The organism is Kitasatospora griseola (assembly GCF_044999035.1).
In the GTDB taxonomy this organism is placed as follows: Bacteria; Actinomycetota; Actinomycetes; order Streptomycetales; family Streptomycetaceae; genus Kitasatospora; species Kitasatospora griseola.
In genome coordinates, this window is record NZ_CP173360.1 from 5,343,316 (window position 1) to 5,455,139 (window position 111,824).

General features: G+C 72.9%; 106 protein-coding genes, 5 tRNA genes and 1 pseudogene (2 of these 112 only partly in view). 61 read left to right on the top strand and 51 right to left on the bottom strand.

Features of this window, described 5'->3' with window-relative positions:
* Positions 1-221 (top strand): annotated as a pseudogene (locus ACI1MP_RS24295) (cation diffusion facilitator family transporter); it begins 817 nt to the left of the window's first position.
* Between the two features lie 123 nt (positions 222-344).
* Here ACI1MP_RS24295 and ACI1MP_RS24300 read toward each other — a convergent pair.
* A complete protein-coding gene (locus ACI1MP_RS24300) occupies positions 345-884 on the bottom strand; it encodes a hypothetical protein (RefSeq protein ID WP_404869463.1) in 540 nt (179 codons plus the stop codon).
* Between the two features lie 316 nt (positions 885-1,200).
* Here ACI1MP_RS24300 and ACI1MP_RS24305 point away from each other — a divergent pair, with 316 nt between their 5' ends.
* Positions 1,201-2,223 (top strand): hypothetical protein, encoded by a 1,023-nt coding sequence (locus ACI1MP_RS24305; RefSeq protein ID WP_404869464.1) that lies wholly within the window; start codon positions 1,201-1,203, stop codon positions 2,221-2,223.
* 22 nt (positions 2,224-2,245) lie between these two features.
* Here ACI1MP_RS24305 and ACI1MP_RS24310 read toward each other — a convergent pair whose 3' ends face one another.
* Both ACI1MP_RS24310 and ACI1MP_RS24315 read right to left on the bottom strand, forming a co-directional pair.
* Entirely contained in the window at positions 2,246-2,836 is a 591-nt protein-coding gene (locus ACI1MP_RS24310; protein ID WP_100588612.1) for an isochorismatase family protein, read from the bottom strand.
* A 124-nt stretch (positions 2,837-2,960) separates the two neighbouring features.
* Entirely contained in the window at positions 2,961-4,274 is a 1,314-nt protein-coding gene (locus tag ACI1MP_RS24315; protein ID WP_404869465.1) for a nicotinate phosphoribosyltransferase, read from the bottom strand.
* A 144-nt stretch (positions 4,275-4,418) separates the two neighbouring features.
* On the opposite strand from ACI1MP_RS24315, the gene clpS reads away from it, so the two are divergent.
* The 9 genes from clpS (at position 4,419) to ACI1MP_RS24360 (ending at position 10,524) form a co-directional block, all read left to right on the top strand.
* The gene (clpS, locus tag ACI1MP_RS24320; RefSeq protein ID WP_043914156.1) at positions 4,419-4,712 is read left to right on the top strand and encodes an ATP-dependent Clp protease adapter ClpS; all 294 of its coding nucleotides are present in this window, start codon (positions 4,419-4,421) and stop codon (positions 4,710-4,712) included.
* Between the two features lie 43 nt (positions 4,713-4,755).
* On the top strand, positions 4,756-5,331 hold the full coding sequence (locus ACI1MP_RS24325; protein ID WP_404869466.1) for a DUF2017 domain-containing protein: 576 nt from the start codon (positions 4,756-4,758) through the stop codon (positions 5,329-5,331).
* A 158-nt stretch (positions 5,332-5,489) separates the two neighbouring features.
* A complete protein-coding gene (locus ACI1MP_RS24330) occupies positions 5,490-6,929 on the top strand; it encodes an amino acid permease (protein ID WP_380341034.1) in 1,440 nt (479 codons plus the stop codon).
* Positions 6,930-6,951: 22 nt separating this feature from the next.
* Positions 6,952-7,383: a Mov34/MPN/PAD-1 family protein gene (locus tag ACI1MP_RS24335; RefSeq protein ID WP_100588615.1), complete on the top strand. Its 432-nt coding sequence runs from the start codon at positions 6,952-6,954 to the stop codon at positions 7,381-7,383.
* A 140-nt stretch (positions 7,384-7,523) separates the two neighbouring features.
* On the top strand, positions 7,524-7,637 hold the full coding sequence (locus ACI1MP_RS24340; RefSeq protein ID WP_327063407.1) for a putative leader peptide: 114 nt from the start codon (positions 7,524-7,526) through the stop codon (positions 7,635-7,637).
* A gap of 119 nt (positions 7,638-7,756) precedes the next feature.
* Positions 7,757-8,035 carry a MoaD/ThiS family protein gene (locus tag ACI1MP_RS24345; RefSeq protein WP_043914151.1) on the top strand — a complete coding sequence of 93 codons (279 nt, stop codon included), beginning with the start codon at positions 7,757-7,759 and terminating at the stop codon, positions 8,033-8,035.
* Positions 8,036-8,222: 187 nt separating this feature from the next.
* On the top strand, positions 8,223-9,191 hold the full coding sequence (locus tag ACI1MP_RS24350) for a PLP-dependent cysteine synthase family protein (protein WP_043914150.1): 969 nt from the start codon (positions 8,223-8,225) through the stop codon (positions 9,189-9,191).
* Positions 9,192-9,423: 232 nt separating this feature from the next.
* Positions 9,424-9,612, top strand: a complete 189-nt coding sequence (locus ACI1MP_RS24355; RefSeq protein ID WP_100588616.1) for a MerR family DNA-binding transcriptional regulator — start codon at positions 9,424-9,426, stop codon at positions 9,610-9,612.
* A gap of 159 nt (positions 9,613-9,771) precedes the next feature.
* Positions 9,772-10,524, top strand: coding sequence for an MBL fold metallo-hydrolase (locus ACI1MP_RS24360; protein ID WP_100588617.1), 753 nt, complete (start codon positions 9,772-9,774; stop codon positions 10,522-10,524).
* Here ACI1MP_RS24360 and ACI1MP_RS24365 read toward each other — a convergent pair.
* A complete protein-coding gene (locus ACI1MP_RS24365; RefSeq protein ID WP_404869467.1) occupies positions 10,512-11,444 on the bottom strand; it encodes a branched-chain amino acid transaminase in 933 nt (310 codons plus the stop codon). The genes ACI1MP_RS24360 and ACI1MP_RS24365 overlap by 13 nt on opposite strands.
* A gap of 141 nt (positions 11,445-11,585) precedes the next feature.
* Between ACI1MP_RS24365 and ACI1MP_RS24370 the strand changes: the two genes are divergently transcribed.
* Positions 11,586-12,533 (top strand): LuxR C-terminal-related transcriptional regulator, encoded by a 948-nt coding sequence (locus ACI1MP_RS24370; RefSeq protein ID WP_404869468.1) that lies wholly within the window; start codon positions 11,586-11,588, stop codon positions 12,531-12,533.
* Between the two features lie 45 nt (positions 12,534-12,578).
* Here the strand turns inward: ACI1MP_RS24370 and ACI1MP_RS24375 are convergent, their stop codons facing one another.
* Positions 12,579-13,820 carry a PTS transporter subunit EIIC gene (locus ACI1MP_RS24375; RefSeq protein WP_380341022.1) on the bottom strand — a complete coding sequence of 414 codons (1,242 nt, stop codon included), beginning with the start codon at positions 13,818-13,820 and terminating at the stop codon, positions 12,579-12,581.
* A gap of 217 nt (positions 13,821-14,037) precedes the next feature.
* The gene (locus tag ACI1MP_RS24380) at positions 14,038-15,330 is read right to left on the bottom strand and encodes a PTS transporter subunit EIIC (protein WP_404869469.1); all 1,293 of its coding nucleotides are present in this window, start codon (positions 15,328-15,330) and stop codon (positions 14,038-14,040) included.
* A gap of 364 nt (positions 15,331-15,694) precedes the next feature.
* On the opposite strand from ACI1MP_RS24380, the gene ACI1MP_RS24385 reads away from it, so the two are divergent.
* The 4 genes from ACI1MP_RS24385 (at position 15,695) to rdgB (ending at position 17,938) form a co-directional block, all read left to right on the top strand.
* Positions 15,695-15,928: a glucose PTS transporter subunit EIIB gene (locus ACI1MP_RS24385; RefSeq protein WP_014135942.1), complete on the top strand. Its 234-nt coding sequence runs from the start codon at positions 15,695-15,697 to the stop codon at positions 15,926-15,928.
* A 125-nt stretch (positions 15,929-16,053) separates the two neighbouring features.
* Positions 16,054-16,779: a ribonuclease PH gene (gene rph, locus ACI1MP_RS24390; RefSeq protein WP_404869470.1), complete on the top strand. Its 726-nt coding sequence runs from the start codon at positions 16,054-16,056 to the stop codon at positions 16,777-16,779.
* A gap of 98 nt (positions 16,780-16,877) precedes the next feature.
* The gene (locus ACI1MP_RS24395) at positions 16,878-17,306 is read left to right on the top strand and encodes a hypothetical protein (protein ID WP_100588622.1); all 429 of its coding nucleotides are present in this window, start codon (positions 16,878-16,880) and stop codon (positions 17,304-17,306) included.
* Positions 17,307-17,332: 26 nt separating this feature from the next.
* Positions 17,333-17,938: an RdgB/HAM1 family non-canonical purine NTP pyrophosphatase gene (gene rdgB / locus ACI1MP_RS24400; protein WP_100588623.1), complete on the top strand. Its 606-nt coding sequence runs from the start codon at positions 17,333-17,335 to the stop codon at positions 17,936-17,938.
* Between the two features lie 72 nt (positions 17,939-18,010).
* Here rdgB and ACI1MP_RS24405 read toward each other — a convergent pair.
* Positions 18,011-18,094: transfer RNA gene (locus ACI1MP_RS24405), tRNA-Leu, on the bottom strand.
* Positions 18,095-18,298: 204 nt separating this feature from the next.
* Here ACI1MP_RS24405 and ACI1MP_RS24410 point away from each other — a divergent pair.
* Together ACI1MP_RS24410 and ACI1MP_RS24415 are read left to right on the top strand one after the other, a co-directional pair.
* Entirely contained in the window at positions 18,299-20,593 is a 2,295-nt protein-coding gene (locus ACI1MP_RS24410; RefSeq protein ID WP_404869471.1) for a glycosyl hydrolase family 18 protein, read from the top strand.
* A 290-nt stretch (positions 20,594-20,883) separates the two neighbouring features.
* Positions 20,884-23,247 carry a chitinase C-terminal domain-containing protein gene (locus ACI1MP_RS24415; protein WP_404870826.1) on the top strand — a complete coding sequence of 788 codons (2,364 nt, stop codon included), beginning with the start codon at positions 20,884-20,886 and terminating at the stop codon, positions 23,245-23,247.
* A gap of 72 nt (positions 23,248-23,319) precedes the next feature.
* Here ACI1MP_RS24415 and bcp read toward each other — a convergent pair whose 3' ends face one another.
* Positions 23,320-23,793, bottom strand: a complete 474-nt coding sequence (gene bcp / locus ACI1MP_RS24420; protein ID WP_043914138.1) for a thioredoxin-dependent thiol peroxidase — start codon at positions 23,791-23,793, stop codon at positions 23,320-23,322.
* Between the two features lie 153 nt (positions 23,794-23,946).
* Between bcp and ACI1MP_RS24425 the strand changes: the two genes are divergently transcribed.
* From ACI1MP_RS24425 to ACI1MP_RS24470, 10 genes are all read left to right on the top strand, one after another.
* Positions 23,947-24,288, top strand: a complete 342-nt coding sequence (locus ACI1MP_RS24425; RefSeq protein ID WP_043914136.1) for a DUF3618 domain-containing protein — start codon at positions 23,947-23,949, stop codon at positions 24,286-24,288.
* 139 nt (positions 24,289-24,427) lie between these two features.
* The gene (locus tag ACI1MP_RS24430) at positions 24,428-24,730 is read left to right on the top strand and encodes a co-chaperone GroES (protein ID WP_100588626.1); all 303 of its coding nucleotides are present in this window, start codon (positions 24,428-24,430) and stop codon (positions 24,728-24,730) included.
* 42 nt (positions 24,731-24,772) lie between these two features.
* Complete coding sequence (locus ACI1MP_RS24435) at positions 24,773-25,576, top strand: ABC transporter permease (RefSeq protein ID WP_404869472.1); 804 nt, start codon at positions 24,773-24,775, stop codon at positions 25,574-25,576.
* Between the two features lie 61 nt (positions 25,577-25,637).
* Complete coding sequence (locus ACI1MP_RS24440) at positions 25,638-26,402, top strand: ABC transporter permease (protein ID WP_404870827.1); 765 nt, start codon at positions 25,638-25,640, stop codon at positions 26,400-26,402.
* A 15-nt stretch (positions 26,403-26,417) separates the two neighbouring features.
* Complete coding sequence (locus ACI1MP_RS24445; protein ID WP_404869473.1) at positions 26,418-27,386, top strand: ATP-binding cassette domain-containing protein; 969 nt, start codon at positions 26,418-26,420, stop codon at positions 27,384-27,386.
* Between the two features lie 60 nt (positions 27,387-27,446).
* Positions 27,447-28,649 (top strand): glycosyltransferase family A protein, encoded by a 1,203-nt coding sequence (locus ACI1MP_RS24450; protein ID WP_100588629.1) that lies wholly within the window; start codon positions 27,447-27,449, stop codon positions 28,647-28,649.
* 49 nt (positions 28,650-28,698) lie between these two features.
* On the top strand, positions 28,699-30,018 hold the full coding sequence (locus tag ACI1MP_RS24455) for a nucleotide sugar dehydrogenase (RefSeq protein WP_404870828.1): 1,320 nt from the start codon (positions 28,699-28,701) through the stop codon (positions 30,016-30,018).
* 68 nt (positions 30,019-30,086) lie between these two features.
* Positions 30,087-31,367: a DUF445 domain-containing protein gene (locus ACI1MP_RS24460; RefSeq protein ID WP_198520623.1), complete on the top strand. Its 1,281-nt coding sequence runs from the start codon at positions 30,087-30,089 to the stop codon at positions 31,365-31,367.
* Positions 31,368-31,480: 113 nt separating this feature from the next.
* Positions 31,481-32,266 (top strand): hypothetical protein, encoded by a 786-nt coding sequence (locus ACI1MP_RS24465; protein WP_100588630.1) that lies wholly within the window; start codon positions 31,481-31,483, stop codon positions 32,264-32,266.
* A gap of 70 nt (positions 32,267-32,336) precedes the next feature.
* A complete protein-coding gene (locus ACI1MP_RS24470) occupies positions 32,337-33,380 on the top strand; it encodes an adenosine deaminase (RefSeq protein WP_380341002.1) in 1,044 nt (347 codons plus the stop codon).
* Here the strand turns inward: ACI1MP_RS24470 and yidC are convergent.
* From yidC to ACI1MP_RS24500, 6 genes are all read right to left on the bottom strand, one after another.
* Entirely contained in the window at positions 33,350-34,057 is a 708-nt protein-coding gene (yidC, locus tag ACI1MP_RS24475; RefSeq protein ID WP_404869474.1) for a membrane protein insertase YidC, read from the bottom strand. The two genes, ACI1MP_RS24470 and yidC, sit on opposite strands and share 31 nt — an antisense overlap.
* Before the next feature lie 329 nt (positions 34,058-34,386).
* Entirely contained in the window at positions 34,387-34,671 is a 285-nt protein-coding gene (locus ACI1MP_RS24480; protein ID WP_404869475.1) for a DUF6412 domain-containing protein, read from the bottom strand.
* Positions 34,672-34,765: 94 nt separating this feature from the next.
* On the bottom strand, positions 34,766-35,833 hold the full coding sequence (locus ACI1MP_RS24485; RefSeq protein WP_380340994.1) for a Gfo/Idh/MocA family oxidoreductase: 1,068 nt from the start codon (positions 35,831-35,833) through the stop codon (positions 34,766-34,768).
* 9 nt (positions 35,834-35,842) lie between these two features.
* Positions 35,843-36,094, bottom strand: coding sequence for a hypothetical protein (locus ACI1MP_RS24490; RefSeq protein ID WP_404869476.1), 252 nt, complete (start codon positions 36,092-36,094; stop codon positions 35,843-35,845).
* A gap of 149 nt (positions 36,095-36,243) precedes the next feature.
* Positions 36,244-36,669, bottom strand: coding sequence for a nuclear transport factor 2 family protein (locus ACI1MP_RS24495; RefSeq protein ID WP_404869477.1), 426 nt, complete (start codon positions 36,667-36,669; stop codon positions 36,244-36,246).
* Positions 36,666-37,601, bottom strand: a complete 936-nt coding sequence (locus tag ACI1MP_RS24500; RefSeq protein ID WP_404869478.1) for a zinc-binding dehydrogenase — start codon at positions 37,599-37,601, stop codon at positions 36,666-36,668. The genes ACI1MP_RS24495 and ACI1MP_RS24500 overlap by 4 nt, the downstream gene beginning before the upstream one ends.
* Before the next feature lie 141 nt (positions 37,602-37,742).
* Here ACI1MP_RS24500 and ACI1MP_RS24505 point away from each other — a divergent pair, with 141 nt between their 5' ends.
* Complete coding sequence (locus ACI1MP_RS24505) at positions 37,743-38,681, top strand: LysR family transcriptional regulator (RefSeq protein WP_380340982.1); 939 nt, start codon at positions 37,743-37,745, stop codon at positions 38,679-38,681.
* Between the two features lie 62 nt (positions 38,682-38,743).
* Here the strand turns inward: ACI1MP_RS24505 and ACI1MP_RS24510 are convergent, their stop codons facing one another.
* From ACI1MP_RS24510 to ACI1MP_RS24525, 4 genes are all read right to left on the bottom strand, one after another.
* Positions 38,744-39,523 (bottom strand): HAD-IIA family hydrolase, encoded by a 780-nt coding sequence (locus ACI1MP_RS24510; protein WP_043914117.1) that lies wholly within the window; start codon positions 39,521-39,523, stop codon positions 38,744-38,746.
* 148 nt (positions 39,524-39,671) lie between these two features.
* Positions 39,672-41,132, bottom strand: a complete 1,461-nt coding sequence (gene mycP, locus ACI1MP_RS24515; RefSeq protein ID WP_404869479.1) for a type VII secretion-associated serine protease mycosin — start codon at positions 41,130-41,132, stop codon at positions 39,672-39,674.
* A 112-nt stretch (positions 41,133-41,244) separates the two neighbouring features.
* Positions 41,245-42,816, bottom strand: coding sequence for a WXG100 family type VII secretion target (locus tag ACI1MP_RS24520; RefSeq protein ID WP_404869480.1), 1,572 nt, complete (start codon positions 42,814-42,816; stop codon positions 41,245-41,247).
* 37 nt (positions 42,817-42,853) lie between these two features.
* Complete coding sequence (locus tag ACI1MP_RS24525) at positions 42,854-43,354, bottom strand: hypothetical protein (protein ID WP_404869481.1); 501 nt, start codon at positions 43,352-43,354, stop codon at positions 42,854-42,856.
* A gap of 186 nt (positions 43,355-43,540) precedes the next feature.
* On the opposite strand from ACI1MP_RS24525, the gene ACI1MP_RS24530 reads away from it, so the two are divergent.
* Together ACI1MP_RS24530 and ACI1MP_RS24535 are read left to right on the top strand one after the other, a co-directional pair.
* On the top strand, positions 43,541-44,665 hold the full coding sequence (locus ACI1MP_RS24530; RefSeq protein ID WP_404869482.1) for a low temperature requirement protein A: 1,125 nt from the start codon (positions 43,541-43,543) through the stop codon (positions 44,663-44,665).
* 85 nt (positions 44,666-44,750) lie between these two features.
* Complete coding sequence (locus ACI1MP_RS24535; RefSeq protein WP_189273456.1) at positions 44,751-45,488, top strand: uracil-DNA glycosylase; 738 nt, start codon at positions 44,751-44,753, stop codon at positions 45,486-45,488.
* A 41-nt stretch (positions 45,489-45,529) separates the two neighbouring features.
* Here ACI1MP_RS24535 and ACI1MP_RS24540 read toward each other — a convergent pair whose 3' ends face one another.
* A complete protein-coding gene (locus tag ACI1MP_RS24540) occupies positions 45,530-46,171 on the bottom strand; it encodes a 3-oxoacid CoA-transferase subunit B (RefSeq protein WP_189273458.1) in 642 nt (213 codons plus the stop codon).
* Positions 46,171-46,938 (bottom strand): CoA transferase subunit A, encoded by a 768-nt coding sequence (locus tag ACI1MP_RS24545; RefSeq protein WP_043914113.1) that lies wholly within the window; start codon positions 46,936-46,938, stop codon positions 46,171-46,173. Before ACI1MP_RS24545 ends, ACI1MP_RS24540 begins: the two co-directional genes overlap by 1 nt.
* A gap of 262 nt (positions 46,939-47,200) precedes the next feature.
* Between ACI1MP_RS24545 and ACI1MP_RS24550 the strand changes: the two genes are divergently transcribed.
* Genes ACI1MP_RS24550 through ACI1MP_RS24575 form a run of 6 tightly spaced genes read left to right on the top strand, consistent with a single transcriptional unit; the run spans position 47,201 to position 52,709 of the window.
* Positions 47,201-48,439, top strand: coding sequence for a substrate-binding domain-containing protein (locus ACI1MP_RS24550; RefSeq protein ID WP_100588643.1), 1,239 nt, complete (start codon positions 47,201-47,203; stop codon positions 48,437-48,439).
* Positions 48,440-48,444: 5 nt separating this feature from the next.
* Complete coding sequence (locus tag ACI1MP_RS24555; RefSeq protein WP_380341704.1) at positions 48,445-49,200, top strand: ABC transporter ATP-binding protein; 756 nt, start codon at positions 48,445-48,447, stop codon at positions 49,198-49,200.
* Positions 49,197-49,928 carry an ABC transporter ATP-binding protein gene (locus ACI1MP_RS24560; RefSeq protein WP_404869483.1) on the top strand — a complete coding sequence of 244 codons (732 nt, stop codon included), beginning with the start codon at positions 49,197-49,199 and terminating at the stop codon, positions 49,926-49,928. Before ACI1MP_RS24555 ends, ACI1MP_RS24560 begins: the two co-directional genes overlap by 4 nt.
* On the top strand, positions 49,928-50,794 hold the full coding sequence (locus ACI1MP_RS24565) for a branched-chain amino acid ABC transporter permease (protein WP_100588644.1): 867 nt from the start codon (positions 49,928-49,930) through the stop codon (positions 50,792-50,794). The genes ACI1MP_RS24560 and ACI1MP_RS24565 overlap by 1 nt, the downstream gene beginning before the upstream one ends.
* The gene (locus ACI1MP_RS24570) at positions 50,791-51,864 is read left to right on the top strand and encodes a branched-chain amino acid ABC transporter permease (protein WP_380341701.1); all 1,074 of its coding nucleotides are present in this window, start codon (positions 50,791-50,793) and stop codon (positions 51,862-51,864) included. Before ACI1MP_RS24565 ends, ACI1MP_RS24570 begins: the two co-directional genes overlap by 4 nt.
* The gene (locus tag ACI1MP_RS24575) at positions 51,861-52,709 is read left to right on the top strand and encodes an alpha/beta fold hydrolase (RefSeq protein WP_380341699.1); all 849 of its coding nucleotides are present in this window, start codon (positions 51,861-51,863) and stop codon (positions 52,707-52,709) included. Before ACI1MP_RS24570 ends, ACI1MP_RS24575 begins: the two co-directional genes overlap by 4 nt.
* 68 nt (positions 52,710-52,777) lie before the next feature.
* Here the strand turns inward: ACI1MP_RS24575 and ACI1MP_RS24580 are convergent, their stop codons facing one another.
* The 4 genes from ACI1MP_RS24580 to ACI1MP_RS24595 all read right to left on the bottom strand — a co-directional run bounded on the left by ACI1MP_RS24580 (position 52,778) and on the right by ACI1MP_RS24595 (position 55,812).
* On the bottom strand, positions 52,778-53,512 hold the full coding sequence (locus tag ACI1MP_RS24580; RefSeq protein WP_404869484.1) for a choice-of-anchor P family protein: 735 nt from the start codon (positions 53,510-53,512) through the stop codon (positions 52,778-52,780).
* Between the two features lie 127 nt (positions 53,513-53,639).
* On the bottom strand, positions 53,640-54,971 hold the full coding sequence (locus ACI1MP_RS24585; protein WP_404869485.1) for a glycosyltransferase: 1,332 nt from the start codon (positions 54,969-54,971) through the stop codon (positions 53,640-53,642).
* On the bottom strand, positions 54,968-55,546 hold the full coding sequence (locus tag ACI1MP_RS24590) for an archaeosortase/exosortase family protein (protein ID WP_387997917.1): 579 nt from the start codon (positions 55,544-55,546) through the stop codon (positions 54,968-54,970). The genes ACI1MP_RS24585 and ACI1MP_RS24590 overlap by 4 nt, the downstream gene beginning before the upstream one ends.
* Before the next feature lie 65 nt (positions 55,547-55,611).
* Positions 55,612-55,812, bottom strand: a complete 201-nt coding sequence (locus ACI1MP_RS24595; RefSeq protein WP_100588650.1) for a hypothetical protein — start codon at positions 55,810-55,812, stop codon at positions 55,612-55,614.
* A 345-nt stretch (positions 55,813-56,157) separates the two neighbouring features.
* Here ACI1MP_RS24595 and wecB point away from each other — a divergent pair, with 345 nt between their 5' ends.
* Positions 56,158-57,405, top strand: coding sequence for a non-hydrolyzing UDP-N-acetylglucosamine 2-epimerase (gene wecB, locus ACI1MP_RS24600; protein WP_404869486.1), 1,248 nt, complete (start codon positions 56,158-56,160; stop codon positions 57,403-57,405).
* Here the strand turns inward: wecB and ACI1MP_RS24605 are convergent.
* On the bottom strand, positions 57,321-58,583 hold the full coding sequence (locus ACI1MP_RS24605; RefSeq protein WP_404869487.1) for a hypothetical protein: 1,263 nt from the start codon (positions 58,581-58,583) through the stop codon (positions 57,321-57,323). The genes wecB and ACI1MP_RS24605 overlap by 85 nt on opposite strands.
* A 244-nt stretch (positions 58,584-58,827) precedes the next feature.
* Entirely contained in the window at positions 58,828-59,445 is a 618-nt protein-coding gene (locus tag ACI1MP_RS24610) for a hypothetical protein (RefSeq protein ID WP_380341683.1), read from the bottom strand.
* Positions 59,446-59,868: 423 nt separating this feature from the next.
* Between ACI1MP_RS24610 and ACI1MP_RS24615 the strand changes: the two genes are divergently transcribed.
* Positions 59,869-60,945 (top strand): LLM class flavin-dependent oxidoreductase, encoded by a 1,077-nt coding sequence (locus ACI1MP_RS24615; RefSeq protein ID WP_380341681.1) that lies wholly within the window; start codon positions 59,869-59,871, stop codon positions 60,943-60,945.
* Positions 60,946-60,949: 4 nt separating this feature from the next.
* Here the strand turns inward: ACI1MP_RS24615 and ACI1MP_RS24620 are convergent, their stop codons facing one another.
* A complete protein-coding gene (locus tag ACI1MP_RS24620; protein ID WP_100588730.1) occupies positions 60,950-62,851 on the bottom strand; it encodes a bifunctional diguanylate cyclase/phosphodiesterase in 1,902 nt (633 codons plus the stop codon).
* Between the two features lie 327 nt (positions 62,852-63,178).
* Entirely contained in the window at positions 63,179-63,604 is a 426-nt protein-coding gene (locus ACI1MP_RS24625; protein WP_043916387.1) for an OsmC family protein, read from the bottom strand.
* Between the two features lie 284 nt (positions 63,605-63,888).
* Between ACI1MP_RS24625 and ACI1MP_RS24630 the strand changes: the two genes are divergently transcribed.
* Together ACI1MP_RS24630 and lepB are read left to right on the top strand one after the other, a co-directional pair.
* Entirely contained in the window at positions 63,889-64,245 is a 357-nt protein-coding gene (locus tag ACI1MP_RS24630) for a chorismate mutase (protein ID WP_100588655.1), read from the top strand.
* Positions 64,246-64,331: 86 nt separating this feature from the next.
* Complete coding sequence (gene lepB / locus ACI1MP_RS24635; protein ID WP_380341676.1) at positions 64,332-65,018, top strand: signal peptidase I; 687 nt, start codon at positions 64,332-64,334, stop codon at positions 65,016-65,018.
* A 7-nt stretch (positions 65,019-65,025) separates the two neighbouring features.
* On the opposite strand, the gene ACI1MP_RS24640 is transcribed toward lepB, so the two are convergent.
* Entirely contained in the window at positions 65,026-66,078 is a 1,053-nt protein-coding gene (locus ACI1MP_RS24640) for an ABC transporter permease subunit (RefSeq protein ID WP_404869488.1), read from the bottom strand.
* Positions 66,075-66,767 (bottom strand): ABC transporter ATP-binding protein, encoded by a 693-nt coding sequence (locus ACI1MP_RS24645; RefSeq protein ID WP_380341671.1) that lies wholly within the window; start codon positions 66,765-66,767, stop codon positions 66,075-66,077. Before ACI1MP_RS24645 ends, ACI1MP_RS24640 begins: the two co-directional genes overlap by 4 nt.
* A gap of 208 nt (positions 66,768-66,975) precedes the next feature.
* On the opposite strand from ACI1MP_RS24645, the gene ACI1MP_RS24650 reads away from it, so the two are divergent.
* The 3 genes from ACI1MP_RS24650 to ACI1MP_RS24660 are packed head-to-tail and all read left to right on the top strand — an operon-like array spanning position 66,976 to position 69,111.
* The gene (locus ACI1MP_RS24650; RefSeq protein ID WP_404869489.1) at positions 66,976-68,136 is read left to right on the top strand and encodes a sensor histidine kinase; all 1,161 of its coding nucleotides are present in this window, start codon (positions 66,976-66,978) and stop codon (positions 68,134-68,136) included.
* Positions 68,133-68,807, top strand: a complete 675-nt coding sequence (locus ACI1MP_RS24655) for a response regulator (protein ID WP_380341666.1) — start codon at positions 68,133-68,135, stop codon at positions 68,805-68,807. Before ACI1MP_RS24650 ends, ACI1MP_RS24655 begins: the two co-directional genes overlap by 4 nt.
* A gap of 4 nt (positions 68,808-68,811) precedes the next feature.
* On the top strand, positions 68,812-69,111 hold the full coding sequence (locus ACI1MP_RS24660; RefSeq protein WP_100588661.1) for a YciI family protein: 300 nt from the start codon (positions 68,812-68,814) through the stop codon (positions 69,109-69,111).
* Between the two features lie 512 nt (positions 69,112-69,623).
* On the opposite strand, the gene ACI1MP_RS24665 is transcribed toward ACI1MP_RS24660, so the two are convergent.
* The 5 genes from ACI1MP_RS24665 to ACI1MP_RS24685 all read right to left on the bottom strand — a co-directional run bounded on the left by ACI1MP_RS24665 (position 69,624) and on the right by ACI1MP_RS24685 (position 74,333).
* On the bottom strand, positions 69,624-70,625 hold the full coding sequence (locus ACI1MP_RS24665) for an EamA family transporter (protein ID WP_404869490.1): 1,002 nt from the start codon (positions 70,623-70,625) through the stop codon (positions 69,624-69,626).
* A 40-nt stretch (positions 70,626-70,665) separates the two neighbouring features.
* Complete coding sequence (locus tag ACI1MP_RS24670) at positions 70,666-72,942, bottom strand: transglycosylase domain-containing protein (RefSeq protein ID WP_380341657.1); 2,277 nt, start codon at positions 72,940-72,942, stop codon at positions 70,666-70,668.
* A gap of 283 nt (positions 72,943-73,225) precedes the next feature.
* Positions 73,226-73,299 (bottom strand) — tRNA-Lys (locus ACI1MP_RS24675).
* 121 nt (positions 73,300-73,420) lie between these two features.
* Positions 73,421-73,494 (bottom strand) — tRNA-Lys (locus ACI1MP_RS24680).
* Between the two features lie 80 nt (positions 73,495-73,574).
* On the bottom strand, positions 73,575-74,333 hold the full coding sequence (locus ACI1MP_RS24685) for a hypothetical protein (protein ID WP_380341655.1): 759 nt from the start codon (positions 74,331-74,333) through the stop codon (positions 73,575-73,577).
* A 499-nt stretch (positions 74,334-74,832) separates the two neighbouring features.
* Between ACI1MP_RS24685 and ACI1MP_RS24690 the strand changes: the two genes are divergently transcribed.
* From ACI1MP_RS24690 to ACI1MP_RS24700, 3 genes are all read left to right on the top strand, one after another.
* On the top strand, positions 74,833-76,008 hold the full coding sequence (locus ACI1MP_RS24690; RefSeq protein ID WP_380341652.1) for a low temperature requirement protein A: 1,176 nt from the start codon (positions 74,833-74,835) through the stop codon (positions 76,006-76,008).
* Positions 76,009-76,015: 7 nt separating this feature from the next.
* Positions 76,016-76,651, top strand: a complete 636-nt coding sequence (locus tag ACI1MP_RS24695) for a pentapeptide repeat-containing protein (RefSeq protein WP_380341649.1) — start codon at positions 76,016-76,018, stop codon at positions 76,649-76,651.
* Between the two features lie 212 nt (positions 76,652-76,863).
* Positions 76,864-78,915, top strand: coding sequence for a phosphocholine-specific phospholipase C (locus ACI1MP_RS24700; protein ID WP_404869491.1), 2,052 nt, complete (start codon positions 76,864-76,866; stop codon positions 78,913-78,915).
* A 7-nt stretch (positions 78,916-78,922) separates the two neighbouring features.
* Here the strand turns inward: ACI1MP_RS24700 and pflA are convergent, their stop codons facing one another.
* The 3 genes from pflA to adhE form a co-directional block, all read right to left on the bottom strand.
* Complete coding sequence (pflA, locus tag ACI1MP_RS24705) at positions 78,923-79,675, bottom strand: pyruvate formate-lyase-activating protein (RefSeq protein ID WP_404869492.1); 753 nt, start codon at positions 79,673-79,675, stop codon at positions 78,923-78,925.
* Positions 79,676-79,706: 31 nt separating this feature from the next.
* Positions 79,707-81,974, bottom strand: coding sequence for a formate C-acetyltransferase (gene pflB, locus ACI1MP_RS24710; RefSeq protein WP_404869493.1), 2,268 nt, complete (start codon positions 81,972-81,974; stop codon positions 79,707-79,709).
* A gap of 127 nt (positions 81,975-82,101) precedes the next feature.
* A complete protein-coding gene (adhE, locus tag ACI1MP_RS24715) occupies positions 82,102-84,750 on the bottom strand; it encodes a bifunctional acetaldehyde-CoA/alcohol dehydrogenase (RefSeq protein ID WP_404869494.1) in 2,649 nt (882 codons plus the stop codon).
* A gap of 347 nt (positions 84,751-85,097) precedes the next feature.
* Between adhE and ACI1MP_RS24720 the strand changes: the two genes are divergently transcribed.
* Positions 85,098-85,316 carry a hypothetical protein gene (locus tag ACI1MP_RS24720; RefSeq protein WP_043914085.1) on the top strand — a complete coding sequence of 73 codons (219 nt, stop codon included), beginning with the start codon at positions 85,098-85,100 and terminating at the stop codon, positions 85,314-85,316.
* A gap of 224 nt (positions 85,317-85,540) precedes the next feature.
* Positions 85,541-86,554: a hypothetical protein gene (locus ACI1MP_RS24725; protein ID WP_380341635.1), complete on the top strand. Its 1,014-nt coding sequence runs from the start codon at positions 85,541-85,543 to the stop codon at positions 86,552-86,554.
* Between the two features lie 72 nt (positions 86,555-86,626).
* Here the strand turns inward: ACI1MP_RS24725 and ACI1MP_RS24730 are convergent, their stop codons facing one another.
* Positions 86,627-89,854, bottom strand: a complete 3,228-nt coding sequence (locus ACI1MP_RS24730; protein ID WP_380341632.1) for a S41 family peptidase — start codon at positions 89,852-89,854, stop codon at positions 86,627-86,629.
* A gap of 245 nt (positions 89,855-90,099) precedes the next feature.
* Here ACI1MP_RS24730 and ACI1MP_RS24735 point away from each other — a divergent pair, with 245 nt between their 5' ends.
* A complete protein-coding gene (locus ACI1MP_RS24735; RefSeq protein ID WP_380341630.1) occupies positions 90,100-91,773 on the top strand; it encodes a chitinase in 1,674 nt (557 codons plus the stop codon).
* A gap of 175 nt (positions 91,774-91,948) precedes the next feature.
* Here ACI1MP_RS24735 and ACI1MP_RS24740 read toward each other — a convergent pair whose 3' ends face one another.
* Complete coding sequence (locus tag ACI1MP_RS24740) at positions 91,949-92,227, bottom strand: hypothetical protein (RefSeq protein ID WP_380341628.1); 279 nt, start codon at positions 92,225-92,227, stop codon at positions 91,949-91,951.
* A gap of 214 nt (positions 92,228-92,441) precedes the next feature.
* Here ACI1MP_RS24740 and ACI1MP_RS24745 point away from each other — a divergent pair, with 214 nt between their 5' ends.
* On the top strand, positions 92,442-92,822 hold the full coding sequence (locus ACI1MP_RS24745; RefSeq protein WP_189276926.1) for a VOC family protein: 381 nt from the start codon (positions 92,442-92,444) through the stop codon (positions 92,820-92,822).
* A gap of 67 nt (positions 92,823-92,889) precedes the next feature.
* On the opposite strand, the gene ACI1MP_RS24750 is transcribed toward ACI1MP_RS24745, so the two are convergent.
* Positions 92,890-92,963, bottom strand: a tRNA-Lys gene (locus tag ACI1MP_RS24750).
* Positions 92,964-93,074: 111 nt separating this feature from the next.
* Here ACI1MP_RS24750 and ACI1MP_RS24755 point away from each other — a divergent pair.
* On the top strand, positions 93,075-94,655 hold the full coding sequence (locus tag ACI1MP_RS24755) for a Na+/H+ antiporter (protein WP_100588673.1): 1,581 nt from the start codon (positions 93,075-93,077) through the stop codon (positions 94,653-94,655).
* 183 nt (positions 94,656-94,838) lie between these two features.
* Positions 94,839-96,503, top strand: a complete 1,665-nt coding sequence (pgi, locus tag ACI1MP_RS24760) for a glucose-6-phosphate isomerase (protein ID WP_380341624.1) — start codon at positions 94,839-94,841, stop codon at positions 96,501-96,503.
* A 58-nt stretch (positions 96,504-96,561) separates the two neighbouring features.
* On the opposite strand, the gene ACI1MP_RS24765 is transcribed toward pgi, so the two are convergent.
* The gene (locus tag ACI1MP_RS24765) at positions 96,562-97,212 is read right to left on the bottom strand and encodes a GntR family transcriptional regulator (RefSeq protein WP_404869495.1); all 651 of its coding nucleotides are present in this window, start codon (positions 97,210-97,212) and stop codon (positions 96,562-96,564) included.
* A 58-nt stretch (positions 97,213-97,270) separates the two neighbouring features.
* Between ACI1MP_RS24765 and ACI1MP_RS24770 the strand changes: the two genes are divergently transcribed.
* From ACI1MP_RS24770 to ACI1MP_RS24780, 3 genes are read left to right on the top strand one after another with little or no spacing between them, the layout of a single operon-like run.
* Positions 97,271-98,059: a (Fe-S)-binding protein gene (locus ACI1MP_RS24770; RefSeq protein ID WP_404869496.1), complete on the top strand. Its 789-nt coding sequence runs from the start codon at positions 97,271-97,273 to the stop codon at positions 98,057-98,059.
* Positions 98,056-99,504 carry a lactate utilization protein B gene (locus ACI1MP_RS24775; RefSeq protein ID WP_404869497.1) on the top strand — a complete coding sequence of 483 codons (1,449 nt, stop codon included), beginning with the start codon at positions 98,056-98,058 and terminating at the stop codon, positions 99,502-99,504. Before ACI1MP_RS24770 ends, ACI1MP_RS24775 begins: the two co-directional genes overlap by 4 nt.
* On the top strand, positions 99,501-100,118 hold the full coding sequence (locus ACI1MP_RS24780; protein ID WP_100588678.1) for an LUD domain-containing protein: 618 nt from the start codon (positions 99,501-99,503) through the stop codon (positions 100,116-100,118). Before ACI1MP_RS24775 ends, ACI1MP_RS24780 begins: the two co-directional genes overlap by 4 nt.
* Before the next feature lie 2 nt (positions 100,119-100,120).
* Here ACI1MP_RS24780 and ACI1MP_RS24785 read toward each other — a convergent pair whose 3' ends face one another.
* From ACI1MP_RS24785 to ACI1MP_RS24815, 7 genes are all read right to left on the bottom strand, one after another.
* The gene (locus tag ACI1MP_RS24785) at positions 100,121-100,372 is read right to left on the bottom strand and encodes a hypothetical protein (protein WP_380341612.1); all 252 of its coding nucleotides are present in this window, start codon (positions 100,370-100,372) and stop codon (positions 100,121-100,123) included.
* Positions 100,373-100,485: 113 nt separating this feature from the next.
* Positions 100,486-100,559 (bottom strand) — tRNA-Lys (locus ACI1MP_RS24790).
* Between the two features lie 87 nt (positions 100,560-100,646).
* Positions 100,647-101,150: a hypothetical protein gene (locus tag ACI1MP_RS24795; protein ID WP_404869498.1), complete on the bottom strand. Its 504-nt coding sequence runs from the start codon at positions 101,148-101,150 to the stop codon at positions 100,647-100,649.
* A gap of 117 nt (positions 101,151-101,267) precedes the next feature.
* Positions 101,268-101,675, bottom strand: a complete 408-nt coding sequence (locus ACI1MP_RS24800; RefSeq protein ID WP_380341609.1) for a hypothetical protein — start codon at positions 101,673-101,675, stop codon at positions 101,268-101,270.
* Positions 101,676-101,813: 138 nt separating this feature from the next.
* Positions 101,814-103,211, bottom strand: coding sequence for an AAA domain-containing protein (locus tag ACI1MP_RS24805; protein ID WP_404869499.1), 1,398 nt, complete (start codon positions 103,209-103,211; stop codon positions 101,814-101,816).
* Between the two features lie 7 nt (positions 103,212-103,218).
* Entirely contained in the window at positions 103,219-104,817 is a 1,599-nt protein-coding gene (locus tag ACI1MP_RS24810) for a hypothetical protein (protein ID WP_404869500.1), read from the bottom strand.
* Positions 104,814-106,046: a hypothetical protein gene (locus ACI1MP_RS24815; RefSeq protein WP_380341602.1), complete on the bottom strand. Its 1,233-nt coding sequence runs from the start codon at positions 106,044-106,046 to the stop codon at positions 104,814-104,816. The genes ACI1MP_RS24810 and ACI1MP_RS24815 overlap by 4 nt, the downstream gene beginning before the upstream one ends.
* A gap of 169 nt (positions 106,047-106,215) precedes the next feature.
* Here ACI1MP_RS24815 and ACI1MP_RS24820 point away from each other — a divergent pair, with 169 nt between their 5' ends.
* Complete coding sequence (locus ACI1MP_RS24820; protein ID WP_380341599.1) at positions 106,216-106,860, top strand: histidine phosphatase family protein; 645 nt, start codon at positions 106,216-106,218, stop codon at positions 106,858-106,860.
* Positions 106,861-106,936: 76 nt separating this feature from the next.
* Here the strand turns inward: ACI1MP_RS24820 and ACI1MP_RS24825 are convergent, their stop codons facing one another.
* Positions 106,937-108,439: a tetratricopeptide repeat protein gene (locus ACI1MP_RS24825; protein ID WP_380341596.1), complete on the bottom strand. Its 1,503-nt coding sequence runs from the start codon at positions 108,437-108,439 to the stop codon at positions 106,937-106,939.
* Between the two features lie 332 nt (positions 108,440-108,771).
* Between ACI1MP_RS24825 and ACI1MP_RS24830 the strand changes: the two genes are divergently transcribed.
* The 4 genes from ACI1MP_RS24830 to ACI1MP_RS24845 all read left to right on the top strand — a co-directional run bounded on the left by ACI1MP_RS24830 (position 108,772) and on the right by ACI1MP_RS24845 (position 111,369).
* Entirely contained in the window at positions 108,772-109,236 is a 465-nt protein-coding gene (locus ACI1MP_RS24830) for a hypothetical protein (protein WP_404869501.1), read from the top strand.
* Between the two features lie 155 nt (positions 109,237-109,391).
* Positions 109,392-109,964: a DUF6232 family protein gene (locus ACI1MP_RS24835; protein ID WP_100588685.1), complete on the top strand. Its 573-nt coding sequence runs from the start codon at positions 109,392-109,394 to the stop codon at positions 109,962-109,964.
* Positions 109,961-110,320, top strand: coding sequence for a hypothetical protein (locus ACI1MP_RS24840; RefSeq protein WP_100588686.1), 360 nt, complete (start codon positions 109,961-109,963; stop codon positions 110,318-110,320). The genes ACI1MP_RS24835 and ACI1MP_RS24840 overlap by 4 nt, the downstream gene beginning before the upstream one ends.
* Positions 110,321-110,484: 164 nt before the next feature.
* The gene (locus tag ACI1MP_RS24845) at positions 110,485-111,369 is read left to right on the top strand and encodes a spermidine synthase (RefSeq protein ID WP_380341589.1); all 885 of its coding nucleotides are present in this window, start codon (positions 110,485-110,487) and stop codon (positions 111,367-111,369) included.
* A gap of 15 nt (positions 111,370-111,384) precedes the next feature.
* Here the strand turns inward: ACI1MP_RS24845 and ACI1MP_RS24850 are convergent, their stop codons facing one another.
* Positions 111,385-111,824 carry the 3' portion of a Uma2 family endonuclease gene (locus ACI1MP_RS24850; RefSeq protein WP_404869502.1) on the bottom strand. Its footprint extends 115 nt past the window's final position, so the window shows 440 of its 555 coding nt (coding positions 116-555); its start codon lies beyond the right edge, outside the window; its stop codon occupies positions 111,385-111,387.

Sequence of the window (111,824 nt, forward strand, 5' to 3'; positions counted from 1 at the left end):
CCGCCGTGGACGGGGTGCGCGGGGTGCGCGGGGTGGGTGCGGTGCGGATGCGCCGGATCGGGCACGCGCTGCGCGCCGAGGCGGAGGTGGTGGTGGACCGCACCCTGACAGTGGTGGCCGGCCATCAGGTGGCGGTGGCCGCCGAGCGGGCGCTGGTCCGCGCCGTCCCCCGACTGCCGGCATCCACCGTCCACATCGACCACGCTCCGGCGGAGGTCTGAACCTCTCCGGGAGCCGGGCGTCCGGCCCCGAATCGGCCCCGATCAGCGCCCCGCCGGGCTGACGATGCGTCAAAAACCGCCCCAGGGAGCCCGGAAGGGCTCCCTGGCGACCTCGTGGGGCGGTCAGTGGACCTCGGGGCCACCCGCCTTCCGAACGGGCCGCAGAGCGGCACTGGAGCCCTCGGCCCGGATTCCGGGCTCGACGGCGTTCCGTGCGCCGGCCTGCGCGGCTGCCTGCGCGGCGGCCTCGGCCGCGGCCTCCGCGGCCGCCGCCTCGGCGGCCCTGGCGGCGGCGGCCACGCTGTCGGGCTCGCGGCGCGACTGCTCGGGAATGCCGGCGGTGCGGCGGATCCGGCCGGTCTCCTCGGCGGTCTCGCGGGCGGCCAGGTAGGCCTGCACCGCGGCGATCCCGTACACCGGCTGGATCAGCTGGTGGCCTTTGAAGAACGGCCGCGCGGGGGCGAACCCGGCGGCCGTGACCAGCTCGCGGATCTCGGTTATCTCCTCTTCGCTGCGCGCCGTGAAACGGACTTCCCAGCCCTTCTTGTACGCACGTCCGTCCTCTCCGCCGCGCCGGGCGGGATCGGGTTGGCGGACGTAGCCGGGCAGGCGGCCGAGGCGCAGTCTGGCGGCGCGCTGGGCGGATGACTCGTCGCGGGACATGAGCCTGATGGTAGGCAATTCGGGACGCCCGCCGACGCCGCGGGGCGTTCCGGAGCGTGTGGGATCGATCACGGTCGGTCAGATCGCGCAGGTCGGCGGGCCGGGTCCGACCGGATCGAAATCTGTGTTGATCCAATGAAAATCGGATTGTAGGCGGTAAGTCCGACCTGATCCGACATTGGTTCGAACGTCCGATCCGCCGAATGGGTGAGGGTATGAGGACTTTAGTGCAGGGCAGTCCCGGTTTGACGACGGTTGGGTAACAGGTGGTCAGGTCCGGAGTCGGGTGTCGGAGGCGAGGGGGAATGTGGTCGGTATGAGCTACCGGATTCCGCAGCAGCCCACCTCTCTCGAAGAGCTCGCCCGCCGCCAGCAGAATGTGGTGACGGCCAGTCAATTGCGCACCCGGGGCGTGCCGGCCCGCCTGGTGAGCGAACACTGCCGGCAGGGCGGTCCGTGGCAGCGGCTGCTGCCACGGGTGTACCTGCTGCAGGAGGGTCCGCCGACCCCGGAGCAACGGATGTGGGCGGCGCTGCTGTACGCGGCGCAGAACGGCCGGGCCGAGGGCGGCCGGGAGCGCGCGGTGATCACCGGGGCGGCGGCGCTGGCGCTGTACGGGTTCGTGTCGACGCCGCGGCTGCCCGCGGTGCTCGGGGTGGAGGTGCTGGTGCCCCGGCAGCGCCGGCTGCGGGACGCCGGGCAGGTCCGGATCCGGCGCACCGAAAGGGAGTTGGAGGCGCGCGAGGTGCACGGGCTGGCCTGCGCGCCGGTCGCCCGGGCGGTGGCGGACGCGATCCGAGAGTGGTCCGAGGAGGGTGCGTTCGAGGGCGGCCGGGTCGCCCCGGGGGTGCTGCGGGCGGTGCTGCGCGAGGCGGTGGAGCGGGAGGGCGGCAGCGCGGCCGGGCTGCTGGCCGAGCTGACCGAAGCGGACCTGCTGGTTGAGCCGCGGGTGCGCGCGGCGGTGGACGAACTGCTGGCCGCACAACGGGAGTCGACGCTGGCCGCGCTGGTGGAGCTGGCCGTCGGGCGGGGCCTGCCGTTGCCGCTGCCGGGCCCCGAGCTGCGGATGCGCGGCGGGACGTACGTCGCGGTGCCGGACCTGTTCTGGCCGGAGGCGGCGGTCGCGGTGGAGGTGGACTCCGAGGTGCGCTGCGTCAGCGAGGGCGAGGCGGCCTGGGTGCGGGCCGGGCAGCACCGGATGGAGTACCTGGGCGTGCGCGTGGTGTACGTCGGCTCGGCCCGGCTCGCCGCCGAACGGGACGCGGTCGGCGACGAGTTGGCCGAGGCCTACCGGATCGGCGGCGAGGACGTGGTGGCGCTGGTGGTCACCGAGCGCTGAACGGAGGCAGTGTGACGCTCCGTCAGGAGCGGACCACCGGAGTGCCGTTCAACTCGACGCCCGCGGCGCGCAGTTCGTCCAGCGCCGCGCTGGTGGTGGCGGGCGCGACACCGGCCGTCAGGTCGAGCAGGACGCGGGTGGCGAAGCCCTCCCGGGCGGCGTCCAGGGCGGTGGCGCGGACGCAGTGGTCGGTGGCGATGCCGACCACGTCGACGTCGGTGACGCCGCGTTCGTTCAGCCACTCGGCGAGGGTGCCGCCGTGCTCGTCGAGGCCCTCGAAGCCGCTGTAGGCGGCGGCGAACGCGCCCTTGGAGAACACCGCCTCGATCGCGCCGGAGGTCACCGAGGGTGCGAAGTTGGGGTGGAAGCCCACGCCTTCGGTGCCGGCCACGCAGTGCGCGGGCCAGGAGCGGACGTAGTCGGGTTCGGCGGCGAAGTGCGCGCCGGGCTCGATGTGGTGGTCGCGGGTGGCGACGATGTGGGCGTAGCCGGGGGCGGAGTCGGCGATCAGGTCGGTGATCGCGGCCGCGACCTCGGCCCCGCCGGCGACGGGAAGGCTGCCGCCTTCGCAGAAGTCGTTCTGCACGTCGACGACGATCAGGGCCCGGTGCATGGCTGGTCTTCTCTCGTTGGGTGGTGCGGTCCGGAGCCGGGGGGTCTCGGCCGCGCGGGTGGGCGGGGGGAGGGACGGTGGGGCGGTTGGCACTCTAGGGAGTGCCGGGCGGCGGCGGAAGGGCTCAGCCGGTGTGCCGCTCGGTGCCGATCACCGGCTCGCCGCGGGACAGCTGGGTGGCGGACAGCGGCAGCGCGGCGCGGGCGCGGCGGTGGCGTTCGCGGGCGGCGTCCAGCGATTCGCGGCCGACCACCTCGCCGGCGGTGATCAGCGGGACGTGCAGCAGGTGCGGTTCCAGTTCGGCGGGCACCGGGCCGGTGCCGACCACCTCGGCCTCGGCGACGCCGTCGGCGTCGGGGCGGCGGGCGGCCCACTTGCGGCCGCCGATGCTGGTCTTGCCGCCGGCCGAGCGCTTGGCGACCGGGACGAGTTCGCCGCCGCCGGCGGATTCGCGGGCGACCAGCTTGTAGACCATCGCGCAGGTCGGGTGGCCGCTGCCGGTGACCAGGCTGGTGCCGACGCCGTAGCCGTTCACGGGGGCGGCGGCCAGCGCGGCGATGGCGTACTCGTCGAGGTCGGAGGTGACGATGATCTTCGTGCCGGTGGCGCCGAGCTCGTCGAGCTGACGGCGGACCCGGTGGGCGAGCAGGGTCAGGTCGCCGGAGTCGATCCGGACGGCGCCCAGGTCGGGGCCGGCCACCTCGACGGCGGTGCGGACCGCCTCGGCGAGGTCGTAGGTGTCGACCAGCAGCGTGGTGGCGCGGCCCATCGACTCGATCTGCGCGGTGAAGGCGTCCTTCTCGCTGTCGTGCAGCAGGGTGAAGGCGTGGGCGGCGGTGCCGGTGGTCGGGATGCCGTAGGTGAAGCCGGCCTCCAGGTCGGAGGTGGCGGAGAAGCCCGCCAGGTAGGCGGCCCGGGCGGCGGCGACGGCGGCCTGCTCGTGGGCGCGCCGGGCGCCCATCTCGATCACCGGGCGGTCCCCGGCGGCGGCGGTCATCCGGGACGCCGCGGCGGCGATCGCCGAGTCGTGGTTGAGGATCGACAGGATCACCGTCTCCAGGATCACCGCCTCGGCGAAGCTGCCCTCGACGGTCAGCAGCGGTGAGCCGGGGAAGTACACCTCGCCCTCGGGGTAGCCGTGGATGTCACCGGTGAAGCGGTAGTCGGCGAGGTAGCGCAGCGTGTCCTCGTCCACCACCCGCTGGTCGGCGAGCCAGTCGAGCTGCGGCGTGGTGAACCGGAAGCTCTCCACGGCGTCCAGCACCCGGCCGGTGCCTGCCAGCACGCCGTAGCGGCGGCCGTTCGGCAGGCGGCGGGTGAACACCTCGAAGACCGAGCGGCGGTGCGCGGCGCCGCTGCGCAGGGCGGCCTGCAGCATGGTCAGCTCGTAGCGGTCGGTGAGCAGCGCGGAGCTGCGCTGCGCGGTGATGGCGTCCATGGGAATGATGCTACTACCACTTAGCGTCAGAGTGACGATTTCCCCTCCGGGTCACGTGTCGGGCGACCCTGATTCGCTCCGGAGTCCCTCGGATGGAAGCATGGGCGGAGGGGGAAGATCGAGGTCGACGAGGAGAGACGGACTGTGAGTGTCGCGCCGGTGGAGATCGAGCGCCCGGAAGTGGAGGGGGTTCCGGTCACGGAGCCGGACACTCCCTGGGTGACCATCGTCCACAACGACCCGGTCAACCTGATGACCTACGTGCAGTACGTCTTCCAGAGCTACTTCGGCTACCCGAAGGACAAGGCGCGCCAGTTGATGATGGACGTGCACACCAAGGGGCGGGCGGTGGTCTCCAGCGGCACCCGCGAGGAGATGGAGCGCGACGTGCAGGCGATGCACGGCTACGGCCTGTGGGCCACCCTGCAGCACGACTGACGGCCCGTCACCCACCGATCCACGAGGGACTGATCCGAAACACATGGCCGGTTTGTTCGAGAGCGCCGCGAGCGGCGGCGCGGCGATCCCGCTGGACGAGTTCGAGGCCTCCATCCTGCGCTCGCTGGAAGTGCAGATGCTGGAGCTGATCGGCCCGCCGCCCGGCGGGGAGCACGAGGACCCGCTGGCGGCGCTGTTCGCCGAGGGTCCCAGCGAGGCGCCCGGGGACCCGGCGCTGCTGCGGCTGTTCCCCGACGCGTACGGCGGCCCGGGCGCGCCGAAGGACCCGCAGGCCGCCGAGATGGCCTCCGAGTTCCGTCGCTACACCGAGCTGGACCTGCGGGCCCGCAAGCGCGAGGACGCCCTCGCGGTGGTGCGGGCGCTGGACGGCCTCGGCGGCGAGGGCGGCGTGGTCGCGGTCGGCGCGGGGGACTGCCCGCGCTGGCTGGGCGCGCTCAACGACCTGCGGCTGACCCTGGGCTCCCGGCTGGAGGTCAGCGAGGAGGACGACGGCGGCCTCTACGACCTGCCGGAGAGCGACCCGCGCAAGCCGCTGGTGATCGCCTACCTGTGGCTGGGCGCGATGCAGGAGAGCCTGCTGGAGGCGATGGCGGGCTGAGCCGCTCGGCCGCCCAATTCGTTCATATGGTCGGATTGCCCCACTGACGCCCGTACTCGGGCGGTTGTGGGGCTTTTCGCGTGATTGACTCGACCTCCCGAGGGAGCGGGGGCGCGCCGGCCGGCCGGTCGGCGCGGACCGGGAGGCGAGGCGGGCAGATGGCACACGAGGCGAACGAGGAGACCGACTCCGTCCCCGACGAGGAGGGCTACGAGCGGGGTCTCGGCAGCCGGCAGATCCAGATGATCGCGATCGGCGGCGCGATCGGCACCGGCCTGTTCCTCGGCGCGGGAACCGCCATCTCCAAGGCCGGCCCGAGCCTGCTGCTCGACTACGCGGTGGCCGGCCTGGTGATCTTCGTGATCATGCGGGCGCTCGGCGAACTGCTCACCTACCGCCCGGTGTCGGGCAGCTTCGCCGAGTACGCCCGGGAGTTCCTCGGCCCGTTCGCCGGCTTCGTCACCGGCTGGACGTACTGGCTGTTCTGGGTGGTCACCGGCATGGCCGAGACCACCGCCGCCGCCGTCTACGTGCGGTTCTGGGAGCCGGGCGTCCCGCAGTGGGGGACGGCGCTGGTGTTCCTGGTGCTGCTCTACGCCGCCAACCTGATCTCGGTGAAGCTGTTCGGCGAGATCGAGTTCTGGTTCTCCATGGTCAAGGTCACCGCGATCGTCGGCATGATCCTGATCGGCATCGGTGTGCTGGTCTTCGGCTTCTCCGCCGCCGGCGACACCGCCTCGATCACCCACCTGTGGAACGACGGAGGCTTCTTCCCCAAGGGCTTCGGCGCCACCGTGATGTCCCTCCAGATCGTCATGTTCGCCTACTTGGGCGTGGAGTTGGTCGGCGTCACCGCGGGCGAGAGCGAGAACCCGGAGAAGACCCTGCCGCGGGCGATCAACACCCTGCCGGTGCGGATCGCGCTGTTCTACGTCGGCGCCCTGCTGATCATCCTGTCGCTGGTGCCGTGGTCCGAGTTCGAGCCCGGCGTCAGCCCGTTCGTCGCCGCCTTCGGCAAGGTCGGCATCCCCGCGGCGGCCGGCATCATCAACTTCGTGGTGCTCACCGCGGCGCTGTCCTCGTGCAACTCCGGGATGTACTCCACCGGCCGGATGCTGCGCGACCTGGCGCTGCGCCGGCTCGCCCCCGGCCGGCTCACCCGGCTGACCGCCAGCCGCACCCCCGCCGCCGCGATCACCGTCTCCTGCCTGCTGATGGGCGCCGGCGTGGTGCTCAACTACCTCGTCCCGGAGCGGGCGTTCGAGTACATCACCTCGGTCGCCACCGTCTGCGGACTGTGGACCTGGGGAGTCATCCTGGCCAGCCAGCTGCGCTACCACGCCGCCTGGAAGGCCGGCCGGCTGCCCGCGCCGACCTTCCGCGCGCCCGGCGGCAGTTGGACCCGCTGGCTGGCGCTGGCCTTCCTGGTGCTGGTCCTGGTGCTGATCGCGCTCGACCCGACCGCCCGGATCTCGCTGTACGTCTTCCCGGTCTGGGCGCTGGTGCTGATCGTCGGCTACCGGATGATCGGCCGCCGCGACCCGGGCGCCGTGCACGGCGATCCGCACTCCCACCTGCACGCCGGAAGCGGCGATTGACCGCTCGCTTATCCTGGCCCGCATGCTGACCATCACCCGAGAACTGCGCGACCGCATGGTCGCCCACGCCCGCGCCGATCACCCGGACGAGGCGTGCGGCGTGATCGCCGGACCGGCCGGCACCGGCCGGCCCGAGCGGTTCATTCCGATGCTCAACGCGGCCCGCTCGCCCACCTTCTACGAGTTCGACTCCGGTGACCTGCTGAAGCTCTACCGCGAGATGGACGACCTGGACGAGGAGCCGGTGGTGATCTACCACTCGCACACCGCCACCGAGGCCTACCCGTCCCGCACCGACGTGAGCTACGCGTCCGAACCGTTCGCCCACTACGTGCTCGTCTCCACCGCCGAGGGCACCGGCGAGGACGATCCCTACCAGTTCCGGTCGTTCCGCATCGTGGACGGCATGATCACGGAGGAAGACGTCCAGGTGGTCGAGGCCTACCAGCTCTGAACCCCACTGCCCCCCCGACGGGCCCGTTTCTGCTGCGCAGCGCGTGGTGGGCGGGCCCGTTTCTCAATGGCCGGGACGGGGCCGACCGGATGCTGAGACCACCATGTCAAAAAGGGGCCGGGAATCTATACGATGAGTCCATGCGTTCCGTCGATGTGAGCATTCAGGCCCCAGGCATCCGCCTCGTGGCACGCCTGCACGTCGACCTGTGCCGACTCGCCAGCGCGATCTGTCCCGGCACTGCCGCGCACTGACCGGCAGAGCCCTGACGGCAAGCCCTCTCCACCTTCCTGCTCCGGCCGCCCCGGGGCCCTTCCCCCCTGCCGCGCCCCGTCGGCCCGGCAACCCGAAACCACTTCACAGGAGCGCAGCCATGGCCATCGAGGTCCGCATCCCGACCATCCTCCGCACCTACACCGACGGCGCCAAGGCCGTCGACGGCAACGGCGCCAACCTCGGGGAGCTGTTCACCGACCTCGACGTCCGCCACCCCGGCATCGCCGCCCGCCTGCTGGACGGCGGCGAGCTGCGCCGCTTCGTCAACGTCTACCTGAACGACGAGGACGTCCGCTTCCTGGACGGCGTGGCCACCGAGCTGGCCGACGGCGACAGCGTCACCATCCTGCCCGCCGTGGCCGGCGGTATGAAGTAGGGGACAACGACGGCCAGGGGCGGCGTCGCGTGCCGACAGCCGTCGCCCGGCCGCACGTCCCTCGTCGCGCGCAGCGCCGCCGCCCACTCCTCCCCAGCCCGGCGGCTGGGGGGTGCCCGCACACGATGCACGCCCGGGCCCGGCTCTCGCCCCGCTCCTTCTTCCACCCCTGACCGTCGGAGGCCCCATGCGTTACGACAGCCCGATCGAGGCCGTCGGCAACACCCCGCTGGTGCGGCTGCCGCGGCTGTCCGCCGCCGTGCCCGGCAATGACGACGGCCTGGTCACGCTGTGGGCCAAGCTGGAGGACCGCAACCCCACCGGTTCGATCAAGGACCGCCCGGCGCTGCACATGATCGAGCGCGCCGAGGCAGACGGGCGGCTCACCCCGGGCTGCACCGTCCTGGAGCCGACCAGCGGCAACACCGGCATCTCGCTCGCCATGGCGGCCAAGCTCAAGGGCTACCGGATGGTCTGCGTGATGCCGGAGAACACCAGCGAGGAACGCCGCGAACTGCTGCGGATGTGGGGCGCGGAGATCATCCCCTCGCCGGCCGCCGGCGGCTCCAACACCGCGGTGCGGATGGCCAAGGAGATCGCCGCCGAGCACCCCGACTGGGTGATGCTCTACCAGTACGGCAACCCGGACAACGCCGGTGCGCACTACCACGGCACCGGCCCGGAGATCCTCGCCGACCTGCCCACCGTCACCCACTTCGTGGCGGGCCTGGGCACCACCGGCACCCTGATGGGCGTCGGCCGGTACCTGCGCGAGAAGGTGCCGGGCGTGCAGATCGTCGCCGCCGAGCCGCGGTACGACGACCTGGTGTACGGCCTGCGCAACCTCGACGAGGGCTTCGTCCCCGAGCTGTACGACGCCGAGGTGCTGACCACCCGGTTCTCGGTCGGCTCCGCCGACGCGGTCGCCCGGACCCGTGAACTGCTCCAGCAGGAAGGCATCTTCGCGGGCGTCTCCACCGGTGCGATCCTGCACGCCGCGATCGGAGTGGCCCGCAAGGCGGCCCGGTCGGGCGAGCGGGCGGACGTGGTCTTCGTGGTCGCCGACGGCGGCTGGAAGTACCTGTCCACCGGCATCTACACCGCCGAGTCCACCGAGGCGGCGGTCGAGGCACTGCAGGGCCAGCTCTGGGCCTGACGAAACGTCAACCCGACGGCGCGGCACCCTTTTCGGGGGCCGCGCCGTCGGCGTTCGTGCGGTGGGACGGTCGGATCATCGGCCTGCTGTGACATCCCGGTCTTTGTCCGTTCCCGGTGACCGCTCTGTCACGGAACCGCCACCGCCGCCTGTCGTGCACCCGCCGGGCGCACCCGCCCCCGAGGCTGACGGCGCACCGCTTGGTTCACCGTCACCGTGGAGGTGGGCACCCATGCCCGGCCGGAAGCTCTGGTCCTACGTCGAGATCGCCCGTCACATCGGCGTGCAGGCCGAGACCGTCCGCCACTACAAGCGTCACGGCCTGCTCCCGCACCCCGACCGGCTGGACCCCGAAGGCCGCCCCCGCTGGTACCCGCAGACCATCCGGCACTGGGCCAGGGCCCGCCCCGGGCGGCGCTGAGAGGCCCCGCCCCGTCCTGGTGATTCCGCCCACAGCGCGGCACGGGAGAGGGGGCAAAGTGCCGCCCGGCCCTTACCCTCGACACTCAAAGAACCCGCTCCGCCCCCGGCGGCGCGGGCGGCCGCGGACGATGGCCCGACGGGGCGGGAAGGGCTCGGCATGAAACTGACCGTGGTGGGGTGCTCGGGGAGCTTCCCGTCCGTGGACTCCCCGTGCTCCAGCTACCTGGTGGAGGCCGACGGCTACCGCCTGGTCGTCGACCTCGGCAACGGCGCCCTCGGCAATCTGCAGAAGCACACCGGCCTGTACGAGGTGGACGCGGTGCTGCTCAGCCACCTGCACGCCGACCACTGCATCGACCTGTGCGCCTACTGGGTGGCCCGCAACTACCGGGTCGAGGGCTGCCCCGAGCCGCTGCCCGTCTACGGCCCGACCGGCACCGCGGAACGCCTGGCCCGCGCCTACGACATGCCCGAGAAGCCCGGCATGACCGAGGTCTTCGACTTCCGCGACCTCGCCGACGGCGCCCGCCTGCAACTCGGCCCGCTCACCGTCACCGCGGCCCTGGTCAACCACCTGGACTCCGAGGCGTACGGCTTCCGGATCGAGCACGGCGGCCGCAGCGTGGTCTACTCCGGCGACACCGGCATCTGCCCGGACCTGGTCGAACTCGCCCGCGGCACCGACCTGTTCCTGTGCGAGGCGGCCTACACCCACGGCAAGGAGACCTTCGACTCCATCCACCTCAACGGCCGCCAGGCCGGCGAGCACGCCGCCCGGGCCGGCGCCAAACGCCTGGTGCTGACGCACATCCCGCCATGGACCGACGCCGAACGCAACCGCCGCGACGCCGCCGCCGTCTATCCCGGCCCGGTCGACCTGGCCCGGGCCGGAGCCGCCTACGAACTGTGAGCCGGCGAGCGGTGGACCGGCGTCAGCCAGTGCCGGTACCGGGCGTCCTCGCCGTGCACCGCGGCCCGGTACGCCTGCGCCAACTGCTTCGTCAACTCGCCCTCGTGCGAAGGTAGTTCGCGATTGTCCAGGGAGCCGACCGGGACCACTCCGGCGGCCGTCCCGGAGATGAACACCTCGTCCGCCGCGTACAGGTCCGACCGCAGCAGCGGCTCGATCCGGACCTCCGCCCCCAGGTCGCGGGCCAGCGTCAGCAGGGTGTCCTGGGTGATCCCCTCCAACGCCCCCGCGCTGGCCGGAGTCGTCCGCAGCACGCCGTCGCGCACCACGAACACGTTCTCCGAACTGCACTCGCCGACCGTCCCGTCCGGGGCCAGCAGCAGCGCCTCGTCGAAACCGGCGTCGGTCGCCTCCCGGCGGGCCAGCGCCGAGTTCAGGTACGGGCCGGTCGCCTTCGCCGCCGGGGGAACGGAGTTGGGGTCGGTGCGCCGCCAACTGCTGGTCATCAGTCGCAGCCCGCGCCCCTCCGGCAGGTAGGCCGGCCACTCCCAGGACGCGATCGACACGCTGGTGGGGGAGTGGCGCATGTCCAGCCCCATCGAGCCGTACCCCAGGAACGCCAAGTGCCGCAGGTAGCACTCCCGGTGGCCGTTCGCCGCCACCAGCGCCACCGTCGCCGCCGCCAACTCCTCTGCCGAGTGCGGCAGTTCCATCCTCAGCATGCGGGCGCTGCGGTCCAGTCGGGCCAGGTGCTCGGGCAGCCGGAACACCGCCGGCCCGTCGGCCGTCGCGAACACCCGGGTGCCCTCCAGCACCCCGGTGCCGTAGTGCAGCGCATGGCTGAGCACATGGACGCGGGCCTCGTGCCAGGGCACCAGCGCGCCGTCGAACCAGATCACGGAAGACTCGGGAATCGCCATGCCGCCATCCTGGCCAGCCCGAACGCCCCCGCGAAGGCCTCCGGGCCCGCCGGATCGGGCCATGGCCGCGACCGGCGCAGTCGTCTCGGATGGTGGAACTGCGGCGTCCGCCCACCGGTCGCGGGCCTAGGCTCCGGAAGGGTGGAGACCAGCACCGCCCTGTACGCCCGCCTGCTCGCCGACCCCGGCTGTCCACTGGACCGGCTGCGCGAGGAACTCGGGTGCGAGGAGGGCGAGTTCGCCCGGGCGCTGGACGGCCTGCGCACCCTCGGACTGCTGGAGGCGACCACCGCCACCGCGAGCGGCGTGGCCGCCGTCTCCGTCGACACCGCCGTCCGCCACCTGCTCGCCGACTCCGACCACCGCCTCACCGCGCTGCTCGGCGAGGCCCGCCGCACCCACGAGCGGGTCGAGCACCTGCACCGCCACTACCTGCCGCTGCGCACCGCCGCCGCCCACGCACTGGTCCGCGGCCCCGACCGGATCGCCGCCCTGCTGGAGGACGCCGCCCGGGCCGCCCGCACCGAGGCGCTGTCGCTGCGCCCCGGCCAGGACCAGTCCGAGACCGGCCTCGCCGAGAAGCTCGCCCGCGAACGGATCGCGCTCGCCCACCGGGTGGCGCTGCGCACCATCTACCCCGCCGCCGCACTCCAGCAGTCGACCGTGCTCGCCCACGTCCAGGCGCTCACCGCCGCGGGTGCGAGCATCCGGGTCGCGCACACGCTGCCGCTCTGGCTGATCGTGGTCGACTCCCACCTCGCCGTCCTGCCCGCGCCCGGCGAGCCGCCCGGCACCGCGGCGGTGGTGGTGCGCGATCCGGCGGTGGTGTCGGTGGTCCGCGAGCTCTTCGAGCACTTCTGGGCGGCGAGTTGGGTTCCGCCCGCGCTACTGGGCCGTGCGGCGCCCGACGACCGGCACCGGGAGGTGCTGCGGCTGCTGGCGGCGGGGCTCACGGATCAGGCGATCGGGCGGAAGCTGGAGATCTCCGACCGGACGGTGCGGAGGCTGGTCGCGGATCTGACGGCGGCGCTGGGAGCGCAGTCGCGGTTCCAGGCGGGAGTTCACGCTTCGAGGCTGGGGTGGATCTGAGGGGCGCCTCCGGGTGCGACCGGCCGGCGGGGCGCCTCCTGGAGGTCACTCCTCGAAGTCTTCTTCCTCGCGGCCGGGGGTCTTCAGGTCGAAGCGGAGGATGACGAAGCGGAAGGCCGTGTAGTAGACCACCGCGATCACCAGTCCTATCGGGATGATCAGCCAAGGTCTGGTGGCGTAGCCCCAGTTGAGGACGTAGTCGATGACGCCGGCGGAGAAGGTGAAGCCGTGGTGGACGCCGAGGGCCCAGGTGACGGCCATGGAGAGGCCGGTGAGGAGGGCGTGGGCGGCGTAGAGGGCGGGGGCGATGAAGACGAACGCGAACTCGATGGGCTCGGTGATGCCGGTGACGAAGGAGGTGAGGGCGAGCGAGACCATCATGCCGAGGACGGCGCGGCGGCGGTCGGGGCGGGCGCAGTGGGCGATGGCGAGGGCGGCGGCGGGCAGGCCGAACATCATGACGGGGAAGAAGCCGGACATGAACTGGCCCGCGCTGGGGTCGAGTTGGAAGAAGCGGGTCTGGTCGCCGTGGACGGTGTGGCCGTCGGCGGTGTAGCTGCCGGCCTGCTGCCAGAAGAAGGTGTTGGCGATCTGGTGCAGGCCGAACGGCAGCAGGGCCCGGTTGACCAGGCCGAAGACGCCGGAGCCGAGCGCGCCGAGGCCGATCACCCAGTTGCTGAAGTCGTCGACGAGGGCGCCGATCGGTCCCCAGCACAGGCCGAAGAAGACGCCGAGTCCGGTGCCGACGAAGGCCATCACGATGGGGACCAGGCGGCGGCCGTTGAAGAAGCCGAGCCAGTCGACCAGCCGGGTGCGGTGCAGGCGCTGCCACAGGAGGGCGGAGAGCAGGCCGACGACCACTCCGCCGAGGACTCCGGGGTCCTGGTAGGTGGCCGCGACGTCCTTGCCGGGCAGCACCTGGTAGTCGGTCTTGGGGAAGGCGGTGAGCACCTGGTGGTAGGTCAGGAAGCCGACCAGGGCCGCGAGTGCGGTGGAGCCGTCGGACTTCTTGGCGCAGCCGATGGCGATGCCGACGCAGAACAGCAGCGGCATCCAGTCGAACACGGCGTGGCCGGACGCGGCGAAGACCTCGGCGACCTTGGTCCAGCCGAGGCCCTTGGGGCCGAAGACGTCGTCCTGGCCGAGGCGCAGCAGGATGCCGGCGGCGGGGAGGACGGCGATCGGGAGCTGGAGGCTGCGGCCGATCTTCTGCAGGGCGGGGAAGGCCCGGGTGCGCAGGCCCCGTCCCGCCGGTGCCGCCTGCGAGTTCGGTGCGGTCGTGCTCATAGCGGGCGGTTCCTCACGGCAGCGCGATCCTGGTCTAGACCACTGGTGGCCCGGTCCCGTTTCTAGCACGCGCCGAACAGGCTCCGGAACCCTCCGAAGGTCGCCTCCGGCAGGCGGAGCGGAAACCCCGGATCGGCCGACGCCCCGTCAGGCATCGGACAACACCGCGCCCCCGGACGGGAATTGTCTCCCACCGGGGGCGTTCGGGGCGAATTCGTCAGGCCTTGGTGGGGTCCTCGATCTCGCCCTCGTCCTCGCGTCCTGGTGTCTTCAGGTCGAATTTGACGATCACGAATCTGAAGACCGCGTAGTAGACCGCCGCGAAGCACAGGCCGATCGGGATGATCAGCCAAGGTTTGGTGGCCAGGTTCCAGTTGATCACGTAGTCGATCAGGCCGGCCGAGAAACTGAAGCCGTCGTGGACGCCGAGTCCCCAGGTGACGGCCATCGAGGCGCCGGTGAGCAGGGCGTGGATGCCGTACAGCAGCGGGGCCACGTAGGCGAAGGAGTACTCGATGGGCTCGGTGACGCCGGTGACGAAGGAGGTCAGCGCGACCGAGGTCATCAGGCCGTAGATCTCCTTGCGGCGGTGCGGCTTGGCGGAGGCGGCGATGGCCATCGCGGCGGCGGGGAGCGCGAACATCATGATCGGGAAGAAGCCGGAGAGGAACTGGCCGGCCGTCGGGTCGCCGGCCAGGAAGCGGCCGATGTCGCCGGTGGCGGTCTTTCCGGTGTGCGGGTTGGTGAAGGTGCCGAACTGGAACCAGACGAAGGTGTTCAGCAGCTGGTGCATGCCGACCAGCAGCAGGGCGCGGTTGGCGACGCCGAAGATGCCGGAGCCGCCGGCGCCCAGGTCGGACAGCCATTTGGAGAAGTCGGCCAGCCCGGTGCCGATCGGCTGCCAGATCCACACCATCAGCGAGCCGAACAGCAGGCCGACCAGGGCGGTGATCATCGGGACCAGGCGGCGGCCGTTGAAGAAGCCCAGCCAGTCGACCAGCCTGACCCGGTGGTAGCGCACCCACAGCCAGGCCGAGAACAGGCCCATCAGGATGCCGCCGAGCACGCCGGGGTTCTGGAAGTCCACCTTCACGGCCGTCTTGGCCTCGAAGTCGATGCAGACCGTCTGCTCCAGCACCGAGGGGGCCGGGCAGGCCTTCGGGAAGGCCCGCAGGACGGCGTAGTAGACCAGGAAGCCCGCCACCGCGGCGAGCGCGGTGGAGCCGTCCGCCTTCTTGGCCATGCCGATCGCCACGCCGATGCAGAACAGCAGCGGCAGGCCGAGGGCCGGGTCGAGGAGCGCGCCGCCGGCGGCGGCGATGGCGGTGGCGACCCGGTCCCAGCCGAGGCCGTCCTTGCCGAAGATGTCGTCCTGGCCGAACCGGGTGAGGATGCCGGCGGCAGGCAGCACGGCGACCGGCAGTTGGAGGCTGCGGCCCATCTTCTGCAGGCCGCCGTAGAAGGTGTGCCACCAGGTGCTCTGGTTGGCCGTGGTGCCCGTTGAACTCATTCGTCGGCCTCCGTGCTTCCGTCCGGTCCCGGTCCGTCCGCGGGTGGGCCAGGAACACCGGTGGACCGTCCGGCGTTGTCGGAGTACACCTACAATTGGTGTAGACCAGTTCTGGGCCAGGGGCGGTCCGCCGGGTTCGAGTACCCGGTGATCGTCATCCTCGGGCGGCCCCGGAGCGGACCGCGCGCGGAGCTGGTCCGAACGTGGACCAACATGGCATATCGTCCGGAATCGGGTGATGCTGGTCGCGCCGTCGGAAGGCGCGGCAGACTGATCCCGATTCACTTCCGGCCGGTACCACCGCACACGCAGGACGGCACCCGGCGACCGACCGCCGACGCGCCGAGACAGAGGGAGAAAGACCATGGCCAGCAAGGCTGAGAAGATCGTCGCCGGTCTCGGCGGTATCGAGAACATCGACGAGGTCGAGGGGTGCATCACCCGGCTGCGCACCGAGGTCCACGACGCCTCCAAGGTCGACGAGGCGGCCCTCAAGGCGGCCGGCGCCCACGGTGTGGTGAAGATGGGCACGGCCATCCAGGTCGTGATCGGTACCGACGCCGACCCGATCGCCGCCGAGATCGAAGACATGATGTGAGACGGGCCCCCGCCGGCCCCGACGGCCCGCCCCCGGCAAGCTGCCGGCGGCGGGCCGTCGCACGTCCGGGGGCGGGTCCGGGGACGGGGGCGGGACGGCGACCCGGACGGGATACGCTCGTTCGCATGTCACGCATCGACGGCCGCACCCCCGACCAGCTCCGCCCCATCACCATCGAACGGGGCTGGAGCAAGCACGCCGAAGGATCCGTCCTGGTCTCCTACGGCGACACCAAGGTGCTGTGCACCGCCAGCGTCACCGAGGGCGTCCCGCGCTGGCGCAAGGGCAGCGGCGAGGGCTGGGTCACCGCCGAGTACGCCATGCTGCCGCGCGCCACCAACACCCGCGGCGACCGCGAGTCGGTGCGCGGCAAGATCGGCGGTCGCACCCACGAGATCAGCCGGCTGATCGGCCGCTCGCTGCGCGCCGTGGTCGACCACCGGGCGCTCGCCGAGAACACCATCGTGCTGGACTGCGACGTGCTCCAGGCCGACGGCGGCACCCGCACCGCGGCGATCACCGGCGCGTACGTGGCGCTGGTCGACGCGGTCTCCTGGGCCCGCGAGAAGAAGCTGCTGCGCGCCAAGGGCCAGCCGATCACCGGCGGGGTCAGCGCGGTCAGCGTCGGCATCATCGACGGCGTCCCGATGCTCGACCTCCGCTACGAGGAGGACGTGCGGGCGGAGACCGACATGAACATCGTCTGCACCTCCGACGGCCGCTTCGTCGAGGTCCAGGGCACCGCCGAGGGCGCGCCGTTCGACCGCGACCTGCTCAACCAGCTGCTCGACCTGGGCAGCCTGGGCTGCGCCGAGCTGGACGGGATCCAGCGCAAGGCCCTGGAGCTGTAACCCGTCCCGGGAACCGCGGTGGGCTGAACGGCCGTCAGAAGCGAAGGACCGGCCCGCGTGTGCTGTACAGGCACGCGGGCAGACCCTTAACGTTCGCTGTGAGCCCGCACACCCTCCTGGAGGACTCGCCGATGCAGCAGCCGCTCAGCATCAACCGCACCACCGCGCTCGCCGTCGCCGCGATGGTGCTGATCCTGCCGCTGAGCGCGGTCAGCTGCTCCGCCGCGGAGAAGGCGGTGAGCTGCGCCAACACCGCGGTCCAGCTCTCCACCGACGTGGCGCAGCTCGGCAGCGCCTACAACAACGCCGACAAGGACCCGGTCGCCGCCGGCAAGGCCGTGCAGAAGATCAAGGGCGACCTGGACAAGATCGGCCGCAACTCCAGCGACGCCGACCTGGCCAAGGCCGTCGGCGACCTGCAGACCCAGGTCGACAAGGTGCAGAAGGCCGTCGACAACAACGAGACGCCCGACCTCGGGCCGCTCGGGGACGCCGCCGGGCGGGTCAGCAAGGTGTGCACGGGCTGAGCGCTGCGGGTGGTTAGGCTTGCGGCATGACCAAGCGACTCGTTCTCGCCACCCGTAACCAGCACAAGGTCGCCGAGCTGCGCGACATCCTCGGCGCGGCCGGACTGGACGTCGAACTGGTCGGCGCGGACGCCTTCCCCGAGGTGCCGGACGTTCCGGAGACCGGCGTGACCTTCGCCGAGAACGCCCTGCTGAAGGCGCACGCGCTGGCGCGCGCCACCGGGCTGCCGGCCGTCGCCGACGACTCCGGGCTGTGCGTGGACGTGCTCGGCGGGGCGCCCGGCATCTTCTCCGCCCGCTGGGCCGGCCGGCACGGCGACGACAAGGCCAACCTGGACCTGCTGCTCGCCCAGCTCGGCGACATCGCGGCCGAGCACCGCGCCGCGTCCTTCGCCTGCGCCGCCGCGCTCGCGCTGCCCGACGGCACCGAGCGGGTGGTGGAGGGCCGGCTGCACGGCACGCTGCGCACCGAGCCGGCCGGCAGCGGCGGCTTCGGCTACGACCCGATCCTGCAGCCGCTGGGCGAGAGCCGGACCTGCGCCGAGCTGAGCGCCGAGGAGAAGAACGCGATCAGCCACCGCGGCCAGGCGTTCCGCTCGCTCGCCCCGGTGGTCGCCGAACTGCTCGGCTGAGGCAGCGGGAACAACGCGCGCGAGGCCCGTCCGGAATGCTCCGGGCGGGCCTCGCGCGCATCTGAACTCCGGTGCGGCCTGAGGGACTCGAACCCTCACGAGATTGCTCTCACGGGCACCTAAAACCCGGGCGTCTGCCAATTCCGCCAAGACCGCAGGCAGTGACTTCCCCGTCATGCTACTTGTCCGTCACCTCGGCGTGCACCACCCTTTCGGGCGGCGTTCGGGCCGCGCCGGGGCCGGCTGAGAATTGGTACAGACCTATTGACCAGTGTGGTCCAGACCACGTACGTTCGCGCCGCGTCATTCCTCCCCCACGGCGTCCGGTCCCCCTGCCGGGCGCGAACATTGGAGCGACCCATGCCCGAACGCGCACCCGTCGGCCGCCCCGGCCGACGTCCGTCGAGGACCGGCACCGCGCTGGCGACCGCGACCGCACTGGTGGTCGGAGCCGCCGGACTGGTCACCGTGATCGGCGGTGCCTCCTCGGCCGCCACCGTCAACCTGCTGGCCAACGGGGACTTCGAGACCGGTGCAACGACCGGCTGGAGCTGCTCCGGCGGCCTCGGCTCGACCACCTTCACCGCCCCGCACGGCGGCGGCTACGCGCTGCAGGCGGCGGCCTCCGCGTCCGACACCGCGCAGTGCTCGCAGACCGTCGCGGTCAGCCCGGGCACCACGTACAGCCTGAGCGGCTGGCTGAAGGGCAACTACGCCTACCTGGGCGTCACCGGCACCGGGACCACCGACACCAACTCCTGGGGCTCCAGCACGGATTGGGTGAACCGCAGCACCACCTTCACCACCGGGGCGTCGACCACCTCGGTGACGGTCTACACCCACGGCTGGTACGGCCAGGGCACGTACTACGCGGACGATCTGACCCTCACCGGCCCCGGCGGCCAGGGCACTGCCGGCCCGTCGGCGAGCACGGGTCCGTCCGGCTCGGCGTCGGCCTCGGCGTCGGCCAGTGCGTCCGCCTCGCCGAGCAACAGCGCCTCGCCGTCGGCCGGTTCCTCCGCGACCGGGTCGCCGGGCGGGGACGGGGTGGTGACCACGCCGACCGGGCTGACGGCGAGCGTGGCGAACACCGCGGTGACGCTGAAGTGGAACGCCTCCACCGACAACGCGCAGAACGGCAACAGCGCGGTGTACCGGATCTTCTCCGGCGGCGTGCAGACCGCGACCTCGATGGGCACCTCGGTGACGGTCTCCTCGCTGCTGCCGAACACCGCCTACACCTTCACCGTGCAGGGCTACGACAAGGACGGCCACAGCAGCGGGTACTCGGCGCCGGTCACCGTCACCACCGGGGCGGCCGCCACCGGGCCGCTGAAGTCGGCGTACTTCGCGCAGTGGGGGATCTACGGCAACAAGTACTACCCGTCCACCATGGCGGCCACCGGCGCGGCGAGCGGGCTGAACACCATGACGTACGCGTTCGCCAACATCAACCCGTCCACGCTGAGCTGCTTCGAGACCATCAAGGCCGCGGACACCAACGACAACAACCCGAGCGCCGGCGACGGCGCGGGCGACGCGTTCGCGGACTACCAGAAGGGCTACACCTCGGACATCTCGGTGGACGGCACCACCGACGCCTGGACCCAGCCGCTGAAGGGCAACTTCAACCAGCTGCGGGAGCTGAAGGCGAAGTACCCGAACCTCAAGATCACCATGTCGTTGGGCGGTTGGACCTACTCGAAGTACTTCTCGGACGCGGCGGCCACCGACGCCTCCCGCAAGAAGCTGGTCTCCTCCTGCATCGACATGTTCATCAAGGGCAACCTGCCCTCGATCCAGGGCGACATCACCGGCGGCGCCGCCGCCGCGATGGGCATCTTCGACGGCATCGACATCGACTGGGAGTACCCGGCCTCCGCGGGCGGCCACACCGGCAACCACTACGCGGCGGCCGACACCGCCGACTTCACCGCCCTGCTGGCCGAGTTCCGCAACCAGCTGGACGCCTACGGGCAGACCGTCGGCAAGAAGTACCTGCTCACCGCCGCGCTGCCGAGCGGCCAGGACAAGATCGCGCTGCTGCAGACCGACCAGATCGGGAAGTACCTGGACTACGGCAACGTGATGTCCTACGACATGCACGGCGCCTGGGACGCCACCGGTCCGACCAACCTCCAGGACCCGCTGTACGACAGCCCGAACGACCCGAGCAACGTGGTCGCCCCGGGCACCCAGAAGTACACCGTGGACAACGCGGTCAACGCCTACCTGACCGGCGCCCCCGAGTACGGCATCAAGGGCGGGTTCCCGGCGAAGAAGCTGGCGCTGGGCGTGCCGTTCTACTTCCGCGGCTGGACCGGCGTGCAGGCCGGCTCCACCTACGGCCTGTACCGGGCCGCGACCGGCCCGGCGGGCGCCCAGAGCACCAGCCAGACCGCCAGCGTGGCGTTCTGGAAGGAGCTGGCGGCGGCGGGGAAGACCACCGGCTCCACCGTGCACTGGGACCCGACCACCCAGAGCTCGTGGATCTACGACGGCGCCAACCTGTGGACGGGCGACACCCCGCAGGCCATCGCGGCGCGCGGCGCGTACGCCGCCGGCAAGGGCCTGGGCGGCATCTTCGCCTACTCGTTGGAGGGCGACGACCCGTCCGGAACGCTGGTCAACGCGATGACCGGAAGCATGAAGTAGCGTCAACTCTCCCTGGGGAAGGCCGGATCGTCCGAGTGCGGACGGTTCGGCCTTTCTTGCCAAGTTGGTACAGACCTGTTGACGCGGGTGGTCCAGACCTTTTAAGTTCGGCGGAACTTCCCCCACATGTGCATGCCCTCCCACAGGCGTGCACGCGACACTCTCTCCCGGAGGACCGAGTGTTGATTCGACACACCACGGCGCAGCGCCCCACCGCTGCCGGCCGTCACAAGACCGGCCGCAAGGTGGCGTTCGCCGCCACCGCGGCGGCGGGGCTGGCGGGCCTGCTCATGGGCACGCTCGGCGTCGCGCCGTCCGCAGCCGCCGTCGACAACCAGGCGTGCCGCCCCGACGGCATGTACACCACGCCCGGCGTCGACGTCCCCTACTGCAACGTCTACGACACCAACGGCCGCGAGCAGATGGGCGCCGACCACCAGCGCCGCGTCATCGGCTACTTCACCAGCTGGCGCACCGGCAAGGACGGCACGCCCGCCTACCTGGTGAACAACATCCCCTGGGACAAGGTCACCCACCTCAACTACGCGTTCGCGCACGTCGCCAGTGACAACACCCTCTCGGTGGGCACCGACGGCCCGAACAACGCCTCCACCGGGATGACCTTCCCGGGCGTGGCCGGCGCGGAGATGGACCCGTCGCTCCCGTACAAGGGCCACTTCAACCTGCTGACGAAGTACAAGAAGCAGTACCCGAACGTCAAGACCATGGTCTCGGTGGGCGGTTGGGCCGAGACCGGCGGCTACTTCGACGACTCGGGCAAGCGGGTCAACTCCGGCGGCTTCTACTCGATGACCGTCAACGCGGACGGGTCGGTCAACCAGGCCGGCATCAACACCTTCGCGGACTCCGCCGTCAACTTCGTCAAGAAGTACGGCTTCAACGGCGTCGACCTCGACTACGAGTACCCGACCTCGATGAAGGACGCGGGCAACCCGCTCGACTACTCGATCTCCAACGCCAAGCGCGCGTCCCTGATGAAGGGCTACGCGGCGCTGATGAAGACCATGCGCGAGAAGCTCGACCGGGCCTCCGCCGCCGACGGCAAGTACTACCTGCTGTCGGTCGCCGCCCCGTCCTCGGGCTACCTGCTGCGCGGCATGGAGACCTTCCAGGTCACCCAGTACCTGGACTACGTCAACATCATGTCGTACGACCTGCACGGCGCGTGGAACAAGTACGTCGGCCCGAACGCCGCGCTGTACGACGACGGCAAGGACGCCGAGCTGGCGGCCGCCAACGTGTACGGCACCTCGCAGTACGGCGGGATCGGCTACCTGAACGGCGACTGGGCCGTCCACTACTTCCGCGGCGCGATGCCGGCCGGCCGGATCAACCTCGGCGTGCCGTACTACACCCGCGGCTTCCAGAACGTCCAGGGCGGCACCAACGGCCTGTGGGGCACCGCCTCCACCACCAACTGTCCGGCCGGCTCCGGCCTGACCACCTGTGGTGACGGCGCCGTCGGCATCGACAACATCTGGCACGACCTGGACGACAACGGCAAGGAGTCGCCGGCCGGCTCCAACCCGATGTGGCACGCCAAGAACCTGGAGAACGGCGTCGTGCCGGACTACCTCTCCAAGTACGGCGTCAGCGACACCTCGCTCAAGGGCAGCTACTCCCGCAACTACAGCGCGGCCCTGGCCTCGCCGTGGCTGTGGAACGCCGACAAGAAGGTCTTCCTCTCCACCGAGGACGACCAGTCCATCGGCGCCAAGGCCGACTACGTGGTCAACCAGGGCGTCGGCGGCGCGATGATCTGGGAGCTCGCCGGCGACTACAAGTGGGACGCCACCGCCAACGGCGGCAAGGGCGAGTACGTCCAGGGCAACACCATGACGTCGCTGCTGTACGACAAGTTCAAGTCGGCCTCGGCGTACGGCGCGACCCGCTCCACCATCGCGCTGCCGCAGCAGACCCTGCCGATCGACGTGTCGTTCACCAACTTCGCGCTGGGCGACAACAACTACCCGATCAACCCGAAGATCCACATCGTCAACAACTCGACCGTCACCCTGCCGGGCGGCACCGAGTTCCAGTTCGACTACTCGAACTCCGCGCCCAGCAACGCCGCCGACCAGTCCGGCTTCGGCTCCAAGGTCATCCGGGCCGACCACACCGGCAACAACATCGGCGGCCTGAAGGGCACCTACAACCGCGTCTCGCTGAAGCTGCCGACCTGGCAGTCGCTGGCGCCCGGCGCCTCGGTGGACGTCGCCTTCGTCTACTACCTGCCGGTCTCCACCCCCGCCAACTGGACCGTCAACGTCGGCGGCACCCTGTACGGCATCGCCGGCGACTACACCCGCGGCACCACCGCCAGCACCGGCTCGCCGTCGCCGAGCAGCTCGGCCTCCGCGTCCGCTTCGGCGTCCGCCTCGGCCTCGCCCTCGCAGTCGGCCTCGCCGTCCGCGTCGGCCTCCGCCAGCGCCTCGGCCTCGCAGTCGGCCTCGCCGTCGGCGTCCGCCGGCACCTGCTCGGGTGCGCCGAGCTGGAACGCCGGGACCGCCTACGCCACCGTCACCAAGGTGTCGTGGAAGGGCCACTACTACCAGAACAAGTGGTGGACCACGGGCGAGGACCCGTCGCTGAGCGGCGCCTGGGGCGTCTGGACGGACCTCGGGACCTGCTGATCCCGGGCCCATGAACGGCGGTGGCGGTCGACCTGGTCGGGGGGTCGGCCGCCACCGCTGCCGTGCGGTCGGCTACTGGCCGACCTTCAGGTCCTTCAGCAGCTTCGCGACATGGCCGGTGGCCCGGACGTTGTACAGCGCCCGCTCCACCTTGCCCTGCTCGTCCACGATCACCGTGGAGCGGATCACGCCCTGGTAGGTGCGGCCGTAGTTCATCTTCTCGCCGTACGCGCCGTACGCCTCCAGCACCCGGTGCTCGGGGTCGGACAGCAGCGTCACCTTCAGGTCCTCCTTCTCGCGGAACTTCCCGAGCTTCTCCGGCTTGTCCGGCGAAATGCCGATCACGTCGTAGCCCGCGCCCGCGAAGACCTCCAGGTTGTCCGTGAAGTCGCAGGCCTGCTTGGTGCAGCCCGGGGTCAGCGCCGCCGGGTAGAAGTAGACGATCACCTTGCGGCCCAGGTGGTCGGCCAGCGACACCTGGTTGCCGTCGGCGTCGGACAGGGTGAAGGCGGGGGCGGTGTCGCCCGCCTGCAGGCGCTCGCTCACGATGGTGCTTCTCTCCTCTGAGCCAGGACGGGGATCTCGTGCTGCCAGCCAACCTACCTCCGTTGGTGGGTGGCGCTGCGCGAGCGCGACGGCGAACTGACAGACTGTCGGTGCAGAGACGTACCTAGCGGTAACAGAGAAGGGGTGGCCCCAGTGGCAGCGAGCAGCAAGGACACGTCGGCACCGCGCACGACGGCCCAGATCGAGGCGGACATCGCCGGGACCAGGGACAGGCTCGCCGCGACCCTCGACGAGCTCGCCATGCGCGTGCACCCGGCCACCGTCGCCGCCCAGACCAAGGCCAAGCTGCGCGCGGCGGTCGAGCAGAAGGCCGGCAAGGCGTACGTCGCCGCGAGCGGCGCCGTCGAGCAGGTCACGTCGAAGTTCGTCGACGAGGACGGGCGGCCCCGGCCCGAGCGGATCGTGCCGGTCGCGCTGGTCGGCATCGGCGTGGTGCTGCTCGTCGCGTCCGCGAAGCGGCGACGCAAGGGCTGAGACGGCTCCCGCGGACGGCGGGGTCCCGGGTTTCGGTGCCCGGGACCCCGCCGTTTTCGCGGTCCGGTACGGTCGGAGCGTGAGTGAGAACGACGCGCAGAGCAGACACGACCGGCTCGGGGAGAAGCTTCCGATTCGGATGCTGCACGACCGGGTCCTCGTCAGGACCGAGACCGGCGAGGGCGAACGCCGCTCCACCGGCGGCATCCTGATCCCCGCCACCGCCGAACTGTCCCGCCGCTGCACCTGGGCCGAGGCGGTGGCCGTCGGCCAGAGCGTCCGCTCGGTGGAGCCCGGCGACCGGGTGCTCTACGACCCGGAGGACAAACTGGAGGTGGAGGTCCGCGGCGCGACGTACATCCTGCTCCGGGAACGCGACCTGCACGCGGTGGCGGCGGGCCGCTTCGGGGACCTGGAGGGGTCGACGGGGCTGTACCTGTAAGAGGAGCGAGCGCAGGCGGGCGCGAACAAGGAGACGGTCGAAATGTTCGGGGTCTACTCAGCCGTCGCCCGCGGCGCGTTCCGGCGGTACTCGACGTACCGGGCCGCGACGGTGGCCGGGGTGGTCACCAACAGTGTGTTCGGGGGGATCCTGGCGTCGACGATGCTCGCGTTGTGGCAGGCGAGGCCGGGGCTCGGGGGGTACGACGCGCGGCAGGCGGTGACGTACGTCTGGATCAGTCAGGCGTTGTTGGTGACGGTCGCGGTGTGGGGCGGCGGGTTCCAGGACGACGTGCAGGCGCGGTTCCGGAGCGGGGACATCGCGATCGACCTGTACCGGCCGGTGGACTTCCAGGGGTGGTGGCTGGCGACGGACCTGGGGCGGGCGGGGTTCCAGCTGCTGACCAGGGGCGCGGTGCCGCTGGCACTGGGGGCGCTGGTGTTCGAACTGGCGTTGCCGTCCGAGCCGTTGGTGTGGGCGGAGTTCCTGCTGGCGGTGGTGCTGGCGGTGGTGGTGAGTTTCGGGGTGCGGTTCCTGGTCTCGCTGGCGGGCTTCTGGCTGCACGACTCGGAGGGGGTGCGGGCGGCGGTGATGGTGCTGTCGATGTTCTTCTCCGGGATGCTGCTGCCGCTGGCCCTGTTCCCGGGCGTTCTCGGGGAGTTGGCCCGGGTGCTGCCGTTCTCGGCGATGGTGCAGCTGCCTGCCGACGTGCTGCTGCAACGGCGCACCGGGTACAGCCTGTTGACCCTGTACGGGTTCCAACTGGCGTGGGCGGCGGCTCTGTTGATGCTGGGTCGGGTGGCGCAGGCGCTCGCGGTGCGCAAGGTGGTGGTGCAGGGTGGTTGAGGCCGAGTCGCTCGCCGCCCGGGCGGGCTGGGCGGTGCGGTCGTGGTGGCTGATCGCCGCGATGTGGGGCCGGTCGATGCTGACGTACCGGACGTCGTTCCTGCTGGGCCTGGCCGCGAACGTGCTGATCACGTTCCTGGACTTCGCGGTGCTGATCCTGATGTTCCGGCACACCCGGCAGCTGGCCGGGTGGACGCTCGCCGAGACCGGGTTCCTGTACGGGACGAGCTCGGTGGCGCTGGGCGCGGCCAACCTGCTGGTCGGTTCGGTGGGCGGGCTGGGCGAGCGGGTGCGCTCCGGGACGCTGGACACCATGCTGATCCGGCCCGCCCCCGCGCTGGCCCAACTCGCCGCGGAGCGCTTCTCGTTGCGCAGACTGGGTCGGCTGGTGCAGGGGTTCGCGGTGCTCGGCTGGTCGCTCACCGCGCTGGACGTGCGGTGGACCTGGGACCGGGTGCTGATGGTGCCCGGTCTGCTGCTGTGCGGGACGGTGATCTTCTGCGCGGTCTTCGTCGGCTGCTCCTGCGTGCAGTTCTGGTGGGGCGACGCCGCCGAGCTGCAGAACTCCGTCACCTACGGCGGCTCCACCCTGCTCCAGTACCCGCCGACGGTGTTCGCCAAGGAGGTCGTCGCGGGCACCGTGTTCGGGGTGCCGCTGGCGTTCGTCAACTGGCTGCCCGCGCTGCACATCCTGGACCGGCCCGACCCGCTCGGGCTGCCCGTCGCGTTCCGGTTCGCGTCGCCGGTCGCGGCCGCGCTGTGCGTGCTGGCCGCGGGACTGGCCTGGCGGGCCGGGCTGCGCGCGTACCGCTCCACCGGAAGCTGAGAGAGGGAGGGGACCGTGGCGGTGATCGAGGTGGAGGACGTCCGGCGGACGTTCACCGTCCGTACCAGGAACGGCCGCTGGCGGCGCGAGAAGCGCGAGGTGCGGGCCGTGGACGGGCTGACCTTCCAGGTCGAGGAGGGGGAGTGCGTCGGCTACATCGGGCCGAACGGGGCGGGCAAGTCGACGACGGTGAAGATGCTCACCGGCATCCTGGTGCCCAGCGGCGGGCGGCTGCGGGTCGCCGGGGTCGACCCCGCGGCCAGGCGGGCCGCGCTGGCCCGGCGGATCGGCGTGGTGTTCGGCCAGCGCACCACCCTGTGGTGGGACCTGCCGCTGCGCGACAGCTACGAACTGGCCCGGCGGATCTACCGGATCCCCGACGCCCGCTACCGGACCAACCTCGACCGGTGCGTCGAACTGCTCGACCTGGGCGCGCTGTTGGACACCCCGGTGCGACAGCTCTCGCTCGGCCAGCGGATGCGCGGCGACCTCGCCGCCGCGCTGCTGCACGACCCGAGCGTGCTGTACCTGGACGAGCCGACCATCGGGCTCGACGTGATCAGCAAGACCAAGGTCCGCGAGTTCCTCCGCGAGACCAACCGGGAGCAGCGCACCACCGTGCTGCTCACCACCCACGACCTCACCGACATCGAGCAGCTGTGCGGCCGGGTGATGGTGATCGACCACGGCCGGCTGGTGCTGGACGGCCCGCTGGAGGAACTGCACGCGGCCGGTGGGAGCGAACGCACCCTGGTGGTCGACCTGGCCGGCCCGCACCCGCCGATCGAGCTGCCCGGGGTGCGCACCGTCAAGGTGGAGGGTCCGCGGCAGTGGCTGGCGTTCCCGGCCCGGCAGAGCGCCGCGCCGCTGGTCGCCGCCGTCGCCGAGCGCTACCCGCTGGTCGACCTGTCGGTGCGCGAACCCGCCATCGAGGACGTGATCGCCCGGATCTACGCCGGCGCCGCGGGCGAACCGGTGGCCTGACCCGCTCACTCGATCGGGTGGGGGAGGTGACCGAACGGTCGGTACGGGAGTTGGTATCTCGTGACCGAGCACGAACCGGACGTCAGTGTGGTGATCGCCGTCCACGACACCATGCCCTACCTCACCGACTGCCTGACCTCGCTGGTCGAACAGACCATCGGCGAGGCCCGGATGGAAGTGGTCGCCGTCGACGACGGGTCGAGCGACGGCAGCACCGAGGAGCTCGCCCGGTTCGCCGCCGCCCACCCCGGGCTGCTGCGCACCGTGCGGCAGCCCGCGTCCGGCGGGCCCGCCAAGCCCACCAACCGCGGCACCGACCTGGCCCGCGGCCGCTACCTGATGTACCTCGGGGCCGACGACTGGCTCGGCCCCGAGGCGCTGGAGCGGATGGTCGACACCGCCGACCGCTGGCAGTCCGACGTGCTGATCCCCAAGCTCGTCGGCGAGAACGGCCGGGTCGTTCCGCAGGGCATCTTCGAGCGCACCGTCGAACAGGTCGGCTTCACCGACTCCGCGCTCGCCTGGGCGCTCGCCGACACCAAGATGTTCCGCCGCTCCCTGGTGCTCAGCCACGGCCTGCGCCGCCGCGAGGACCTGCCGGTCTGCTCCGACCAGCCGTTCACCCTCGGCGCGCTGCTGAACGCCCGGAAGGTGTCCGTGCTCGCCGACTACGACTACTACCACCTGGTGCTGCGGCAGGACCGCTCCAACGTCACCCACCGGGCCGGGCCGATCGACCGGCTGCGCGCCATGGACGCCGTCCAGGAGGTGCTGGAGCGGGGCACCCGGCCCGGGCCGGTCCGCGACGCCGTCCGGGAGCGCTACTTCAGCTGGGACGTCCCGCAGTTGCTGCAGGAGCAGTTCCTCGCCGAGCCGCCCGCCATGCAGCGGCGCATCCTCGGCGAGATCGGCCGGCTGCTCGACCGGCACTGCTCGCCCGGCGTGTTCGGCGCCGTGCCGGTGCCCGCCCGGCTGCGCCTCGCACTCGCCCGGCGCGGCGAACTCGCCACCCTGTGCGAGCTGATCGACTGGGAGCGGCAGCACGGCCCCGCCCCCGTCGAACGCCGCGGCGGCCGGCTGTACGCCCGCTACCCGATGTACCGCGACCGGCGGCTCGGCCTGCCCGACACGCTGTTCGACACCGGCCGCGCCCCCGGCCCCACCGGCTGGCGGCGGCTGGTCCCCGCCCCGGTGCGCCGCGTCCTGCGCCGCACTCGGCGGGTGCTGCGCGGCCGCCCCGGAACGCTGCGGGCCGCCCGGTGACGCAGCGGCACGACCCTTTGCCGAAGAGGAGGGCGACCGAGTGACGGCGCTGCACATCTGCGTGGTCGGACTGGGCAAGATCGGCCTGCCGCTGGCCGTCCAGTTCGCCGCCAAGGGCCACCGGGTCACCGGCGCCGACATCGCGCCACCGGTGGTCGCCGCCGTCACCGCAGGGCGGCCGCCGTTCCCCCGTGAGGCCCGCCTCGACGAGCTGCTCGCCGAGACCGTCGCCGCCGGGCGCCTGCACGCCACCACCGACACCGTGGCCGCCACCGCCGTGGCCGACGCCGTGGTGATCGTCGTCCCGCTGCTCACCGACGCCGACGGCCGGCCCGACTTCGCGCTGCTGGACGCCGCCACCGACGCCGTCGCCGCGGGGCTCCGGCCCGGCACGCTGATCAGCTACGAGACCACGCTGCCGGTGGGCACCGTGCGCGGCCGGTTCGCCCGGCGGCTGGAGGCCGGCTCCGGGCTGACCGCCGGCCGGGACTTCGCGCTGGTGTTCAGCCCCGAACGGGTCCGCACCGGGCGGGTCTTCGCCGACCTGCGGCGCTACCCCAAGCTGGTCGGCGGCATCGACGAGGAGTCGACGCGGCGCGGCGTGGAGTTCTACCGGGCGGTGCTGGACTTCGACCCGCGCCCCGACCTGCCGCGCGGCAACGGCGTGTGGCCGCTGAGCGGGGCGGAGGCCGCCGAGTTCGCGAAGCTCGCCGAGACCACCTACCGGGACGTCAACATCGCGCTGGTCAACCAGTTCGCCCGGCTCGCCGACCGGATCGGCGTCGACCTCGTCGAGGTGATCGACGCCTGCAACTCGCAGCCCTACAGCCACCTGCACCGGCCCGGCATCGCGGTCGGCGGGCACTGCATCCCGGTCTACCCGCGGCTGTACCTGTGGAACGACCCGGAGGCGACCGTGGTGCGCGCCGCCCGGGAGGCCAACGAGCAGGTCCCGGCGTACGCGGTCGGCCTGCTGGCGGGCGCACTCGGCCCGCTGGACGGGGTGGCCGTCACCGTGCTCGGCGCGTCCTACCGGGGCGGGGTCAAGGAGACCGCCGTCTCCGGGGTGTTCCCGCTGGTCGAGGCGCTGCGAGCGGCGGGCGCCGTGGTCGGCGTCAGCGACCCGCTGTACACGCCGGAGGAGCTCGCCGCGCTCGGCCTGCCGCCCGACGACGGCAAGCCCGCCGCCGCGCTGGTCGTGCAGGCCGACCACCCCGAGTACCGGGACCTCGGCGCCGTCGACTTCCCGGGCGTGCAGGTGCTGCTCGACGGCCGGCGGGTCACCGACCCGGCGCGCTGGGAGGGCGTCCGGCGGATCGTCCTCGGCGGAGGCGGAGGCGGAGGCGGAGGCGGAGCGGGCGCGGCCTGACGGCCCGGGCGGATTTGCGGGGCGGCAGTCGCTTCCTGCGACTCGTGTGCGAATCTGGCGGGGTGAGTGTGGACGAGACGGCACCCGGAGTCAGCTTCACCGCCGCCGACGAGGCCAAGCGGCAGGGCGTACGGCGGATGAAGACCATCGCCACCGGCCTGCTGGGCCTGGCCACGGTCGTCTTCGCGCTCGCCACCTGGGCGGGCGCGGCCGGCGCGGGCAGCTGGGCCGGCTACGTGGCGGCCGCCGCCGAGGCCGGCATGGTCGGCGCGCTCGCCGACTGGTTCGCCGTCACCGCGCTGTTCCGCCGCCCGTTCGGGCTGCCGATCCCGCACACCGCGATCATCCCCACCAAGAAGGACGCGTTCGGGCGCTCGCTCGGCGACTTCGTCGGCGACAACTTCCTGTCCGCGCCGGTGGTCCGGGCCCGGCTCGGCCGGATCGGGGTGGCCCGGCGGCTCGGCGAGTGGCTGTCCGCGCCCGGCAGCGCCGAACGCGTCACCCACGAGGCGGCCGCCGCGCTGCGGGGCGTCCTCGCGGTGCTGCGCGACGAGGACGTGCAGGCCGTGGTCGCCGAGGCGATCACCCGGCGGGCCGCCGCCACCTCGGTCGCCGAACCCGCCGGCCGGCTGCTCGGCAGGATCGTCGCCGACGGCGGGCACAAGGGCGTGGTCGACCTGGTCGCGGTGCGGGCCCGCGACTGGCTGGTCGAGCACCACGTCGACGTGGTCAACCGGGTCACCGCCAAGACCCCCGGCTGGACGCCCAGGTTCATCGACCACCAGGTCGGCGAACGCGTCTACAAGGAACTGCTGCGCTTCGTCACCGACGTCCGCGACGACCCGGAGCACCCCGCGCGCGGCGCCCTCGACAACTTCCTCGCCGACTTCGCGCAGGAACTCCAGCACGACCCGGAGACCATCGCCCGGGTCGAACGCGCCAAGTCCGACCTGCTGGCCCGCCCCGAGGTGCAGGACCTGATCGCCTCCTCCTGGTCGGCGGTGCGCACCCTGGTGATGAACGCCGCCGAGGACCAGGACAGCGAACTGCGCCGCCGGATCACCTCGGGCCTGCGCTCGCTCGGCCGCCGCCTCGCCACCGACGCCAAACTCCAGGCGAAGACCGACGGCTGGCTGCTGGACGCCGCCGAGTACGTGGTCTCCACCTACCGGCAGGAGATCACCTCGCTGATCTCCGAGACGGTGGCCGGCTGGGACGCCGACGACGCCTCCCGCAAGATCGAGGCCAACGTCGGCCGCGACCTCCAGTTCATCCGGATCAACGGCACCGTGGTCGGCGCGCTGGCCGGCCTGCTCATCCACACCGTCAGCACGGCGCTCGGCGGCTGACGAACCGTCCGGTCCGCCCCCGGCGGGTCGGTGTCCGACCCTTTCGGTAGGGTGATCGACCGGTCGGCGCGGCCAGGGGGGCCGAAGCCGGGTATTCCATGGGGGAGTTGACCGTGAAGACGGTTCACGCACGCACGCTCGGACTGCGCATCGCCGCACTGGCCGCGGCCGGACTGGTGCTGACGGCCTGCAACGACGACGAGGCCGCCACGGGGGCGACCGGCCAGAGCGCATCGCCGACGGCGTCCGCGTCGGCCACGACGTCCGCGAAGCCCAGCGGCAAGGCGAGCGGAAAGCCCAGCAGCAGCGCCGTCACCGGGGGCGACGCGGCCGCCCGGGCCAGGACCGACAAGCTCGCGCTGACCCCCGCGGACTGGGGCGCCGGGTTCGAGACCCGCATCGACGACGACACCAGCCTGGCCAAGTTCACGATGGACAAGTCCTGCCTGTACAAGGAGGACGGCCCGGACAAGACGCTGGTCGCCTACACCAACCGGTTCGTGCGGGTGCAGCGTCCCGACGGCAGCCAGCTCTGGGGCACCAGCGGCGCCTCGCAGGCCACCACCGCCGACGCCGCGCACCAGGAGATGGCGAAGTGGGCGGCCGACATCAGGCGCTGCCCCGACTACAAGGACGACAGCGGCACCCAGACCACCTCTGCGCACGACATCGAGTCGCCCAAGGTGCCCGGCGCCGACGAGGTGTTCTCGGAGGAGGGCCTGGCCGTCTACCACGACGACGACGGCACCACGACCCCGCCGCGGCCGTACTCCTCCATCACCGCGCGCAAGGGGGCGCTCACCGTGTGGGTGTTCGTCGACCTCGCCCCCGACCAGCAGGTCTTCGAGGGCCGCGCGCAGGCGCGGGCGCTGCTCCAGAAGATCACCGCCAAGTGGTGACACCGCCGTCCACTCCGGCGGGTTAGCATGCGAGGTCTGTCCGGATCCGGTGAGTAGACGGGAGCGTGCCATGGCCGAGGGAGTCCAGGGGATCGAGGCGTTCATCGCCGGAATGCCGAAGGCGGAGCTGCACGTGCACCACGTCGGCTCGGCCTCGCCCCGGGTGGTCGCCGAACTCGCCGCCCGGTACGCCGGGCGCACCGAGGTCCCGGCGGACCCGGAGGCGCTCGCGAAGTACTTCACGTTCACCGACTTCGCGCACTTCATCGAGGTGTACCTGAGCGTCGTCGACCTGATCCGCGACGCCGAGGACGTCCGCTCCCTCACCTACGGCGTCGCCGAGGACATGGCCCGGCAGAACATCCGCTACGCCGAACTGACCGTCACGCCCTACTCGTCGACCCGCCGCGGCATCCCCGACGTCGCCTTCATGGAGGCGATCGAGGACGCCCGGCTGGCCGCCGAGAGGGAACTCGGCGTCGTCCTGCGCTGGTGCTTCGACATCCCCGGCGAGGCCGGACTGACCTCCGCCGAGGAGACCGCCCGGCTCGCCCTCGACCTGGCGCCCGCCGGACTGGTCTCCTTCGGCCTCGGCGGCCCCGAGATCGGCGTGCCCCGCCCGCAGTTCAAGCCGTACTTCGACCGGGCCCGGGCGGCCGGCCTGCACAGCGTGCCGCACGCCGGCGAGTCCACCGGGCCGGAGACCGTCTGGGACGCGATCCGGGTGCTCGGCGCGGAACGCATCGGCCACGGCACCCAGTCCGTCAAGGACCCGGCGCTCGTCGACCACCTCGGCGAACACCGGATCCCGTTGGAGGTCTGCCCGACCTCCAACCTGGCCACCCGGGTGGTCGAGCGGATCGAGGACCATCCGATCCGGCAGATGGTCGACGCCGGACTGCTGGTCACCGTCAACAGCGACGACCCGCCGATGTTCGGCACCGACCTCAACACCGAGTACGCCGTCGCGGCGAAGCTGCTCGGCCTGGACGAGACCGGGATCGCCGCACTCGCCCGCAACGCGGTGGAAGCCTCCTTCCTGGACCTGGCGGGCAAGCGACGGCTGACCGGCGAGATCGACGCCTACCTGGCGGGCTGGGGCGCCACCGCCTGAGCCCGCGCCGGACGGTCGGTCGGGCGGGTGAGGAACCAGCGCTCGGCCGCCGTCCAGGCGGTGCTCGTCAACAGGTAGAGACCGCCGGCCAGCGGCAGCAGCAGGGCGAACAGCGGAGTGCCGAACGCCAGCCAGCGCAGCAGCCCGAGACCGGCGGGAGCCCCGTCGGGCGCCGGGGCCTGCTTGGCGCGGTGGACGCTCCACCAGGCCGGTGCGACGAGCGCCGCCTCGAGGACCGCGAACACGGCGAACTGGGCCGGGGTGTGGGCGGCCGCCGGGTGCGTACCGAGCGGGACGCCCGCGAGGGTGGCGTCCAGCAGGTTGCCCGGGGCGGTGGTGAACAGGCGGTACATCACCGAGAAGAACGGCGCCTGCAACAGGGCCGGCAGCAGACCGGCGAACGGGGAGACGCCCTCGGCGCGGTTCAGCGCCAGGAGCTCGCGGGCCAGGCGGTCACGGTCCTTCGCGTGACGCTTCTTCAGCTTCGCGACCTGGGGCGCGATGCGGGTACGGGCGCGTTCGGCGCGGGCCGCGGAGCGGGCGAGCGGGTGCAGCGCGGCGCGGACGGCGAGGGTGAAGACGACGATCGCCGCTGCGGTGGGGATGACGCCTGCGAGGGTTGCGACGGCGGCGTGGGCGAGACGGACTGCGGGATCGAGGACGCTCAGGATCGACATGGGTCGGCTCTCCGGGTGTGTGCGAGTGGGACGGTGCACGGAGGGCGGACGCGGCAGAGGGGGTCTCTTCCGCCGGCGCCACGGGGTGTGGCGTGCGCAGCGGAGGTCGACGGCGGTGGTGGGTTGCTCGCGCAGTTCTCCCCCAGCCCTGGCGGACCGGGAGGTGCCCCCACGCGCCCCTGACGGGGCACGGAGGTTCAGTGCCCACGGCCCCTGACGGGGTGCGGGAGTTCGGTCACCATGGATCCCTGGCGGTGCGTGGGAGTTCAGTTCCCACGCTCCCTGGCGGGGTGCGGGGACTCGGAGATGCGCGAGGAGAGAAGTGCCCCTCAGACGGCGGCCGCAGGCTGGTGGCCTGGGGCTCGGGGGCGGGGGCGGCCCGGGGCGGCGGGGTCGCGTGGGGGGAGGTAGGCCGTGCGGTAGGCGCGGCGGCGCAGCGCGGCGGCGTGGATCGCGGCGGGGGTGCCGGCGATCGGGAGGCGGGCCGGGGTGAGGGCCAGGGCGACGGCGCAGGTCAGGACGAGGAGTGCGGCCGTGGTGACGGCGCCCGGGCCGGTCGGCAGGTCTCCGGTGAGGACCCGGAGCAGCGCGAGCAGGAGCGGAGTGACGAGCACGGTGCGCACCTCCTCGGTTCGGGTCCGAAGCCGATGCTACGTCACCGGCGGGGCGGGGGACAGCAGTTGTTCCGTCCCGCCGGCGGCGGTGCGGTCAGGGGAGGCGGACGACGCTCGCCGTGGCCGCGGAGGCGCGGGCGGCCTCCAGGACGGTGAGGGTGGCGACGGCGTCGCGGGGGTCGACCGGCGGCGGGGTGTGGTCGGTGAGCGAGGCGGCGATGCCCGCGTAGAAGGCCGGGTAGTCGCCGGGGTCGGTGGGCACGGGTTCGGCGTCGCCGTCGGTGCCGAGCAGGCCGTACGCGGCGGGGTCGTCGTCGCCCCAGTGGCGGCCGGGTCCGGGACGGTGGCCGGCCCGGAGGGCGGCCTCCTGCGGGTCCATGCCGAACTTGACGTAGCCGGCGCTGTCGCCGAGGACCCGCAGGCGGGGTCCGGCGAGCGGGGTGAGGGCGCTGGTCCACAGCTGGGAGCGGACGCCGCCGGTGTGGGTGAGGGCGAGGAAGGCGTCGTCGTCGACGACCGCGCCGTCCCGGAGGACGTCGATCTCGGCGTACACCGTCTCGACCGGCCCGAACAGGGCGAGGGCCTGGTCGACCAGGTGGCTGCCCAGGTCGTACAGGGTGCCCCCGACCTCGGCGGGGTCGGCGAGCTCGCGCCAGCCGGCCTTGGGCTTGGGACGGAAGCGCTCGAAGCGGGACTCGAAGCGGTGCACCCGGCCGAGCCGGCCCTCCTCGACCAGGCGGCGGGCGGTGCGGAAGTCGCCGTCCCAGCGGCGGTTCTGGAACACCGACAGCAGCAGGCCGGACTTCTCGGCGAACTCGCACAGGTCGCGGGCCTCGGCGCTGGTCGCGGCGAGCGGCTTGTCGACGACGGTGGCCAGGCCGGCCAGCAGGGAGGTGCGGGCGAGCGGGACGTGGGTGCGGTTGGGGGAGGCGATCACCACCAGGTCGTAGCGGTCGGCGTCCTCGAACAGCTGGTCGGGGGTGTCGAGGGCGCGGGCGTCGGGGTGGTCGCGGTGGAGCTGGGCGCGGCGCTCGGGGTTGGCGGTGACCACCGCGTCCAGCCGGAGCCCGGGAGTGGTGGCGATCAGCGGGGCGTGGAAGGCCGAGCCGGCCAGGCCGTAGCCGATCAGGCCGACGCGGAAGGGGGCAGGGGGCGTGCTCATGACCCCCACTCAACCATCCCCGTCCCCCGGAGCGACGGACGCCACCCGGTCCGTCCGCCCAGGTCGGGACGGTCCGGCGGGCTTGGTGCGGCGGCGCGCGGTGGCGGCGGCAGCGCCGGTGAGCAGCAGCGCCGAGCCGAGCGACAGCAGCACGCCGCGGTCGGCGCCGCCGTCGGCGAGGGCGGCGGTGGCGGGCGCGGCGGCGCCACCGAGCAGGACGGCGGCGGCCAGCAGGACGGAGGTGCGGCGGACGGAGGCCACGGGCGGGGCTCCTTGCGTCGGACGGAGGGTGTGTCCGGGACGCTAGCCGCACCGGGAACGAGAACTGATGGTGGGTCAGAACGGTTAGGCGCGACTTAAGGCTGTCTTGAGGCGGCCCCGGCCCGCCGCGACGGGCCGGGGTCGGGCGGTCACGCGCCGTCGGCGAACAGGACGGTGGCGGCGCGCTGCGTGTCGGTGTACTCGCGCACCTCGGCGATCCGGCCGTCGCGGACGGTGAAGATCCCCAGGTTGCGGTTGTCGTACCGCAGGCCGTGCACGGTGGTGCAGTGCGAGGCCCACTCGGCGACCACCCGGTCGCCCTCGACGACCGGGGTGCCGATCGGCTCGACGCGGATGGCGGTGCCGGGCGCGATCAGGCCGCCGATCGAGCCGAGGAACTCCTCGACGACGGCCTGCCGGCCGCGCCACTCGCCGCTCAGCGGCAGGTCGCCGGGGTAGTGCCAGACGACGTCCTCGGTGAAGGCGTCCCGGATCGCGTCCTGGTCGCCGCGGGCGACGGCGGCGATGTAGTCGGCCACGACGGTGCGCGGGTCGGTGCTCGGGTCGGTGCTCACGAGAGGTCTCCTTCGGCGGGGCGGTCGAGGGTGAGGACGGTGTTGCCGCGGACCTGTCGGTCGCGCAGCGCGTCGATCGCGTCGGCGGTGCGGTGCCAGTCGTCGACCAGGCCGAGCTCCGGGTGCAGCCGGCCCTCGGCGGTCAGCCGGACCAGGGTGTGCAGGTCCGGGCCGTCGGGGTGGTCCACGTCGGCGTAGGAGAAGTGCTGGACGGTGGCGGAGGCCGGGCCGTTCAGCAGGGCGAAGAAGTCCAGCCGGACCGGCTCCCGGGAGGCCTGCCCGAACCAGATCAGCCGGCCGCGTGGGGCGAGCAGCGCCAGCGCCTGCGGCAGCGCCGTGCCGCCGGTGGACTCCAGCACCAGGTCGTACGGCCCGCGTGCGTCGGCGAGCGTGTGGACCACCTCCGCCGCGCCCAACTCCCGCAGCCGCGTGCCGCGTTCGGGGCTCGCGGTGACGGCGGTCAGCTCCGCCCCGGCGGCCGCGGCGAGCTCCGTCAGGTAGTGGCCGACGCCGCCGGACGCGCCGGTCAGCAGCAGCCGTCGGCCGGTGACGGCACCCGCCGCGCGCAGCAGCCGCAGCGCGGTCAGCCCCGCCAGCGGGAGGGCGGCGGCGGTACGGGTGTCCAGCTGCTCCGGCAGCACCGCCAGGGCGTCGGTGCGCACCGCCGCGTACTCGGCCCAGCCCGCGGCCGGCGGGTGGGCGACCACCCGCTGCCCGACGGCGGGCCCGCTGCCGTCGGCGGCGGCCTGCACGACCAGCCCCGCGACGTCCTTGCCGGGCCGCCAGCCCGACGGCGGGTCCTCCAGCACGAAGGTCTCGCCGCGGTTCACCGAGAACGCGTCGACCTTCACCAGCACCTCGTCCGGGCGCGGCTCGGGCTGCGGCAGCTCGGTGAACTCGACCGTGCCGCGGGCGGGGATCAGGGCCTTCATGGGTGTGTCCTTCGATCGGCGGGGGCGGGCCGCTGCGGGCGGCCCGGCGGGAACACGCCCAGTACACGGCCGCGGCCGCACCCCGGTCCAACAACCCGAACACGCCGACGACAACCGATGGTTGTCGGCGATGATGGCCGGATGGACCCGGACCTCGGACAGCTGCGCGCCTTCGTCACGGTCGCCGACCAGCGGCACTTCGGGCGCGCCGCCCAGCAGTTGGCGATCAGCCAGCAGGCACTGTCGAAGCGGATCGCCCGACTGGAGCAGGAACTCGACACCCGACTGCTCGACCGCGGCCCTGCCGCCGTCCGCCTCACCGCCGCCGGGGAGCGCCTGCTCGACCCGGCGCGGACCGCGCTGGCCGCCGGACAGGCCGCCCTCGCCGCCGTCCGCCGGCCCGCCGAACCGGCCCGGCTGGACGTCTGGGGCCACCTGTTCGAGCCGCTCCGCACCGTCCGTGAAGTCCTCGCCGCGGCAACGGAGTTGACCATCGAGGTCGGCCCGGCCCGGGATCTCGCCGCAGTGGCCGCCGCCCTCGACCGGGGCGAGAGCGCCGCCGGCTTCGGACGCCACCACACCGGCCCCGACGGCCAGTTGGCGCACCGACTGGTCCGACTGGAGCCCGTCGACGCGGTGCTGCCCGCCGCCCACCCGCTGGCCCGCGCCGAGACCCTGCGCCCCGCCGACCTCGCCGCGCTGCGCCTGGTGCTGCCCGCCGACCCCGCCCGGCTGGACTTCCTCACCCGGTTCGCCGAACGCTTCGCCGTCCCGCTGCTCCCCGGCGACGCCAACCTCGGCCTCGACCACCTGCTCGAACGCGTCCGCACCGTCCCCGACGGCTGCACCCTGCTGCCCGCCGAACTGCCGCTCGCCGTCCCGCCGGGCCTGGTCGTCCGCCCGCTCGCCGACCCCGTCCCGCTGTACGCCTGGTCACTGGTCTGGCACCGCGAACGCCCGCACCCCGCGATCCCCGCCCTGCTGCGCGCCTTCGCCGACCGCGGCCGCGACCGCCGCTGGCTGGAGTACCGCCCCGGTCGCGACTGGCTCCCGGAGACCGACGCCCGCGACCTGGCCTGAGCGGGCCCGGCACCACCGGGGGCGGCCCGGCCGACGTCGTGCCGTGCCGCCCCGGGCTGCCGTCAGATCAGCTCGACCAGGTCCGCGATGGACTCCACCACCTGGGTCGGGCGGTACGGGAAGCGGTCCACGTCGCCGGCCTGGGTGAGGCCGGTCAGCACCAGGAAGGTCGACATGCCGGCCTCCATGCCGGAGACGATGTCGGTGTCCATCCGGTCGCCGATCATCGCGCTGTTCTCCGAGTGCGCGCCGATCGCGTTCAGGCCGGCCCGCATCATCAGCGGGTTCGGCTTGCCGACGAAGTACGGCTCCACGCCGGTGGCCTTGGTGATCAGCGCCGCGACCGCGCCGGTCGCCGGCAGCGCACCCTCGGCGGACGGGCCGGTCTCGTCCGGGTTGGTGGCGATGAACCGGGCGCCCGCGTCGATCAGCCGGACCGCCTTGGTCATCGCCTCGAACGAGTAGGTGCGGGTCTCGCCGAGCACCACGAAGTCCGGGTCGGTGTCGGTCAGCACGTAGCCGACGTCGTGCAGCGCGGTGGTCAGACCGGCCTCGCCGATCACGTACGCGGTGCCGTTCGGGCGCTGGTCGGAGAGGAACTTCGCGGTCGCCAGCGCGGACGTCCAGATGTGCTCGGCCGGCACGTCCAGGCCCATCCGGGACAGCCGGGCGTGCAGGTCGCGCTGGGTGTAGATGGAGTTGTTGGTGAGCACCAGGAACGGCTTTCCGGACTCACGCAGCCGCTTGATGAAGGCGTCGGCCCCCGGGATCGGCACGCCCTCGTGGATGAGGACTCCGTCCATGTCGGTCAGCCAGGTCTCGATGGGCTTGCGGTCTGCCACGGTGGGTCTCTCCTAGGTCTTGCGACGGTCGAACGATCGATGTGCATCGCTCCGACCGGACACCGCTGGCCGGTCGGGCGCCACTGGCTGCCCCAACGCAGGCCAGCCTAGTGCGCCCCGCCGGCCGACCACAGGGGCGGCCGGGCCCTCAGCCCGCGTAGGGGTTGCCGCCGGGCGGCGGCTGCTGTCCGTAGGGCTGCTGGCCGTAGGGGGGCTGCTGCCCGTACGGGGGCTGCTGTCCGTACGGGAGCTGCTGTCCGTAGGGCTGCTGCGACTGCTGACCGTAGGGCGGCGGCGGGGGAGCCTGACCGTACGCCGGCTGCTGGCCCGGGAGCGGGGCCGGCGGCACCGGGGCCGCCGAGGCGCCGCGGTTCCGGCGGACGATCAGCACCACCACGACCAGCAGCACCACGACGGCCACCGCACCGCCGATCGCCAGCGGCACGACGTTCGACGACTTCTCCGGTGCAGCGGACGGCTGCGTCGCCGGGTCCTGCCCCGGCCCGGAGTCGGCGGGCGCGCTCGCGGCCCCGCTCGGCTGCGCCGCTCCGTCGGACTTCCCGGTCTTCCCGGGCGCGGGCGAGGCCGCGGCGGGCAGCGGGCTGACGTTCGCCGGGCCCGGGTCGCCGGGGTCGGTCAGCGCGATCCGCGGCCGGACGGTGCCGTAGCCGAGGTAGTCGCTGCGCTGCTGCGGGTTGCTCGCGGTGTTGATCAGCACCCGCAGCACCTGGTTGCCCGACCAGTCCGGGTGCGCCGACCAGATCAGCGCCGCCGAGGCGGAGACCAGCGCGGTGGCGCCGGAGGTCCCGTGGCCCTTGCAGTAGCCGGACGAGCCGGTGCACGCCTCGTAGAGGTCCTGGCCCGGGGCGGCGAGGGCGACCTGCGGGCCGTGCTCCGACTCCGCGGTGACCTTTCCGTCCTGGTCGGTGGCGGCGACGCCGACCACGCCGCTCATCGCGGACGGGTACTCCAGGCGGTTGCTGGTGTTGCCGGAGTTGCCGGCTGCGGCGAACAGCAGCACGCCCTTGGACGCTGCGTGATCGACCGCCGCCTTGAGCTTGTCGACGTCGGCGGGCTGCACGGAGGCTGCGGCCATGCCCAGAGACATGTTGACGATCTTCGCGTTGTGGTCGACCGCGTAGGTGATGGCCTGGGCGACCTGAGCCATGCCCCTGCTGTCGGAGCCCAGGCCCCCCTCCATGTCGATCTTGATCGGGAGGATCTTCGCTCCGGGTGCGAGGCCGTACGCGCCCTTGCCGCCCAGACCCTTGCCGGTGCCGGCGATGGTGCTGGCCATCTCCGTCCCGTGGCCGTCGCTCGGGGAGAGTTCTCCGCCGGGCTTGGTACTGAAGTCGGTGCCCGCCACCAACTGCCCGGCCAGGTCGGGCGCGTCGGCCTTCACACCGGAGTCGATCACGGCCACGGTGACGCCGGATCCGGTGCTGGTCCGCCACATCTCCTCGGCGTGCATCGCGTCCAGGTGCCACTGCTGCGCGCGGATCGAATCCACCGCGAGCGCGGGTCCCGCCGTCCACCCCCACAGGACACCGGCGACCGCCACTGCTGCGGCGAGCTGCCGCCCCCGTCCTGCCCTGCCCGTCTGCCGCATCCCAAACTCCTTCGCACGCCGACGTGTTCGGCGAGTGGCTTGCCCCCGACCGCACGATGCTGCCCGGCCGCAGGAGCGGTATTCCCCTGCAGCCGGGCAGTAGATGCGGCCGTTACTCGATCACACCAGGGTTGGCCGGGCCCATGCCGGACGTCCAGGTGTCCTCGTCCTCGATCAGGTAGTCGGGACGCTTGCCCTGCGGCTTGCCCTTGCGGTTCGCACCGCCCTGGCCGCCGCCGAAGCCGCCCTGGCCGGACCGGCCGTCGGCGCCCCGCTCGCCCCGGGCGCGCAGCCCGGTGCCGCCCGGCGTGAACTCGCCGCCCGCGGCCGGTCCGCGCCGTCCGCCGACGGTGCCGCCGGCCCGGTTGACCAGCCCGCTGCCGCGCGCACCGCCGCCGGCCCCGCCACGGGCGCCACCGGCACCCGCGCCGCCGCCGTGCGGCATGCCGCCGCCCATGCCCGAGGCGCCGGCGCGCCCCGCCTGGCCGGCCTGACCTGCCTGGCCCGTGCCGGTGGGCGTCGCGGTGCTGCCACCGGTCCGGCCGGCCCCGGCCGAGCCGCCCGAGTAGCCGCCGCCACCGGGGATCGGGCCGCCCTGGTAGCCGCCGCCTCCACCGGAGCCGCCGAGGCCGCCGCCACTGCCGTAGCCACCACCGCCCGTGCCGCTTCCTCCGCCACCGCCGGTGACCGGAATGGTCGGGTCGGGGGGACTCTGCGTGGGCGTGTGGTCGATGCGGGTGGTCGGGTCCTGGATCGGAGTCGGTGGCGGAACCGGAACCGGCGGGTGCGGCGGCAGCGGCGGATGCGGAGTCGGCGGCGGGACCGGGCCCGGCGGTTCCGGCGGCAGCGGGGGCCGCGGAATCGGTGGCGGGACCGGAGTCGGCGGCTCGGGCGGCTGCGGCTTCGGGGGCTTCGGCGGGCCGGGCGGCTCCCAGATGACGGGACCGCCGTCGCCGGGCTTCCGGCCGGTCTTGCCGTTGCCGTCGCCGACCGAGACGTCCACCGAGTCGTCGCGGTTGAACTTGTCCCCCGGCGGTGGCGGAAACACCGGGGGTTCCAGTGCGTTCAGCTCTGTGATCGACTGCTCGTACGCCTGAGTCAGCTTGGTCATCTGTTGGATGGCCTCGTTGTGGGCCTGGTCGACCCGCTGCTGCGCGGCCTGGGCCTGCGCGGGAGTGACCCAGTCGGAGTCGACGAATCCGGCGACCTCGCCGGCTGCCCAGCGGCCGGCCGAACCGCCGATGCCGAGCACGCCGCCCAGGATGTCGCCGCCGGTGTTGACGGCGCCGTTGGGCTGCCCGTCGTAGCGGCTGACGGTTTCCATGTCGTCGTGCGGTACCGGAGGTATGCCCGACTTGACCGCGGCGAGCATCTCGCCGGCGGAGGCCATGTACGTGCCGGCACCTTTCGAATAGTCGGCAATGCCCATGGCGGTCTTCGAGACTCCGCTGCCCCAGGACTTGAAGCTGTCGGCTGCGGTGCCCTCCCAGTCGAGGCCGCTCATGTGCGCGTGCAACTCTTCGCTGACCTCGTCCAACTTCTGCGAGGCGAGCAGCAATCGCTGGGCCACCTGCATGACGGCGATCGGGTCCGAGTGCTGGATCATGGCCATCAGTTGCTCGTGGCTGGCGCCGCCGATCTCGCCGCCGTCGTGGACCGCCCGTACGAAGCGCTTCTCTGTCATCTCTCATCTCCCCCGTTCTCCGTCGCCGGAGACGTCGTCAGTACGCGCCTTGCTGGGTGCCGGTGGCCGGAGTCTGCGGACGGTAGGCGGTCCTCGGGTCGACGGTGCCGGGTTGGTACAGGGGCCGGAACCGGGCCTCCTGTTCGGCGTCCGCGTTGCTGTAGTTGCCGGAGGCCTGGCCGATGCTCGCGCTCATGGCCGCGATCTGTGCGGCGAGGGTCTGCGAGAGCCGTTCCAGGTTGGTGTGCACCGTGTTGTAGGCGGTCATCAGGTCGTCGGCCTGGCCGAAGTTCTGGCCGAGTTGACCGGTCGCCAGCGTCTGCTGGGAGACCTCGCCGTGACTCGCGGCCGAGCCGTCGAGTTCACGCAGGATCTGGTCGACCTTGTTCTTGAAGGTCTGCAGGTTCTCGACCTCGACCTTGACCGCCCCGCCGCCGACCTGGTTCGCCAGCGCGACCATGGCCGCTGTCTGCGCGGTCGTCGCGACGGCGACCACGTTGTACACGAACCCCGACATCCCGCCGGAGACGTCACTCATTGCCGATCCCCTCCCCCGTAAGCGGACCCACCCCCGTGGTGGCCCGCCGGTGGCATTGGCCGTCTTTCAAGATAGCGGTACGAACGGACGGTCCGTCAGGGGAGCGGAGATAACGGTCCGGGTAGCCTGTGCCGGTCGTCCTTCGCTGATGGGGCGTCAAGAGGCATGGGGTGCTGGGGAGTTCGGATGGGGGAGAAGCGCGTCACCTGGGCGGAGCTGTACTTCGACCTGGTGTTCGTGTTCGCGGTGACGCAGGTGTCGGCGCTGCTGCACCACCACCACGACTGGGCCGGGTGCGGGCGGGCCCTGGTGGCGTTCGTGCCGGTGTACTGGTGCTGGGTGGGCACCACGGTGCAGGCCAACATCCGGGACGTGGACAACCCGCGGGACCGGATCGGGATCTTCGGGGTGGGCCTGGCGGGACTGTTCATGGCGCTCGCCCTGCCGGGGGCGTTCGGCGACCGCGGCGTGCTGTTCGGCGTCGCGTACTGGGCGGCCCGGCTGCTGCTGATCGGGCTGCTGGCCCGCCGGGTGCGGCGGGTCTGGATCGGCCCGTACGGGGTGGCTGCGATCTTCAGCGGTCCGCTGCTGGTGATCGGCGGCCTGCTGGCGTCCCCCGCACGGGAGTTGCTGTGGGCGCTGGCCGCGGCGGCGGACCTGTCGGCGCCGCTGCTGTTCCGCCGGCGGCTGGCGAAGGTCGAGTACCACCCGGGCCACCTGCCCGAGCGCTTCGGGCTGTTCCTGCTGGTGGCGCTCGGCGAATCGATCGTCGGGATCGGCGCCCCGGTGGCCGGCGCCCCGCTGCACGCGGGCCGGCTGGCCTCGGTGGCCGTGGCGTTCGTGATCTCCTGCGCGCTGTGGTGGCAGTACTTCGGGTACGCCGCCGACGCGATGCGGCACGCCCTGGAGACCGCGCTCTCGCGGCGCGACGTGCTGCGCCGGGTGTTCTCTTACGGGCACCTGGCGCTGATCGCCGGGGTGATCACCGTCGCGGTGGGCTTCGCCGAGACGGTGGCCCGGCCCGGGGCGGCGCTCGGCGGCGGCGCGCTCGGGCTGCTGTACGGCGGCAGCGCGCTGTACCTGCTGGCCTTCAACTACACCCGGTGGATGATGTTCGGGAAGCTCTCGCCGACCCGGCTGACCGCAGGCCTGCTGGTGGCCGCGCTGCTGGCGCTGCTGCTCCTCACCCCGCTGCACCGGCTGCCCGCGCTGGCCGTGCTGGTCCTGCTGGCGGCGGTGCTGGTCGGGCTGAGCGGTTGGGAAGAGCTTCGTGTGCGGCGGGCGGAGCGGGCTGTCGGCGCGACTGTGTAGCGTTCTTCGCAACGGGTCCGGAACGGGCCGGGGAACGATCGAGCGAGAGCGGTCGCCGTGCGGCGCGGCCGGTGGGAGGTACATCGTGACGGAGCTGGCCGAGGCGTCCGTGGGCGGCGCGCTGGAGCTGCCGGAGTCCTGGCGCGCAGTGCTCGCCGAGGAGACCGGCAAGCCCTACTTCGCGCAGCTGTCGGAGTTCCTGGCGGCCGAGCGGGCCGAGCACGAGGTGTTCCCGCCCGCCGGGCAGGAGTTCTCGGCGCTGGACGTGACCGCCTACCAGGACGTCCGGGTGCTGATCCTCGGCCAGGACCCGTACCACGACAACGGGCAGGCCCACGGCATGAGCTTCTCCGTGCTGCCCGGCGTCAAGGTCCCGCCGTCGCTGCGCAACATCTACAAGGAGCTCAACACCGACCTCGGCCTCTTCACGGAGCCCGGCACCGGCACCGGCTTCAAGATGCCCGACAACGGCTACCTGATGCCGTGGGCCGAGCAGGGCGTGCTGCTGCTGAACGCGGTCCTCACGGTGCAGGCGCACCAGGCCAACTCGCACAAGAACAAGGGCTGGGAGAAGTTCACCGACGCGGTGATCCGCGCGGTCAGCGCCCGCGAGGAGCCGTGCGTGTTCGTGCTGTGGGGCGGCTACGCGAAGAAGAAGCTGTCGCTGATCGACACCGAGAAGCACGTGGTCGTGCAGAGCGGCCACCCGTCGCCGCTGTCGCAGAAGACCTTCTTCGGCACCAAGCCGTTCTCGCAGATCAACGCTGCGCTGGAAGGGTTCGGGCAGAAGGCGGTCGACTGGAACATCCCGAACGTGAAGTAGCACGGCGGACTCCCCGGGCCCCTGAGGGGCCCGGGGGGCTTTCAGTCGGCGAGGACGGGGGGCTCCGTCGCCGCGCGAAGCTGTTCGAGCGTGACGCCGTCGGCGAGTTCGACCAGGCGGAGGCCGTCCGAGGTGACGTCGAGGACGGCGAGGTCGGTGACGATGCGGTGGACGACGCCGCGGCCGGTGGCGGGCAGGGTGAGCTCGTCGACGATCTTCGGGGTGCCGTCCTTCGCGGTGTGCTCCATCACCACGATCAGGCGGCGGGCCCCGTGGACCAGGTCCATCGCGCCGCCCATGCCCTTGACCATCTTGCCGGGGATCATCCAGTTGGCGAGATCGCCGCTCGCGGAGACCTGCATGGCGCCGAGCACCGAGACGTCGATCCGGCCGGAGCGCACCATGCCGAAGGAGAACGCCGAGTCGAAGTAGGCCGCGCCGGGGTTGACGGTGACGGTCTCCTTGCCGGCGTTGATCAGGTCGGGGTGGACGTCGGCGTCCGTCGGGTAGGGGCCGACGCCGAGGATGCCGTTCTCGGAGTGCAGGACGACGTGCACGCCCGCGGGCAGGTGGTTGGGGATCAGCGTGGGCAGGCCGATGCCGAGGTTGACGTACTGGCCGTCGCGGAGTTCGCGGGCGGCGCGGGCGGCGAGCAGGTCGCGCGGGTCGAGCGCGGTGGTCATCAGGACTCCTTCGCGGCGGAAAGACTGACGGTGCGGCGCTCGATCCGGCGGTCGGCGGGGTCGGCGGCGACCACCCGGTCGACGTACACGCCGGGCAGGTGGACGGCGTCCGGCGGGATCTCGCCGGGTTCGACGATCCGATCGGCCTCGACGACGGTGATCCGGCCGGCGGTGGCGCACAGCGGGTTGAAGTTGCGGGCGGCGGCGTGGAAGACGCAGTTGCCGTGGCGGTCGGCGATCTCGGCGCGGACCAGGGCGAAGTCCGCGACGATCGCCTCCTCCAGCAGGTAGAAGCGCCCGTCGAACTCGCGGACCTCCTTCGGCGGGGAGGCCACCGCGACGGCGCCGCCGCCCGGGGCGTAGCGCCAGGGCAGGCCGCCCTCCTCGACCTGGGTGCCCGCGCCGGCGGGGGTGTAGAAGGCGGGGATGCCCGCGCCGCCGGCCCGCAGCCGTTCCGCGAGGGTGCCCTGCGGGGTCAGTTCGACTTCCAGCTCGCCGTTCAGGTACTGGCGGGCGAACTCCTTGTTCTCACCGACGTAGCTGGAGGTCATCCGGGCGATCCGGCCGGCCCGGAGCAGCAGGCCGAGGCCCCAGTCGTCCACGCCGCAGTTGTTGGAGACGACGCGCAGGCCGGTGGTGCCCGCGTCGACGAGCGCGCCGATCAGGGTGGACGGGATGCCGCACAGGCCGAAGCCGCCGACCGCGAGCACCGCGCCGTCGGGAATGTCCCCGACCGCGCGGGCGGGGGAGTCCAGGACCTTGTCCAAGGGGGCCACCTTCTCGAAGGGGGAGGGCTGACTGCCGCACCACACTCGTCGCAGGCCCCGGCGCTTTCCATGGCGGGCGACGCCATGGAGCAGGGCGGATCCATGTGTCCGTCACACACCTCCCGGGGGGCGGCGCCGCAACATGTCGCCGACCCACACAGAAGCGGCTGCCGATGCGTGCTCCCGTCACATGTCGTCTTCCGGGTGGCCCCCCTACGGTTCCCGCATCCCACCAGCACAGGTACGTCAGGAGCTCCCCACCATGTCAGTCACCGACGCCACCCCCAGACGCCCCGTCCGCAGGCTCGCCGCGCTGGCCGCCTGCGTGCTGCTCGCGTCCGCCTGCGCCAAGGCCGGTACGGCGGGCACCTCGGCGGAGGCGGGCGGCGGCGACAAGAGCCCGGTCAAGGTCGGCCTGGTGTACTCCAAGACCGGTCCGCTGGCGGCCTACGGCAAGCAGTACCTGGAGGGCTTCAAGGCCGGTCTGTCGTACGCCACCAAGGGCACGAACGCGGTCGGCGGGCACCCGGTGGAGATCGCCGAGCAGGACGACGCGGGCGACCCGGCGAAGGCCGTGTCCGCGGCGAAGGACCTGATCGGCAAGAACTACAAGATCCTGGCGGGCTCCACCGCCTCCGGCGTGGCCCTGCAGGTCGGCCCGATCGCGGCGCAGAACAAGGTGCTGTTCATCAGCGGCCCGGCCGCCGCCGACAAGGTCACCGGCCTGAACAAGTACACCTTCCGCTCCGGCCGGCAGTCCTACCAGGACACCAAGGCCGCCGCGTCCTTCATCGGCGACGCCAAGGGCAAGAAGGTCACCGTCCTCGCGCAGGACAACGCCTTCGGCCAGGCCAACGTGGCCGCCGTCAAGGACGTCCTCGGCGGCGAGGGCGCCACCGTGGAGGCGGTGCTGGCCCCGCCGTCCGCCACCGACCTGACGCCGTTCGCGACCCAGGCCAAGGCCGCCAAGCCCGACCTGCTGTTCGTGGCGTGGGCCGGCGACACCGCCTCCGCGCTGTGGACCTCGCTCAACCAGCAGGACGTGTTCTCCTCGACCAAGGTCGTCACCGGCCTCGACGTGGCCGCCTCGTACCCGCTGTTCGGCCCCGCCGCCGAGAAGATCGACTTCCTGAACCACTACTTCTCCGGCGCGGCCGGCGGCACCGAGGCCGAGCTGGCGATGAACGACTTCGTCACCAAGAACGGCTCCAAGTCCGACCTGTTCACCCCGGACGGCTTCACGGCCGCGCAGATGGTGGTGCACGCGCTGGAGGCCAACAAGGGCTCCGACACCGACACCGACGCGCTGGTGAAGTCGCTGGAGGGCTGGAGCTTCGACGGCGTCAAGGGCAAGCTGACCGTCCGCGCCGAGGACCACGCGCTGCTGCAGCCGATGTTCCAGGTGAAGCTGACCGGCACCGGCGCCGCTGCCAAGCCCACCGCGGAGAAGGTGCTGTCGGCCGACCAGGTCGCCCCGCCGGTCGCCAAGATGGCGGGCTGACCGCAATGAGCACCCCCGCCCCGGTCCTGCGGCTGGACGGCCTCGGCTGGTCCGTCCGCGGCGTCCCGATCGTCCAGGACGTCACCTTCGACGTCGCCGAGGGCGAGTTCGTCGCCTTCATCGGCCCGAACGGGGCGGGCAAGACCTCCCTGTTCAACCTGATCTCCGGCATCTACCCGGCCAGCCACGGCACCCTCCAACTGGACGGCGCCGACATCACCGCCCTGCCGGTGCCCGCCCGGGCCCGGCGGGGTCTCGGCCGGACCTTCCAGACCTCCTCGCTGTGGCCCGGCCTGACCGTCGCCGACCACGTCCGGCTGGCCGCGCAGGCCGCGGCCGGGCCGGCCGCCTCGTACCGGATCTGGCGGCGCGCCGACCGGTACCGGCAGCAGGTCGAGGAGACCCTGGAGCGCACCGGCCTCGCCGACCAGGCCGACGACCTGGCCGGTTCGCTGTCGCACGGCGGCAAGCGGAAGTTGGAGCTCGCGGTGCTGCTGGTGGGCGACCCCCGGCTGATCCTGCTCGACGAGCCGATGGCGGGGGTGAGCGCCGAGGAGGTGCCCGCCCTGGTCGAGCTGATCCGCTCCGTGCACCGGCAGGGCCGCACCGTCCTGATGGTCGAACACCACATGGACGTGCTGCTGGGCCTGGCCGACCGGCTCGCCGTGATGCACCACGGCACGCTGCTCGCACTCGACACCCCCGAGGCCGTGATGGCCGACGAAACCGTCCAGGGGGCCTACCTCGGGGAGGCGCTGTGACGACGACCCTGCTCGCCGTCCGCGACCTCCGGGTGGTGATCGACGGACTGCACATCCTGCACGGGGTGGACCTGGACGTCGCCGCCACCGGAGTCACCGCACTGCTCGGCCGCAACGGCGCCGGCAAGACCACCACCGTCAAGGCCGTGATGGGACTCGTCCCGCGCACCGGCTCGCTGGTCTTCGACGGCGCCGACATCGGCCGACTGCCCACCCACCTGGTGGTCCGCCACGGCATCGGCTACGCGCCCGAGGACCGCGGCATCTTCGCCGGCCTGACCGTCGCCGAGAACCTGCGGCTGGCCGAACGCGACGGAACCCCCGCCTACGACCTGGTCTTCGAGCTGTTCCCCGAGCTGAAGCAGCGTCACAGGCAGGCCGCCGGAACCCTGTCGGGCGGCCAGCAGCAGATGGTGGCGATCGCCCGCACGCTGCTCAACGGCAACCGGCTGATCATCGCCGACGAGCCCACCAAGGGCCTCGCCCCGAAGATCGTCACCGAGGTCGCCGACGTGCTCGCCCGGGCCGCCGAGACCGTCCCCGTGCTGCTGGTCGAGCAGAACCTGGCCCTGGTCCGCCGGGTCGCCGGGCAGTGCGCCGTCCTCGCCGACGGCCGCACCGCCCACCAGGGCGACGCCCGCGAGCTGCTCGCCGACGAGGACGCCGCCCGCCGGCTGCTCGGCGTCGGCAGCCACCGCCCCACCGCAGCTCCCGAGGTGACTCCCTGATGAACACCGTCGTCCTGCTCGCCTGCACCGGACTGGGGCTCGGCGCGCTGTACTTCCTGGTCGCCTCCGGCCTCTCGCTGATCTTCGGCCTGATGGACGTGCTCAACTTCGCGCACGGCGCGCTGCTGTCCATCGGCGCGTACGCCGCCTGGTGGGCCGCCACCGACGGCGGGATGGGCTTCTGGCTGGCCGTCCCGTTCGGCACCGCGGTCGGCACCGCCGCCTCGGTGCTGCTCGAACTCGCGCTGATCCGGCCGCTGTACTCCCGGCCGCGCGACCAGATCCTCGCCACCGTCGGCGTCGGACTCGCGCTGCCCGCGCTGATCATGGGCATCTGGGGCGCCGACGCCCGGCCGTTCCCGCAGCCCGAGGCGCTGTCCGGCACGGTGCGGCTGCTGGGCGCGACCGTGCCCGTCAACCGCTTCGTGCTGATGGCCGCCGCGCTGATCGTGCTGGTGCTGCTGCGGCTGTTCCTGGCGAAGACCCGCTACGGGCTGATCGTCCGGGCCGGCGTCGAGGACCGGGCGATGGTCACCGCGCTCGGCATCGACGTCCGCAAGGCCTTCACCCTGGTCTTCGCGATCGGCGGCGCCGCCGCCTCGCTCGGCGGGGCGCTGGCCGGCCTGTACTTCGGCTCGATCAACCCCGGCCAGGGCACCGGACTGCTGATCTTCGCCTTCGTGGTCGTGGTGATGGGCGGCATGGGCTCCGTCACCGGCGCGGCCGTCGCCTCGGTCGGCGTCGGACTGGTTCAGCAGTTCGCCAACTACTACACCGCCGCGGGCCTCGGCGACCTCTCCGTGGTCGTCCTGCTCGCCGTGCTGCTGCTCGTCAAGCCGCGCGGACTCACCGGGAGACTCGCATGACCACCCACCTCAAGCGCTGGTGGCCGCTCGGCCTGCTGGTCGTCCTGGTGATCGCGCCGTACAGCGCCCTGCCGCTGCCCGGTCTGCTGGACGGCCCGCTCGGCAGCCCCGGCAGCCTCCAGCTGATCGCGCTGTGCCTGGTCTACGGCGGCCTCGCCACCGGCTACGACCTGCTGCTCGGCCGTACCGGGCTGCTCTCCTTCGGGCACGCCCTGTACTTCGCCACCGGCCTGTACGCCACCGACCTGGCGATGCTGGAGTTCGGCCTGGGCTTCGCCCTGGCCGCGGTGTTCGGCATCGCCTGCTCGATCGCGCTGGCGCTGCTGCTCGGCTCGGTGTCGCTCAAGGTCACCGGCATCGGCTTCTCCATGGTGACGCTGGCGTTCGCGCAGGCCGGGGCGATCCTGGTGCAGCGCAACCCCGGCGGCCTGACCGGCGGCGAGGAGGGCCGCTCGGCGCCCGCCGAGCACCTGCCGGACGCGCTGATCGGCATCCAGAACACCGCCAACCTGTACTGGATCGCGGTGCTGTACCTGGTCGTCACGCTCGCCGTGGTGCACTGGACGGTCTCCTCGCCGACCGGGCGGGTGTGGGCCGGCATCCGGGAGAACGAGCGCCGGGTCGAGGTGCTGGGCCTGCGGCCGTACGGCTTCAAGCTGGTCGCGTTCACCGTGGCCGGCGGCCTGGCCGGCGCGGGCGGCGTGGTCTACCTGCTGCTCACCGGCGGCGCCACCCCGCAGGCCGCGAGCTCGGACGCGACGCTGGCGCTGCTGGTGATGGTGGTGCTCGGCGGCTCCGGCACCCGGTGGGGGCCGCTGCTCGGCGGCGTGCTCTACACCTGGGCCGCGCACCGGCTCGGCGACCTGGCGAACTCCGCGTCCATCGCCGAACTCCCGTCCGTGCTGCGGGTTCCGCTCTCCCAGCCGCTGTTCCTGCTGGGTACGCTCTTCGTCGCCGTGGTCTACCTGCTGCCCGGCGGTCTGGCCAAGCTGCCCGCCCGGCTGCGCGCGGGCCGGGCCGCCAGGGCCGCCAAGGTGTCCGTCACCGCCGTACCGGAAGGCGCCGCATGACTCTCCCCCAGCACCTCACCGTCCCCGTCGACGGCGGTGACCTCGCCGTCCTGCACTGGCCGGCCGCCGACCCGGGCGCGCCCGTGGTGGTCGCCGTGCACGGCATCACCGCCAACGCGCTGGCCTGGGCGGGCCTGGCCCGCCTGCTGGACGGCCGGGTCGCGCTGTACGCCCCCGACCTGCGCGGCCGGGCCGCCAGCCGCGACCTGCCCGGCCCGTGGGGCCTGGGCCGGCACGCGGAGGACGTCGCCGCGCTGATCCGCCACCTGGACGCGGGCCCGGTCCGGCTGGTCGGCCACTCGATGGGCGCCTGGGTGTCGGCCGTCGCCGCCACCCGGCACCCCGAGCTGCTCGCCGACCTGGTCCTGGTCGACGGCGCGGTGACCTTCCCGCTGCCCGAGGGCGTCCGCGAGGAGGACGCGCTGGCCGCGGTGCTCGGCCCGGCACTGGCCCGGCTGTCGATGACCTTCGAGAGCCGCGAGGCCTACCGCGGGTTCTGGCAGGCGCACCCCGCGTTCGCCGAGTGGAACGAGGAGATGGACGCGTACACCCAGCGCGACCTGATCGGCGAGGCCCCCGAGCTGGTCTCGTCCTGCGTCCACGAGGCGATCACCACCGACGGCACCCAGGTGCTGCTCGATCCGGAGGCGGCCGGCGCGATCCACCGCCTCACCGTCCCGACGCAGTTCCTGTACGCGGAGCGCGGCCTGCTGAACGAGCCGCAGGCGCTGTACGACGAGGGCCGGCTGGCGGCGGCGAAGGTCACCGTCCCGACCGAGCTGCTGGCCGGCACCAGCCACTACTCGATCATCTGGGCCGACCGGCTGGCCGAACTGCTGGTCTGAGCGTGAACGCTCCGGTGCCCTCCCGCCTCCGTGTCCGGAGCGGGAGGGCACCCGGCTGTCCGGCCCGGTCAGGCGCGGCGCCGGTAGTACACGGTGCCGAGGACGGCCGCGGCGGCCAGCGAGCCGCCGATCACCCCGACCTGGGTGTCGATCACCGGCACGGCCCCGGCCGCCGGGGAGCCGCCGCACTCGACGTGGCCGATGATCACGTTGGCGCCGCCGAGCGCGGGCAGCAGGACGATGTGCACGGCGTTGACGGTGAGCACGTCGTTGGCGTCGGTGGACTGCTCGTTGAGGGTCACGGTGCCGAGGCCCGGAACGGTGACGCTGGTGTTCTTCGGGGCGTTCGCCTGCAGGGTGGTCGGGACGCCCAGCACGGTGAGGGTGCCGCTCGCGATGACGCCGTTGCCGGTGGGCCCGTTCGGGTCGGCGCTGCAGGTGGACTGGACGCCGGTCACGTCGCCGGTCAGGGCCGGGCCGAGGGTCAGGGTCAGGTGGTCGACGGTGGCGGAGGCCGAGGAGGTGCCGAGCGTCGGGTCGCCGGCGGTGGTGGCGGTGAGGGTGGCGTCGGTCGCGAACGGGCCGACGGTCAGGCCCACCAGGGTCTGGGTGCCGCCCGGCGGGTAGGTGGACAGCGGTTGCGGCGGGACGGCCACGTTGTTGTTCAGTGCGTCGGCGGAGACCACGTACGCCGTCGCCTCGGGGGAGGTGAGCGCGGCGAACGCCGGTGCGGCGGAGCAGAACAGGCCGGCCGCGAGGGCTGCGCCGGCCAGGACGCGGGTGCGGGTGGGGACGGTGGTCACGAACGGACCGCCTTTCTGGGGAGGAAGTGCCGATTCCGATGGCTGTCGATCAATTCCCTGATGCGACAAGCGGCTTGTGTGACTGGTCGGGAAATCCGGTCGAATGGAGTAGTTGCCTGACGGATCGTCAACGTGCGGCTGTCCGTGCGGTCTTGTGCCAGCTCTGCTCCCCGCGCACCAGTCGCCAGAACGCGCGCACCGCGACCAGGTACGTCCCGAACGCGTAGACCGCCAGCGCGAGCCCGTACCCCAGCGCCGGGCCGCGGCCGATGTCCCGCTCGCAGCGGCGCCGGTACAGCGGCCCCCAGACGGCGAACTCGGCGATCCCGATCAGCAGGTACAGGCCGATCAGCAGGGCGCCGCCGTGGGCGAGGAAGTCCGCGGTGAACTCCGGGTACGCCCAGGAGTGGTAGCCGAAGACCCCGATCGGCAGCAGGTAGGCGAACATGCCGACCACCTGGAGCCAGGGCTGCGCCATGAAGTAGCCCACCTCCAGGAAGCCGAGCGCGCTGAACTCCCGGGAGCTCCAGATCCGCGGCAGGTACCGGGCGCACTGCATCGAGCCCTGCGCCCAGCGGACCCGCTGGGTGAGCAGCTGCCGCACGCTCCACAGCGCCTCCTGCTCGACCCAGGCGGTGGTGGTGTAGCCGTTGCGGCGGCCGGCCAGCATCATCCGCAGGCCCAGCTCGAAGTCCTCCAGCAGGGCCTGCCCCCAGGGGCTGCCGGTCTCGGCGGCGACCGCGCGCAGCGCGCTCAGCCGGTTGGCCTGCCCGTTGCCGCCGACGTTGACGGTGCCGGTGCGGCGCCGGGTGATCTGCATCGCGGAGATCGGTCCGCGGAACTCCAGGTCCTGCAGCCGGGCCAGCAGCCGGGCCCGGGCGTTGGCGGCCCGGCTCCGGCCCGGCAGCGGCGCGGCCACCGCCCGGTTCGACATCCGGACCTCCACCTGGACGGCGCCGATCACCGGGTCGCCGAACGAGGCCGGCCCGGCCAGCACGTGCAGCAGGTTGGGCGAGGGCCGGCCGTCCGCGTCCACCACGGTGAGCACCACCCGGTCCGGGTCGGCGCCGGCGGGCAGCCACTCCTCGAACGCGTGGTACGCCGCGTTCAGCGCGTCGCCCTTGCCGGTGTGGGCGTGCGGCAGCCTGCGCCGCACCAGGTGGACGGGCAGCCCGGCGACGGCGAGTGCGAGGACCACCTCCGCGGTGCGGTCCGTCGAGTGGTCGTCCACCACCCACAGGTGGGCGGTGGGGAAGCGCCGGTGCAGGTGGTCGAGGGTGAGGCCGATCACCGCCTCCTCGTCGCGGCACGGGACGACGAAGTGCCACTGGTAGCCGGACGGGTCGCCGGGGGCGTCCGGCCGGGCGCGCAGGAAGCCCGTCACGATCACCCCGACGTAGCCGAGGAAGCCGACGCCGAGGATGAAGGACAGGCAGACGGAGAGATCGAGCAGGCTCACGGGGCGACGTCCTCGGCGGGGGCGGAGCCGCGGGCGACCACGGCGAGACAGAGCAGCAGGGCCGCCAGCGCGGCGACCATCATCAGCAGCGAGCCGAACAGGACGTGCGTCCACTCGAACCCGGCGCTGCCGTAGCGGTGCTGCATGGCGACGATCAGGGTGAGCCGGCCCAGGTTGGTGCCGGCGATCAGCGCGCCGGCCAGCGCCAGGGCCAGCAGCAGCCGGCCCGGGCGGCGGTGGCCGAACAGCAGCAGCAGGCCGAGGACCAGCGCGAACGGCGCGATCAGCAGGGCGCTGCTGCAGCCGGTGGTCAGCGCGATGCCGCGCTCGAAATGGTCCGGACCGCCCGCGTACAGCACCGGCGCGCTCGGGCTCGGCAGCAGCAGGGTGCGCAGCCCCAGCAGGTGGGTCGTCACCTGGGCGACGGCGGTCAACTCCAGGTTGCGGTACATGTGTTCGCCACCGACCAGCAGGCCGGCCAGGGCGAGGGCGAGCGGGCCGCACACCGCGCCGAGCGGGCCGGGGCGGGTGCGGGCGGGACGGGCCGGCAGTCCGGAGAGTGCGGTGGCAGGCATGGGCGGCTCCACGCGGAGGGGCGGACGGGCCGGACCCGGCGGTCGTCCGCCCGGTCCGGGGGAGGTCAGGGACGGCGGTCCGGGTCGGACCGCTCGGACCGGGGCGGGGCGGTGGCCAGCCGGCCGCGCCGCACCAGCACCACTCCGACCAGCAGCAGGCCGGTGGCCGCGGCGGCCGCCAGGCCGAGTCCGGGCGAACCGGTGGAGGCCAGCACTCCGCCGCCGGCCGCGACAGGCGGGATTCCGCCGACGTGGGGTCCGTACACGGTCGTCTCCTCTCGTCTCGGCCAGGTGGCTTCCGGGCCGAGCCCAAGGTGACTGCCAGGCCGATCATCAGACCGCAGTGACGCGCGGATCGGCCGGAAGACCACTCGGACGCCCCACGTCCGGAGCCCGGCGCGATCGGCCGTCGGTGCCACGGCGGCCGAGCGGGCGCCCGGGCGGACGGCGGCTGCGCCGAGCGGGTGGTCCTCGCGCCCCCGACGGTCGGCAAGGGCGCGGCGCGCGGCGCTCACCGACGGAGCGTCACGACCATGTGATCGTCATTCGAAAATCCCGCCGGCTGATCCCGCGGCGCTCGGTCCGTCGTCCCGTCCCCCTCACGGAGCACCATGACCTCCCGCGACCTCGCCCTGGTCCTCGGAACCCGACCGGAGATCGTCAAACTCGCCGCCGTCACCCGGCTGTTGGGCCCGCGCGCCCGCGTGGTGTGGACCGGACAGCACTGGGACCCGGCCCTCACCACCGCCTTCTTCACCGGCTACGGCCTGCCTGCGCCGCACCACCGGCTGGACGGCGTCGGCGGCGAACCCCGCGGCCGGCAGATCGGCCGGATGATCGGCGAACTCAGCCGCCACTTCGCCGAGCACCCGCCCGCCGCCGCCATCGTCCAGGGCGACACCAACACCGCCGCCGCCGGGGCGCTCGCCGCGCACTGCGCCGGCGTCCCCGTCGTCCATGTCGAAGCGGGCCTGCGGTCCTTCGACCGCGACATGCCCGAGGAGGCCAACCGGCGGGTCATCGCCCCGCTCGCCGACCTGCACTGCGCGCCCACCGCGACCGCCGCCGCCCACCTGCTGCGCGAAGGCATCGACCCGCGGCAGATCCTGGTCACCGGCAACACCGTGGTCGAGGCCACCCTCGCCACCCTGCCCGACGAACCCGCCGCCCGCGCCGTGCTGGCCCGGTACGGCGTCACCCCCGAGAACTACCTGCTGGCCACCGTCCACCGGCCCGAGAACACCGACGACCCCGACCGGCTGGCCCGGCTGCTGGCCCAACTCGGCGGCCTCGACCTGCCGGTGCTGCTGCCGCTGCACCCTCGCACCCGGGCGGCCGCCGCCGGCGCCGGGCTGCTCGCCGGCGGCGGGCGGCTGCGCCCGGTCGAACCGCTCGACCACGCCGCGTTCCTGGCGCTGGCCCGGCACTGCCGGCTGCTGGTCTCCGACTCCGGCGGCGTCCAGGAGGAGTGCACGGTGCTCAAACGCCCGCTGGTGGTGGTCCGCAACTCCACCGAACGCCCGGAGGCGGTCCGGGCCGGGTTCGCCCGGCTGGCCCGCCCCGGGCCCGAACTCGACGCAGCCCTGCGCGAGTTGCTCGCCGACCCGGGCGCCGCGGCGCGGCTCGCCGAGGTGCCGTCCCCGTACGGCGACGGGCAGGCGTCCCGGACGATTGCCGCCGCCGTCCGGGCCCGCTACCCGCAGCGTCCGCCCCGGCCGCGCGGTGCGGCGGCCGGGGCGGACGGGGCGACGGAGTCGGCGGAGCCGACGGACCGTCAGGGAGTGCCGAGGAAGGTCTGCCAGCCGCCGGTCGGGGACTGGCCGACGTTGAGGGTGCGGAGCTTGCGCAGCGTGGACTGATCCTGCACCTCCAGCCACTCGACCAGCTGCCGGAACGAGACCAGGCGGACGTCCGGCTTGCCGGCGATCTCCTTGAGGGTCTGCTCGACGGCGTCCATGTAGATGCCGCCGTTCCACTGCTCGAAGTGGTTGCCGACGAAGAACGGCGCGCGGTTGGTGCTGTAGGCGCGGTTGAAGCCCGCCAGGTAGGAGTCCCGGGCCTGGTCACGCCACTGGCCGTACTTGGCCGGGTCGCCCTTGGTGGAGCCGGCGGACTGGTTGGCCAGGATGTTGTAGTCCATCGACAGCACCTGGAAGTTGTGCCCGGGGAACGGGATGCCCTGCAGCGGGAAGTCCCAGATCTTGCCGTCCTGGACCTTCTGCGGCCAGATCTGCTGCCCGCCGGGCGAGCTGGCGTCGTACTTCCAGCCGAGCTTGGCGGCGGTCGGCAGCAGCGTCTTCTGGCCCTCCAGGCACGGGGTGCGGCCGCCGATCAGCTCCTTCTTGTAGTCGAAGGGCAGCGGGTCGACGTCGGTGAACCCGGTGTTGGTCTTCCACTGGGTGACGAAGCCGACGGCCTGCTCGATCTCGCTCTCCCAGTCCTCCGGCGACCACTTGTTGACGCCGTTGCCGTCCGAGCGGGTCGAGCAGAAGTGCCCGTTGAAGTGGGTGCCGATCTCGTGGCCGGCCAGCCACGCCTGGCTGATCAGCTTCAGCGTGTTGCGGACCGCGCCCTCGGACAGGAACGGGATGTCGGAGGCGCCCTGGGTGTGCTTCGGCGGGTGGTACAGCGAGGACTTCTCCTTCGGCAGCGTGTAGATGCCGGAGAGGAAGAACGTCATGGTCGCCTTGTGCTCCTCGGCGAGCTTGAGGAACCGGGTGAACTGGCCGTCGTCGGTGGCGCCCGCGCCGTCCCAGGAGAACACCACGAACTGCGGCGGCGCCTCACCGGGCTTCAGCTTCTCGGCCTTCGGCTGGTTCGGCTGCGGGCCCGTGTCGGCGTTGGAGCCGTCGCCGATCGGGGTGCCCTTGGTGCCGGACTGGCCGGGGGCGGGCTTGCCGCCGCCGCCGCTGCCGGCGCCCGCGTCGGAGCCGGGCCGGCCGCCGGCGCCGCCTCCGCTCGAACAGGCGGCGACGGCCCCCAGGGCCGCGGTGGCCGCCGTGGCGGACAGCACTGTCCTGCGCGAGATGGTGCTCATGGTCTCCCCTGCCGCAGTGGGCCCGACCAGAAGAAGATCCGGACGCCTGCTGCGGCTCCGGATGGTCAACTTCTGGCAAACTCGGACAATTTGACGGTTTCGCCACTCAAGGATGGCATGCCCGGGACGGGCGGTCCAACGCCGCCCACCCTCAACCGGTCATCACGCGAATCGACTTCGTCCGGCTCCCGCCACGGCCGTCCTGTTGCCGTCCTGGGACACAAACCCCGAGGCAGCGGCGGTGCTAGACCGGTTCGCCCTCGACCAGCACCGCCAGCCGGCGGCGTCGGCGCACCACCTGGACCACCAGGCTGCTGATCGCCGTCGCCGCCACCGAGGAGATCGCCAGGCTCAACCACTCGGTGTCGAACCAGTGCAGGTTCAGCCAGCCGAGGCTGACGATGTACGCCGCCCACACCACCGCGGCCACCGCCGACCAGCGCAGGAAGGTCCACGGCCGGTTCGGGGAGTGACCGACCGCCAGGTCCAGCACCGTCCGCCCGGCGGGGACGAAACGCGCCACGATCACGATCGCCGCCGCCGTCCGACTGGTGGTGCGGCCGGTCAGCGCCCGCTGCACCCGGGCCACGTTGGCCGCCAGCCGGGGCCGGCGCGCCAGGCGCCGGTTCACCGCGGGCGCGCCGCGGCGGGCCAGCTGGAGCAGCAGCAGATCGCCGAGGAAGGACGCCACCGCCACGCCCGCGGCCAGCGGCAGCGGCGAGCCGCCCACCTGGCCGGTCTTCAGCACGGCCAGGATCACCAGCGTCCCGCTGGGCAGAAACGGCAGGAAGGCGTCACCGAGCACCGCGACCAGCGCGAGCGCGCAGTACCACGCAGGTGCGATCACCGCGTCGGCGTCCAAGGTTCTCTCCCTCCAGCCCGCCCGGGGGAGAGGCAGCTGCAACGAGGGTCAACGCTAGCGCGGACACCTTTCATCACCTGAAGCACCCCCGTGTGGGATGCCGCACACGTGTCCGGGCACGGCTGGGAGCCCCCGGCGGGGTGCCGCTGCGGGGGCTCGGGGGATCCGCGGCGCTGGTCGAGCCCGCGACTCCGGTGCGGTGCGCGGAGCCGGTAGGTCGTCCGCGACGATCACCAGCCTGCCGCATCCCCGGGGCCCGGCTCGACCATCGCCGCTGGCGACTTCTCGCGGTGGCGTGAACTCGCCAGCGGCAGTGCCTCGTTGGTGATTCGCCCCGGCCGGCGGGAACAGCCCGGCCGGTTGACGGGTTGTCCTCCGTCGGACGCCCGGGCACCGGGCCGGGGCACCAGGAGGACGCGCCGCATGACCACCGCACCGACCGACCGGCACCCCGGCGACGACGACAGGATCCGCGGCCGGGCCGTCGGCACCGCCCCCGCCCCGCTCTCGATCCTCGACCTCGCCACCATCGGCGCCGGCCACAGCGCTGGCGAGGCGCTCGCCGCCACCACCGAACTCGCCCGCAGCGCCGAGCGCTGGGGCTTCCACCGGTTCTGGGTCGCCGAGCACCACGGCATGCCCGGCGTCGCCTCCTCGGCGCCCGCCGTGCTGCTCGCCCACCTCGGCGCGCACACCAGCACCCTGCGGCTCGGCTCCGGCGGCGTGATGCTCCCCAACCACGCCCCGCTCACCGTCGCCGAGCAGTTCGGCCTGCTGGAGGCCCTGCACCCCGGCCGGATCGACCTCGGCCTCGGCCGCGCCCCCGGCACCGACCAGGCCACCGCCCGGGCCCTGCGCCGCGGCCTGGCCGACGGCGCCGAGGACTTCCCGCGCCAGCTCGCCGAGCTCACCCACTTCCTGGACGGCGACTTCCCCGGCAGCCACCCGTACGCCCGGCTGGTGGCGGTGCCGCGCTCCGCGACCCGCCCGCCGATCTGGCTGCTCGGCTCGTCCGGCTTCTCCGCGCAGCTCTCCGCCCGGCTCGGCCTGCCGTTCGCCTTCGCGCACCACTTCAGCGCCGCCAACACGGTGCCCGCGCTCGACCTGTACCGGGACAACTTCCGCCCGTCCGAGGTGCTGTCCGAGCCGTACGCGCTGATCGGGGTCAACGCGGTCGCCGCCGAGACCACCGAGCGGGCGCTGTGGCTGGCCCGCTCCGCCGCCCTCGGCATGCTGCGGCTGCGCCTGGGCCGGCCCGGGCCGATCCCCACCCCGGAGGAGGCCGCCGCGCGCACCTACACCTCGGCCGAGGAGGACTTCGTGGACTCCTGGCTGGCCGACGTGGTGCTCGGCACCCCCGAGGAGGTCGTCGACGGCCTGGAGGCGCTGCGCAAGCGCACCGGCGCGGACGAACTGATGGTGACCTCGCACATCCACGGCCACCAGAACCGGCTGACGTCCTACGGGATGATCGCCGAGGCGTACGGCCTCACCGGCTGACGGCTCACCGGCGAGGGCGCTCCCGCAGTATCTCCGCGATCCGGTCGGGGGCGCCCGGGCGGGCGAAGTGCCAGCCCTGGGCGAAGTCGCAGCCGGTCTGCCGCAGGCGCTCGGCCTGGGCGGCGTTCTCGATGCCCTCGGCGGTGACGGTCAGGCCCAGGGCGTGCGCCAACTGCACGACGGCGCCGACGATCTGCTCGTCGGCGGCGCGCCGCCGCCCGCCGTCGCCGGGCGCGCTCTCCCGGAACGCCTCGATGAAGGTGCCGTCCAGCTTCAGCGCGTGCACCGGCAGCCGGGACAGGTAGGCGAGGTTCGAGTAGCCGGTGCCGAAGTCGTCGATGGCGATCCGCACGCCCATGTCGGCGAGCGCCTGCAGCGCCTGCAGCGGGCGGCCGCTGGGGCCGAGGATCGCGCTCTCGGTGATCTCCAGCTGCAGCAGCCGGGTCGGCAGCCCGGTGCGCTCCAACACCTCGGCGACGTCGGCGACCACGTCGGAGTCCCAGATCTGACGGGCGGCCAGGTTCACCGAGATGAACGTCTCCGAGCCCGGGAAGTCGTCCAGCCAGCGCCGGGCCTGGCGGCAGGACTCCTCCAGCACCCACTTGCCGAGCGGCACGATCGCCCCGGACTCCTCGGCGAGCGGGATGAAACGGTCCGGCGACAGCAGCCCGTAGCGCGGGTGGCGCCAGCGCACCAGCGACTCCGCGCCGTGCACCGCGCCGTCCGCCAGGCCCACCAGCGGCTGGTACTCGACGACGAACTCGCCGCGCTCCACGGCCGGGCGCAGCGCGGTGGCCAGCAGGTGCCGGGTCAGCTGGTCGGCGCCGCGGTCGCGGTCGTACAGCGTCCAGCGGGCCCGGCCGTCGGCCTTCGACCAGTACAGGGTGGAGTCGGCGTCGCGGATCAGGTCGGTGGGGGTGGAGCCGCGCACCGGGCGCTCCACCACGCCGATCGAGGCGGTCACCGTCAGCCGGTGCCCGGCCACCTCGAAGGGCCGCTCCAGGGCGCCCATCAGCCCGGCCGCCAGGTGGGTGAGCTGCTGGTGGCCGGAGCTGTCGGTGACCAGCACGGCGAACTCGTCGCCGCCCAGGCGGGCCACCAAGTGGCCCTCGCCGTCGGCGAATCCGTGCTCCAGCCGGGCGGCGACGGCGACCAGCAGCTGGTCGCCGATGTGGTGGCCGAGGGTCTCGTTGATGGCCGCGAAGCCGTCCAGGTCGACGTAGCACAGCCCGATCCGGGGCTCGCCGTCCACGTCCTGCGACCCGGCCGGACCGGCCGGCTTGAACGCGGACTCCAGACGCTCGAAGAACAGCGCCCGGTTCGGCAGCCTGGTCAGCGGGTCGTGCAGCGCCTGGTAGGCGAGCCGGTCGCCGAGCTGGCGCTGCTCGGTGATGTCCTCGACCATCACCAGCGTGTAGTACGGCAGGCCCGCGCCGTCGCGGATCAGCGAGACGGTGACCCGGCCCCAGACCTCGCGCCCGCCGCGGTGCTTGAGCCGCTTCTCGGTGCGCATCCGGTCGCGCTCGCCGCGCACCAGCTCGCGGTAGCGGAGCCGGGACGGGTCCTCCGGATCGATGATCTGGTGGATGTGCAGGCCGGAGAGTTCGGCGGTCTCCCGGCCGAGCATGGCCGCGAACGCCGGGTTGCCCTCGATCACCAGATCATCGGTGTCGATCAGCGCCATGCCGATGCCGGCGTCGGAGAACGCGGCGCGGAAGCGCGACTCGCTGGCCCGCAGCGCGTCGGCCAGGTGCACGGAGTCGGCGCTCAGCAGGCTGCCGCAGACGGTGCAGATCCGGGGCGGGCCGGTGGTCGCCTTCGAGGCGGTCCCCCCGTCCTGCGGGCGCGGCGTTTCGGGCCGCCCACCCTGATGGTGTGCGTCGGCCCCGACGTTCCGGCCCGGCACGGCACGCTCCCGTCCGCTGCTGCCACTGATCACGGTCGACACCCGAGCGGGCGGGGACCGGCCCGCGGTCCCGCTCCGTCCGGTCGCCCCCGGTCGGACCGGGGAGCTGCCGGCGGCCTCGGGCCACGTCCGCCGATCATAGGCCGCCGGTGTAACTGTGCGCGACCGCCGCCGGGGTGATTCGGGCGGATTGTCCGCAGATGTCCTTCGACAAAACGTGCGAGACCCCCAGCGCGCACCGGACTTGGTGCACGCCGGGGGCGTACGCCCACGCTCACGCGCCGTAGCGGGGCGTGAGCGTGAGCAGGTCGGGCGGGGTCGGACGGGTCAGGCCAGCGACGCGGAGAGCGTGATGGTGGTGCCGGTCAGCGCCTGGCTGACCGGGCAGTTCGCCTTCGCGTCCTCGGCGGCCTTCACGAAGCCCGCCTCGTCCAGGCCCGGGACGGTGCCGACCACGGTCAGGTGGATGCCGGTGATGCCGGTGCCCGGCTGGAAGGTCACGTCCGCCTTCGTCTCCAACTTGGTCGGCGGGGTGCCGGCACCGGCCAGGCCGTGCGACAGCGCCATCGAGAAGCACGCCGAGTGCGCGCCCGCGATCAGCTCCTCCGGGCTGGTCTTCCCGTTCGCGGCCTCGGCCCGGGACGGCCAGGACACCGGGAACTCGCCGATGCCCGAGGAGTCGAAGGTCACCAGGCCCTTGCCGTCGAGCAGGTTGCCCTCCCACTCGGTGTGCGCGGTGCGGGTCGTAGCCACGATCAGGTACCTCCTGTAGGGGGGACTGCCGGTCGAACTGCTCCACCCGCGACCGCACTTGCGGCCGCGGCCCGCCCAGCCTAGGGCCTGGCCGACCGTTCTCGTCGGATCAGCGCGCGGCCGTCCGTCCGGCGGCCGTCCCACATCCCGGAACGTGTCGCCCGATCGGGCGGGAACGCCGTGTTTGCCCTGTTAGATTGGCCGTTCGCCCGCGCCCGGGTCGGCCCGTCCGCCGCGCTCCGCCGCACCCGGCGCCCACCCGAACCCGCATCGGAGCCACCGCCATGACGGACCAGCCCACCCCCGCCCCGGAAGCGACCTCCCCCGGGCAGATCGACGAGGCCGTGCGGGCCGAGCTGACCCGCCTGCGCGAGTCGATCGACAACATCGACGCCGCCGTCGTCCACATGCTCGCCGAGCGCTTCAAGGCCACCCAGCAGGTCGGCCGGCTCAAGGCCGAGCACCGGCTGCCGCCCGCCGACCCGGAGCGCGAGCGCCGGCAGATCGCCCGGCTGCGCGAACTGGCCGTCAGCGCCCGCCTCGACCCGGTGTTCGCGGAGAAATTCCTCAACTTCATCATCGCCGAGGTGATCAGGCATCACGAGGCGATCGCCGGCGACAGCGGCCGCCCCGGGAACTGACGGCTCTGTCCGGTCCGCGTAAGGGCCGGATTTCGCCCCGTCCGGCGGGCGGGTTAGCGTGCTGTCCTTCGGAGGAGGCGGTGTCGGTGTCGGTTGCGGTGACCGAGGAGACCACGCAGGAACAGGGCTGGCGCAGGCGTCGGCCCTGGTACGTCGAACTGCCCGTGATGATCGCCGTCGGCCTGCTGGTCGCCGTGGTGATCAAGTCCTGCCTGTTCCAGATGTTCTCCATCCCGTCCGGATCGATGGAGAACACCCTGCAGATCGGCGACCGGGTCGCGGTCAACAAGCTCGCCCCGCTGACCGGTTGGAAGCCCGAGCCGGGCGAGCCCGTGGTGTTCAAGGACCCGGGCGGCTGGCTGCCGCCCACCCCGAAGGACAGCAACGCCTTCACCGGCGCGATCCACTCCGGCCTCAGCGCGATCGGCCTGCTGCCGCCCGGCGACGACTACCTGGTCAAGCGGGTCATCGCCACCGGCGGCCAGACCGTCGCCTGCCGCGGCACCACCCTCACCGTCGACGGCCAGCCCGTCGCCGAGCCCTACCTGCACCCCGGCGACGACTCCTGCGCGGGCCTGGACTTCGGCCCCGTCACGGTCCCCGCCGACCACATCTGGGTCGAGGGCGACCACCGCAGCGACTCCGCCGACTCCCGCTACCACCGCGAAGGACCGGCCGGCGGCGCCGTCCCCGTCGACAACGTGGTCGGCCCGACCGCCGCCGTGGTCTGGCCCCTGGGCCACGTCACCTGGTTCGGCTGGACCGGCCGCTGACCGCCCGTCAGGCCGCCACGCCTCGCCGCAGCCGCACCGCGCACCCCACCGCGACAGCCGCCGAGAGCAGCGCCAGCGCCCCGGCCTCCGTCCACTGGAACGCCCAGTAGCGCCCGGCCGGCTGGTAGTCGACGCGCTGCGTCAGGTGCATCGCGTCGATCGTCTCCCGGCACAGCCGGGGCGAGCCGTCCGGCCCGCACGCCTCGGGGGCGGCCGCAGTGAACGGACGGCCGTCGGCGGCCAGCGTCCGCACCGACACCACCCAGGCGCCGGGCACCGCCACCGGAGTCGACACGTACAGCCGCTCGCCCTCGATCCGGATCGCCCCCGGCCGGTCCGGCGCCAGCACCACCGCGCTCTCCGCCCGCACCGGCGCCGCCAGCTGCGGGCGCACCACCAGCGGCACCAGCACCTGCGCCGCCACCACGACCGCCGCCGCCACGGCCATCGCCGCGACCTGGCGGCGCAGCAGCAACCCCGCCGCCACCCCCGCCGCGAAGCCGAACAGCGACCACCCCGCCGGCGCCAGGCCGTGCGCGGCGAACACCAGCGGACCGAACCGACCCGGCAGCGCCGACCCGCCGTCCCCGCCCGGAAGCGCAGCCGCCCGGTCCAGCGGCGCCGCCCACCGGCTCGCCAGCCAGGTCAGCAGCCCGGACAGCGCGAGCACCGAGCCGCCGACCAGGGCCAGCCGGACGACCAGCCACCGCGTCCGGGTCACGCCCTGCGTCCACGTCAGCCGGAACGACCCCGACTCCAGCTCGCGGGCCACCAGCGGCACCCCCGCGAACATGCCGAGCACCGCCGGCAGCACCAGCAGCACCGCCACTCCCAGGTAGAACAGCGAAGTGACGGCCGGGTCGGCCCGCACCGCCGCGGCGAACGCCGACTGGGCCTGCGCACAGCCCACCCCCGTCCGGGCGCAGCCGGGCAGCCCGCTGGAGTCGTACAGGTCCGCCAGCCGGCCGCCGGTCGGCAGCAGGGCGGCGCAGGCCGCGGCGAGCAGGGCCAGTGCCAGCCATCCGTGCATCCGGTACTGACGCCACGTCAACCAGGTCATCGCGCCTCCTCCAGCCGCTCCAGCACGTACTCCTCCAGGTCGCGGCCGCCCAGCAGCTCCGCCGACGGGCCGGCCGCCCGCACCCGGCCGCGGCCGAGCACGATCAGGTGGTCGCAGTCCCGCGACAGGTCGGAGACCAGGTGCGAGGAGAGCAGCACCGTCGTCCCGTGGTCGGCGCGGGCCCGCGCCAGGCCGTCCAGGAACTCCCGTCGCGCCAGCGGGTCCAGCGCCGCCACCGGCTCGTCCAGCACCAGCAGCTCCGGGCGCTTGGCCAGCGCCAGCGTCAACGCGAGCTGGGCCCGCTGCCCGCCCGAGAGGCGGCCCGCCCGCCGGCCCGGATCCAGCCCCAGCTCCTCGATCCGGCGCCGCGCGCCCGCGCCGTCCCAGTGGCGGTTCAGCTTCGCGCCGAGCGTCAGGTGCTCGGCCACCGTCAACGACCGCTGCACCGGGGCGTCCTGGCCGACGAACCCGATCCGGGCCGACTGCGGGCCGGTCGGCGGGCCGCCCAGCACCCGCAACTCGCCCTCGCTCGGGGCGAGCAGACCCACCGTCAGCTGCAACAGTGTGCTCTTGCCCGCCCCGTTCGGGCCGACCAGCCCCGCCATCCGCCCGGCCGGCACCTCCAGCGTGCACTCCCGCAGCGCCCACCTCCCGCGAAAGCGCCGCCCCGCACCACGCGCCTCGATCACAAGTCCCTCCTCCTGTACGACCCTTCGGACCCGGCACACCCTCCCGCCCGGCGGGCCCGCACCGCGTCGTTCCCCGGGCCGGAAGCGCAGCCCGTCCCGCAGGCCGGTCCCGGGGCTCCGCGCGGGCTCCCGTCGCACCGGGGGACGACGGCCGCCGTCGTCCCCCGGTCCGATCCGCCCGCTGCCGGCCGCGGCTAACGTGACGCCCATGGATCTGCACCGACCGCTCGGCACCCGGGCGCGGGCCGTCGTGGACGCCGCCGCGGCCGCCGCGCTGACCGGGCTCGCGGCACTGGCGGCGTGGGACGTGCTGCCGGCCGGAACGCCGTCGACCTCCCCGGTGGGCGCCGGCCCGCGCCCGGCGGACTGGGCGATGGTCGCGGTGGCCGCCGTCGCCGCGCCGCTCGCCCGCCGTCGGCCCGTCGCCGTCCTGTCGGCCGTGCTCGCGCTGGCCGCGCTGAGCGCGGGGACGGCGGCCTCGCCCGCGCCGTGGGTGGCCGTCGCCGTGGCGCTCCACCCCGTTCCGCGGGCGCTGCCCGGCCGGGTCTCCGGCGCGCTGCTCGCGGCCGCCCTCGCGGTCGCCGTGCTGTGCCGCGCCGGTGTCCTGCGCTGGCCCTGGGCACGGCCAGAAATCGGCGGCCCGGCAGCGGTGTTGACGGTCGTGCTGATCCTGGTCACCGGCTGGACCGCCGGATCCGCGGCCGACCAGCGCCGTCGCCGCCGGATCGAGGACGAACGCTCCCGGCTGCGCGAGGAACGCCTGCTGATCGCCCGCGAACTGCACGACGTGGTGGCGCACAGCCTCGGCGTGATCGCCGTCCAGGCCGGGGTCGCCAACCACGTCGCGGAGCAACAGCCGGAGCAGGCCCGGCTCGCGCTGGCGTCCATCGAGGAGACCAGCCGCACCGCGCTGGACGAGATGCGCGCCCTGCTGGGCGTGCTGCGCACCGGCACGGACGACGACCGGCTGCCCGCGCCGAGACTCTCCGAACTCGACGAGGTGATCCGCCGAGCGGCTGCCGCCGGCGTCCGGGTCGAGCTCGAACTGCTCGGCGAGCGGCGCGAGTTGCCGCCCGGGCTGGAACTCGCCGGCTATCGCGTGGTGCAGGAGGCCGTCACCAACGTGGTGCGGCACGCGGGCACCGACCGCTGCCGGGTGCTGGTCGACTACCGGCCCGACGCGCTGGCGCTGACCGTCTCCGACGAGGGCCGCGGCGGCAGCCCGGACGGCGGCGGCCACGGGCTGGCGGGCATGCGCGAGCGGGTCGCCGTGCACGGCGGGGAACTCCGGGCCGGGCGGCGCGCCGGGCGGGGCGCCGGGCGGGGCTTCGAGGTCGCGGCGGTGTTCCCGCTGGCGGTGGCCCGGTGATCCGGGTGCTGGTCGCCGACGACCAGGCGCTGGTGCGCGGCAGCTTCCGGCTGCTGGTGGACTCCGCGCCCGACCTGACGGCCGTCGGCGAGGCCGCGGACGGCGCCGAAGCCGTCGAACTCGCCCGCCGGGAACGGCCGGACGTGGTGCTGATGGACATCCGGATGCCCCGGCTGGACGGCATCGAGGCCACCCGCGCGCTGGCCGCGGACCCGGTGCTGACCGACGTCCGCGTCCTGGTGCTGACCACCTTCGACCTGGACGACTACGCGTTCGCGGCCCTGCGGGCCGGCGCGGCCGGGTTCCTGCTCAAGGACACCCGCCCCGCCGAACTCCTGGAGGCGATCCGGGTGGTGGCGGCCGGACAGGCGCTGCTTGCGCCCCGGGTGACCCGGCGGCTGATCGAGGAGTACACCCGGCGGCCCGAGCCCGCGACGGTCCCGGCGGCGCTCGCCGGGACCACCGAACGGGAACGGGAGGTGCTCGTACTGGTCGGACTCGGCCTGTCCAACGAGGAGATCGCCGCCCACCTGCACGTCAGCCTGTCCACCGCGAAGACCCACATCGGCCGGCTGCTGCAGAAGCTCGCCGCCCGCGACCGGGCCCAACTGGTCATCGCCGCCTACGAGTCGGGCCTGATCCGGCCCGGTGGCCGCCAGAACGTACGATGATCGGGTGTTCATCCTTGAGCTGACCTACACCGCCCCGCTGGAGCGCATCGAGGCGCTGCTGCCCGCCCACATCGCCTGGCTGGAGCAGCACTACGCGACCGGCGCCTTCCTCGCCTCCGGCCGCAAGGTGCCCCGCGACGGCGGCGTCATCATCGCCGTCGCCGAGAGCCGATCCGCGATCGAGGCCCTCGCCGCCACCGACCCCTTCGCCCAGGCCGGCGCCACCGAATACCGCATCACCGAGTTCCTCCCCACCACCACCGGCCCCGACCTCGCCCCCCACCGCCAGACCCTCCCTGCCTGACGGTCCGCGACGACTCCTGCGGAGCCGAGGGCTGCCTCCGGGGTTCGGGGGAACCGACGAGGTGAGGTCGAGCCTTCCGCTCGCCGCGCGGCGGCGGATCGGTCGCGGCCGGGTTGCCTCCGGCGGCGCTGCAGGGCCCGGGAGTTGATCGAGCTGGACTGCTGACTCCCCTCGTCGCCCGGCGATTCGCTGGTTACCGAGGCGGGATCCCTTGCGGCCTTGCGGCCTTGCGGCCTTGCGGCGCATGAGGCAGTTGATGGCGGGAGCCGAGTGTTCCTCTCGCAGCCCGCAGGTCGCCTCCGGCGGTTCGGGGGTGAGGTGAGAGGGCCTCGACCTCGCCCCTCGCCGGTAGAGCTCCCCGCCTGACAACTCGCGGCGTCCCTGCGGAGTCAAAGGGGCTCCTCGGCCGTCGGCGGGTCGCCTCCGGCGGTTCGGGGGTCCCGACTTTGCCTGCATCGCATGCCCCCGGCTGACGGGTCCGTCGGCGGGGCCTGCGGGGTTGCGGTCCGGGCTCAGTGCTTGGTGGCAGAGGCCGACTGGGCCGCGAACGCGCCGGCGAGGACGAGGGCTCCGCCGGCGAGTTGGGGGGTGCCGAGGTGTTCGCCGAGGAGGATCCAGGCGAGGACGGTGGCGACGACGGCTTCGAGGTTGGCGACGACGCCGGCGACCGGTGGGGAGAGGTACTGGACCGAGACGACGCCGGTGAGGTAGGCGAGGACGGTGGCGACCAGGACCATCCACAGGGCGGGGACCAGGGCGGGGAGGTGGTGGCCGTTCATGGTGACGGAGTGGGCGAGCAGTGACCAGTCGGCGTTCCACGGGCGGGCGAAGGCGGTGAGCAGGATCGCGCCGATCAGCAGGCCGTACGCGGAGACCGCCAGCGGGTCGACGGGGCGTTCGCCCTCGCGGCCGGCGGCGGCGAGGACGAAGTAGCCGACCTGGCAGCAGGCCGCACCGAGGGCGAACAGGACGCCGATCGGGTCGAAGGACAGGCCGTGCCAGACCTCGACGACGAGGGCGAGGCCGGCCACCGCGACGCCCGCGCCGGCCATCGCCCGGCGGGAGACGGGGCGGCGCTGGACGAGTCGGACGTAGGCGAGCAGCAGCGGCGGGCCGAGGTACTCGATGAGCAGGGCGACGCCGACCGGGATGCGGGAGATCGCCGCGAAGTAGCAGGCCTGGACGCCGGCGACGGCGAGCAGCCCGAAGCCGATCAGCAGGCCGGGCCGGCGCAGGACCGCGTCGCGGTGCTTCCAGGCGACCGGCAGCAGCACCAGCGCCGCGCCGGCCACCCGCAGCCAGACGGTGTGGGTGGGGGAGAGCCCGGCTTCGATCAGCGGTTTCGCGGCCGTCCCGGACCCGCCGAAGGCGACCGCGGAGGCCAGTGCCAGCAGCAACCCCAGCTTGGCGGTGCGGCGGGTCGGGGTGGGGGAGGAGTGGTGGGGCGTCAGGGGGAGATCGGGCGCCGGGCGCGGGTCGAGCGACATGGCGGAGGGGTCCGAGCTGCTGTGCATCGGCGCATTGTGTCAGCTCGAACCCCTCCGTCGTAAGGCGCTATCCCGCTGATTGGTCCTGAGTGCCGAGCAGCCCGCCGCCGGTGCCGGTTCCCGCGGTGGGGGTCGGCGCCGGGGTGGTGGTGGCGCCCCCGGTGGGCGTGGCCGACGGGGTGCGGGTGGGCCGGGTCTGCCCGCCGTCACCGCCGTTCCCGTTGCCGTTCCCATTGCCGTTGCCCGCGCCGCCGGTGGGCCGCGAGCTCGGACGGCCGCCGTTGCCGGCGGTCGGGGACGGCGCGGAGGTCGCGCCGTCCGTCGCGGACGGGCTCTGGGTCGGCGCGGCGGGCTCGGTGGGCGTGGACGGCACGGTGGTGGCCGGTGTCCGGCTCGCACCGGAGAAGGAGCTGACCGGCTGACCGGCCAGCGCCGACTTCATGTAGGCCGTCCAGATCTGCGCCGGGAACCTGCCGCCCGCCGCGCTGCCCATGCCGCCGACGCCGTCCAGCGTGACCTGCTTGCCGGTGGCCGGATCCTGACCGAACAGGCCGACCACGGTGACCAGTTCGGGGGTGTAGCCGGCGAACCACACCGACTTGGAGTCGTCGGTGGTGCCGGTCTTGCCGGCCGCCGGGCGGTTCAGCGAGGCGGCCCGGTAGCCGGTGCCGCCCTGGTCGTCGATGACGCCGCGGAGGATCGAGGTGGTGGCGCGGGCGGCGTCCTTGGAGACCGCCTGGGTGGCCTTGTGCTCGGGCAGCGCGACCTGCTCGCCGCCGGACTCCAGCGACTTCACCAGCCACGGGGTGATCTGCCGGCCGTCGTTGTCCAGCGCGGCGTACACGCCGGCGAGTTCCAGCACGCTCGGCGAGGCCGAGCCCAGCGGGATCGACGGGACGGCCTTCAGGCCCGGGGTGTCGGCGGGCAGGCCGAGCGCGACCGCGGTGGAGCGGACCTTCTCCAGCCCGGTGTCCTGGGCGAGCTGCGCGAACACCGAGTTCACCGACCAGTCGGTGGCCTGCTGGAGGCTTATCTGACCGTACGAGCGCTCGCCCTCGTTCGGCGGCGCGTAGGGGACGCCCTTGGCGCCGCGCACGGCCCGCCGGTTGGTGCCGTCGTAGACGGTGTCGGCGCTGATCCGGTCGCCGTACTGGGTGCGGGCCCCGGAGTCCAGGGCGGCGGCCAGCGCGATCGCCTTGAAGGTGGAGCCGGCCTGGTAGTCGGTGCGGGTGGCGTTGTCGATCCAGTGCTTGGTGGCGTCGGCGCCGCCGTACAGCGCCAGCACCTGGCCGGTCTTCGGGTCGACCGACACCGCGCCGGCCTGCGCGGCCGCGTCCACCTTGCGGGCGTCCGGCTTCAGGTTGTCGGTCAGCTGGGTCTGCACCGCGTCCTGGAGCTGCTGCTGCTTCTTGGAGTCCACGGTCAGCGTGATGGTGTAGCCGCCCTGGGCGAGCTGGGCGTCGCTGACGATGTGGTTGTCGGTCAGGTACGAGGTGGCGGCGGCCACCAGGTAGCCGGCCTGCCCGGACAGGCCCGGCGCGGACTTCGGCGACTGCACCTCGGGGAAGGCCAGCTGCTTGCGCTCGTCGGCGCCCAGCCACTTCTCCGCCACCATGCCGTCGAGCACGTAGTTCCAGCGCGCCACCGCCTTCTCCTTGCCGGCCTCGGTCGCCGAGGACACGTCGAACGCGCTGGGCGCGTTCAGCAGGGTCGCCAGGTACGCGCCCTGGGCGGCGTTCAACTGGCTGGCGTCGATCCCGAAGTAGGCCTGCGAGGCGGCCTGGATGCCGTACGCGCCGCGCCCGTAGTACGAGGTGTTCAGGTAGGAGGAGAGGATCTCGTCCTTGCTCTGGGTGGCGTCCACCTTGAACGCGATGAAGACTTCCTTGACCTTGCGGCTGACGGTCTGCTTCTGGTTCAGGTACGCGTTCTTCACGTACTGCTGGGTGATCGTCGAGCCGCCCTGGGTGGCGCCGCCGGAGGCGGTGTTGAAGGCGGCGCGGGCCATGCCCTTGAAGTTGACCGCGCCCTCCGAGTAGAAGTTGCGGTCCTCGGCGGCCAGCGCGGCGTGCTGCGCGTCCGCGGAGACCTTGTCCAGGGGGACGTTCTGCCGGTTGGTCTGCCCGGTACGGGCCAGCAGCGACCCGTCGGAGTACAGCCAGGTGTTGGACTGGGCGGTGGCCGCGGCGTGCGCGTCCGGCACCTTGACCAGGGCGACGCCCAGCGCGAACAGGCCGACCCCGAGCAGCATCGAGGCGGCCAGGCCGACCAGTGCGGTCCGCCAGGTGGGTATCAGTCGGCGCCAGCCGGTTCGTTTCGTGCGTTCACGGGGCTTTCGAGGCAACGGAGACCTTCCCGCAGGCCCCGGACGGGCTGCTCGCTCGGGCGATGGCATGAACCTCGCCAGCTTGATCGATCGACTTGTCAGATGTTAGGGACCTATGTCCTATTTCTCCTAAGACGATCTTTAAATCCCTCTTAGTTGCGTGTCCTTCGTCTCACACACAACGAGTGGGCCCCGGGCGGGGACATGGTCGGCCCGATCGCACGATCGAGTCGCGCCGCGGCGGGCCGAACGGAAAAACGCCGAAGGCCCCTCGCTCTCGCGAGGGGCCTTCGGCTGTCTGTGCGCCGCCAGGGACTCGAACCCCGGACCCGCTGATTAAGAGTCAGCTGCTCTAACCAACTGAGCTAGCGGCGCTTGCTGACGAAGAGAACAGTACACGCTTCCCGACCTGCGGTGAAACCGGGCTCCCCGCGGCCGCCAGGGCCCCGGGAACGCCGAAGGCCCCTCACTTTCGCGAGGGGCCTTCGGCTGTCTGTGCGCCGCCAGGGACTCGAACCCCGGACCCGCTGATTAAGAGTCAGCTGCTCTAACCAACTGAGCTAGCGGCGCCTGCTGACCTGGAGAACATTACACGCCCGGCGCCGTTCCACCGAATCGTGACGCCGCCGCCACGCAGTGTCGCCCACGGCTCAGCGCGGTGGTGGGAGCCGGGCCAGGAACACCTCGAACGCGGTCGACTTCACCGAGTTCGCCCCGTCGAAGGGATAGTTCATCTCCTTGATCGCGATCAGCGACAGCCCGATCAGACCGGCCAGCGACAGCACCATCATCAGGTGCACCCAGGTGTTGGACAGGCCGAACAGGAAGGTGAAGGCGATGGTGACGACCGCGCCGGCGATCAGCGCCGCCCACAGCAGCGGCGGTACGCAGTCCGCGATCAGGTTCAGCCGGGCGCGGCGCTTGCTGGCCAGGCCGTCCACGTGCTGCACCAGGTTCTGGTAGATCGTCGACTCGCGGTTGTCGTTGGGCTGGAAGGCCAGCGCGGTGTCGCGGACCTGGTACATCAACGCGGTCGCCGCCGGGTCGCTGTGGTGCCCGGTCATCTGCTGCCACTCGGTGTTCACCACCGCGTGCGCGTAGCTGAGCGTCAGCCCCTCCAGCTGGGCGCCCTCCGGCAGCGGCATCTGCCGGGACATCCAGTAGACCCCGGCGAGCTCGTCCGCCTCCTCGAAGGTCGTCGCCCGCGCGGTCGAGGTGTTCTCCCACACCACGATCACCACGAAGGCCACCAGCACCGCGTAGAACGCGCCGACCGCGGCGAAGATGAAGCCCGCCACGTCGTTGCAGTTCACCCGGGCCGGGACGGAGGCGTAGCGCTGCACCAGGAGCATGCAGGCCGCCGTGCCCACCAGCATGCCGACCAGGATCGCGCCATCGACCCAGTTCACGACGACCCCCGCTGACCTCGGTGGACACCTGTGCGGACACCGCCATCAGGCCGCGGAGGAGCCGGGCCCGGCGAACGGGGATGGTTCGACCGGCCGTCAGTCGCCGCCGGACAGCGCGGTGATCGCGAGGAGTGCCGGCGGGCGGAAACAGGGACGCAGCGGCATGTCCGCCCCCAGAGTCCGCGCCTTCCTCCTTGACCTTCCGCGTTGCCCGTGAAGCGGCCGTCCGCCCGTCCATCCGCAGAGGAATCTATCGGGCCAAACGGGGCGGACGGGACAAGCTGCGCATCACACGCCCCGGACGGCCCCAGCTGTCACCCGGATCGAGCACTGCGGCGTCAACTCTGCCTGACGGACGGCCGAACCGGACGAACCGGGCCAATCGGTGGTTCGGGGACGGTCCGTGCGGCCTCGCGCCCCGGATGCAAGGATCGTGGGGAGAGCAACTCCCCGGCCGCGCGCGCTCCCAGCCGCGCGGCCCCGCCGTGAAAGCAGGCCGATGACCGCCGCCCCCGACCGCTACCGTCCGGTCCGCCGGATGCTGGCCCGCGACCGGGGCGAGTCCCATCGCGTCTCCACCCCGCTGGAACTGTTCTTCGACCTGTGCTTCGTGGTGGCCATCGCCCAGGCCGGCCACGAACTCGCCCACGCGCTGGCCGCCGGACACCTCTCGGCCGCCCTGCCGGGATACCTGATGTCCTTCTTCGCCATCTGGTGGGCGTGGATGAACTTCACCTGGTTCGCCTCCGCGTACGACGTGGACGACGTCCCCTACCGGCTCACCACGCTCGTCCAGATCACCGGCGTGCTGGTGCTCGCAGCGGGCGTGCCACGCCTCTTCGGGGACCAGAACCTCGACCTCGTGGTGGTCGGCTACCTGCTGATGCGCCTCGCCATGGTCACCCAGTGGCTGCGCGCCGCCCGGAGCGAGAGCGGGCCCGCCCGGACGGCCGCGCGGCGCTACGCCCTCGGCATCACGGTCGTCCAGGCGTTCTGGGTGGTGCTGCTGTTCGTCCCGGACGCGGCCCGCCCGGTGCTGTTCGCGGTCGGTGTGATCGCCGAACTCGCCGTCCCCGTCTGGGCCGAGACCCACAACCGGACCCCGTGGCACCGGCACCACATCGCCGAGCGGTACGGCCTGTTCACCATCATCGTGCTCGGTGAGACGGTCGCCGCCGCCACCGTCGCCATCCAGACCGCGCTGGACGAGCACAAGGCCGTCGCCGAACTGCTGCCGATCGCCGGCGGCGGACTGCTGATCTGCTTCGGCGCCTGGTGGATCTACTTCGCCGACGACGCCCACCCCTACCTGAACTCCGCCCGCCAGGCGCTGCCCTGGGGCTACGGCCACTACGTCGTCTTCGCCTCCGCGGCCGCCGTCGGCGCCGGACTGGTGGTCGCCGTCCAGCACGCCGTCGGCGCCACCCAGCTGACCGACCGCGCCGCGGCCGCCGCCGTCACCGTCCCGACCGCGCTGTTCCTGTTCACCGTCTGGGCCCTGCACGTGCGCCACCACAAGCGCGGCGCCGCCCAGCCGATCCTGCCGCTCGCCGCGCTGTCGGTGCTGGCTGCGACGCTGGCCGGGGACGCCGCCGTGCCCATCGCCGGCCTCCTGGTGGCGTTCGCCGTCGCCATCGGCATCGCCCTGACCACGCAGACCGTGAAACGGAGCTGACGAAACCGTGCGCCTGGAAGACCTCCCCTACGCCCACCTGCTGCAACGCCACACCGGGCCGCTGCGGGCCGACACCCGCTACGACACCGTCCACTTCGACGACCTCGACCTGACCGGGCAGCTCGGCGGCGCGCACTTCCTGGAATGCGCGTTCACCGGCATCCGCGCGGAGAACGCGAAGCTGCGCCGGGCCGGCTTCAACGAGGCGTGGCTGCACGGCGGGCGACTGGTCGGGGTCGACCTCGCCGAGAGCGAGTGGCAGGACACCGAGATCGACTCCACCGTGCTGGCCGGCATCTCCGCGTACAGCTCCGCGATCCGCCGCACCGTCTTCCGGCAGTGCAAGCTCGAAGCGGTCAACCTGCGCGGGGCGACACTGCGCGACGTGGTCTTCGAGGACTGCCTCCTGCGCGACGTCGACCTCGCCGACGCGAAGCTCACCGACGTGACGTTCCCCGGCTCCACCCTGAACGACGTCCGCCTGCGCGGCGCGACCCTCAAGGGCGTGGACCTCCGCCGAGCCGCCACCCTCGACCTGCCGGACGGCCACCAGGGTCTGCGCGGAGCGATCATCTCGACGCACCAACTACTGGACCTCGCACCGCAGTTCGCGCAGGCATTGGGGATCACCGTCAAGGAGTAGAGGGGGTGGGTCCGCTTCGCGGTGAGGTTCCGCCCGGGCCGGGGTGTCGTCAACGGCCGTTTGGGTACCCGGCGTTCATCTGGTGAACAGTCCAACAATCCTTCGGGGAAAGTCATGGCCATGTCGCCCCGGCTGCGTGAGGATGCTCGGCGTTCGGCACGAGGTGTCTGAACAACATCATCAGCAGCAGCCGAAGGGACGGGCGGGTCAAAGTGGCAGAGCTGAGTCGTAGGAAGTTCATCGCACTGTCGGCGAGTGCGGCGGCCGGTGCGGCGGTCGCCGGGTCGGGCGTGGCGGGCGGGACGGTCCCGGCGGTCGCGGCGCCGGCGGGGACCACGGGAACCATCACGGACGCCAAGCACATCGTCGTCCTGATGCAGGAGAACCGGAGTTTCGATCACTACTTCGGGATGCTCAAGGGCGTGCGCGGCTTCGCGGACCGCTCGGCGATCCAGATATCCGGCGGCTACAGCGTCTTCAACCAGCCGAACCTGCTGGGCCGTCAGTACCCGTGGCAGTTCAGCGCCACCAAGCCGGCCGGCGGTGCGGACCCGGAGCGACTGGCGCAGTGCAACGGGGACCTGAGCCACGCCTGGTCCGATCAGCACAAGGCGTGGAACGGCGGCAAGTTGGACTCCTGGGTGGCGGCCAAGGGCAACGTCCGCACGATGGGCTACCTGACCAGGGCGGACATCCCGTTCCACTACGCGCTGGCCGACAACTGGACGGTCTGCGACGCCTACCACTGCTCGGTGCTGAGCGCGACGGGCCCGAACCGCACCTACCACTGGTCCGGCCAGATCGACCCGTCCGGCACGGCGGGCGGCCCGGCGTACGACGGCGGCGACGAGTCGGGGCTGCGCTGGCAGACGTACGCGGAGGCGCTGGAGAACGCGGGGGTGAGCTGGAAGGTCTACCAGAACGCGTCGGACAACTACGGCGACAACGCGCTGGCGTACTTCACCCAGTTCTCCTCGGCCCCGGCGGGCAGCGCCCTCGCGGTGAAGGGCATGGGCTCCGTCCCGAAGGTCACCAACCGGACGCCGGACGACATCGTGGCGGCGATCAAGGCGGACGTGCTGGCGGGCACCCTGCCGCAGGTGTCGTGGATCGTGCCGGACCAGGCGTCCTCGGAGCACCCGTACGCCACGCCGGCCGACGGCGCGCACTTCGTGCACAACGTGATGGACGCCCTGAACGCCGACCCGAACGTCTTCAACTCCTCGATCCTGTTCGTCAATTACGACGAGAACGACGGCTTCTTCGACCACGTCCCGCCGCCGGCCGCACCCGCCGGCACCGCCGGGGAGTTCTACAGCGGCACCAACATCGGTCTGGGCTTCCGCGTCCCGATGCTCGCCGTCTCCCCGTGGAGCCGCGGCGGCTGGGTGTCCTCGGAGACCTTCGACCACACCTCGGTGCTGCGCTTCCTGGAGAAGTGGACGGCCGCCCAGGGCCGGCCCGCGACGTGCGTGAACATCTCGGACTGGCGTCGCCGGGTGTGCGGCGACCTGACCGGACTGTTCGACTTCGCGAACCCGGTGTACGGGATGCCCGCGCTGCCCGACACCTCGGGGACCATCGGTCTGGCCGCCTGCGGCCCGCTGCCGAACCCGGCGCCCGTCAACAACCAGCTGCCCGCGCAGGAGGCCGGCACCCGTCCGGCCCGGGCGCTGCCGTACCAGCCGGTGGCGAACCTGGACCACCTGGAGTTCGGCTCCGGCGGGGTGATGAAGGTCTGGATCGCGATGTCCAACGCGGGCAGCGCCACCAGCCACTTCGCGGCGTACGCCAACGCCTACCGCTCCGGCGGCCCCTGGCAGTACACCGTCGACCCGGGCGCGGCGACCAGCGACTTCTTCAACTGCGGCACCGGCTACGGCGCGGGCAAGTACGACCTGACGGTGGTCGGCCCGAACCGCTTCCTGCGCCGCTTCACCGGCGACGCCACCGCCGCCGGCAAGAACGCGGCCGTCACCGCGACCTACGCGCCCGCCCCCGACACCGGCAAGCTCGCCCTCTGGTTCAAGCTCGCCAACACCGGCACCGCCCCCGTGACGTTCACCGTCACCTCCACCAACTACCGCACCGACGGCCCCTGGACCTACCAGGTCGCCGCCGGGGCCAGTACCAGTGACTGGTTCAACGCGGCGGCCTACACCAACGGTTGGTACGACTTCACGGTGACGGTCAGCGGCGACCCGAGCTGGTCCCAGCGCTTCACCGGCCACCTGGAGACCGGCGTCGCCTCGATCTCCGGCTGACGCGGCGTCACACCGCACGCAGGCCGTGCGCGGCGAAGACGTCGCGCGCGGCCTGCACCTGTTCCGCGGTCGGGGTGGGCGTGTCGGCGAGGGTGAACTCCCGGCCCAGCGCGGCCCACTTGGACTGGCCGAGCTTGTGGAACGGAAGGACGTCGACCCGGGAGACGTTGCCGAGGGAGGCGGCGAAGGCGGCGACGCCCGCGATGTTCTCGGGCGGGTCGGTGAGGCCGGGGACCAGGACGAAGCGCAGGTGGACCTCCTTGCCGAGGTCGGCGAGCCGGCGGGCGAAGTCGAGGGTGGGTTCGAGCCGGTGGCCGGTCAGGCGGCGGTAGAGGGCGCGGTCCCAGGACTTGATGTCGAGCAGGACGAGGTCGGTGTCGGCGAGCAGGGCGTCGTCCGCCCGGGCGCCGAGGAAGCCCGAGGTGTCGAGGGCGGTGTGCAGGCCCAGCCCGTGCTTGAAGCGGTGGAGCAGCTCGCCGGTGAAGGCCGGCTGGAGCAGGGGTTCGCCGCCGGAGAGGGTGGCGCCGCCGCTGCCGGAGGCGTGGATGAAGGCGGTGTACTTGGCGGCCTCGGCGACCACCTCGTCGGCCGTGGTCCGGTGGCCGCTCGCCATCCGCATGGTGTCGGGGTTGTGGCAGTACAGGCAGTTCAGCGGGCACCCGGCGAGGAAGACCACGAACCGGGTGCCGGGGCCGTCCACGCCGGTCGACAGGTCCCAGGAGTGCACCGAGCCGCTTGCCTTCAGAACGGTGGTGAGCATGCCGGTGCCTCCTGGGATCCGTCGACGGGGCTCAGAGCGAGCCGTGGAAGGTGCGGTTGACGACATCCAGCTGCTGTTCCCTGGTCAGCCGGACGAAGTTGACCGCGTAGCCGCTGACCCGGATGGTCAGCTGCGGGTACTCCTCGGGGTGCTCCATGGCGTCCAGCAGGGTGTCCCGGTTCAGCACATTGACGTTCATGTGGAACCCGCCGACGGCCGTGTACCCGTCGAGCACGCCCGCCAGGTTGCGCACCCGCTCCTCGCGGGTGCGGCCGAGCGCGTCGGGCGTGACGGTGTTGGTCAGCGAGATGCCGTCCTCGGCGGCGTCGTAGGGGAGTTTCGCCACCGACATGGAGCTGGCCACGTAGCCGTGGGTGTCGCGGCCGTTCATCGGATTGGCGCCCGGGGAGAACGGTTCGCCGGCCCGGCGGCCGTCGGGGGTGGAGCCGGTCTTCTTGCCGTAGACCACGTTCGAGGTGATGGTCAGCACCGACTGGGTGTGCTCGGCGCCCCGGTAGGTGGGGTGCTTGCGGATCTTGCGCATGAACTCCTCGACCAGCCGCACCGCGAGCCCGTCCGCCCGGTCGTCGTTGTTGCCGTACGCCGGGTACTCGCCCTCCACGGTGTAGTCGACCGCGAGCCCGGACGCGTCGCGCACCGGCCGCACCGTGGCGTACCGGATCGCCGACAGCGAGTCCGCCGCCACCGCGAGCCCGGCGATGCCGCAGGCCATGGTGCGCCGCACGGCGCGGTCGTGCAGGGCCATCTCCAGGCGCTCGTACGCGTACTTGTCGTGCATGTAGTGGATGACGTTCAGCGCGTGCACGTACGTCTCGGCCAGCCACTCCAGCTGCCGGTCGAAGCGCTCCACCACCTCGTCGTAGTCCAGGACCTCGGCCTCGATCGGGCCGGTCTCGGGCCCGACCTGCTCGCCGGTGATCTCGTCCCGCCCGCCGTTGATCGCGTAGAGCAGCGTCTTGGCGAGGTTGACCCGGGCGCCGAAGAACTGCATCTGCTTGCCGACCTCCATCGCGGAGACGCAGCAGGCGATCGCGGTGTCGTCGCCGAAGCGCGGGCGCATCAGCTCGTCCGACTCGTACTGCACGCTGGAGGTGTCGATGGACACCTGCGCGCAGAACTCCTTGAAGCCCTGCGGGAGTTTCGGCGACCAGAACACCGTCATGTTGGGCTCGGGGGCCGGGCCCAGGTTGTACAGGGTCTGCAGGTAGCGGAACGAGGTGCGGGTGACCAGCGGGCGGCCGTCGGCGCCGATGCCGCCGATCGACTCGGTGACCCAGGTCGGGTCGCCGGAGAACAGCTCGTCGTACTCGGGGGTGCGCAGGAAGCGGACGATCCGCAGCTTGACGATGAAGTCGTCGATCAGCTCCTGCGCCCGGCTCTCCGTCAGCCGGCCCTCGGCCAGGTCGCGTTCCAGGTAGACGTCCAGGAAGGTCGAGGTGCGGCCGAGCGACATGGCCGCGCCGTTCTGCTCCTTCACGGCCGCCAGGTAGGCGAAGTACAGCCACTGGATCGCCTGTTGGGCGGTGGCGGCCGGCCCGGAGATGTCCTGGCCGTAGCTCGCGGCCATCGCCTTGAGCTCCTCCAGCGCGCGGATCTGCTCGGCCAGTTCCTCGCGCTCCCGGATGGTGTCCTCCAGCGCGCGCGGGTCGCGCGGCGCGGCGTCCAGGCCGGTCTTCTCCTCGCGCTTGGCGGCGATCAGCCGGTCCACGCCGTACAGCGCCACCCGCCGGTAGTCGCCGATGATCCGGCCCCGCCCGTACGCGTCCGGCAGGCCGGTGACGATGCCGGCCTTGCGGGCGGCCCGGATCTCGGGCGTGTAGGCGTCGAACACGCCCGCGTTGTGGGTCTTGCGGTGGACGGTGAAGACCTTCTCCCACTGCGGGTCCACCGGGTAGCCGTACGTCTCCAGCGCGCCCGCGACCATCCGCCAGCCGCCGTTCGGCATGATCGCCCGCTTCAGCGGGGCGTCGGTCTGCAGGCCGACGATCAGCTCGTTGTCCCGGTCGATGTACCCGGGGGCGTGCGCGGTGATGGTGGACGGCGTGTCCCAGGAGACGTCCAGGACGCCCTTGGCCCGCTCCTCGGGGAACAGGTCGGTGATCCGCCGCCAGATCGCCGCGGTCCGCGCGGTCGGCCCGGCCAGGAAGGCGGCGTCGCCCTCGTACGGGGTGTAGTTCTGCTGGATGAAGTCGCGGACGTCGACGGCGTCCCGCCACAGGCCGCCCTTGAAGCCGTCCCACGCACCGCTGTGGATGCGCTCCGCGTGCTGCGTGCTCATTGCCTCGCTCCCGCCTCTCGCCTACGCGCACTATTGTGAAACGATTCACGAACTCACATGGGATCGAAAAGTCCTGATCAGCGGGGACCTTGGTCCCCGGATCGCCTCCCGAGTCCGAGATGGGGCCTCACACCGCCCGGTCGTCGCCGTAGTACGCCAGGGTCATCAGCCGCCGCATGTCCCGCAGCATCGGCAGCCGCGGATTGGCCGGCGCGCACTGGTCCTCGTACGCGTTCATCGCCTGCCGGTCCAGCCCCGCCAGGAACGCCGCCTCGTCCACCCCGGCCTCCTTGAACGAGCGCGGAATGCCGACCCGCTCGCGCAGCTCCTCGACCGCGAGCGCCAGCGACTCCACGCCCTGCTCGGGGGTGTCGGCGGGCAGGCCCAGCATCCGGGCGATCTGCCGGTACCGCTCCGGGGCCACGTAGCTGCGGTACTTCGGCCAGCCGGTCACCTTGGCCGGCGCCGAGCCGTTCCAGCGGATCACGTGCGGCAGCAGCAGTGCGTTGGTCCGCCCGTGCGCCACGTGGAAGGTCGCGCCCAGGGTGTGCGCCATCGCGTGCACCGCGCCCAGGAACGCCGAGCCGAACGCCATGCCCGCGATCGTCCCGGCGTTGTGCATCCGCTCCCGCGCCACCGGGTCGTTCGGGCCGTCGTGGACCGCCGCCGCCAGGTTCTCGAAGACCAGCCGGATGCCCTGCAGCGCCAGGCCGTCGGTGAAGTCGTTGGCGTACACCGACACGTACGCCTCGATGCAGTGCGTCAGTGCGTCGAACCCGGAGTCGGCCGTCACCGCCGCCGGCAGGTCGGTCGTCAGCGCCGGGTCCACGATCGCCACCGTCGGGGTGAGCGCGTAGTCCGCCAGCGGGTACTTCTGACCGGTCTCCGGGTCGGTGATCACCGCGAACGGAGTGACCTCGCTGCCGGTGCCCGAGGTGGTCGGGACGCACACCAGCTTCGCCTTCTCGCCCAGGTCGGGGAAGGTGAAGGCGCGCTTGCGGATGTCGAAGAACTTCTCCTTCAGGTCCGCGAACTCCACCTCCGGGTGCTCGTACATCAGCCACATCACCTTGGCCGCGTCCATCGGCGAGCCGCCGCCCAGCGCCACGATGGTGTCCGGCCGGAAGTCGCGCATCAGCTCCGCGCCCCGCTCCACCGTCGCGATACTCGGGTTCGGCTCCACGAAGTCCACCACCCGCACCTCCACCGGCTCCGGGCGCCGCCGCAGCACCTCCCGGACCCGCTCCAGGTGGCCGATCTCCACCATCGTCCGGTCGGTGACCACCACCACCCGGTGCGCGCCGCGCATGTCCGCCAGGTAGCCGAGCGAGTTGCGCTCGAAGAAGATCTTCGGCGGGACCTTGAACCACTGCATGTTGGTGTTGCGCCGCCCGATCCGCTTGACGTTGATCAGGTGCAGGGCCGAGACGTTCCCCGACACCGAGGTGTGCCCCCAGGAGCCGCAGCCCAGCGTCAGCGAGGGCAGGAACGCGTTGTACACGTCGCCGATGCCGCCCTGCGAACTCGGCGCGTTCCAGATGATCCGGCACGCCTGCACCCCGGCGCCGAACTCCTCGGCGAACGCCGCGTCCTCGGTGTGCACCGCCGCCGAGTGCCCCAGACCGTTGAACTCCACCATCCGCGCGGCGAGTTGGACGCCCTGCGCACGCGTCCGGGCGCGCAGCACCGCCAGCACCGGGCAGAGCTTCTCCCGGGTCAGCGGCTCCTGTGCGCCCACCCCGGCGACCTCCGCCAGGATCACCGAGGTGTCCTCCGGCACCTCGAAGCCCGCCCCCTGCGCGACCGCCTGCGCCGACTGCCCGACCACCGCCGGGTTCAACTTCCCCTCTCCGTCGAACAGATGGCGCTCCAGCAGGGCCTTCTCCGCCGGGCCCGCCAGGTGCGCCTTCAGCGTCCGGAACTCCGCCAACGCCGGCTCGTACACCTCCTCGTCCAGGATCACCGCCTGCTCGGAGGCGCAGATCATCCCGTTGTCGAAGGACTTCGACAGCACGATGTCGTTCACCGCGCGCTTCAGGTCCGCGCTCCGCTCCACGTACGCCGGGACGTTCCCCGCGCCCACGCCCAGCGCCGGCTTCCCGCACGAATAGGCCGCCCGCACCATCGAGTTGCCGCCGGTGGCGAGGATCGTCGCCACCCCTTCGTGCCGCATCAGCGCGTCCGTCGCCGCCATCGACGGACGGTCGACCCACTGCACGCAGTGCGCCGGGGCGCCCGCCGCGATCGCCGCGTCCCGGACGATCCGGGCCGCCTCCGCCGAACAGCGCTGCGCCGAAGGATGGAAGGCGAACACGATCGGGTTGCGGGTCTTCAGCGCGATCAGCGCCTTGAACACCGTGGTGGACGTCGGATTGGTCACCGGGGTGAGGGCGGCGACCACGCCCACCGGCTCGGCGATCTCCACGATCCCGTCGAGGTCGTCCCGGGCGATCACCCCGACCGTCCGCATCCCGGCCATCGAGTGGGTGACGTGCTCGCAGGCGAAGACGTTCTTCACCGCCTTGTCCTCGAACACCCCGCGCCCGGTCTCCTCCACGGCCAGCACCGCCAGCCGGGTGTGCGCGGCCAGCGCGGCCAGCGAGGCCTTCTTGACGATCCGGTCCACCCGTTCCTGGGTGAGACCCGCGTACTCCTGGAGGGCCTTGTGCCCGTTGCGGACCAGGGCGTCGACGTGCTCGGTGATCTCAGTGTGCTCGGCGTGCTCGGCGTGCTCGGTGGTCTCGGCGTTCACGGTGGGGGAGTTCTGACCGGACATGGCGCGGCTCACCTCTCGGGGTGCGGCTGCGGGGCGCCCCGGCGGCACTGCCGGGACCGGTTGACCCCCTCAGCGTCGGGCGGCGGACCCTGTCGCGGCTACGGCCGATGGGCGCGATCCACCCGGGACCATCGGCCTTCTCCGTTGCGCCGTACGGGAGTTCGGGCCGCCCCCGGCGCGGCGCCGGTGTCCGCCGGGCGGGTGAGCCGCAGGTCGCCGGGGTGCGACGCCCGGAGGCCGGTGCGAGGGTGGGCGGAGCCCGCACGGGTACGTGTGACCGATCCCGGGCGGCGTACCGTGACAGGAGAGGCACCGAAGCAGGGGGGACGCCCACCCGAGGAGGAGACATGGGCATCTTCGACAGGTTCCGCCATCAGCCCGCCCAGCCCGCTGCCCCGGCCGAGGACTCCGCCGAGCGGGCCGCTCTCGCCCACGACGAGGCCGCCGACGCCTTCGGCGACACCGTGGAACGCACCCGCGACGAGGCGGAGCGCCGCGTCCAGCAGGAACGCGAGGACCGCGAGGCCGCCGAGAACATGACGGCCGAGGGCGATCCCTGGGGCTGAGACCGACCCGTGAACGCCGGTGCCGAACGGCGCCGGCGTCCGGCTGTCCGGGGCCGATCGTTCGGGTGAGGATCCTGTGACAGTTCAGTGACAGGAGGCATACGCCCCAAGGACGTTGAGCGGGCTAGATTGTTCTTGCGCGACGGACCGGGCCAAGGGGAAGAGGCCTGGCAGGAGCGCCTCTCCTGCAGCTCAGCCAGATTCGATCCCTTGGGGGGACCACCATGACCGCTCGTCGGTTCGCACCGTCCGTCGCTTCCGTGAAGAAGGCCACCGCGGTCGCCGCGATCATGCTCGCCGCCACCACTGTGGCCGGCGGCACCGCCTGGGCGGACGACGACAAGCCGGTGGTGCCGTGCGCGAACGGCTCGGTCCACCTGCCGGGCGAGAACGCGGTCGAGAACGCTCCCGCCCACAACGGGCACGTCGAGCTGACGACCAGCTCCAACATGACCCCGGCCCTCGACGGCGACACGGCGGTCTACCGGGTGTGGCTCTGGGCGAAGAACAACACCGGGGCCGCGTACCAGCACGTCACCGTGGTGCCGGTGATCTTCACCCAGCTCGGCGTGATGAACACCAGCAACACCAAGGTGAACTGGGTGAAGGACAGCGGCACGGTCGAGCTGCCCACCCGGATGGGCTGCGACCCGTCGATCTGGGGCGCCTCCGGCGCGCTGGACACGCCGCTGGCGGACGGCGAGACGGTCCGCTTCGAGCTGACGATCACCGCGCCGAAGTCGGTCGCGTCGCAGATCACCGGGGGCACGGTGCTCGCCCGCGGCGCGGCGGACGGCGACCGCAGCCTGGAGAGCAACCACCAGCCCATGCCGCGGGTGGACTCGAACACCGGGCCGGTCTCGCCGTCCCCGTCGGCCTCCGCGTCCTCCTCCTCGTCGGCCTCGCCGTCCTCCTGGACGTCGCCGTCCCCGTCGGCCTCCGCATCGTCGTGGACGTCGCCCTCCCCGTCGGCCTCCGCGTCCTCCTGGACGTCGCCGTCCCCGTCGGCCTCCGCGTCGTCGTGGACGTCGCCCTCCCCGTGGGTGTCGCCCTCCTCGGGCACCGGCACCAAGGTGCTGTCCGCGTCGGTTCCCACCAACGTGAACACCGAGCAGGTCGCCGCCGCCGGCAACAGCAGCGACAAGTCCGCGCCGCTGGCCGCCGGGGCCCTCGCCCTCACCGCCGCGGGCGGCGTGTTCTTCCTCAACACCCGCCGTCGTTCCCGCGGCACCAAGTAACAGCGTCCTTCCCCCGTGTGGCCGGCCCCTTCCGGGGGCCGGCCATCCGGCGTTCTGGGCCCCGCCCCGCCCTCAGGGCTCCCGCGGTGGCAGCGGCGGGCGGCGCAGGTCGGGCCGGGCGGCGGTCGGCGGCGGGGGTGCGGCGGCGGGGGTGGTGGTGAGGAGGTCGAGGGCGAGGGTGACGGCGGCGGCGAGGTCGGTGTGCTCGCCGCGGGCCCAGTCGCGCGGGGTGCGGACGACCTCGATGTCGGGGGCGACGCCGTGGTTCTCGATGGAGAAGCCGATGCCGCCGGTGAACCAGGAGGCGTTCTTCGGGACGGAGATCTGGGTGCCGTCTCCGAGCGCGTGCCGGCCGGTCATGCCGACCACGCCGCCCCAGGTGCGGGTGCCGACCACCGGGCCGAGGTCGAGGGCCTTGATGGCGGCGATGATGACGTCGCCGTCGGAGCTGGTGGCGTGGTCGGCGAGCGCGACCACGGGGCCGCGCGGCGCGTCCCGGGGCCAGCGGACGGGCTGCCGGCCGCGGGTGAAGTCCCAGGCGAGGACGCGGCGGCGGAGCTTCTCCAGGACCAGCTCGGAGACGTTCCCGCCGGCGTTCCCGCGGACGTCCAACACCAGCGCGGGGTGGGCGAGTTCGGAGCGCAGATCGCGGTTGAACTGGGCCCAGCCGGAGCCGCCGAGGTCCGGGATGTGCAGGTAGCCGCACACGCCGTTGCTGAACTCCCGCACCAGGTGGCGGCGTTTGGCCACCCAGTCCTGGTAGCGGATGGGCCGCTCGTCGGTGAGCGGGGTGACGGCGATCCGGCGCAGCCGCTCGCCGTGGCGGACCGTCAGCTCCACCGTGGTGCCGCCGGTGCCGGCCAGCAGCGGCGCGGGGCCGCGCACCGGGTCGGGCGGACGGCCGTCCACGGCGACCAGCTCGTCGCCGTCCTGCACGCCGTAACCGGCGAGCGGCGCACGGGCCTTGGGGTCGGAGGACTCGCCGGGCAGGATCCGGTCGACCAGCCAGCGGCCGTCCGGGTCGCGGTGCGCGTTGGCGCCGAGCAGGCCGAGCGGCAGCTGGGCGATCGCCGGGCCCTCGCCGCGCCGGGAGGGAGTGACGTAGGCGTGCGAGGTGCCGAGTTCGCCGAGCAGTTCGCGCAGCAGGTCGGCGAAGTCGTCGGGGGAGGCCACCCGGTCCAGCAACGGGGCGTACTGGTCGGTGAGTTCGGGCCAGTCGAGGCCGCACATGCCGGCGTCCCAGAACTGGTCGGCGACGATCCGGGCGGCCTCGAAGTAGGACTGCCGCCACTCGGCGGCCGGGTGCACGGTGTGGGTGATCCGGCGCAGGTCGACGGCGAGCGGGGCGGTGGGCGCGGCCATCGGGTACAGCTTGAGCGCGCCGCCCGAGAACACCGAGACCGCGGAGCCGTCGGCGGACACCGCGAAGCCGTCCAGCTGCTCCACCAGCGTGCTGCGGCGGCCCCGGGCCAGGTCGAAGAACTCCAGCGCGGGGCGGCCGGAGGTGTCCTCCGGGTTGGCGAAGGTCTGGCCGAGCGCGCCGGAGATCGGCCAGCGCAGCCAGATCACCCCGCCGCGCACCGCCGCCGTCGCCGAGTACTTGGAGGCGATCACCGGGAACGGCACCAGGCGCTTGCTCAGCCCCTCCTCGTCCACCCGTACGGTGCCGTCGCCGGTGGCCTCCTCCGGGTCCAGGCCGACCGGCGGGCGGCCCTCGGCCGGGGAGGCGAACGGCGACGGGGTGTCGGCGGCCAGCGGCACCAGGTAGGGGCGGCAGCCGAGCGGGAACGACAGGTCGCCGGTGTGCACGTCGTGCACCGGGTCGAAGCCCCGCCAGGACAGGAACACCAGGAACCGGCCGTCCCGGGTGAACACCGGATGCTCGTCCTCGAACCGGCCGCCGGTGACGTCGACGGTGCGCTCCGGCCGGTCCACCCGGGCCAGCCGGACGGCGCGCAGCGAGCGGCCCGCGACCGGCTGGGACCAGGTCAGCCACTGCGAGTCCGGGGAGAACGACGGGCTGGAGACCGGTCCGAACCGGGACGCGGCGACCTCGGTGACGCCGCCCTCGGCGGTGTCCACCAGTAGCAGTCGGCCGTCCGAGCAGGCCACCGCCAGCAGACTGCCGTCGGGGGCGGCGGACAGCTCCTGGACCCGGCCGATCCGGCCCGCGGCGATCCGCCGGTGCGCGGCCCGCCCGTCCGCCGGGCCGTCCTTGCCGGGCAGCGGCGCCAGCTCGATCGCGTCCTCGCCCTCCGCGTCGGTGACCCAGGCGGCCTGCCCGCCCCAGCCGAGCACCAGCGGCAGCCGGCAGCGCACCCCCGGGGTGTCGGCCAGCACCCGGGCCGGGCCCTCCCGGTGGGTCAGCCAGTACAGCGAGCCGCGCACGTTGATCACCCCGGCCCGGCCGGTGGCGTCGCAGGCCAGGTCCTTGACGTTGTTCGCGGCGCTCACCTGGTACGGGCGACGGCCGGACCGGGCGCCGCCGAGCGGCACCTCCAGACGGTGCGGGGCGGGCGCGTCGAGGCCGTCCAGCAGCCACAGGTCGCCGGCGTGCTGGTAGACGATCCGGGTCCCGTCGGTGGCGGCCTCCCGCGCGTAGTACGTGGCGTGGTCGGTGTGCCGGCGCAGGTCGCTGCCGTCCGGGCGCACCGAGTACACGTTGCCGACGCCCTCGTGGTCGGACAGGAACGCCACCCTGGTCCCCGCGGGGGTCGCCACCGGCATCGGCGCGGCCAGGTGCCCCGGCAGGTCGGGCAGCAGCAGGTCGTGGTCCACCCACAGCCGGCCCTTCGCGCCGCCCCGGTACCGCTTCCAGGAGGCCGGCTCGTGCGGGGCGGCATCGGTCAGCAGCACCGTGTGCCCCTCGCCCATCTGGGCGTCCGCGACCGGCCCCCACGGCATCCGGCGGCCCGGTGAGCCGTCCGGCGGCAGCTCCCACGCCCAGGTGTAGTGGGCGAACGGCTCGTGGTACGAGCTGACCGCCAGCACGTCCCCGTTCGGCAGCCACCCCCGCACCCGGGTGTCCTGGCTGCCCCAGTACGTCAACCGGGTCGCCGGGCCGCCCGCCACCGGGGCGGTGAACACCTCCGGGGTCAGCGCGAACCAGCTCGTCCAGGCCAGCGAGGCGCCGTCCGGCGACAGCCTGGGGTGGCTCACCCTGGTCCGGTCGGCACTGGCCCGCCAGGCCCGTCCGACGCGGCCGTCCGCGGCGAGCGGCGCGACCCAGACGTCGTCCTCGGCGGTGAAGGCGAGCAGACCGTCGCGTACATGGGGGAAACGCAGGTATCCGGGCACCACTCCATGGTTCGACCCCGCGCCGGGGGCCGCAACGCGGGCGGGTCCGGGCGCGTTCCCCCGGGCTGAGTCACCGTCAGGGAACGCCGGTCGTGGGTCCATTGACAGGGGCGGGCCGAGCCGGTTCAGTGGTCTAGTCCAACTCCCAGGGCGCGTGCCGGTGCGGCGGCATGCCCCGGGCCGGGAACCCCACAGTCCGGCGGGCGGGAGACGGACGTCCCCCACACATCAGGCAGGAGCATCCCCACATGCGCACTTCCCGGAAGAAGCGGCTGCTCGCCGCCGGAACGGCCTGGGCGGTGGCGGCCGCAGGCGCCGTCGCCATCAGCTTCGGACTGGCCGGGTCGGCCTCGGCCGGCGAATTCCTGGTCAACGGCGGCCTGGAGTCCGGCGCCCTGGCCCCCTGGACCTGCAGCGGCGCCACCGGCAGCGTCGTCACCGGCCACGCGCACAGCGGCAGCTACGCACTCGCCGGCGCGGCCGGTTCCACCGACACCGCCCAGTGCACCCAGACCGTCGCGGTCGCCCCCAACACCACGTACACGCTCAGCGCGTACGTCAACGGCGCGTACGTCTACCTCGGCGTCAACGGCGGCAGCTCGACCTGGACGCCCGGCACCGGCGGCGCCTACCAGAAGCTGTCCGTCAGCTTCACCACCGCCGCCACCCAGACCTCCGCCACCGTCTTCACCCACGGCTGGTACGGGCAGGGCACCTACTACGCGGACGACATCTCGCTGGACGGGCCGGGCACACCGAGCTCCTCGCCCTCGGTGCCCAGCTCGCCGAGCCCGTCCGCCTCTGCCTCGGCTTCCGCCTCCGCCTCCGCGTCCGCCTCCGCCTCGGCCTCTGCTTCCGCTTCGGCCAGCGCCAGTCCGTCGGGCTCGGCGACCTCGCCGCCGCCGGCCGGGAGCCACGCGCTGGTCGGGTACCTGCACGCGAGCTTCGCCAACGGCGCCGGGTACCTGAAGATGTCGGACGTGCCCGACAGCTGGGACATCATCGACCTGGCCTTCGGCGAGCCGGACTCCATCACCTCCGGCAACATCCACTTCAACCGCTGCCCCGTCGCCCAGTGCCCGGGCGTCGAGTCCGACGCCGACTTCAAGGCGGCGATCGCCGCGAAGCAGGCCAAGGGCAAGAAGGTGCTGCTGTCGATCGGCGGCCAGAACGGCGAAGTGCAGCTCACCACCACCGCCGCACGCGACGCCTTCGTCTCCTCGGTCTCCTCGATCATCGACAAGTGGGGCCTCGACGGCCTCGACATCGACTTCGAAGGACACTCGCTGTCGCTCAACACCGGTGACAACGACTTCAAGAACCCGACCACGCCGGTGATCACCAACCTGATCTCGGCCGTGAAGACCCTGAAGGCCAAGTACGGCGCGAAGTTCCAGCTGACCATGGCACCGGAGACCTTCTTCGTCCAGCTCGGCTACCAGTACTACGGCTCGGGCCCCTGGGGCGGCCAGGACCCGCGCGCCGGAGCGTTCCTGCCGGTCATCCACGCGCTGCGCGACGACCTGACGCTGCTTCACGTCCAGGACTACAACTCGGGCTCGATCATGGGCCTCGACGGCCAGTACCACAACATGGGCGGCGCGGACTTCCACATCGCCATGACCGACATGCTCCTCGCCGGCTTCCCGGTGGCCGGCAACACCGCCAACATGTTCCCGCCCCTCAAGCCCTCCCAGGTCGCGATCGGCATGCCCGCCAACACCTACGCGGGCAACGGCTACGTCGCCCCGGCCGTGGTCAACCAGGCCCTGGACTGCCTCACCAAGGGCACCGGCTGCGGCTCCTACACCCCGCGCGCCGGCAAGCAGCCGAACCTCCGCGGGCTGATGACCTGGTCGATCAACTGGGACAACTACAACGGGAACGAGTTCTCGAAGAACTTCCACAGCTACTTCGGGTAGGGGATCACAGCTACCAGCGGGGCCGGTCACCGGACGGTGGCCGGCCCCGGCCGTGTGCGGGGGATTCGCCTGCGGCGGGCTGTGGGGGTGAGCGGTCAGTGGGCCCGGTTGCCGGGTACCGGGTGGCGGTGTGCCGCGGCCCGGCGCGGGGCTTGCGTCGGGCCGGGCGGGTTTGTTACTTGGCTGCGTCGCGGCAGGCTTCCGCGGCGATGACGGCGGGGACGTAGTCTTCGCGCAGGATGCGGTAGCAGGCCTTGAAGGCGCCCTCCTCGCCGCTTGCGCCGGTCTTGCAGGCGTCCTCGACGAGTTCGTGGTCGGCGTCCGGGACCTGCTCCAGAACGCGGTAGTAACAGCCGACGGGGCTGGCGCTCGCGGTCGGAGCGGCGGCGACGACGCCGCCCAGGGCGAGGGCGAGGGGGCAGCCGGTGGCGGCGATTCGTCGTACCAGCCTCATGGTGATCAAATCCTTTCGGGCGGCGGTGAATTGGCGGGTCGGCGAGAGCATGATTCGCCCGCGAACGCCGGCCCGGGACATGCATGCCGGACCGCACGCCGTGCCCGGTCGGACGCCGCGCCGACAGCCGAGCAAGATCACCCGAAGCGGAGCGGTCGCGGCCGGTCGCCGGGGTGGGACGGCGTGCCTAGCCTGAGGGGAGGAGGTGGTGGTGATGCTGGGCGATGCGCCGTTGTGCGCGGTGATTCCGGTGACCGACATGGGGCGGGCGAAGCAGTACTACCGGGAGACGCTCGGGCTGGAGGTGGTGACGGAGGGGGCGGAGGACGTCACGTTCCGGTCCGGGGGCTGTGAGTTCTCGCTGTACGAGACGCCCTACGGGGGGCAGGCCGGTCACACGCTGGCCAGTTGGAAGGTCGCCGATCTGGACACCGAGATGACCGAACTGCGCGGTCGTGGCGTGGTGTTCGAGGAGTACGACCTGCCGGGCCTGAAGACCCTGAACGGTGTCGCCGAGGCCGACGGCATGCGGGCCGCGTGGTTCAAGGACCTGGACGGCAACGTGCTGTGCGTGAACGAGCGGCGTGCGGCGTGAGGAGGGGCGAGGAACAGCGAAAAACACAGAAGGCCCCTCGCTTCCGCGAGGGGCCTTCTGCTGTCTGTGCGCCGCCAGGGACTCGAACCCCGGACCCGCTGATTAAGAGTCAGCTGCTCTAACCAACTGAGCTAGCGGCGCTTGCTGACGGAGAGAACATTACCTGGTCAGCGCCGGAAACACACAATCGGTCCGGTTGGGGCGGGAACGTATGCTGAACGCGGCCGTCCGCTTTCTGCGAGAGGAACCGTCGTGGGCCAGCTGACCCTGCTCTTCCTGGTGCTGCTCGCCTCCGTGGTGACGATGCCGCTGGCGCGGAAGAGCAGAATCCCGCAACCGGTGCTGATGACCATGGTGGGCCTGGTGTTCGCCGTGGTGCCGCAGATTCCCAACGTCGAGATCGACCCGGAGTTCATCCTGCCGCTGGTGCTGCCGCCGCTGATCTTCGCGGTGGCGCGGCGTTCCTCGGTGCGGTACTTCAAGGCCAACGTCCGGTCGATCCTGCTGCTGGCCGTCGCGCTGGTGATCGTCACGACCACGGCCGTCGCGGGCGTCTTCTCCTGGCTGGTGCCGGCCGCGCCGCTCGCGGCGGCGGTCGCGCTGGGCGCACTGGTCTCGCCGCCCGACCCGGTGGCGGCCGTCGCGGTGGCGGGCGAGGTCGGGTTGCCGCGCCGGCTGGTCTCGGTGCTGGAGAGCGAGGGCCTGTTCAACGACGTCACCGCGATCGTCGTGTACTCGCTGGCGATCGAGGCGGTGGTCGACGGCGACCTGTCGGTCGGGCACGCGCTGCTGCGGTTCCTGCTGTCGGCGGTGGTCGCGGTGCTGGTCGGCGTCGGACTGGGCTGGGCCAACGCCAAGCTGGCGGGCCGGTTGCAGGACCCGACGCAGCAGGTGGCGCTGAACCTGCTGGTGCCGTTCGCCGCGTACACCCTGGCCGAGGAGGCGCACGGCTCCGGCGTGCTCGCCGTGGTGGTCTGCGCGCTGTACCTGGCCGACCGGGCGTCCGACGCCGACGACGTGTCGTTCCGGCTGGTCGGCAACGCGTTCTGGGAGATCGTCGAGACGCTGATCACCGGCGTCGCGTTCGGCCTGATCGGCCTGGAGCTGTCCACCGTCCTGCGGGACGTCAAGGACACCTGGCACACCATGCTCGGCGACACCGCGATCGTGATCGCCGTGGTGGTCCTGGTCCGGCTGCTGTGGCTGCTGCCCGCCGCGTGGCTGTCCAAGCGGCTCAGCCACGGCGACGAGGACACCCCGATCAGCTGGCGGGAGACCGTGGTGCTGTGGTGGTCCGGGATGCGCGGCGTCGCCACCGTCGCGCTGGCCCTCGCCATTCCGCTGTCCCTGCACAACGGGCTGGAGTTCCCGGCCCGCAGCGAGATCATCTTCATCGCGTTCAGCGTCGTCCTGTTCACCCTGGTGGTGCAGGGCCTGACGCTGCCCTACGTGGTGAAGCTGCTCGGCCTGGACAGCGACCACGACGCGCACGAGCAGGCCGTCCGGGACCTGTGGTGGCGGGCCGCCAAGGCCGGGCTGCACCGGCTGACCGAGCTGGAGGAGCAGGACCAGCTGCCGCCGGAGATCACCGAGCGGCTGCGCGAGCGCCAGCACGACCGGCTGGCCCGGCTCTGCCCGGACCGGTACGAGGAGGAGGAGGCGCTGGAGGCGAAGCGCCGCGGCAAGAAGTGGCGGCAGGCGTTCACGGTCGAGCAGGAGATGATCGCCGCGTCCCGCCGCGAGGTGCTGATCGCCCGCGGCGAGGCCGGCGCCGACCCCGAGATCGCGGACCACGTGCTGCGGACGCTCGACCTCCAGTCGGCCAGGAAGTGACGGTCCGTCGACCGCCCGGTGCGCAGGCCCGCGGATGTCCCGGCGGCGTGCTCCGCAGGGAATAGGGTTGGGGCGGGCAAGGCTGACGACGGATGAGGCAGACGCACCGTACCGGCCGGCCCCAGCGCACCCCTCCCGCCGGACCTGCCGGTATCGGCACCCGCATGACGCAAGGAGCAACCGATGACGGACACCCCCGCCAACGGCCGGACCCCGCTGGACCGCACTCCGCAGTGGGCCGCGCTGGGCAAGCACCGGGCCGAGCTCGGCGACCAGCACCTGCGCGAGCTGTTCGCCGCCGACCCCGACCGGGGCAGCCGCTACACCCTCCAGGTCGGCGACCTCTTCATCGACTACTCGAAGCATCTGGTCACCGACCGCACCCTGGACCTGCTGCGCCAGTTGGCCGCCGCCACCGGCGTCGCCGAGCTGCGCGACGCGATGTTCCGCGGCGAGAAGATCAACACCACCGAGGACCGCGCCGTCCTGCACACCGCGCTGCGCGCCCCGCGCGGGGCGGTCGTCGAGGTCGACGGGGAGAACGTCGTCCCGGCCGTGCACGCCGTGCTGGACAAGATGGCCGACTTCTCCGAGCGGGTGCGCTCCGGCGTCTGGACCGGCCACACCGGCAGGCGGATCCGCAACGTCGTCAACATCGGCATCGGCGGCTCCGACCTCGGCCCGGCGATGGCCTACGAGGTGCTGCGCTCCTACACCGACCGCGACCTGACGGTCCGTTTCGTCTCCAACGTGGACGGCGCCGACCTGCACGAGGCGGTGCGCGACCTGGACGCCGCCGAGACGCTGTTCATCGTCGCCTCGAAGACCTTCACCACCATCGAGACCGTCACCAACGCGGTCGCCGCCCGCAGTTGGCTGCTGGAGCAGCTCGGCGCGGGCGAGGAGGCCGTCGCCAGGCACTTCGTGGCGCTGTCCACCAATGCCCAGGGCGTCGCCGACTTCGGCATCGACACCGCCAACATGTTCGAGTTCTGGGACTGGGTGGGCGGCCGCTACTCGTACGACTCGGCGATCGGCCTGTCGCTGATGATCGCGATCGGCTCGGAGCGCTTCCAGGAGATGCTGGCCGGCTTCCGACTGGTCGACGAGCACTTCCGCACCGCGCCCGCGGAGCAGAACGCCCCGCTGCTGCTGGGCCTGCTCGGGGTCTGGTACGGCGCGTTCTTCGACGCCCAGGCGCACGCGGTGCTGCCGTACTCGCACTACCTGTCGAAGTTCACCGCGTACCTGCAGCAGCTCGACATGGAGTCCAACGGCAAGTCGGTGGACCGCGAGGGCCGCCCCGTCGACTGGCAGACCGGCCCCGTGGTGTGGGGCACCCCCGGCACCAACGGGCAGCACGCCTACTACCAGCTGCTGCACCAGGGCACGAAGGTCATCCCGGCCGACTTCCTGGGCTTCGCCCGCCCGGTCGACGACCTGCAGGCCGGCCTGGTCGCCCAGCACGACCTGCTGATGGCCAACTTCTTCGCGCAGACCCAGGCGCTGGCGTTCGGCAAGACCGCCGAGGAGGTCGCGGCCGAGGGCGTGCCCGCCGAGCTGGTCCCGCACAAGACCTTCCGCGGCAACCACCCGACCACCACCATCCTGGCCGACGAGCTCACCCCGCACGTGCTCGGCCAGCTGATCGCCCTCTACGAGCACAAGGTGTTCGTCCAGGGCGCGGTCTGGAACATCGACTCCTTCGACCAGTGGGGCGTGGAGCTCGGCAAGGTGCTGGCCAAGAAGATCGAGCCGGTGCTGCTGACCGGCGAGGGCGGCGAGGCGCTGGACGCCTCCACCGCCTCCCTGGTCGGCCGCTACCGCGAGCTGCGCGGCCGCAAGTAGCCCGATCCGTCCGACGAGGGCCCCGGGGCGATCCCCGGGGCCCTCGTCGTACGCGGCGTCAGCCGATGCGCGCCAGCAGGGAGTCCGCGTGCGCCGAGACGAGGGCGCGGGCCAGCTCCGGGTCGGGGACGGCGAGGGCGTCGGCGAGCGCCAGGTGCTCGGCGTGGTCCTCGGCGGCGTGCTCGCTGGTCGCGGTGGCGGCGGCCGAGATGCGTATCTGACGGTCCCACAGGGTCTCGTACAGGGAGGTCAGGACGGGGTTGCCGGCGACCCGCAGCAGGGTCAGGTGGAAGTGCCGGCCGGCCTCGACCGGGTGCGGGTCGCGGCGCTCGCAGGCGGCGCGCAGCTCGGCGGCGGCGGCCGTCAGCGCGGCCGGGCCGCGCTCGGCCAGGGTGTCGACGGCGGCGCGCTCGAACAGCACCCGGGCGGCCAGCACGTTCCGGGCCTCGCCCGGGGCGATCGGGACGACCTGTGCGCCGCGCTTGGGGTACAGGCGCAGGAAGCCCTCCGACTGCAGGCGCAGGAACGCCTCCCGGACCGGGGTGCGGGACAGGCCCAGCTCGATCGCGACCACGCCCTCGGAGAGCAGCGTGCCGCCCGGCCAGGAGCCGTCGAGCAGCCGGGTGCGGACGTGCTGGTAGGCCCGCTCCGCGGTGGACTGCGGATCGGCGGCGGTCGCGGCGGTCGGGTCGGTCTGCGCGTCGGTCACTCCGCCATTCTGCCACGCAATCCCACCTTGCATCCATGCTTGCATCTATGATGCAGGCATGCCTCCGAACGACCCCGGCCCACGCACCGCCCTGTTCGTGACCTGCCTGAACGACACCCTGTTCCCCGGCACCGGTCGCGCCACCGTCACCCTGCTGCGCCGCCTCGGCGTCGAGGTGGACTTCCCGCCGGCCCAGAGCTGCTGCGGGCAGATGCACTTCAACACCGGCTACCGCAAGGAGACCGCCAAGCTGGCCCGGCACTTCGTGGACACCTTCGGCGGCTACGAGCAGATCGTGGTGCCCTCGGCGTCCTGCGCCGGCATGCCCGCCGAGGCGTACCCGCCGGCCGTGGTCGGCGATCCCGGGCTGGCCCGGGAGGTCGCCGAACTCGCGCCCCGCGTCGTCGAGTTGACGGAGTACCTGACCGACCGGCTGGGCGTCGTGGAGGTCGGCGCGTACTTCCCGCACCGGGTCACCTACCACCCGACCTGCCACAGCCTGCGCGCCACCCGGCTGGGGGAGCGGCCCTACCGGTTGCTGCGCGCCGTCAGCGGCATCGACTTCGTGGAGCTGCCCGCGCAGGACGAGTGCTGCGGCTTCGGCGGCACCTTCTCGGTGAAGAACCCGGCGGTCTCCGGCGCGATGAACGGCGACAAGGCCCGGCACGTGCTGGAGACCGGGGCGTCCGTGCTGGCCGCCGTCGACAACTCCTGCCTGATGAACATCGGCGGCCGGCTGAACCGGGACGGCCACCCGGTGCGCACCCTGCACCTGGTGGAGATCCTCGCCCGGACCGAACAGGACGGGCCGCTGCCCGGCCTCCCCGTGGTGGAGGGTGCACGATGACGAGGTCGTTCCTGGGCTGGCCCGCGTTCCCGGAGGCCGCCGAACGCGAGGTCGGCAACCGGCAGCTGCGGGAGAACGTGCGCCGCGCCACCCACACCATCCGCGGCAAGCGGGCGGTGCTGGCCGCCGAGCGCCCCGACTGGGAGGCGCTGCGGGACGCCGCCGCCGGAATCAAGGACCAGGTGCTGGCGAACCTGGAGATCCACCTGCTCCAGGTCGAGGAGAAGGTCACCGCCGCCGGCGGCACCGTGCACTGGGCGCGGGACGCCGCCGAGGCCAACCGGATCGTCACCGACCTGGTCCGGGCCACCGGCGAACGCGAGATCGTCAAGGTCAAGTCGATGCTGACCGAGGAGATCGGCCTCGACGCCGCCCTCGAAGCCGCCGGGATCAACGCCCGGGAGACCGACCTCGCCGCCACCATCGTCCAGCTCGGCGACGACCTGCCCTCGCACGTGGTGGTGCCCGCGCTGCACCGCAACCGCACCGAGATCCGCGACATCTTCGTGCGCGAGATGGGCCGGTACGGCCGCCCCGCGCCCGACGGACTCACCGACGAGCCCGCCGAACTCGCCGAAGCGGCCCGGCTGCACCTGCGGGAGAAGTTCCTCGGCGCGAAGGTCGCCGTCTCCGGCGCTAACTTCCTGGTCGCCGAGACCGGCACCCTGGTGGTCGTCGAATCCGAGGGCAACGGCCGGATGTGCCTCACCCTCGCCGACACCCTGATCTCCGTCGTCGGCATCGAGAAGACCGTCCCGAGCTGGCAGGACCTGGAGGTCTTCCTGCAGCTGCTCGCCCGCAACGCCACCGGCGAACGGATGGCCCCCTACACCAGCACCTGGACCGGGCTGGGACCATCGAAGGGGGCCGACGGCGACGGCCCGCAGACCTTCCACCTGGTCCTGGTCGACAACGGCCGCACCCGCGCCCTCGCCGACCCGACCGGCCGGCAGGCGCTGCGCTGCATCCGCTGCGGTGCCTGCATGAACATCTGCCCCGTGTACGAGCGCACCGGTGGCCACGCCTACGGCTCGGTCTATCCCGGGCCGATCGGCGCGATCCTCAACCCGCTGCTCAAGGGCCTCGACGACCCGCAGACCGCGTCCCTGCCGTACGCCTCCACCCTGTGCGGCGCCTGCAACGAGGTCTGCCCGGTGCGGATCCGCTTCACCGACGTGCTGCTCGACCTGCGCGCCCAGGTCGCCGACGGCGGGAAGCACCCCGTCGAACGCGCGGCACTCGGCGCCGTCGGCGGTGTGATGGAACACCAGGCCGCCTGGAAGGCCGCCGTGAAGAGCATCGGACTGGTCGGCCCGCTGCTGCTGCCCCGGAAGATCCGACTGCCCGGCCCGCTCGGCGGCTGGACCGACAGCCGCACCGTCCCCGCCATCCCCCGGGAGTCCTTCCGCACCTGGTGGAAGCGGACCGAAGGAGACGCCAAGTGACCGACGCCCGCACCGAGATCCTCCGCCGGATCCGCGCCGCCGCCGTCCCGCCCGCGGTGGCTCCGCCCCGGCACTACCTGCGGCACGCCCCGGGCCTCGACGAGACCGACCGCCCGGCCGTGCTCGCCCTGTTCGCCGAACGGCTGACCGAGTACGGGGCCACCGTGCTGCGGGCCGACGCCGCCGCTGCCGCCGTGGCGCAGGCCCTCGACGGCGCACGCAGCGTGGTGGCGCCCGTCGGGCTGCCCGACGAGTGGACCGCCGACTGGAGCGGCGAGGTGCTCGTCGACCGGCCGCTGTTGGAGACCGCCCGACTCGACGCCGCCGACGCCGTCCTGACGGCCTGCACCGCCGCCGTCGCCGAATCCGGCACCCTGATCCTCGACGGCGGGCCCGGCCAGGGCCGGCGCGCCGCCACTCTGCTGCCCGACCTGCACGTCTGCGTGGTCCGCGCGTCCCAGGTGCACTCCGCGCTGCCCGGCGCGCTCGCCGTCCTCGACCCCCGGCGCCCGCTCACCTTCATCAGCGGGCCGTCCGCCACCGCCGACATCGAGATGATCCGGGTCAAGGGCGTCCACGGACCGCGCCGACTGGCGGTGGTCCTGCTGCCCTGAGATCAGCCCTCGGGGGTCGGCGCCGCGGAGATCGTCGGCCCCGCCGGACGCGGCGCCGGACCGTGCTGCGCCGTGTACACCAGCCCGAACCCCAGGCCGGCCACCAGCGTCACCGCCCCCGTCCACACGGACACCTGCCGCAGCCGCCGCTGCAGCCCCTCGCGCCGATGGGCGCGCAACGCCGCCGCCTCGGCCTCGGCGAGCTCGGTGTCGAGCCAGGCGGCCCAGTCGGAGTACAGGTCGTCGGACGCCATGACCGGGACACTAGCAGCCCTTTACGCGCACCCGGCCGAGCGACGGACCCGGGCCGCCCGTGGCCGGGAACGCCGAAGGCCCCCCGCTTTCGCGAGGGGCCTTCGACTGTCTGTGCGCCGCCAGGGACTCGAACCCCGGACCCGCTGATTAAGAGTCAGCTGCTCTAACCAACTGAGCTAGCGGCGCTTGCTGACGTGGAAGACTTTAGCAGCGGCCGGGGCCGGAGCCCAAATCCGTTTCCGGCCGGAGCGCCGCGTCCCGGGCACCCGGGGTTCAGCGGGTGTTCGGCAGCAGGTCGCCCGCCTCGCGCGGGGTGCGGGCGCGGGCGGCGCGGACGCAGGCCCAGAGGAGGACGGGGGCGCCCGGCAGCCAGGGCTCGCGGGTGTCGGGGGCGACGATCCAGCGTCCGCCGGCGGTGTCGGTGGAGTCCGCCGCGCGCTGGACCGGGGGGACGGTCACCGCGTCGCCGATGCCGTGGCAGAGCAGCGGCGGGACGTCCCGGGCCCACTCCTCCCAGGCCAGCAGGGTGCGGCCGCGGAAGGCGGCCACCGGGCCGCAGCCCGGGCCGGACGCCCACAGCTCGTCGAGCACCCGGCGGCCGAACACCGAGGGCATGCTGATCACGTCGAAGACCCGGCCGCACGGCAGGACGGCCGGCGCCCACGGGCGGGCCTCCCACAGTGCGCGCATGCTGCTCGGGTACTCGCTGGCGGAGGCCAGCCACGCCTCTCCGGCGACGCTGACGTACTCGACGGCCTGATAGGTCCAGATGTCCACCCGCCCAGCGTGGACCGGACACGCCCGGGATCGCGGCGAAAACCGCGTTCACCGGACATCGGCGGTGGCGAGGGCGTACCATCGCCCGCCGCATATGCCAGTGGCCTGGCGGGGACGTCAGCCCTCCGGGGTGCGGCGCTGCAGGGTGCGGCCGTACTCGACCATCTTCAGCGCGTAGTCGGGCGTCCACTCGGCGCGCTCGGCGATCTGCTCCGCGGAGAGCGCGTCGAAGCGGCGCGGGTCGGCGAGCTGGGCCGCGGCGATCGCCTGGAAATCCGTGGCGCGCTCCGCCGCGGCGCGGAACGCCAGCGTCAACTCGGTGGAGCGGGAGAGCAGTTCGGCCGGATCGGCGATCGACTCCAGGTCGAAGAAGCGCTCCGGCTCGGGCTCCCTGCCCTCCGGTTCGAAGATCAACTGGGCCGGGCGGATCCGACGCCCCCGATCGCCAGGCCCCGGCACGGCCGGTACGGCAGCCGGAACCGGCGTACCGCTCTGGTCGGACGCCTGCGGGTGCGGGTCGGGCATGGCGGGGCACCTCCGGGGTGGTGAAGGGATGACGGCCGTCGTCCATTGTCGCGCGCGGACCGCAGGTAGCGGAACGGTGCGCCCCCGGTTGCTATTCCCCACCACCGGCGCACGCCACCTGCCGCGCGCCGGGGCGCATCAGGACAGGCGCACCCGGTGCTCCGACAGCCGCGCCAGCACCGCGTGGTTCGCCTCCCAGCCGTCCGGGAACTTCACCGCCACCCCCAGCTGCACCGGCTCCGTCGACGGATGCTCGTCCAACAGCTCCGCGATGCCCGCCCGGGCCACCACGATGCACGCGTGCCGGTGCCGCGACGCCAGCACGCACAACCGACCCGTCTCCAGGTGGAACGCCGTCGCGTCCGGGCGGCCCGACAGCGGATGCAGCACCACCGTGACGTCGTACTCCCGGCCCTGCAGCCGGTTCGCGGTGTCCACCGTCACCGCCTCGCCCAGCGCCGGATCCACCGGCACCCCCAGCCGCGCCAGCTCCGCCCGCACCGCCGCCGCCTGGTCCCGGTGCGCCGTCCCCACCGCCACCCGGCCCGCCGTCAACCGCGCCGAACCCTGCTCCGAGACCGCCGTCAACTCCCGCTCCAGCAGCCGCTGCACCGTCCGCGCCACCGCAGCCACCGCCTGCGCGTCGGTGCGCACCGTGTGCCGGGCCGGCAGCTCCAGCAGCGCCCAGCCGCTGTCGGCCGCCTCGTCGATCGCCGCGTCCACCGCCGAACCGTCCGCCCGCACCCCTGGATGCAGCGTCCGCTCACCCGGGCCGGTGCCCGAACGGAACGGCGTGTACGGGTAGAACGCCGAGGAGATCAACGGCGCCGCCGAGGCCGGCAGCCGCCACGACACCGGCAGCCGGTGCGGCCGGATCGCCGGATTGTGCGCCAGCAGCGTCACCACCGCCGAACTGGACGGGTCGTACGACAGACCCGCCCACTGGTCGGTGCCCACCACCGTGAACGGGTCCAACTGGCCCGGATCACCCACGAACAGCGCCCGCTCGAACAGCCGGGCCACCGCCAGCAGCGCGTCCGAACGCATCTGGTACGCCTCGTCCACAATCGCCTGCCGCCACGGCTGCTCGGTCTTCACCCACTGCCACTTCGCCGCCGTGGAGATCACCACGTCCTGCTCCAGCAGATCCACGACCTTGTCCTTCGCGGTGACGTTCACATGCCGCAACGCCTCCGGGGCCGGCTTGGAATCGCTCGCGTGCAACCGGCCGATCGACATCTCCGGCGCCTTCGACGCCAACCGGTCCACCAGGTCGTCCACCTGGCTGTTGGTCTGCGCGACGATCATCAGCCGCTCGCCCGCACCCACCAGCTCCCGGGCCGCCCGCACCACCAGCGTCGACTTGCCCGCACCCGGCGGGGAATCCACCACCACCCCGCGCGGGGCGCCCGGCCGCGGCCGCACCACCGCGTCCAGAATCCCCGCCACGGCCCGGTCCGCGGCCTCGCCCGGCGACAACGCGCCCGTCGCCGCAGCATCCTGAGGGTCGATCACCAGGTCTCCAGAGAAGCTCATCCGCACGTCATTCCCACTCGTCCGCACCGGCCGGTGAATCCTCGCCGACCACCGGCGGACCACCGTGCGTCCACGGAGTGTCCGCAGGCTCCGGCAACGGCGCCGACTGCCGCGGCGACAGCTCGAACAGCGTGAACACCACCTGATCGCCCACCGCCGGCACACTGCCCGGCTCCGGATCCTTCCGCCGACCCATGCCCGACAGCAGCCGCACCGCCACCTCGCCCGGCTCCGCCGAGACGATCTCCGCCCGCTGCGCCGGCTCCGCGTGCGCCCGGTACACCTCCCGGCCCGGATCGGCGTGCGGACGGTCCCCCGTCCGCACCACCAGCAGCGGACGCGGCTTCGGCGACTTGCCCTGCGTCCACTCCGGCACCACGTCCACCACCTCGCCGGCGAACGCCTCGCCCGCCAGCCGGCGCTCCGCCATCGCCAACGGATCGTCCAGCGCCTCCTGGATCTCCAGCTTCGCCTGCTCCCGCTCGCGCTGCGCCAGCTTGCGGGCCGCCGTCACCGCGTCGTCCCGGCGCGGCTGCGGCGGCTCGCCCGCCGCCACCCGGTCCCGGTGCATGGTGAACGACCAGCGGTCGCCCTCCCAGCGGTCCGGCAGATGACCGGCCGGCGGCAGCCCGCGCAGCAGATCCACCCCGCGCCACACGTCGTGCCAGGTCGGCAGCGTCGCCGCCAGCAGCACCCGGGCCAGCTCCGCCCGGGCCCGCTCGACCAGCCCCGCCGCCCGGCGCTCCTGCACCGCGTCCCGCGAGGCGTCGGCCTGCTCCCACACCGCCACCGCCGCGTCGTGCCGCAGGATCGCCGGGGCCAGCACCCGCTCGTCGAACTTCGGATCCGTCGCCGGACCGGCCGGCGGACACCGCAGCAGACCGTCCGCGTCGCGCGCCGACTCCACCCACTCCGCGGCGACCGCACCCGTCACCGCCGGCTCCATGCCCTCCGGCGGCAGGTGCCAGGCCAGCCGGGCCGCCAGGTGCTGGTCCTCCAGGTTCGACTGACCCGTCGCCCAGTGCCGCGACAGCAGGCCCGTCATCGCCAGCAGCATCGACGAGCCCGGCACCTGCGCCCGGTCCGTCAGATGCGTCAACCACCGGCCCAGCAACGGAACCCGGGTCGGCGCCGGGTACTCGCCCGGATCCGGGTCCTCCGCCGTACGACGGAACCGGGTGGAACGGCCCAGCAGCGCCAGATGCGCCACGCCCGCCGCGTTCGGCACGATCAGCTGCGGCGCGTCCGCGCACAACTCCCGCACCACCGGCAGCTTCTCGCCGCTCACCGGGTCCTTCTCCGAACCCTCCAGCAGCTCCACCTGCTCGTTGAACGACTCCAGGTACGGCACCACGTCCGCCGCCATCGCCGCCAGGAACTCCGAACGCTGCGTGCGGTTCAGCGGCTGCGGCACCAGATGCAGCCGCGGCGCGTCCCGGTCCGTGCCCAGCAGCACGGCCAGCGGCGCACCCGCCTCACCCGCCGCCGCCAACGGCACCAGCACCATCGGACGTTCCGACAGATGCCGGTGCCGCACCGTCGCCAACGGCTCCGCCCGCTGACCGCGCACCGCCTCCAACCGCGCCAGCGTGGACAGCAGACTCACCGGACGCCCCCGAGCCGCGCGCCCCCGACCGCCAACGCCTCCGCCCGCAGCCGCGCCGCGTACGCCAACCGCTCGGACGCCTCGTCCAGCCCCAACTCCGCCAGCAGCGCGGGCTCCAGGCCCTGCTCCACACCCCGCTCGGCCGCCGCCAGCGCCGCCTCCACGGTGCGCAGCGAACCCAGCTCCCCGCGCACCCCGCGGCCCAACTGCTCCACCGCGCCCGCACACCTGGCCTGCGACCGGCAGTGGAAACCCAACTCGCAGGTCGAGATGCACTCCGGACCGTACGCGGCCGGCACCGTCGACACCGCCTCCGCCAACTCCTCGACCGGACGGGTCGGCGCCCCCGAGTCGTCCCGCGCCAGGTCGAAGGTCACCCCCTCCGGCAGCGCCGCCAGCAGCTGCTCCACCCTGGTCATCCGGGACAACTGCCGCCGGGTGGTGGACAGTTCGCGCCGCACGTCGACCGGCACCGCGACCGGGCGGTTGGAGAAGTCCTTCGGGCAGACCAGCAGCACCGTCAACTCCGGCGCGCCCGGCAGCTCCTGCACCGCGTAAGGATCCGCGGACGGCGCACCACCGGCCAGCCGGGCCGCCGCCTCCTGCAGGGCCAGCACGTACACCGCGGCCTGCCGGGCCGCCGCGCCGACCTTCGCCGGATCTGCTGAACCGTCCAGCACCGGGAAGGACTTGATCTCCACCACGGTGCACCGGCCGCCGTGCACCACCACCGCGTCCGGCTCCAGGTACGCCGGGCTGCCGGCCACCTGCAGACGCAGCATCGGATGGTCCAGCAGCGTCCAGGACGCAGGGTCGGCGGCCGCCTCCGCCAGTGCCGCCAACGTCCGCTCCGTGCGCACTGCGGGGGACTGCGACGGCAGCAGATCCGGCACCGCCAGCGAGGCCACCTCCTCCTCCGGCACCCCCAGCATCCGGCGCAGCGGCTCCAACAGCACCGCGTAGCCGTCCCGCTTCAGCCGGGACTCGAACTGCAGGCCCCGGCGGATCGCGAACGGCGACTGGCCGAACGGCGCGGGCCGGCCCAGGCGGTCCGCCAGCGCGGTCTTGTCCACCCCCGCGGCATCCAGCAGTGCGCGGCGGCGGCATCCGGGATTGGCGGCGAGAGCGGCGAGGGCCCGGGCGTCGAGACTGCGCTGCGGCGCGGAGCCGCGCAGCTCGGAGAGCCGCCGGAGCGACGGGGAAGCCTGCCCCAAGTGCGAGACGTTCATGGTGCGGCCCAGTCTCGCACCCGCCGCCGACAAAGCGGAGTCGGTCACTCGATCCGGCCGGGCCGGTGGGGGATCATGGGCCCGGTGGTCCGCAACGGCGCGGCCGCGCCCCGCAGTCCTCGAAGCCCTTCGCGCTCCCCGCGCACCCACTTCGAATGAGGTAGCCCCCATGCCCGCCCGCATCGTGCTGGTCCGCCACGGCGAGACCGCCTGGTCGGTCACCGGCCAGCACACCGGCCGCACCGACATCCCGCTCACCGACGATGGCCGCGCCATGGCCCGCGCCCTCGGCGAGCGCCTCCGCCGCGCCCCCTGGCACGGCCTGCCCACCGCGGCCGTCTACACCAGCCCGCTCTCCCGCGCCCGCGAGACCGCCGAACTCGCCGGCTTCGGCGACCGCGCCGTCGACCGCCCCGAACTGCTGGAATGGGACTACGGCCAGTACGAGGGCCGCACCGGCGCCGACATCCGCGCCACCGACCGGCCCGGCTGGCTGATCTGGCGCGACGGCGTCCCCGGCGGCGAGAAGCTCTCCGAGGTGGCCGCCCGGGTCGACTCCTTCCTCGCCGAGCTCAACGGACGGCACGGCGTCCCCGACGCCGACACCACCACCATGCACTGCGCCGACTGCGAGGTCGTGCTGTTCGCCCACGGCCACCTGCTGCGCATCCTCACCGCCCGCTGGCTCGGCCTCGCCCCCGAGTACGCGCAGCGCTTCAAGCTCGGCACCGCCTCGCTCTCCGTACTGTCCTGGGAGTACGGGCTGCCCGCGGTCGAGACCTGGAACGACCAGAGCCACCTCGAAAAGGCCTGACGGTCCGGGAGCCGGTCCCGTCGCACTGATCCGGCCGGACCGGCCGGCCGGGCCCCGGCGCTCCGGCCGGCCGTGGTCAGGCGGCCGCGGCGTCGTCGTAGCCCGCCAGGAACTCCCGCACCTCCGCCACGGCGGAGTGCTCGCGCAGACGGTCCGCGGTGTGCGCCAGCATGCCGCGGATCCGCGCCGAACGGACCTGGCCGAGCAGCGCCACCACCTCCGACCCCTGCACGGCCGCGCCCGCCAGATCGCCCCGGCCCAGCCGGTCGTGCGCCAACTCGGCAGTGTACAGCGCCCGGTTGCGGACGAAGTGCGGGTGCTGCAGCCCGACCGCCTGCTCTGCCTGGACGATCGCCCGCTTCCAGTCGCCGAGCAACGACCAGCACTGCGCCTCCTGGCCGGCCAGCTCCGCCTCCCCGAAGAAGGACATCCACTCCGGGTCGGCGTCCTGCGGCCCACGGTCGAACAGCGTGTACGCCCGGGACAGCGCCCGCTGGTAGGCGCCCCGGTCGCCGAGCAGTGCCCAGCTGCAGGCCTCGCGCAGCGCCAGCAGCGAACGCAGCCGGTCCGAGCCCAGGCCGAGGGCCGCGGCCTGCCCGGCCTGGGCGGCCCGCAGCGACTCCCGGGCCTGGCCGGTCTCCCGGGCCAGGAAGGCGATGTTGCTGAACACGTGTGCCTCCAGGTGCGGGTCCTGGGCCATCCGGGCGGTCGCCAACGCCTCCGAGTAGAACGAACGGGCGTCCATCGGCCGGCTCGAGTCGTGCGCCAACCAGCCCACCGAGATGGCGAGTTCGCCGGCGGCGCACTGCAGGCGCCGCTCGGTCTCGGTGCTGTACTCGCCGTCGTTGAGCAGCACGTAGGCACTGCGCAGCGACTGGCCGGCCAGCTCGAACAGGGTGTCCGCGCCGTGCACGTCGTCGAGCAGCCGGATGTCGCGGACCGCCTGCTCGACGCCGCGCACCTCGGCCGCGCCCACCCGGTGGCGCTCCGGCGGTGGGGGCAGGGCGGCGGGTGGTGGCGGGGCCGCGGGCTGCGGCGATCCGCCCATGCCGAGCGCGGTCGCCATCGCGGCGGAGCCGCCGTTCAGGAACGTTCGGCGAAGCACGTCGTCCTCCTCGTCAGAGCGGTGCGACAGGTCCGGCGGACCCGCCGGGGTGGCCGGGTCGGGGAGTTGTTGCGTGGCAGGTCGGGCGGGCGGTGCGGGCACCGGGTGGGCGGCCCCGCCGGTGTGGGGTTCGGCGACGCCGGTGCCGGTGCCGGTGCCGGGTTCGATGTCGGGTTCGGCGTTCGGCAGCTGGCGGCGGACCGTCTTGCGCGGGGCGAACCCGAGGTCCGCCAGCGACTTCTCCGGCCACATGTGCCGGAACACCCGCTGGTAGGCGTAGTTGGGGCAGCGGATCTCGCCGGCCTCCACCCGCCCGACGTAGCGCGCGTCGCACGACACGTGCTCGCCGATCTCCCGGGCGGCCCGGCGGACCAGCGTGGCGAACTCCCTCGGCGAGAGGTCGCCGCGCAGTTCCCGCATCGCCCGGTTGGGGACGGGAGCCGGACGGGGCTCGCCGGTCCGCGTGGCTGCCATGCTGCACTCCGAGATCGTGCCGGCGAGGTCGCGCCGGTCTCCGGTGGGGCCGTCGCGTCGGCACGACAGTACCCGTAGTTACTCGGCGTACACAGTGAGTTGCCTGGTGGAGGTGGGGCAATTATGGACAATACGGACGCAGTTGCCGTGTTCCGCCATGAAATGCCATGGCTTGCCGTATCGAAGGCCGTGGCCTGGAGGCCCGGTCGCGCGTTGTCCTGATACATGGACACCGGCGGTACGGGCCCCCTCCCGTGCCGGCCCCCGTCGCCGAACCGGGCGGCGGAGCGCCCTCCGGTGTCCGCGCGACCCCAGGCGACAGGAGGTCCCCCATGGCCACCGGAGTTCCCCAGTACCGCCGCCCGGCTGCCCCGGCCGTGCTGCCCACCTCCGCCGTGCCGCCCGTCCCGTCGGCCGTCTCCGCCTGTGCCGGTACCGGTCCGGGCGGTGGCGTGGTCGGGCGGGTCGTCCAGTACGACACCGTGACGGTGCAGGTCCGGCACGGGCTCGAAGCGGTCGACATCCTCCGCCTGCGGCGCGCCTGCGGGGCCGTCCAGCAGAGCTCCGGCGGCTCGGCCATCGCCTTCCTCGTCCCGGCCGGCACCGCGCTGCGCTGGCACCTGCCCGGTTCGACCTGTACCCCGGGGGCCGACCTGCTCCCGCCCACCGACCCGTGCTGGATCATCCCGCCCGGCGGCCCCCAGCACTGCGTCCGCCCCACCGACGCCTGGGTGCTCCGCTCGGCCCTCTGCGAAGCCGCCACCACCCTCGCCGCGGGCGGGCTCGGCCCGCTCTGAGCAGGTCCGTGCAAATGCCTGGCCATGCTTGACGGGCGCTCATATAGTGTGCGACACGCGCGACTTGGGGGATGATGCGAGTGTCTCAGAACGTTCCCGGGCAAGTGCCGCCGACACCACCGCCGACACCACCGGTACCGCCGCCGGTGCCGCCGATGCCGGCCTTCCGACCGGGGCAGATCGAGCTCCGGATCGACCGGCGGACGCTGTGGATCGGCCAGGCCGCCTATCCGCTGGACAACATCGCCCGGGTGTTCCCCGTGGTCCTGAACCCCCGGTACGGGGAGGCCTTCGCACGCTTCGGCCGACGGGTCGCCATCACCGTGACCGTCGCGTTCGTGCTGGCTGCCATGGGGAACCTGTCCATCCAGCTGACCGGGTCGTCCTCGTCGAGGCAGGACAGCTCCTCCTCGCTCACCGGGACGGTGGTGACGTTCTCGCTGATCGTCCTGGCCGTCCACGTCATCAACCTGCTCCAGGTGGTGCTGCAGAAGCCGCAGCACGCGGTCGCCATCGAGACCAACGGAACCTCGGTCGCCCTGGTCACGGCACCCGACGCCCAGCGTCGGCTGGCCCTGACCGTGCAGCTCGCCGCGGCCATCGACAATCCGGGGGCCGCCACCCTCGCCCTCCACGTCGACACCCTGTCGATCAACCCGGCGCACTACTACTTCGGCGACACCGTCAACGTCCACGGCACCGGCAACGTCGGAAGGATCAACACGTGAGCGGCGAGCAGCACTTCTACCTCGGCAACGTCACCAACGTCAGCGGCAGCGGGAACATCGGCTCGGTCAACTTCGGCGGCACCGCGCAGCCGGGGCCCGAGCAGCTCGCCCTGCTCCGCACCCTGGTCGCCGACCTGCGGCAGCACGTCCCGGGGCCGGAAGGACAGCAGCTGGACCAGACGCTCACCGACCTCGACCCGGCGAGCGCCCCGGCCGGGGAGACCGCGGACCAGCGCGGGGCGCGGCTGAACCGGGCGCTGGAGACCGCGCGGCGGGTCGCCGAGACGGCGCGCAGTCTGGGGCCCGGGGTGGTCGAGCTGGCCAATCGGATCATCGGGATGGCATCGGGGGCCTGAGGGTTCTGCCTGGGCGGTGGGCTGTGCTTGGTTGCGCGGCGGGCGGCGCTTGGTTCGCGGCGCTTGGTGTGCTGTGGGCCGCGGTCTGCGGGTGGCGGGCGGGGTGCGGTCGCGGGGTGCGGTCGCTGCGGGCGGGGTTCGGGTGATCATCGGATAATGGGCGCATGGGCCGCTCACGTACCACTCCCGCCCCCGCCGTCCCCGGCCGCACGCACACCGAGGGCCCGCTGACCGCGACGGTCGCCTCCGGCGCCGCCGAACTGCGCCCCGACCGCGACCGGCCGCACGCCTGGCAACTCGTCCTCGACGGCGCCCCGCAATCGCTGGTCGACCTCGCCGACCCGACCCACCTCGGGTTCGAGTACCAGCGGCGGATCGGTCACCTGATCGACCTCGCCGCCCCCGCGCGCCAGCCGATCTCGGTGCTCCACCTCGGCGGCGGCGCGCTCACCCTGGCCCGCTACACGGCTGTCACCCGGCCGCGCTCCCGGCAGCAGGTCGCCGAGATCGACACCGCGCTCACCGAACTCGTCCGCACCGAGCTGCCGCTCGACCGCGGCTGGCAGATCCGGGTCCGCGGCGGCGACGCCCGCGCCGTCCTGGAACGCACCCCCGAGGGCTCCACCGACCTGGTGATCGCCGACGTCTTCGCCGGAGCCCGGGTCCCGGCCCACTGCGCCACCGTCGAGTTCGCCCGGCTCGCCGCGCAGGCCCTCACGGCCACCGGCCGCTACACCGCCAACATCACCGACGGCGGCCAACTCGCCTTCGCCCGTGCCCAGGCCGCGACCCTGCTGGCCGTCTTCCCCGAGGTCTGCCTGATCGCCGACCCAGCCGTCCTGCGCGGCAAGCGCTTCGGCAACCTCGTCCTGGCCGCCGCCCACACCCCCCTCCCGCTCACCGACCTCACCCGCCGCCTGGCCGCAGACGCCGCCCAGGCCCGCCTGCTCCACGCCCGCGACCTCACCGACTTCGTCGCCGGCGCAACCCCCGTCCCCGACACCCAGGCCGTCCAGTCCCCGCCTCCGCCCCCGAAGGCCTTCGGCTGACCTGCTGGCGAGCGGTCAGCGCAGCAGCACGGCCGGGTCGAGTTCGAGCCGGAACGGTTCGGTGAGTGCGGTGCTCTCGCCGGGCTGGACGGTGCGGTCGAGGTAGTCGCCGTGTTCCAGCCGCCCGAGGTGGAGGCGCGGCGCGGCGGCGAGACGCCAGTAGTGCGGGATGCCCGCCGCCGCGTAGCGGCCGGGCTTCGTCCTGCGGTCGATGACCCGAGTGGACGGGGAGGCGATCTCGACGGCCACGACGACGTCGTCCGCGTGCAGGGCGGAGCCGGCCTCGGCGGCTGCGGCGGCGTCGACGACGACCAGGTCGGGGATCAGCAGGCCGTCCGGGACGAGGACGTTGACGGCCGACAGTGCCTCGAACGGTGCGTCGGCGGTTGTGAGGGCGGAGGCCGGCAGCGCGCAGAGGCGGGTGGCGGCCCGCTGGTGCGGGACGTCGGGGTGTG

What these genes read in the sequence shown, in the direction of transcription:
- ACI1MP_RS24300 (WP_404869463.1), bottom strand. Translation starts at nt 884, where the DNA reads ATGTCCCGCGACGAGTCATCCGCCCAGCGCGCCGCCAGACTGCGCCTC.
- ACI1MP_RS24305 (WP_404869464.1), top strand. Translation starts at nt 1,201, where the DNA reads ATGAGCTACCGGATTCCGCAGCAGCCCACCTCTCTCGAAGAGCTCGCC.
- ACI1MP_RS24310 (WP_100588612.1), bottom strand. Translation starts at nt 2,836, where the DNA reads ATGCACCGGGCCCTGATCGTCGTCGACGTGCAGAACGACTTCTGCGAA.
- ACI1MP_RS24315 (WP_404869465.1), bottom strand. Translation starts at nt 4,274, where the DNA reads ATGGACGCCATCACCGCGCAGCGCAGCTCCGCGCTGCTCACCGACCGC.
- ACI1MP_RS24325 (WP_404869466.1), top strand. Translation starts at nt 4,756, where the DNA reads ATGGCCGGTTTGTTCGAGAGCGCCGCGAGCGGCGGCGCGGCGATCCCG.
- ACI1MP_RS24330 (WP_380341034.1), top strand. Translation starts at nt 5,490, where the DNA reads ATGGCACACGAGGCGAACGAGGAGACCGACTCCGTCCCCGACGAGGAG.
- ACI1MP_RS24335 (WP_100588615.1), top strand. Translation starts at nt 6,952, where the DNA reads ATGCTGACCATCACCCGAGAACTGCGCGACCGCATGGTCGCCCACGCC.
- ACI1MP_RS24340 (WP_327063407.1), top strand. Translation starts at nt 7,524, where the DNA reads ATGCGTTCCGTCGATGTGAGCATTCAGGCCCCAGGCATCCGCCTCGTG.
- ACI1MP_RS24345 (WP_043914151.1), top strand. Translation starts at nt 7,757, where the DNA reads ATGGCCATCGAGGTCCGCATCCCGACCATCCTCCGCACCTACACCGAC.
- ACI1MP_RS24350 (WP_043914150.1), top strand. Translation starts at nt 8,223, where the DNA reads ATGCGTTACGACAGCCCGATCGAGGCCGTCGGCAACACCCCGCTGGTG.
- ACI1MP_RS24355 (WP_100588616.1), top strand. Translation starts at nt 9,424, where the DNA reads ATGCCCGGCCGGAAGCTCTGGTCCTACGTCGAGATCGCCCGTCACATC.
- ACI1MP_RS24360 (WP_100588617.1), top strand. Translation starts at nt 9,772, where the DNA reads ATGAAACTGACCGTGGTGGGGTGCTCGGGGAGCTTCCCGTCCGTGGAC.
- ACI1MP_RS24365 (WP_404869467.1), bottom strand. Translation starts at nt 11,444, where the DNA reads ATGGCGATTCCCGAGTCTTCCGTGATCTGGTTCGACGGCGCGCTGGTG.
- ACI1MP_RS24375 (WP_380341022.1), bottom strand. Translation starts at nt 13,820, where the DNA reads ATGAGCACGACCGCACCGAACTCGCAGGCGGCACCGGCGGGACGGGGC.
- ACI1MP_RS24380 (WP_404869469.1), bottom strand. Translation starts at nt 15,330, where the DNA reads ATGAGTTCAACGGGCACCACGGCCAACCAGAGCACCTGGTGGCACACC.
- ACI1MP_RS24385 (WP_014135942.1), top strand. Translation starts at nt 15,695, where the DNA reads ATGGCCAGCAAGGCTGAGAAGATCGTCGCCGGTCTCGGCGGTATCGAG.
- rph (WP_404869470.1), top strand. Translation starts at nt 16,054, where the DNA reads ATGTCACGCATCGACGGCCGCACCCCCGACCAGCTCCGCCCCATCACC.
- rdgB (WP_100588623.1), top strand. Translation starts at nt 17,333, where the DNA reads ATGACCAAGCGACTCGTTCTCGCCACCCGTAACCAGCACAAGGTCGCC.
- ACI1MP_RS24410 (WP_404869471.1), top strand. Translation starts at nt 18,299, where the DNA reads ATGCCCGAACGCGCACCCGTCGGCCGCCCCGGCCGACGTCCGTCGAGG.
- ACI1MP_RS24415 (WP_404870826.1), top strand. Translation starts at nt 20,884, where the DNA reads ATGGGCACGCTCGGCGTCGCGCCGTCCGCAGCCGCCGTCGACAACCAG.
- ACI1MP_RS24430 (WP_100588626.1), top strand. Translation starts at nt 24,428, where the DNA reads ATGCTGCACGACCGGGTCCTCGTCAGGACCGAGACCGGCGAGGGCGAA.
- ACI1MP_RS24435 (WP_404869472.1), top strand. Translation starts at nt 24,773, where the DNA reads ATGTTCGGGGTCTACTCAGCCGTCGCCCGCGGCGCGTTCCGGCGGTAC.
- ACI1MP_RS24440 (WP_404870827.1), top strand. Translation starts at nt 25,638, where the DNA reads ATGTGGGGCCGGTCGATGCTGACGTACCGGACGTCGTTCCTGCTGGGC.
- ACI1MP_RS24470 (WP_380341002.1), top strand. Translation starts at nt 32,337, where the DNA reads ATGGCCGAGGGAGTCCAGGGGATCGAGGCGTTCATCGCCGGAATGCCG.
- yidC (WP_404869474.1), bottom strand. Translation starts at nt 34,057, where the DNA reads ATGTCGATCCTGAGCGTCCTCGATCCCGCAGTCCGTCTCGCCCACGCC.
- ACI1MP_RS24485 (WP_380340994.1), bottom strand. Translation starts at nt 35,833, where the DNA reads ATGAGCACGCCCCCTGCCCCCTTCCGCGTCGGCCTGATCGGCTACGGC.
- ACI1MP_RS24500 (WP_404869478.1), bottom strand. Translation starts at nt 37,601, where the DNA reads ATGAAGGCCCTGATCCCCGCCCGCGGCACGGTCGAGTTCACCGAGCTG.
- ACI1MP_RS24505 (WP_380340982.1), top strand. Translation starts at nt 37,743, where the DNA reads ATGGACCCGGACCTCGGACAGCTGCGCGCCTTCGTCACGGTCGCCGAC.
- mycP (WP_404869479.1), bottom strand. Translation starts at nt 41,132, where the DNA reads ATGCGGCAGACGGGCAGGGCAGGACGGGGGCGGCAGCTCGCCGCAGCA.
- ACI1MP_RS24520 (WP_404869480.1), bottom strand. Translation starts at nt 42,816, where the DNA reads ATGACAGAGAAGCGCTTCGTACGGGCGGTCCACGACGGCGGCGAGATC.
- ACI1MP_RS24525 (WP_404869481.1), bottom strand. Translation starts at nt 43,354, where the DNA reads ATGAGTGACGTCTCCGGCGGGATGTCGGGGTTCGTGTACAACGTGGTC.
- ACI1MP_RS24530 (WP_404869482.1), top strand. Translation starts at nt 43,541, where the DNA reads ATGGGGGAGAAGCGCGTCACCTGGGCGGAGCTGTACTTCGACCTGGTG.
- ACI1MP_RS24540 (WP_189273458.1), bottom strand. Translation starts at nt 46,171, where the DNA reads ATGACCACCGCGCTCGACCCGCGCGACCTGCTCGCCGCCCGCGCCGCC.
- ACI1MP_RS24550 (WP_100588643.1), top strand. Translation starts at nt 47,201, where the DNA reads ATGTCAGTCACCGACGCCACCCCCAGACGCCCCGTCCGCAGGCTCGCC.
- ACI1MP_RS24555 (WP_380341704.1), top strand. Translation starts at nt 48,445, where the DNA reads ATGAGCACCCCCGCCCCGGTCCTGCGGCTGGACGGCCTCGGCTGGTCC.
- ACI1MP_RS24565 (WP_100588644.1), top strand. Translation starts at nt 49,928, where the DNA reads ATGAACACCGTCGTCCTGCTCGCCTGCACCGGACTGGGGCTCGGCGCG.
- ACI1MP_RS24570 (WP_380341701.1), top strand. Translation starts at nt 50,791, where the DNA reads ATGACCACCCACCTCAAGCGCTGGTGGCCGCTCGGCCTGCTGGTCGTC.
- ACI1MP_RS24575 (WP_380341699.1), top strand. Translation starts at nt 51,861, where the DNA reads ATGACTCTCCCCCAGCACCTCACCGTCCCCGTCGACGGCGGTGACCTC.
- ACI1MP_RS24590 (WP_387997917.1), bottom strand. Translation starts at nt 55,546, where the DNA reads ATGCCTGCCACCGCACTCTCCGGACTGCCGGCCCGTCCCGCCCGCACC.
- wecB (WP_404869486.1), top strand. Translation starts at nt 56,158, where the DNA reads ATGACCTCCCGCGACCTCGCCCTGGTCCTCGGAACCCGACCGGAGATC.
- ACI1MP_RS24605 (WP_404869487.1), bottom strand. Translation starts at nt 58,583, where the DNA reads ATGAGCACCATCTCGCGCAGGACAGTGCTGTCCGCCACGGCGGCCACC.
- ACI1MP_RS24615 (WP_380341681.1), top strand. Translation starts at nt 59,869, where the DNA reads ATGACCACCGCACCGACCGACCGGCACCCCGGCGACGACGACAGGATC.
- ACI1MP_RS24630 (WP_100588655.1), top strand. Translation starts at nt 63,889, where the DNA reads ATGACGGACCAGCCCACCCCCGCCCCGGAAGCGACCTCCCCCGGGCAG.
- ACI1MP_RS24640 (WP_404869488.1), bottom strand. Translation starts at nt 66,078, where the DNA reads ATGACCTGGTTGACGTGGCGTCAGTACCGGATGCACGGATGGCTGGCA.
- ACI1MP_RS24650 (WP_404869489.1), top strand. Translation starts at nt 66,976, where the DNA reads ATGGATCTGCACCGACCGCTCGGCACCCGGGCGCGGGCCGTCGTGGAC.
- ACI1MP_RS24665 (WP_404869490.1), bottom strand. Translation starts at nt 70,625, where the DNA reads ATGCACAGCAGCTCGGACCCCTCCGCCATGTCGCTCGACCCGCGCCCG.
- ACI1MP_RS24690 (WP_380341652.1), top strand. Translation starts at nt 74,833, where the DNA reads ATGACCGCCGCCCCCGACCGCTACCGTCCGGTCCGCCGGATGCTGGCC.
- pflA (WP_404869492.1), bottom strand. Translation starts at nt 79,675, where the DNA reads ATGCTCACCACCGTTCTGAAGGCAAGCGGCTCGGTGCACTCCTGGGAC.
- pflB (WP_404869493.1), bottom strand. Translation starts at nt 81,974, where the DNA reads ATGAGCACGCAGCACGCGGAGCGCATCCACAGCGGTGCGTGGGACGGC.
- adhE (WP_404869494.1), bottom strand. Translation starts at nt 84,750, where the DNA reads ATGTCCGGTCAGAACTCCCCCACCGTGAACGCCGAGACCACCGAGCAC.
- ACI1MP_RS24720 (WP_043914085.1), top strand. Translation starts at nt 85,098, where the DNA reads ATGGGCATCTTCGACAGGTTCCGCCATCAGCCCGCCCAGCCCGCTGCC.
- ACI1MP_RS24725 (WP_380341635.1), top strand. Translation starts at nt 85,541, where the DNA reads ATGACCGCTCGTCGGTTCGCACCGTCCGTCGCTTCCGTGAAGAAGGCC.
- ACI1MP_RS24735 (WP_380341630.1), top strand. Translation starts at nt 90,100, where the DNA reads ATGCGCACTTCCCGGAAGAAGCGGCTGCTCGCCGCCGGAACGGCCTGG.
- ACI1MP_RS24740 (WP_380341628.1), bottom strand. Translation starts at nt 92,227, where the DNA reads ATGAGGCTGGTACGACGAATCGCCGCCACCGGCTGCCCCCTCGCCCTC.
- ACI1MP_RS24745 (WP_189276926.1), top strand. Translation starts at nt 92,442, where the DNA reads ATGCTGGGCGATGCGCCGTTGTGCGCGGTGATTCCGGTGACCGACATG.
- pgi (WP_380341624.1), top strand. Translation starts at nt 94,839, where the DNA reads ATGACGGACACCCCCGCCAACGGCCGGACCCCGCTGGACCGCACTCCG.
- ACI1MP_RS24770 (WP_404869496.1), top strand. Translation starts at nt 97,271, where the DNA reads ATGCCTCCGAACGACCCCGGCCCACGCACCGCCCTGTTCGTGACCTGC.
- ACI1MP_RS24775 (WP_404869497.1), top strand. Translation starts at nt 98,056, where the DNA reads ATGACGAGGTCGTTCCTGGGCTGGCCCGCGTTCCCGGAGGCCGCCGAA.
- ACI1MP_RS24785 (WP_380341612.1), bottom strand. Translation starts at nt 100,372, where the DNA reads ATGGCGTCCGACGACCTGTACTCCGACTGGGCCGCCTGGCTCGACACC.
- ACI1MP_RS24800 (WP_380341609.1), bottom strand. Translation starts at nt 101,675, where the DNA reads ATGCCCGACCCGCACCCGCAGGCGTCCGACCAGAGCGGTACGCCGGTT.
- ACI1MP_RS24805 (WP_404869499.1), bottom strand. Translation starts at nt 103,211, where the DNA reads ATGAGCTTCTCTGGAGACCTGGTGATCGACCCTCAGGATGCTGCGGCG.
- ACI1MP_RS24815 (WP_380341602.1), bottom strand. Translation starts at nt 106,046, where the DNA reads ATGAACGTCTCGCACTTGGGGCAGGCTTCCCCGTCGCTCCGGCGGCTC.
- ACI1MP_RS24820 (WP_380341599.1), top strand. Translation starts at nt 106,216, where the DNA reads ATGCCCGCCCGCATCGTGCTGGTCCGCCACGGCGAGACCGCCTGGTCG.
- ACI1MP_RS24825 (WP_380341596.1), bottom strand. Translation starts at nt 108,439, where the DNA reads ATGGCAGCCACGCGGACCGGCGAGCCCCGTCCGGCTCCCGTCCCCAAC.
- ACI1MP_RS24830 (WP_404869501.1), top strand. Translation starts at nt 108,772, where the DNA reads ATGGCCACCGGAGTTCCCCAGTACCGCCGCCCGGCTGCCCCGGCCGTG.
- ACI1MP_RS24835 (WP_100588685.1), top strand. Translation starts at nt 109,392, where the DNA reads ATGCCGGCCTTCCGACCGGGGCAGATCGAGCTCCGGATCGACCGGCGG.
- ACI1MP_RS24845 (WP_380341589.1), top strand. Translation starts at nt 110,485, where the DNA reads ATGGGCCGCTCACGTACCACTCCCGCCCCCGCCGTCCCCGGCCGCACG.